The 97,685-nt window shown below is 36.3% G+C and carries 82 protein-coding genes and 1 pseudogene; 56 read left to right on the top strand and 27 right to left on the bottom strand.

The features are described from left to right. Window positions 1-283: 283 nt before the first annotated feature. Together CS063_RS12125 and CS063_RS12130 are read right to left on the bottom strand one after the other, a co-directional pair. Window positions 284-1,057: an ABC transporter permease gene (locus tag CS063_RS12125; RefSeq protein WP_099449972.1), complete on the bottom strand. Its 774-nt coding sequence runs from the start codon at window positions 1,055-1,057 to the stop codon at window positions 284-286. 8 nt (window positions 1,058-1,065) lie between these two features. Beyond that, the gene (locus CS063_RS12130; RefSeq protein ID WP_099450046.1) at window positions 1,066-1,686 is read right to left on the bottom strand and encodes an ABC transporter ATP-binding protein; all 621 of its coding nucleotides are present in this window, start codon (window positions 1,684-1,686) and stop codon (window positions 1,066-1,068) included. Between the two features lie 227 nt (window positions 1,687-1,913). Between CS063_RS12130 and CS063_RS12135 the strand changes: the two genes are divergently transcribed. The 17 genes from CS063_RS12135 to CS063_RS12215 all read left to right on the top strand — a co-directional run bounded on the left by CS063_RS12135 (window position 1,914) and on the right by CS063_RS12215 (window position 22,006). Next, a complete protein-coding gene (locus tag CS063_RS12135) occupies window positions 1,914-2,534 on the top strand; it encodes a flavodoxin family protein (RefSeq protein WP_099449973.1) in 621 nt (206 codons plus the stop codon). Between the two features lie 200 nt (window positions 2,535-2,734). After that, window positions 2,735-4,498 carry a sensor histidine kinase gene (locus tag CS063_RS12140; RefSeq protein WP_099449974.1) on the top strand — a complete coding sequence of 588 codons (1,764 nt, stop codon included), beginning with the start codon at window positions 2,735-2,737 and terminating at the stop codon, window positions 4,496-4,498. A gap of 8 nt (window positions 4,499-4,506) precedes the next feature. Beyond that, window positions 4,507-5,766 carry a response regulator transcription factor gene (locus tag CS063_RS12145; protein WP_099449975.1) on the top strand — a complete coding sequence of 420 codons (1,260 nt, stop codon included), beginning with the start codon at window positions 4,507-4,509 and terminating at the stop codon, window positions 5,764-5,766. 158 nt (window positions 5,767-5,924) lie between these two features. Further along, window positions 5,925-7,247, top strand: a complete 1,323-nt coding sequence (locus tag CS063_RS12150) for an ABC transporter substrate-binding protein (protein WP_180270780.1) — start codon at window positions 5,925-5,927, stop codon at window positions 7,245-7,247. A gap of 69 nt (window positions 7,248-7,316) precedes the next feature. Next, window positions 7,317-8,207 (top strand): carbohydrate ABC transporter permease, encoded by an 891-nt coding sequence (locus CS063_RS12155; RefSeq protein WP_308415499.1) that lies wholly within the window; start codon window positions 7,317-7,319, stop codon window positions 8,205-8,207. Between the two features lie 15 nt (window positions 8,208-8,222). Further along, on the top strand, window positions 8,223-9,059 hold the full coding sequence (locus CS063_RS12160; protein ID WP_099449977.1) for a carbohydrate ABC transporter permease: 837 nt from the start codon (window positions 8,223-8,225) through the stop codon (window positions 9,057-9,059). Window positions 9,060-9,071: 12 nt separating this feature from the next. Then, the gene (locus CS063_RS12165) at window positions 9,072-10,877 is read left to right on the top strand and encodes a glycoside hydrolase family 2 protein (RefSeq protein WP_099449978.1); all 1,806 of its coding nucleotides are present in this window, start codon (window positions 9,072-9,074) and stop codon (window positions 10,875-10,877) included. Between the two features lie 259 nt (window positions 10,878-11,136). Next, window positions 11,137-12,105 carry a sugar ABC transporter substrate-binding protein gene (locus tag CS063_RS12170; RefSeq protein ID WP_099449979.1) on the top strand — a complete coding sequence of 323 codons (969 nt, stop codon included), beginning with the start codon at window positions 11,137-11,139 and terminating at the stop codon, window positions 12,103-12,105. 21 nt (window positions 12,106-12,126) lie between these two features. After that, window positions 12,127-13,464, top strand: coding sequence for a sensor histidine kinase (locus CS063_RS12175; protein WP_099449980.1), 1,338 nt, complete (start codon window positions 12,127-12,129; stop codon window positions 13,462-13,464). Next, entirely contained in the window at window positions 13,439-14,119 is a 681-nt protein-coding gene (locus CS063_RS12180) for a response regulator transcription factor (protein ID WP_099449981.1), read from the top strand. Before CS063_RS12175 ends, CS063_RS12180 begins: the two co-directional genes overlap by 26 nt. An 8-nt stretch (window positions 14,120-14,127) precedes the next feature. Beyond that, a complete protein-coding gene (locus CS063_RS12185; RefSeq protein ID WP_308415500.1) occupies window positions 14,128-15,462 on the top strand; it encodes an ABC transporter substrate-binding protein in 1,335 nt (444 codons plus the stop codon). A gap of 214 nt (window positions 15,463-15,676) precedes the next feature. After that, window positions 15,677-16,702 (top strand): sugar ABC transporter substrate-binding protein, encoded by a 1,026-nt coding sequence (locus CS063_RS12190; RefSeq protein ID WP_099449983.1) that lies wholly within the window; start codon window positions 15,677-15,679, stop codon window positions 16,700-16,702. 105 nt (window positions 16,703-16,807) lie between these two features. Continuing rightward, on the top strand, window positions 16,808-18,292 hold the full coding sequence (locus CS063_RS12195; RefSeq protein ID WP_330401014.1) for a sugar ABC transporter ATP-binding protein: 1,485 nt from the start codon (window positions 16,808-16,810) through the stop codon (window positions 18,290-18,292). A gap of 40 nt (window positions 18,293-18,332) precedes the next feature. Beyond that, entirely contained in the window at window positions 18,333-19,316 is a 984-nt protein-coding gene (locus tag CS063_RS12200) for an ABC transporter permease (protein ID WP_099450048.1), read from the top strand. A 53-nt stretch (window positions 19,317-19,369) separates the two neighbouring features. Further along, a complete protein-coding gene (locus tag CS063_RS12205; protein ID WP_099449985.1) occupies window positions 19,370-20,251 on the top strand; it encodes a class II fructose-bisphosphate aldolase in 882 nt (293 codons plus the stop codon). A 23-nt stretch (window positions 20,252-20,274) separates the two neighbouring features. Further along, a complete protein-coding gene (locus CS063_RS12210; protein WP_099449986.1) occupies window positions 20,275-21,282 on the top strand; it encodes a carbohydrate kinase family protein in 1,008 nt (335 codons plus the stop codon). 43 nt (window positions 21,283-21,325) lie between these two features. Then, a complete protein-coding gene (locus CS063_RS12215; RefSeq protein ID WP_099449987.1) occupies window positions 21,326-22,006 on the top strand; it encodes a D-lyxose/D-mannose family sugar isomerase in 681 nt (226 codons plus the stop codon). A gap of 203 nt (window positions 22,007-22,209) precedes the next feature. Here the strand turns inward: CS063_RS12215 and CS063_RS12220 are convergent, their stop codons facing one another. Both CS063_RS12220 and CS063_RS12225 read right to left on the bottom strand, forming a co-directional pair. Beyond that, window positions 22,210-22,845 (bottom strand): hypothetical protein, encoded by a 636-nt coding sequence (locus tag CS063_RS12220; RefSeq protein ID WP_099449988.1) that lies wholly within the window; start codon window positions 22,843-22,845, stop codon window positions 22,210-22,212. Then, the gene (locus CS063_RS12225; protein WP_099449989.1) at window positions 22,842-24,698 is read right to left on the bottom strand and encodes a hypothetical protein; all 1,857 of its coding nucleotides are present in this window, start codon (window positions 24,696-24,698) and stop codon (window positions 22,842-22,844) included. The genes CS063_RS12220 and CS063_RS12225 overlap by 4 nt, the downstream gene beginning before the upstream one ends. Before the next feature lie 194 nt (window positions 24,699-24,892). Here CS063_RS12225 and mgrA point away from each other — a divergent pair, with 194 nt between their 5' ends. The 5 genes from mgrA to CS063_RS12250 all read left to right on the top strand — a co-directional run bounded on the left by mgrA (window position 24,893) and on the right by CS063_RS12250 (window position 32,198). Further along, window positions 24,893-25,879 carry an L-glyceraldehyde 3-phosphate reductase gene (mgrA, locus tag CS063_RS12230; protein WP_099449990.1) on the top strand — a complete coding sequence of 329 codons (987 nt, stop codon included), beginning with the start codon at window positions 24,893-24,895 and terminating at the stop codon, window positions 25,877-25,879. Window positions 25,880-25,912: 33 nt separating this feature from the next. Further along, on the top strand, window positions 25,913-26,182 hold the full coding sequence (locus CS063_RS12235; RefSeq protein ID WP_099449991.1) for a DUF1294 domain-containing protein: 270 nt from the start codon (window positions 25,913-25,915) through the stop codon (window positions 26,180-26,182). Between the two features lie 65 nt (window positions 26,183-26,247). Beyond that, the gene (locus CS063_RS12240; protein ID WP_099449992.1) at window positions 26,248-27,276 is read left to right on the top strand and encodes a threonine aldolase family protein; all 1,029 of its coding nucleotides are present in this window, start codon (window positions 26,248-26,250) and stop codon (window positions 27,274-27,276) included. A 289-nt stretch (window positions 27,277-27,565) separates the two neighbouring features. Beyond that, entirely contained in the window at window positions 27,566-31,123 is a 3,558-nt protein-coding gene (locus CS063_RS12245; protein ID WP_099449993.1) for an S-layer homology domain-containing protein, read from the top strand. A 187-nt stretch (window positions 31,124-31,310) separates the two neighbouring features. Beyond that, complete coding sequence (locus tag CS063_RS12250; protein ID WP_099449994.1) at window positions 31,311-32,198, top strand: YitT family protein; 888 nt, start codon at window positions 31,311-31,313, stop codon at window positions 32,196-32,198. Window positions 32,199-32,260: 62 nt separating this feature from the next. Here the strand turns inward: CS063_RS12250 and CS063_RS12255 are convergent, their stop codons facing one another. Next, a complete protein-coding gene (locus CS063_RS12255) occupies window positions 32,261-32,710 on the bottom strand; it encodes a spore coat protein (protein WP_099449995.1) in 450 nt (149 codons plus the stop codon). 150 nt (window positions 32,711-32,860) lie between these two features. Between CS063_RS12255 and CS063_RS12260 the strand changes: the two genes are divergently transcribed. From CS063_RS12260 to CS063_RS12270, 3 genes are all read left to right on the top strand, one after another. Beyond that, window positions 32,861-33,418 (top strand): RNA polymerase sigma factor, encoded by a 558-nt coding sequence (locus tag CS063_RS12260; RefSeq protein ID WP_099449996.1) that lies wholly within the window; start codon window positions 32,861-32,863, stop codon window positions 33,416-33,418. Beyond that, window positions 33,415-34,905 (top strand): DUF4179 domain-containing protein, encoded by a 1,491-nt coding sequence (locus tag CS063_RS12265; RefSeq protein WP_099449997.1) that lies wholly within the window; start codon window positions 33,415-33,417, stop codon window positions 34,903-34,905. The genes CS063_RS12260 and CS063_RS12265 overlap by 4 nt, the downstream gene beginning before the upstream one ends. A gap of 82 nt (window positions 34,906-34,987) precedes the next feature. After that, window positions 34,988-36,766 carry a M3 family oligoendopeptidase gene (locus CS063_RS12270; RefSeq protein ID WP_099449998.1) on the top strand — a complete coding sequence of 593 codons (1,779 nt, stop codon included), beginning with the start codon at window positions 34,988-34,990 and terminating at the stop codon, window positions 36,764-36,766. 145 nt (window positions 36,767-36,911) lie between these two features. Here the strand turns inward: CS063_RS12270 and CS063_RS12275 are convergent, their stop codons facing one another. Next, a complete protein-coding gene (locus CS063_RS12275; RefSeq protein ID WP_180270781.1) occupies window positions 36,912-43,298 on the bottom strand; it encodes a fibronectin type III domain-containing protein in 6,387 nt (2,128 codons plus the stop codon). 228 nt (window positions 43,299-43,526) lie between these two features. Between CS063_RS12275 and CS063_RS12280 the strand changes: the two genes are divergently transcribed. Next, window positions 43,527-44,180, top strand: coding sequence for a TetR/AcrR family transcriptional regulator (locus tag CS063_RS12280; protein ID WP_308415501.1), 654 nt, complete (start codon window positions 43,527-43,529; stop codon window positions 44,178-44,180). 149 nt (window positions 44,181-44,329) lie between these two features. Here CS063_RS12280 and CS063_RS12285 read toward each other — a convergent pair whose 3' ends face one another. After that, a complete protein-coding gene (locus CS063_RS12285; RefSeq protein WP_099450001.1) occupies window positions 44,330-44,536 on the bottom strand; it encodes a DUF1858 domain-containing protein in 207 nt (68 codons plus the stop codon). 180 nt (window positions 44,537-44,716) lie between these two features. On the opposite strand from CS063_RS12285, the gene CS063_RS12290 reads away from it, so the two are divergent. From CS063_RS12290 to CS063_RS12300, 3 genes are all read left to right on the top strand, one after another. Continuing rightward, window positions 44,717-45,331 carry a hypothetical protein gene (locus CS063_RS12290; protein ID WP_099450002.1) on the top strand — a complete coding sequence of 205 codons (615 nt, stop codon included), beginning with the start codon at window positions 44,717-44,719 and terminating at the stop codon, window positions 45,329-45,331. A 2-nt stretch (window positions 45,332-45,333) separates the two neighbouring features. Beyond that, window positions 45,334-45,891, top strand: coding sequence for a hemerythrin domain-containing protein (locus CS063_RS12295; protein ID WP_099450003.1), 558 nt, complete (start codon window positions 45,334-45,336; stop codon window positions 45,889-45,891). A 138-nt stretch (window positions 45,892-46,029) separates the two neighbouring features. Beyond that, complete coding sequence (locus tag CS063_RS12300; RefSeq protein ID WP_099450004.1) at window positions 46,030-47,913, top strand: FUSC family protein; 1,884 nt, start codon at window positions 46,030-46,032, stop codon at window positions 47,911-47,913. A gap of 106 nt (window positions 47,914-48,019) precedes the next feature. Here the strand turns inward: CS063_RS12300 and CS063_RS12305 are convergent, their stop codons facing one another. Genes CS063_RS12305 through CS063_RS12325 form a run of 5 tightly spaced genes read right to left on the bottom strand, consistent with a single transcriptional unit; the run spans window position 48,020 to window position 53,066 of the window. Next, a complete protein-coding gene (locus tag CS063_RS12305; RefSeq protein WP_099450005.1) occupies window positions 48,020-49,306 on the bottom strand; it encodes a TRAP transporter large permease in 1,287 nt (428 codons plus the stop codon). Next, a complete protein-coding gene (locus CS063_RS12310; protein ID WP_099450006.1) occupies window positions 49,303-49,800 on the bottom strand; it encodes a TRAP transporter small permease in 498 nt (165 codons plus the stop codon). Before CS063_RS12310 ends, CS063_RS12305 begins: the two co-directional genes overlap by 4 nt. 16 nt (window positions 49,801-49,816) lie before the next feature. Further along, window positions 49,817-50,908: a C4-dicarboxylate TRAP transporter substrate-binding protein gene (locus tag CS063_RS12315; protein WP_099450007.1), complete on the bottom strand. Its 1,092-nt coding sequence runs from the start codon at window positions 50,906-50,908 to the stop codon at window positions 49,817-49,819. A gap of 50 nt (window positions 50,909-50,958) precedes the next feature. Beyond that, a complete protein-coding gene (locus CS063_RS12320; RefSeq protein ID WP_099450008.1) occupies window positions 50,959-51,981 on the bottom strand; it encodes a zinc-binding alcohol dehydrogenase family protein in 1,023 nt (340 codons plus the stop codon). Then, the gene (locus CS063_RS12325; RefSeq protein ID WP_099450009.1) at window positions 51,981-53,066 is read right to left on the bottom strand and encodes a mandelate racemase/muconate lactonizing enzyme family protein; all 1,086 of its coding nucleotides are present in this window, start codon (window positions 53,064-53,066) and stop codon (window positions 51,981-51,983) included. The genes CS063_RS12320 and CS063_RS12325 overlap by 1 nt, the downstream gene beginning before the upstream one ends. Window positions 53,067-53,425: 359 nt before the next feature. Between CS063_RS12325 and CS063_RS12330 the strand changes: the two genes are divergently transcribed. Then, window positions 53,426-54,115 (top strand): GntR family transcriptional regulator, encoded by a 690-nt coding sequence (locus tag CS063_RS12330; RefSeq protein ID WP_099450010.1) that lies wholly within the window; start codon window positions 53,426-53,428, stop codon window positions 54,113-54,115. Window positions 54,116-54,255: 140 nt separating this feature from the next. Next, window positions 54,256-54,681, top strand: coding sequence for an HIT family protein (locus tag CS063_RS12335; protein WP_099450011.1), 426 nt, complete (start codon window positions 54,256-54,258; stop codon window positions 54,679-54,681). On the opposite strand, the pseudogene CS063_RS12340 reads toward CS063_RS12335, so the two are convergent. Both CS063_RS12340 and trkA read right to left on the bottom strand, forming a co-directional pair. Continuing rightward, window positions 54,678-56,092: pseudogene (locus CS063_RS12340) on the bottom strand (TrkH family potassium uptake protein). The gene CS063_RS12335 and the pseudogene CS063_RS12340 overlap by 4 nt on opposite strands. Beyond that, the gene (gene trkA, locus CS063_RS12345; RefSeq protein WP_099450012.1) at window positions 56,076-57,479 is read right to left on the bottom strand and encodes a Trk system potassium transporter TrkA; all 1,404 of its coding nucleotides are present in this window, start codon (window positions 57,477-57,479) and stop codon (window positions 56,076-56,078) included. The pseudogene CS063_RS12340 and the gene trkA overlap by 17 nt, the downstream one beginning before the upstream one ends. A gap of 240 nt (window positions 57,480-57,719) precedes the next feature. Here trkA and CS063_RS12350 point away from each other — a divergent pair, with 240 nt between their 5' ends. Continuing rightward, window positions 57,720-58,541 (top strand): undecaprenyl-diphosphate phosphatase, encoded by an 822-nt coding sequence (locus CS063_RS12350; RefSeq protein WP_099450013.1) that lies wholly within the window; start codon window positions 57,720-57,722, stop codon window positions 58,539-58,541. Here the strand turns inward: CS063_RS12350 and CS063_RS12355 are convergent. Further along, window positions 58,538-59,941, bottom strand: a complete 1,404-nt coding sequence (locus CS063_RS12355) for an aminotransferase-like domain-containing protein (protein ID WP_099450014.1) — start codon at window positions 59,939-59,941, stop codon at window positions 58,538-58,540. The genes CS063_RS12350 and CS063_RS12355 overlap by 4 nt on opposite strands. 190 nt (window positions 59,942-60,131) lie before the next feature. On the opposite strand from CS063_RS12355, the gene CS063_RS12360 reads away from it, so the two are divergent. The 4 genes from CS063_RS12360 to CS063_RS12375 all read left to right on the top strand — a co-directional run bounded on the left by CS063_RS12360 (window position 60,132) and on the right by CS063_RS12375 (window position 63,205). Then, window positions 60,132-60,848 (top strand): AzlC family ABC transporter permease, encoded by a 717-nt coding sequence (locus CS063_RS12360; RefSeq protein WP_099450015.1) that lies wholly within the window; start codon window positions 60,132-60,134, stop codon window positions 60,846-60,848. Beyond that, a complete protein-coding gene (locus tag CS063_RS12365) occupies window positions 60,839-61,174 on the top strand; it encodes a branched-chain amino acid transporter permease (RefSeq protein ID WP_099450016.1) in 336 nt (111 codons plus the stop codon). The genes CS063_RS12360 and CS063_RS12365 overlap by 10 nt, the downstream gene beginning before the upstream one ends. 136 nt (window positions 61,175-61,310) lie before the next feature. After that, the gene (locus tag CS063_RS12370) at window positions 61,311-62,393 is read left to right on the top strand and encodes a LacI family DNA-binding transcriptional regulator (RefSeq protein ID WP_180270782.1); all 1,083 of its coding nucleotides are present in this window, start codon (window positions 61,311-61,313) and stop codon (window positions 62,391-62,393) included. 35 nt (window positions 62,394-62,428) lie between these two features. Next, window positions 62,429-63,205 (top strand): alpha/beta hydrolase, encoded by a 777-nt coding sequence (locus CS063_RS12375; RefSeq protein WP_099450018.1) that lies wholly within the window; start codon window positions 62,429-62,431, stop codon window positions 63,203-63,205. Between the two features lie 91 nt (window positions 63,206-63,296). Here CS063_RS12375 and CS063_RS12380 read toward each other — a convergent pair whose 3' ends face one another. After that, window positions 63,297-63,830: a YcxB family protein gene (locus CS063_RS12380; protein WP_099450019.1), complete on the bottom strand. Its 534-nt coding sequence runs from the start codon at window positions 63,828-63,830 to the stop codon at window positions 63,297-63,299. 264 nt (window positions 63,831-64,094) lie between these two features. On the opposite strand from CS063_RS12380, the gene CS063_RS12385 reads away from it, so the two are divergent. The 4 genes from CS063_RS12385 (at window position 64,095) to CS063_RS12400 (ending at window position 68,320) form a co-directional block, all read left to right on the top strand. Continuing rightward, window positions 64,095-65,177, top strand: coding sequence for a LacI family DNA-binding transcriptional regulator (locus CS063_RS12385; protein ID WP_099450020.1), 1,083 nt, complete (start codon window positions 64,095-64,097; stop codon window positions 65,175-65,177). A 60-nt stretch (window positions 65,178-65,237) separates the two neighbouring features. Continuing rightward, window positions 65,238-66,311: a TRAP transporter substrate-binding protein gene (locus tag CS063_RS12390; RefSeq protein WP_099450021.1), complete on the top strand. Its 1,074-nt coding sequence runs from the start codon at window positions 65,238-65,240 to the stop codon at window positions 66,309-66,311. 87 nt (window positions 66,312-66,398) lie between these two features. Then, window positions 66,399-67,010: a TRAP transporter small permease gene (locus tag CS063_RS12395; RefSeq protein WP_180270783.1), complete on the top strand. Its 612-nt coding sequence runs from the start codon at window positions 66,399-66,401 to the stop codon at window positions 67,008-67,010. Window positions 67,011-67,012: 2 nt separating this feature from the next. Beyond that, window positions 67,013-68,320 carry a TRAP transporter large permease gene (locus CS063_RS12400; RefSeq protein WP_099450023.1) on the top strand — a complete coding sequence of 436 codons (1,308 nt, stop codon included), beginning with the start codon at window positions 67,013-67,015 and terminating at the stop codon, window positions 68,318-68,320. A gap of 114 nt (window positions 68,321-68,434) precedes the next feature. Here CS063_RS12400 and CS063_RS12405 read toward each other — a convergent pair whose 3' ends face one another. Both CS063_RS12405 and CS063_RS12410 read right to left on the bottom strand, forming a co-directional pair. Beyond that, window positions 68,435-69,556 (bottom strand): enolase C-terminal domain-like protein, encoded by a 1,122-nt coding sequence (locus tag CS063_RS12405; RefSeq protein ID WP_099450024.1) that lies wholly within the window; start codon window positions 69,554-69,556, stop codon window positions 68,435-68,437. Window positions 69,557-69,577: 21 nt separating this feature from the next. Then, window positions 69,578-70,216, bottom strand: a complete 639-nt coding sequence (locus tag CS063_RS12410; RefSeq protein ID WP_099450025.1) for a GntR family transcriptional regulator — start codon at window positions 70,214-70,216, stop codon at window positions 69,578-69,580. 200 nt (window positions 70,217-70,416) lie between these two features. Here CS063_RS12410 and CS063_RS12415 point away from each other — a divergent pair, with 200 nt between their 5' ends. The 6 genes from CS063_RS12415 to uxaC are packed head-to-tail and all read left to right on the top strand — an operon-like array spanning window position 70,417 to window position 75,624. After that, window positions 70,417-71,163, top strand: coding sequence for an SDR family NAD(P)-dependent oxidoreductase (locus CS063_RS12415; protein ID WP_099450026.1), 747 nt, complete (start codon window positions 70,417-70,419; stop codon window positions 71,161-71,163). A 49-nt stretch (window positions 71,164-71,212) separates the two neighbouring features. Next, on the top strand, window positions 71,213-71,878 hold the full coding sequence (locus tag CS063_RS12420) for an RraA family protein (protein ID WP_099450027.1): 666 nt from the start codon (window positions 71,213-71,215) through the stop codon (window positions 71,876-71,878). After that, window positions 71,878-72,213, top strand: a complete 336-nt coding sequence (locus CS063_RS12425; RefSeq protein ID WP_099450028.1) for a UxaA family hydrolase — start codon at window positions 71,878-71,880, stop codon at window positions 72,211-72,213. Before CS063_RS12420 ends, CS063_RS12425 begins: the two co-directional genes overlap by 1 nt. 12 nt (window positions 72,214-72,225) lie before the next feature. Further along, the gene (locus tag CS063_RS12430; protein ID WP_099450029.1) at window positions 72,226-73,434 is read left to right on the top strand and encodes a UxaA family hydrolase; all 1,209 of its coding nucleotides are present in this window, start codon (window positions 72,226-72,228) and stop codon (window positions 73,432-73,434) included. 14 nt (window positions 73,435-73,448) lie between these two features. Continuing rightward, window positions 73,449-74,219 (top strand): SDR family NAD(P)-dependent oxidoreductase, encoded by a 771-nt coding sequence (locus CS063_RS12435; protein WP_099450030.1) that lies wholly within the window; start codon window positions 73,449-73,451, stop codon window positions 74,217-74,219. A 10-nt stretch (window positions 74,220-74,229) separates the two neighbouring features. Next, a complete protein-coding gene (uxaC, locus tag CS063_RS12440) occupies window positions 74,230-75,624 on the top strand; it encodes a glucuronate isomerase (protein ID WP_099450031.1) in 1,395 nt (464 codons plus the stop codon). A 317-nt stretch (window positions 75,625-75,941) separates the two neighbouring features. Here the strand turns inward: uxaC and CS063_RS12445 are convergent, their stop codons facing one another. Then, window positions 75,942-76,481, bottom strand: a complete 540-nt coding sequence (locus CS063_RS12445; protein ID WP_099450032.1) for a DUF1836 domain-containing protein — start codon at window positions 76,479-76,481, stop codon at window positions 75,942-75,944. Window positions 76,482-76,622: 141 nt separating this feature from the next. Here CS063_RS12445 and CS063_RS12450 point away from each other — a divergent pair, with 141 nt between their 5' ends. The 4 genes from CS063_RS12450 to CS063_RS12460 all read left to right on the top strand — a co-directional run bounded on the left by CS063_RS12450 (window position 76,623) and on the right by CS063_RS12460 (window position 80,825). After that, window positions 76,623-77,483 (top strand): DegV family protein, encoded by an 861-nt coding sequence (locus CS063_RS12450; RefSeq protein ID WP_099450033.1) that lies wholly within the window; start codon window positions 76,623-76,625, stop codon window positions 77,481-77,483. Between the two features lie 457 nt (window positions 77,484-77,940). Further along, a complete protein-coding gene (locus CS063_RS12455; RefSeq protein WP_099450034.1) occupies window positions 77,941-78,138 on the top strand; it encodes a cold-shock protein in 198 nt (65 codons plus the stop codon). Between the two features lie 556 nt (window positions 78,139-78,694). Continuing rightward, complete coding sequence (locus tag CS063_RS17665; RefSeq protein ID WP_180270784.1) at window positions 78,695-79,027, top strand: ATP-binding cassette domain-containing protein; 333 nt, start codon at window positions 78,695-78,697, stop codon at window positions 79,025-79,027. Continuing rightward, window positions 78,954-80,825, top strand: a complete 1,872-nt coding sequence (locus CS063_RS12460; RefSeq protein WP_308415502.1) for a GNAT family N-acetyltransferase — start codon at window positions 78,954-78,956, stop codon at window positions 80,823-80,825. Before CS063_RS17665 ends, CS063_RS12460 begins: the two co-directional genes overlap by 74 nt. A 106-nt stretch (window positions 80,826-80,931) precedes the next feature. On the opposite strand, the gene CS063_RS12465 is transcribed toward CS063_RS12460, so the two are convergent. From CS063_RS12465 to CS063_RS12480, 4 genes are all read right to left on the bottom strand, one after another. Next, window positions 80,932-81,933: a peptidyl-prolyl cis-trans isomerase gene (locus tag CS063_RS12465; protein ID WP_099450035.1), complete on the bottom strand. Its 1,002-nt coding sequence runs from the start codon at window positions 81,931-81,933 to the stop codon at window positions 80,932-80,934. 102 nt (window positions 81,934-82,035) lie between these two features. Continuing rightward, on the bottom strand, window positions 82,036-83,499 hold the full coding sequence (locus CS063_RS12470; RefSeq protein WP_099450036.1) for a sensor histidine kinase: 1,464 nt from the start codon (window positions 83,497-83,499) through the stop codon (window positions 82,036-82,038). Then, a complete protein-coding gene (locus tag CS063_RS12475) occupies window positions 83,486-84,163 on the bottom strand; it encodes a response regulator transcription factor (protein WP_099450037.1) in 678 nt (225 codons plus the stop codon). The genes CS063_RS12470 and CS063_RS12475 overlap by 14 nt, the downstream gene beginning before the upstream one ends. Before the next feature lie 216 nt (window positions 84,164-84,379). Continuing rightward, window positions 84,380-85,672 (bottom strand): S1C family serine protease, encoded by a 1,293-nt coding sequence (locus CS063_RS12480; protein WP_308415503.1) that lies wholly within the window; start codon window positions 85,670-85,672, stop codon window positions 84,380-84,382. Between the two features lie 162 nt (window positions 85,673-85,834). Between CS063_RS12480 and CS063_RS12485 the strand changes: the two genes are divergently transcribed. Next, window positions 85,835-86,146 carry a hypothetical protein gene (locus CS063_RS12485; protein WP_099450038.1) on the top strand — a complete coding sequence of 104 codons (312 nt, stop codon included), beginning with the start codon at window positions 85,835-85,837 and terminating at the stop codon, window positions 86,144-86,146. A 62-nt stretch (window positions 86,147-86,208) separates the two neighbouring features. Here CS063_RS12485 and CS063_RS12490 read toward each other — a convergent pair whose 3' ends face one another. Continuing rightward, window positions 86,209-87,237: a superoxide dismutase gene (locus tag CS063_RS12490; RefSeq protein WP_099450039.1), complete on the bottom strand. Its 1,029-nt coding sequence runs from the start codon at window positions 87,235-87,237 to the stop codon at window positions 86,209-86,211. A 185-nt stretch (window positions 87,238-87,422) separates the two neighbouring features. Between CS063_RS12490 and CS063_RS12495 the strand changes: the two genes are divergently transcribed. From CS063_RS12495 to CS063_RS17670, 4 genes are all read left to right on the top strand, one after another. Then, entirely contained in the window at window positions 87,423-88,982 is a 1,560-nt protein-coding gene (locus CS063_RS12495) for a nitrite/sulfite reductase (protein ID WP_099450040.1), read from the top strand. Between the two features lie 261 nt (window positions 88,983-89,243). Beyond that, window positions 89,244-91,337: a methyl-accepting chemotaxis protein gene (locus CS063_RS12500; protein WP_099450041.1), complete on the top strand. Its 2,094-nt coding sequence runs from the start codon at window positions 89,244-89,246 to the stop codon at window positions 91,335-91,337. 103 nt (window positions 91,338-91,440) lie between these two features. Continuing rightward, complete coding sequence (gene rbr / locus CS063_RS12505; protein ID WP_308415504.1) at window positions 91,441-91,977, top strand: rubrerythrin; 537 nt, start codon at window positions 91,441-91,443, stop codon at window positions 91,975-91,977. 117 nt (window positions 91,978-92,094) lie between these two features. Beyond that, window positions 92,095-92,238, top strand: coding sequence for a hypothetical protein (locus CS063_RS17670; RefSeq protein WP_180270786.1), 144 nt, complete (start codon window positions 92,095-92,097; stop codon window positions 92,236-92,238). 90 nt (window positions 92,239-92,328) lie between these two features. Here the strand turns inward: CS063_RS17670 and CS063_RS12510 are convergent, their stop codons facing one another. From CS063_RS12510 to CS063_RS12520, 3 genes are read right to left on the bottom strand one after another with little or no spacing between them, the layout of a single operon-like run. After that, window positions 92,329-93,801 (bottom strand): UDP-glucose--hexose-1-phosphate uridylyltransferase, encoded by a 1,473-nt coding sequence (locus CS063_RS12510; RefSeq protein ID WP_099450042.1) that lies wholly within the window; start codon window positions 93,799-93,801, stop codon window positions 92,329-92,331. Window position 93,802: 1 nt separating this feature from the next. Further along, entirely contained in the window at window positions 93,803-94,795 is a 993-nt protein-coding gene (gene galE / locus CS063_RS12515) for a UDP-glucose 4-epimerase GalE (protein WP_099450043.1), read from the bottom strand. A 15-nt stretch (window positions 94,796-94,810) separates the two neighbouring features. Then, window positions 94,811-95,983 (bottom strand): galactokinase, encoded by a 1,173-nt coding sequence (locus CS063_RS12520; protein WP_099450044.1) that lies wholly within the window; start codon window positions 95,981-95,983, stop codon window positions 94,811-94,813. Between the two features lie 192 nt (window positions 95,984-96,175). On the opposite strand from CS063_RS12520, the gene CS063_RS12525 reads away from it, so the two are divergent. Then, on the top strand, window positions 96,176-97,171 hold the full coding sequence (locus tag CS063_RS12525; RefSeq protein ID WP_099450045.1) for a LacI family DNA-binding transcriptional regulator: 996 nt from the start codon (window positions 96,176-96,178) through the stop codon (window positions 97,169-97,171). Window positions 97,172-97,685: the final 514 nt, after the last annotated feature.

A 97,685-nucleotide genomic window follows, 5' to 3' on the forward strand; every position in this document is an offset into this window, starting at 1 on the left:
ATAAAGCTTCGGCTAGCAAGTAAGGGAGCTCTTCGCAAGCTTCCTCCACAGGATGGATGTAAAATCTTAGAGAAGTCCTATAGGCTGTTTTTAGGGACGTTATCACAAGTGCCTTTCTTGTGATAGGTAGGACCGTTAGCCTATTGGACTGAACTTAGATTTTACCCATCCGAGGACCGAGAAGCTGGTGAAGAGCTCCCTTACTTGCGGTTCCTGAGAATACCCCCTATCCCTTTCCTTTTAGTAGTCTAATGTGTAAAACACCCCAACAAACTGTAATTTATTAGAAAGAAATCTGCTGATGTTTATTATAAAGTGTTCGATAGCCAAAGTATAAAGAACAAAAAACAGAAAGACACACCACTGTACAAATGGCAATCATAATAGCTATCTGATAGAGAATAGCTATAGTAGGTAGAGTTCCTGAGAGGATTTGCCCAGTCATCATACCAGGAAGAGAGATAATACCCATTCCTAACATTGAATTAAGGGTAGGCAGTAGTGCTGTTTCTAAAGCATTATTAACAAAAGGAATAAGTATTTTTTTAGGAGACACACCTAGATTAAGAAGTGTATCTATTTTAGGTTTTTGGGTTCTTAGGCTTTCATTAAAGGTTTTAAGACCTAATGATACACCTGTCATAGCGTTTCCCATAATCATGCCACTAAGTGGGATGGTATATTGGGGGGTAAAAAGGTCCATACGAACAATGAATCCTATGAAAAAGAATAGAATGGAGAGACCTGATCCAGCTAGAGAAAGGGCAATAGCTAGCTTGAACTTAGGGTTCATATCTTTATGACGTGAAAGCACTCTGTGAATAGCAAAGGTTACCATAGCACAGAGGTAAAGCACTGTAAAAAGAGGATGTGGATTTTGAAAAATATAAGTGAGTAATAGTCCAGCAATAACAAGCTGTACAGTCATTCGAAGACTTGCTACAAGTAGGAGTTTAGTTTGATTTATTTTGCTCTTCTTCATAATGGCTAAAACAATAAGAAGTAGAAGATAGACTGTACCAAATTGCAAAAGGTTTAATTGGATAATGCCTTGCATAGAAGCACCTACCTTTCTAAAATAATTGTTTTATCGGCAAAGCAGTGAGTTAGACTTTGGTCATGACTAACTATGATAAGAGAGATACTCTTTTCCTTACAAAAGCTTTTTAAGTTATTAAGAACCAATTGCGAGCTTTGTGAATCAAGGGCTGAAGTGGGTTCATCAAGCAAAAGTACCCTTGGCATAAAAGAAAGAAAGATAGCTAGATAGATTCGTTGACGTTCACCACCTGACATAGAAGTACAAAGGGTGTCTAAGGGAAAGTCTGCACCACAAAGAGCAAGAAAATATTGAATCGTTTCCTTGCTAGGTATAGATAAATCACGATAATGGTAATATTCCTCAAAATTTTCTTCAATAGTCTTATCAAAAAGATAGACAGCTTGGCTTACAAGGAGTACCTCTTGACGTAGAGCGATGGGCTCTAACTTTTGGATGTCTTGACCTTTATAGAGAAGGACTCCAGAAGTAGGTGAGAGTGTTCTGTTAAGGAACTTAAGCAAGGTGCTTTTACCACACCCACTTTTGCCAATGATAAAGGTTGTTTGTTTGTCTTCAATATGAAGGTTTGGATAACTTAAAATCGTTTGATAACGTACGTTTTGTAGTTCAAATAAAGGTGCCATGAGATGAATCCTTTCTGATATGAAAGAGTTTAGAGGCATGATAGCACACCTGCTTTTGAAATGCAATGGATACAAGATTAAAAAGAATGTAGAAAAGATAAGAGTCTTTATAAGAAAGTTTGATACATTTTTATAAATATGCTATTTTATAAGAAGTAAAAGGTATAGGTACCAAAGCAAGTGTATAAAATGAAATAGAGTATGAAAGAGAAAGAGGGAGATAAGCGATGAAAGTATTACTTATTAATGGAAGTCCAAATGAAAAGGGCTGTACGTACACTGCTTTATGTGAAGTTGAGAAGGCTTTACAAGCAGAGGGCATCGAAACAGAAATTTTCCATATTGGAGAGGGCGTTATAAGAGGCTGTATCGGGTGTGGTGGTTGCAAAATGATAGGTCGTTGTGTCTTTAATGAAGATACGGTTAATCGAGGTTTAGATAAGGCAGAAACAGCAGATGGGTATATTTTTGGTTCACCAGTACATTTTGCAGGGGCATCAGGAGCACTTACTTGTTTTATGGATCGTTTTTTCTATGCAGGTAAAAACAATGCATATAAACCAGCAGCGGCAATAGCTTCTGCTCGTCGTGGGGGGACAACGGCTACCTTTGATCAGCTCAATAAGTATTTTACAATTCGTAATATGCCAGTTGTTTCCTCTCAATACTGGAACATGGTACATGGGAGCAAGCCAGAAGATGTTCAAAAAGATTTAGAAGGTATGCAAATTATGCGTACGCTAGGTAGGAATATGGCATGGATGCTTAAGTGCATTGAAGCAGGTAAAAATGCAGGGATTGAAGTACCACAAGGGGAAGCGCCTGTAAGAACAAACTTTATTCGTTAAGCAAGGGAAATAAAACTTCTATGAGGGATACTTACAAAAGGAAAATTCATTTTGTAGATATCCCTCATTTTATATGCTAAAAAATATAAAGAATAGAAGAATTAGAATGAATAGTAGTGATTATTGAACAAAAGAGCATAAAATCGTATAATGATTAAAAGGATATAGCTTGAGAAGATTTAGAAATTGGAGGCGTGATAATGCTGCATAGAAAAACGATTACATTTAAGATAACGACAGCAGTGACTTTATTAACCATTATCTTCTCTGTGCTTATAAGTGTTGTTTTTTATAATAACTTTAGGAAACTACTTATTAATAATATGCTGGAGGTTACAGAGGGTCAAATAAGACTTGTAATGGACAACCTAGATGAACAACTTAAGCAAATTAATGGGATTATAGAATGGGCAACAATTAATAGTGACTTAGGGACTTTGCTGGTGATGGATACAAAGAGCCAGGAGTATGATGGGGAGATGCTAGAATTTATAAGAAAATTAAATTCTATGGTGAGTAGTTCTACAGTTAATGAGTATATAGATAAAGTTATTGTATATGGTGAGAATGGAGCGAGTATTCAAATAGGTGTTGTTCCAGGACATGGTACAGATGTAGAAAATTGTATGAATCAAGAGTGGTTCAAGGAGCTACAAGAACAAGAAAAGGCCTGGATAGGTATAGTTGACAATAGATTTAGATATAGAAGTACATCACACATGCTTCCTATACTAGATAAAGTTTATAACTATAAGGAGAAAAAGAACGTAGGTTGGCTGATGGTTGCTTTAAATAGTAACTTGCCTTATGAAGGTATTCGTAAGTATGGTGCGACAGAAGACTCCAGTGTGATTATTTTTAATAGGAAGGGACGTATTATTGCCCACACCAATAAAGATAAGATTGGTACCTACTTAGACAATAAAGAAGTGCTAAAAACGATTTATGCGCACTCAAAAGGGCAGTTAACCTTAGATATAGAAAGTGAACCTAGACAAGCAGTTTATTATCAATCTCCTATAAGTGGTTGGTGTATCTTAAAAACCTTATCTAATATAGAAATAGAAAAACAGCAGCAGGTATTTATCAATATCATTGTCTTAACAGTTATTGCCATTATGGCGTTAGGAATGCTTTTATCAATTATATTAAGTTACTTTATAAATAAACCGATTAAAATGATTAAAAATAAAATTCATAAGATTTCACAAGGTGATTTTACCGTAGAACCAAAGATTGAATCTTTAGATGAGATTGGAGAGATTGGTAGGGTTATTAACCATATGTCTATGGATATTCAAGAGTTAATGGATACAGTAGTAGCTAATGAGAGGACAAAAAGGGAGTTAGAGCTAAAGGTACTACAAACTCAAATTAATCCTCACTTTTTATATAACACCCTTAATTCAATTAAATGGATGGCTGTGATACAGAAAAACATGGGGATCAGTGAAGTAGCAACGGCTCTTTCTCGTCTTCTTAAAAATATGGCAAAGGGGGTATCGGAAGAGATTACCTTGCAGGAGGAAATAAGCCTTCTTAATGAGTACATATTAATTCAGAAGATACGTTACAATAACTCCTTTGAGGTTTTGTATAGTATTGAAGAAGGTTTGGAAAGCTACAAGATTATTAAATTTACTATACAGCCCATTGTAGAAAATGCTATTTTTCACGGCATTGAGCCAAAGATGAAAAGTGGAATGATCTCTATAAGTATTAGAAAAGAAAAAGAGGACGTTCTCATCTGTGTAAAAGATGATGGAATAGGGATGTCGCCTGAAAAGATAGAGGAAGTATTAAGTCAAAAGGGTAAACGAAGTAAAGAAGGTTTAAGTAGTATAGGTGTTAGTAATGTAGATGAAAGACTAAGACTAACCTATGGCGAAGACTATGGGTTAACCTTACAAAGTATAGAAGGTGAATTTACGGAAGTGACAATCAAGATACCACTAAGAAAGTAGGGGACAGGATGTATAAGCTACTTATTGTTGACGATGAACTCCTTGTACAAATAGGTGTAAAAAGCATGCTTAACTGGGAAAAAGAAGCTATTGAGGTAATAGGAATGGCACCCAATGGTATGCAGGCGTTTGAGATAATTCAAAGGGAAAGGCCGGAACTTATTATTACAGATATAAAAATGCCTGTGATGGATGGGATTGAGCTTATTAAAAAGTGTCATCAAGAATTAGATTATGAGCCCCAATTTATTTTACTTACTAGTCACGAGGATTTTAGCTTAGCTAAGGCAGCTGTTAATTTAGATGTAACAGAGTATCTTATAAAGCTAGAACTTAGTGAAGAGGTTCTAAAAGATGCGATTGACTTAGCTAAAAAGAGGTGGCATAAGAAAAATGTTAGATTGGGCGAGGAGCAATTACCTTCATCACATAATCAGGGAAAGATTAAAGAACTGCTTAGAAATCTAATAGAAGAGGTTCCTATGTTAGTAGATGCCAAACAAGAGCTAGCTATCATGGCACCTGATTTGGTAATGGGTAAATTAGCTATACTCAGTTTTTATATACAATTGGAGGATGAAGAGACACTAGAAATCAAAGAAAAGGAAAGATGCTATGAATATACAATCAATGTAACTCATGAGATAATTCGCAAAGAATATAGTGCGCAGACAATAGTTTTTAAGAGAGGCTATTTTTGTGTGATTATAAGTACAGAAGCGAAGCAAGTAAGTGACTTGCAGCAGGTGGTAGAACGTATTATCACAAGCAGTCTGCAATACTTTGGAGTTCAGCTTAAAGTTGGTATAAGTGAGTTAGATTTGGGAATTGATAGGATCAGGGAAGGTTGGGAGCAAGCAAATAAGGTTTTGGAGGCCAATAGATTAGGTAAAACTATTTTATTTTATAGTGAGCTAGATGAGAGCGAGTATGAGAAGAATAGCTATACGAGTAGGTTTATTTTTAAGGTAGAAAGTTATATCAAAGAAAATATTTATAATCGTCTAACACTTAATGAGGTGGCTTTGGCCCTTAATATAAGTCCTAATTATCTAAGTGTGATTTTTAAGAGGAAGCATCCGTGTGGCTTTTCCAATTATGTTTCTAAGGTAAAAATAAAAAAAGCTAAACAACTATTGGCTCAAGGTGATATGAAGATTTACGAGGTATCTGATTTGCTGAACTATACCAATGCGTACTATTTCAGTAAGGTATTTAAAAAGGTAACAGGTCTTACACCAAAAGAATATATTTTGACACTCAGATAGAGGAAAAGTAATACTTATCTTAAAAAAGTATTACTTTTTTATTGTTCTTATTAAAAATCAGTTAGATAGTATTACAAATCAAGATATAAAACATTTTGATTATTAGTTTAAAATTATATACTAAGTGAGTAAATAAACAAATGAACGGAGGAAATGTGATGAAAAAATTTAAAAAATTTGCGTCTTTTTTGGTATGTATGACAATGCTTACAGGATGTGGAGCTAGCAGTAGTGAACCAATTAAGGAAACTGGAGCACCTGAAAAGCAAGCACAAACAGAAAGTAGTAATAAAGGGGAAGTAACCACTTTAAATGTTGCTTTATGGGACTACACTTCTTTGGAGTATCATAAAAAATTAGTAGCAGCTTATGAGAAAAGGAATCCAACTGTAAAGATTAACGTTATTGAGGCACCAGCTAACGATTATTCTGATAAGGTAGCTGTTATGCTAGCAGGCAATAGTGATATTGACGTAGTCTTCATTAGAGATACAGCTTCTTACACAGGCTATATTAGCAAAGGACAGCTAGAACCTCTTGATAGCTATATTACTGCAGATACAGTAGACTTATCAGCATATGGTGGAATGTGTGAGCAATATGGTGTAGATAACCAAATCTATGGCTTACCTTATCGTAAAGATATTTGGATGTTATTCTATAATAAAGATCTTTTTGACCAAGCAGGGATAGCTTACCCAACGGATAATATGACTTTAGAACAATATAGAGAAACGGCTAAAAAGTTAACATCAGGTGAAGGTAGTGACAAAATCTATGGTGCATTAAATAACAAATGGACACAATCTGTTTCTAACCTTGCTATGTTTGAAGGTACTCACTCCTTATTAGATGGTGATTATACGTTCCTAAAGCCTTATTATGATACAGTACTTGCTATGCAAAATGAAGATCAATCGACACTAGAGTATTCAACAATCATAGCAAGTAATATTCATTACAGTGGTCCTTTTTATAATGGGCAAGTAGCTATGATGCCTATGGGCTCTTGGTTTATTAATAATATGCTTGAAAACACAGCCAATGGTACAACAGCAGTAAACTGGGATGTAGCAGCTCTTCCAAGCTTAAACGGTGATATTGGTAATAAAGGTGTAGGAGCTATCACACCAGTATCTATTAGCTCAAAGTCTAAGAATAAAGATCTTGCATGGGATTTTGTCAAGTTTGTAACGACAGAAGAAGGAGCACAGATTCTTGCAGAATGTGGCATCATGCCAGCGTATAGCTCTGAAAGTGTATTAAATACACTTACAAGTATCAAAGGCTTCCCAGTACATGGAAAAGACTTATTGCTTAATACAACAGATATTACAATCGAATTTCCAGTAGACGAAAAATGGACATCTATCAATAAAATCATTGGGGAAGAGCATGAACTTATGATGATCAATGAAGTAGGTGTAGATGAAGAACTTGCTACATTAAGCCAACGTGTGAAAGATGAAGTACTTAACTAAGCTATAAGTAAATGGGGTGTCTGGATGAAACAAGACACCCCCTATTCATTCTATAAGGAGGAGTAAAAAGTGAAAGCTATTAATAATAAAAGTATAAAAAAATTCCTTACCGTCTGTGCATTTATTCTTCCTAATTTTATTGGATTATTTATTTTTACTCTTTTACCTATTCTCTTTGCCTTTGTACTAAGTGTAATGGAGTGGGATAGTGCTAATCCAATGACTTTTGTAGGAATAGATAATTTTTTAAGATTATTTAAAGATAAAACTTTTCAGATTGCTTTTATGAATACAATTTATTATGTAATAGGAACAGTACCTATAACTTTAATGGCCTCTTTAGGCTTAGCGATGGTTCTAAACAGCAAGATTAAAGGTAGAAATATCTTTAGGACTGTATTTTTCTTTCCTTATGTTGCCTCACTAATAGCCGTTGTAGTGGTATGGAATATGCTATTCCATCCTGATATGGGACCTATTAATAGTATGCTTAGCTTCTTAGGTGTAAAAAATCTACCTAAGTGGGCAGCATCTGTGAAGTGGGCCATGCCAACTGTTATCTTGTTTAGTGTATGGAAATATATGGGATATTACATGGTCATGTATTTAGCAGCTCTTCAAGGGGTGCCAAAGGAATTATATGAAGCAGGAGATATTGATGGAACCACTAAATGGCAACGCTTTAGGTACATTACCTTACCTACTTTAACACCTACTACTTTTTTTGTAGTCATTATGCTAACGATACAAGCCTTTAAGGTGTTTGACATCATTTATGCGATGACAGATGGTGGACCAGGTAGATCAACTACAGTACTCGTATCGTATATTTATGCTAAAGCTTTTACGGAATTTGAGTTTGGGTATGCAAGTGCTATGTCGATTATCTTATTTGCTATTGTACTTGTGATTACGATTATTCAGTTCAGGACAGAGAAAAAATGGGTAAGTTACATGTAGAAAGGAGATGAAGTAATGGAAACAGTGAGTTATAAAAAAATAATTAGCAAGGTTGTAGTGTATACTCTATTACTCCTACTCCTAGGAGTAGCACTCATTCCTTTCTTATGGATGCTCTCAGCATCTTTAAAGGCAAATAAGGATGTCTTTTCATTCCCTATTCAGTGGATTCCACATCCTATTGTGTGGGAGAATTATATTGAGATATGGAAGAAGATTCCCCTTATCACCTTTATTTTAAATACTATGAAACTAACGATAATCATTACAGTATTGCAAGTTGTGACAAGTAGTTTAGCTTCCTATGGTTTTGCAAAGCTAGAGTTTAAAGGTCGAGACCTTCTTTTTCTTTGTTATGTTTCTACCATTGCCATTCCATGGCAGGTTTATATGATTCCACAGTACTTAATTATACAAAAGATGAATCTTGTAGATTCGCATTGGTCACTTATTATCTTGCAAGCCTTTTCAGCTTTTGGCGTGTTCCTTATGAGGCAATTCCTTATCAGTATTCCAAAAGAGCTTTCTGAGGCAGCTAAAATAGATGGCTTAAGTGAGTTTGGGATATTTGGTAAAATTATGATGCCTTTGGCAAAACCAGGACTTGCAACCTTAACAATCTTTACTTTTGTAACGATTTGGAATGACTTTATGGGTCCTCTTATCTACTTAAATTCAACAGATAAAAAGACTATTCAATTAGGCCTAAGGTTATTTATTACACAATTCTCAGCAGAGTATTCGCTTATTATGGCAGCATCTATTGTGACATTGGTTCCAGTACTTATTGTCTTTCTGTCTTTACAAAAATATTTTGTTGAAGGTATTGCAACCAGTGGGCTTAAAGGTTAGAGGGGTGAGAAAATGAAAGAAAATCATGAAGTACAAGTAAAAAGGAATTTTGATGAAAGTTTTGATAATGTGCTTATCTTTGATTATGATAAAGCTTATGAAGAAGGAACAGTAGGTGCAGAGGAGCTTATCTATAGTGATGGAAGAGAAAGACTTTCTCTTAATGGGAAGTGGCGTTTTCATGTAGATGTATTTGATAGTGCTATTCGTGGAAGATTTTTTGATGAAGTCTTAAAGGATAGACAAGGGAGAGATATTCCTAGTGATTTTAGTTTTGAAACATGGGAAGAAGTAGAGGTACCAGGTCAATGGAATACAGTAAGACCAGAGTATGCCCTGTATGAGGGTACATCCCTTTATCTCAAAGACTTTGATTATTCGACTCTTAAAGGAGAGGAAAAGGTTTTTCTAAGGATAGGTGCAGCGAACTATGAGTGTAGAGTGTGGCTTAATAAACAGTATTTAGGGAAGCATGTTGGTGGGTTCACACCTTTTATGTTTGATGTAACTCATCAACTTCAAGAAAAAAATAGGCTTTTAATTTATGTAAATAATACAAGAAAAAGTGAAGCGGTACCTTCTCTTAACTTTGACTGGTTTAACTATGGCGGGCTAACGAGAGGGGTAGAGCTCATTAAGGTACCTAGAGAATACATTAAAACATTTAAACTTAACCTTGTATCGGATAATCAGTATGATAAACTAGAACTTCAAGTAGAGTTAGGTGGCTATATAGGGAGAGCAAGAGTGTGTACTCTATCTATACCTGAATTAGGAATTAGTAGGGAGTTAGAAATAGATAATAAGGGTAAAGTCCAGGCAATTATAAAAGCAAAACCAGAGCTTTGGTCACCTGATAATCCTAAATGCTATCAAGTGAAGTTAAAGTGTGATGAAGATGAAGTTACTGACCAAATAGGGTTTAGACAGATTTCAACAAGTGGGCATCGGATTCTTCTCAATGGAAAGGATATCTTTCTTAAAGGGCTTTGTGTACATGAGGAGAGCCCTTTGCATCAGCGCTCTGTAAGTGAAGAAGATATTAGAGAAGTAATTAGAGAGGCTAAGACTTTAAATTGTAATTTCCTAAGGCTTACGCATTATCCGCATAGTGAAAAGATGTCACAACTAGCAGATGAAATGGGGATTATGCTGTGGGAAGAGATTCCGGTTTACTGGTGTTTAGAATTTGCAAATCCTACTACTTATAAGAATGCGCAAAATCAGATGAGAGAATTAATAAAACGAGATAACAATCGTGCCAGTGTGATTATATGGAGTATAGGAAATGAGAACCCAGATACTGAAGAACGATTAGCTTTTATGAGCGGACTTGCACATACAGTAAAAGAGATGGACGATTCAAGGCTAGTAGCAGCCTCTTGTCTCATTGATTTAGATTTATATCAAATCAAAGACCGTTTAACGGAACATATTGATATCATAGGTGTTAATGAATATTATGGATGGTACTTTAGAGATTATGATGGTTTAATTAAAATATTAGATAATAGCCATGTAGATAAACCTGTTATCATTACTGAAACAGGTGCAGAAGCTGTCTCTGGTCGTCACGGTCAAGCAGATGAACTTTATACAGAAGAGTGCCAAGACGCTATGTATCAAAATCAGTTTAAAGTAATTAGTAAGTATGCTTACATTAGAGGGATAACACCTTGGATTATGTATGATCACGCTTCTATGCGCCGCATGAGTACTATACAAAAAGGATATAATTTAAAGGGAATTATCTCAAATGATAGAAAACACAAAAAGTTAGCTTATTATACTGTCCAAGAATTTTATAGTAAATATTAAAATACTAACCTTTTATAAAGTAATTAAGCAATAAAATACGCGTTACTAGGAATATGAATGTTCTAGTAGCGCGTATTTTATTACTTGGTTGGATATATTTAACAATAAAAACATTTAAAATCAAGATATATAATATGTTTTTTATAAAAATGATATAAGTGTTGTTTAAAATAGTATTAAAAAGTATAATTAATGTGAAAGTTTTTGTTGAAATTTTATTGTGACTTATAAAGTTACTAATTATGTGTGGAGGATTTATATGAATTGGAAGTATAAGATACTTATCCTAGCATTTGTTTTTCTTTTTACTCTTACAGGGTGTCAGTCTAAAGCAATAAATCAAAAGGAACAAGTAAAAAAGGAAAAACATATCCCCCGAAAATTTGGAGCAACCTATATGACGATGAATAATCCTTATTTTATAGCATTGGATAATAGTATAGAAGCAGTATTAGCGGCAAATGGGGATGTACTGATTACAAGAGACCCTGCTCAAGACCAAGAAAAACAGAATGCTCAGATTAAAGAAATGATTGAAGAGGGCGTGGTTTCTATTTTTGTAAATCCTGTTGATTGGAAGGGGATAAAGCCTGCACTTGAGATGTGTTATGAAGCGGGAATCCCTGTTTTTAATATTGATACATATGTATATGATTCGAAATATGTGGTTTCTTGTATCTTATCAGATAATTATAATGCTGGAGTTCAAATTGCAAAGGATGTAATGAAGAAGAAAGAAAGTGCTAAAATTGCTATTATTAATGATCAGAATATTAATTCTACTGCATTACGTGTGCAAGGTTTTTTAGATACCATAGAAGGTCATGCTGCGTATCAGGTCGTATTAAAGAATAGTATGACAGCAGAGCTTGAAGGGGCTATGGAAATTACAAAACAAATAATAGATGAAGGGATAACTTATGATGTCATACTAGGGGGAAATGATCCTACTGCATTAGGTGCATTAGCGGCACTTCAACTTAGGCGAGTTGATTTACAAGATATACTGATTTACGGGATTGATGGTTCGCCTGATGGAAAGGCTATGATTGAGCAAGGCTTTTTAGAGGGGACAAGTGCGCAATTTCCAATTGAAATAGGAAAGACAGCTGCGGAATTAGCTTATCAGTATTTAGAAGGGAATGAGATAGAAAGAGAAATTATTATCCCTGTACAATTAATTACTATAGATAACTTAACTGATTTTGATCCAGATGGTTGGCAGTAGAATGAAGAGGGAGAAAGACTAATGAATGCTAGGAAAATAAGATATATTAAATTTCTCATGTTACTTATAAATATTCTAGCAGTAGCATTTCCAACGGTATGCATTTATATAACAACTAATAGGATATGTGATTTTTATATAGCAAGGGAATTTATAGGAAAAGTTGCTACAATTCCTTCAAGACCGCATATGATTTTATGTCTTACAATCCTATTACTTGGTTGCCTTTTAATTTCTTTTCTATTTAGAGAATATCTATTTGGTGAAAGCAATTTATTAAAATACGGTTCATTGGCATTTGATTTTATACTATGTATGACGGTTATGGTCATCCAGCACTTTAATTATAATGGCATTTTATTTTGGGTGTTTGCTAACATTATTTATTATGTACGTGACAAAGTGAAAATACTTTTTATGTTGCTGGCAATGGGTATCTATGTAGGAACAAACTATGAAGTATTATCTATTCAATCAAGCCTTTTTAGATTTAGTGATTATGTGGATTATTATGGGACCACTACTCAACAATACTTGTTAGGAATATATAATATTTTAGTTTCATTAAATAGTATTGTGTTTATCCTATTTTGTATTTACGTTATCCAGGAGCAACAGGGAGTTATTGAACAGGTAAATTCTCTTTACGCTAAATTAACAAAAACAAACACGGAGTTACAGCTTGCAAATGAGGAATTAAAGCAGTATGCCGTTATGAAAGAAAAGATGGGTGAGACAAAAGAGAGGAATCGTTTAGCAAGAGAAATTCATGATACTTTAGGGCATACATTAACAGGCATTTCAGCAGGAATAGATGCATGCTTAACGACAATTGAAATGAATCCAATGGCTACAAAGAAGCAATTAGAAGTGATTTCTAAGGTGACGAGAGAAGGAATTGGAGAAGTAAGACGGTCCGTCAATCAATTAAGACCAGATGCACTAGAACGTTTAAGTCTAGACTCTGCACTTCAAACCATGATTGAAGATATGCAATCTGTTACGAAGGCAGATATACAGTTAGAATACAATTTAGGAAGCTTTAGATTTCGAGAAGATGAAGAAACGACAATTTACCGTATTGTTCAAGAAAGCATAACAAACTCTTTACGGCATGGAAAAGCAGATAAAATACAGATAACAATAGGTAAAAGAGAATCTTACATAGATATTGAAATACAAGATAATGGTATTGGCTGCCAAGAGATAAAAGAGGGATTTGGCATAAGGCATATGCAAGAGAGGATTCAAATGCTACATGGTAAGGTATCTTTTAAGGGTAATAAGGGCTTTTTGGTAAAAGCGATAATACCTGTTAGATGGGGGGAAGAATATGATGAAAGTCTTAATTGCAGATGATCAAGAATTAATTCGGGAAAGCCTGAGGATTGTGTTAGATTCGAAGAAAAATATAGAGGTAACAGATGCAGTAGCCAATGGACAGGAAGTGCTTCGTAGTATAAAAGAATGTGTTCCAGATATTATTTTAATGGATATACGTATGCCTAAAATGGATGGAGTGCAATGTACACAAATCGTTAAAGAACTTAATCCTGCTATCAAAATTATTATTTTAACCACTTTTGATGATGATGAATTCGTATATGATGCCTTGAAATTTGGTGCTAGTGGTTATTTGCTAAAAGGGGTTTCGATGGATGGATTAGTAGAGGCTATTGAAACGGTTTATAGTGGTAGGGCAATGATTAATCCAGACATTGCAACAAAGGTAGTGCGTTTGTTTTCTCAAATGGCACAGGGGGATCACTCTATTCATGTAGAAGAGAAGTTAGTTTTGGAATTAACAAAAGCGGAGTGGAAAATCATACGTGAAGTAGGAAAGGGAGCATCTAATAAAGAAATTGCAGAAGCATTATTTTTATCAGAGGGTACCGTAAGAAATTATTTAAGTACCATCTTAAATAAACTTCAACTACGTGATCGTACCCAATTAGCCATATGGGTAGTTCAGTCTCATGAGTTTAAAAATCAGCAAAAGGTTTCAGGAAAGTAGGATAAAAAATGAGGTTTAGAGATTTAAAGAAGAGTAGATTAAGCTGGAGGCCCATTGGGTATATAGGAATAATGATTTTTTCTTGTGTGATGGGCTATTTAGTTTATTTATCTCAAAAGCCCATTGTATTAGAGTTTGGGATGTTTGTAGGGAGCAACTGGGATGTAGCCAATGCTAATAGCTATGTCATTATTGATAAAGTAATTGAACAATTTGAGAAAGAACACCCTGGTGTAACTGTTCACTATACCAGTGGAATTAGGAAAAGTGATTATTCAGAATGGTTCGCTCAAAAGGTATTAAAGGGAGAAATGCCAGATGTAGCCATGATCCTTTCAGATGATTTTGATCAGTTAGTTTCTTTAGGTGTACTTCAAAATTTAGATGAATTATCCAAGAAAGACCGAAGCTTTGAACCAAGCAAATTTTATCAAAGTGCATTAAAGATTGGTTCCTATGAAGGGGGGCAATATGCACTTCCATATGAAATTGTTCCTATGCTGATGTTCGTAAATAAATCTCTACTTAATGATGAAGGCTTTATGGTTCCAGAGGAAAATTGGACATGGGATGATTTGTATGAGATTTGTAGCAAAATTACAAAGGATACGGATAACGATGGAAGAATAGATCAGTTTGGAACCTATAACTATGGATGGTCAGAAGCTGTTTATGCTAACGGTGAGAAATTATTTAATGAAGATGGGAGTGAAGTTTATTTTACAGACAAAAAGGTTATCGACTCTATAAAATTTTTAAAAAAACTCACAGAGCTAAATAAGGGAGTAAAGGTAACACAGAATGACTTTGATGCTGGAAATGTAGCATTTATGCCACTATCCTTTGCAGAGTATCGTACATATAAAGCATATCCTTATAAGATTAAAAAATATAGTACATTTAAATGGGATTGTATAACTATGCCGTCTGGTGAAAGTGGAGATAATTTATCAGAAGTGAGTGCGTTGTTAATGGGGATTAGCAGTCACAGTAAGCATAAGAAGCTAGCTTGGGAACTTCTTAAAATGTTTACCTACAATGAAGCGTTTCAAATGGATATATTTCGCTATTCTCAAGGTGCTTCAGCATTAAAAGCAGTAACAAACTCTAAAGAAGCAGAGCAGATATTAAGCGAAGATACTGATGATAGAGAAAGAGTAATTGACACTAGATTGCTTCATAATGTTATTGAAAATGGAGTAATTACCCCTAAGTTTCCTCAATATAGGCAGATTATGGCACTGGCAGGTGGAGAGGTCGATAAGATTTTGAGTGATGAAAAGGATGTAGAAAGTACACTAAAGATTACTCAAAGGACAGTTGAGTCGCTGATACAAAAATAATAAGGTTAAGTAAAAGATATTTTTAGATGTCTGACGAAAAGGATATTTAAAGGTATCTTTTTTTTGTTTATTTAGTAATTTTTATAAATTAAATAAAATATATTACAAATGTCATATACATTATGTTATAAAATGCAGATGTTTTTTAAAGTAGTTTTTAATATTATTAACATATAAGTTGTTTTTAGAAACAAAAATTAGAGGAGGTATAAAAATGAAAAGAAAAATGTTAAGTGTTTTGCTAAGTATGGTATTGCTCCCTGTAATGCTGATAGGATGTGGTAGCAAGGAAACATCCTCTTCACAAGCTCCTGCGAATACAGCAGATGCTGTAGCTGAAAAGGCGGTAGATACAGCAAAAGATACAGTAGGTAGTGAAAAAGAAAGTTATGTATTTGGTTATACATGTATGGATGGAACGAATCCTTTCTTTGTTATCTTAGAAAAAACAATTAGAGAAAAAGTAGAAGCAAATGGCGATAAATTAATTTCTACAGACCCTGCTAATGATGTTACTTTGCAAATAACACAAATTGAAGATATGATTTCTCAAGGAATTGATGCTATTTTCTTAAATCCTGCAGAAGCAGAAGGTATCCTTCCAGCCCTTGATCAATTAAAAGAAGCAGGTATTCCAATCATTAACTTTGATACAGAGGTAGCAGATTTAGATTATGTAGTATCTTATGCAGGCTCTGATAACTACAATGCAGGTAAAGTTTGTGGTGAAGATCTTGTAGCTAAATGCCCAGAAGGTGGAGATGTTATTATTTTAGATTCTCCTACGATGAACTCAATAGTTGATAGAACCAATGGTTTCTTAGATGCTATCAAAGATAAAGGGTTCAATATTGTTGCACAACAAGATGCAAAAGGTAATCTTGAAGTAGCAATGGGGATTACAGAAGATTTATTACAAGCACATGGGGATGTAGTTGCAATCTTTGGTGGAAACGACCCTACAGCCCTTGGTGCATTAGCAGCGGCCAATGCAGCTGGATTAAAAGAGGTTAAGATTTATGGAGTAGATGGTTCTCCCGATATTAAAGCAGAGTTAGCTTCTGGTGATTCTTTAATTGCAGGTACAGGAGCACAATCACCAATTAATATTGCAAACAAGTCTGTTGAGATTATGTATAAGGTTATGGCTGGAGAGAAAGTAGATGCTAGATATCCCGTAGAAACATTCTTAATTTCAGCAGATAATGTAAATGAATATGGGACAGATGGATGGCAATAATAGGTTGACCTAGTGCAGAAGTGAGAGATTAATAGAGGAAAAGTGCTTTGTTCTTAAGTAGTAGGATAAGGCACTTTTCTAGCATAGAAAGAAGTAGGTGATAACTTGAAGAATAGCATATTGCTTAAAATGAAAAATATTCATAAAAAATTCCCTGGAGTATACGCCTTAAATGCCATCGATTTTGAACTTAAAAAAGGAGAAGTGCATGCTTTATTAGGAGAAAATGGAGCAGGTAAGTCTACTTTGATTAAAGTATTAGGTGGGATTTACAGAGCGGATGAGGGTGAGATTTTTATTGAAGGTAAAAAGGTAGAAATCAATGATGTACATTCCTCTCATGCTCATGGAATTGCTATTATCCATCAAGAATTAGTACTTGTACCACATATGACTGTGGCTGAAAATATATTTTTAGGACGTGAGCCAAAGGTCGCAGGACTTGTAAATAAAGATAAAATGAATCAAGATGCGCAGGAATTACTAAATACATATGAGATGAATATTGATGCAGAAGCATTGATAAAGAATTTGACAATCGCACAACAGCAAATGGTTGAGATTGTTAAGGCCATATCTTTTAATTCTAAAATCTTAGTTATGGATGAACCGACTTCTTCTATTTCTGATAAGGAAGTAGCATTTTTATTTTCAACTATGAAAACGTTGACAGCTAAAGGGGTAGGTATCATTTATATATCTCATAAGATGAGTGAATTAGAAGCCATTTGTGATCGTGTAACCGTGCTTAGAGATGGGATGTATGTTGGGACAGAGGTTGTAGAGGAAGTTAGTAAAGACAAATTAATAGCCATGATGGTTGGACGTGAATTAGCCAATTACTATACAAGAGATTACCAAATAACAGAAGAAGTAATTCTAGAATGTAGAGACATCCATGATGGCAAGATGGTAAAAGGTGCCTCTTTCTACTTAAAGAAGGGTGAAATTGTAGGTTTTGCTGGATTAGTTGGTGCTGGGCGAAGTGAATTGATGAAGTGCTTGTTTGGATTAACAAAAGATTACTCAGGTAGCATCCTTATGGAAGGACGAGAAATAAAGATTTCTTGTCCAACTCAAGCTATGAAAATAGGTATAGCTCTTGTGCCAGAAGATAGAAAATTAGAAGGCTTATATAAGATACAAAGCGTAAGATATAATTCTACAATAGAAGTATTAGGGCAATTTATTAAAGGTATCTTTGTAGATAGTCATAAGGAAGATGAAATCACTCAAAAATATGTTGATAGGATGCGTACTAAGACGCCTACTCTGGATGAGAAGATTGGTAATTTATCAGGTGGAAATCAGCAAAAGGTAATGATAGGGCGTTGGCTTGCCATGAATCCTAAAGTATTGATTTTAGATGAACCGACGCGTGGAGTAGATGTACATGCAAAAGCTGAGATTTACTCTATTATGAATGATTTGGTGAAAAAAGGAATGTCTATTATTATGATTTCTTCAGAACTACCGGAGATTATTAATATGAGTGATCGCGTCTATGTAATGGCTTATGGAAAGGTAAAAGGGTGTCTAGATCATACAGAAGTAACACAAGAACAAATCATGAAATTAGCTGCTGAATAAGAAGAGTCAGGGGAGGTAAGCGATGAAACAGCAATTAACAATGAGAAGCAATAAGGCTTTAACAAAATTTAATAAAACAGTAAAAATCTATTTAAAAGATAATTTTGGAATTCTTATAGCCTTTTTTATACTATGTGCATTCTTAGCAATTAATCCAGCAACAAGTAACTCATTTCTATCTACTAAAAATATATTTAATATATTGCGCCAGATTTCAACGAATCTTTATTTAGCTTGTGGTATGACAATGGTTATCATTTTGGGTGGAATTGATTTGTCAGTAGGTTCTATCATTGCACTTTCAGGGTGTATTTCAGCAGGATGTGTAGCTAGGTATAACTTACCACTAGCTGTTGCCATTCTTATAGGTATAAGTATTGGCCTTATTGTTGGGATGTTAAATGGTGCCATTATTTGTAAAACGACGATCCCAGCATTTATCGTAACATTAGCAACAATGAATATAATGAAAGGTTTAGCTTATGTTTATACAGGGGGTTCACCTGTGCGTGTTGTATCCAAGGAATGGCAATTCCTTGGGGCGGGTTATATAGGCCCTTTCCCAACTCCAGTTATTATCTTAATGATTGTGCTTATTACAACAGCTATTATTATGAATAAAACAAAGTTTGGGCGTCATATCTATGCAGTAGGTGGTAATCAGCAGGCAGCACAATTTTCTGGAATTAATGTGGCAAAAGTGAAATTCTGGGTACATGCCTTTTCAGGCTTAATGGCTGGTCTTGCAGGTGTTGTATTAGCATCTCGTATGTATTCAGGTCAACCAACAGCAGGTGATGGTGCAGAGATGGATGCAATTGCAGCTGTTGTAGTAGGTGGAACAAGTATGGCTGGTGGTTATGGAAAGATTGGTGGAACAATTATTGGGGCCTTAATTATAGGTGTACTCAATAATGGATTAAACCTTATGAATATTAATTCTTTCTGGCAATACGTTGTAAAAGGTTCCGTTATTCTACTGGCTGTTTATATCGATTACTTTAGAACAAAGAAGGATAAATAAAGAATTTCAGTGATAAGTATAAAAAGTATAGGGAAAATAAGGAGGGATAAAAGGTGCTAGTAACACTTAAAGAAGTAATGAAGGATGCTCTTGAGAAGGGATATGCGGTTGGTGCTTTTAATGTATGTAACCTAGAGTCTGCTATGGCAATTGTTCAAGCAGCGGAAGAAATGGATAAAGCAGTTATTTTAAACTTTGCAGAAGTACACAGCCCTTTCCTTTCTATGGAAATTGCAGCAAATATTATGCTATATTTTGCAAAAAAAGCGAAGGTTCCTGTTTGTGTTCATTTAGATCATGGTACCTCCATAGAAAGTTGTATTAAAGCAATCCAGCTTGGCTTTACATCTGTTATGATTGATGCTTCTTCTGATGATTATGAAAAAAATGTTACGACAACAGCAGAAGTTGTAAAACTTGCTCACAGTGTAGGTGTGACAGTAGAAGCGGAATTAGGACATATTTTTTCTTCTGATATTGGAGTAGGAGAATCTGCAGAGAAGATAGAAACTGTCAACGGATGTGAAGATCTTGAAGGCATATATACTAACCCAATTTTAGCAAAAGATTTTGTAGAAAGAACAGGAGTAGATGCACTAGCCATTGCCTTTGGAACGTCTCATGGTATCTATACAACAAAGCCTGTATTAGATTTAAATAGAATTACTAAAATTAGAAAGCAAATTGATATTCCATTTGTAATGCATGGTGGTTCTGGATTAAGTAAAGAAGAATTCCAAACTGCTATTAAGAATGGAGTTCGTAAGATTAATTACTATACGTATATGACATTAGCTGGTGGAAAGGCTGTAAAGGAAAGTCTAGACAAGATAAAATCAGGAGATAATATTTTCTTTCATGACATTCCACTCATTGGTATAAAAGCAATGAAAGAAAATGTGAAAGAGGCTATAAGGATGTTCAGTATGATGTAGCGGGAGGAAAAAGGGGGTAAGGTATGAGTAAAAGAGGGATTACTGTTGCTGGTAGCTTAATTGTAGATAATTACTTTTTGATAGATACTTATCCAGAACAGGGTAAGTTAACAAATATTAGAGGTACAAATATGGATATAGGGGGTTCAGGTAACCTCATTGTTGATTTAGCAAAACTAGACCCAGTTATCCCTATTAAAGTAAGCGCAATCATTGGTAAGGATAACTATGGTGCATTTATTAAGAAGATATTAAGTAAATACCCCAACATAATACAAGACAATATTACGGAGCAAGGAAATAGCTGTGTCACAATGGTGATGGATGCCCAAGATAATCATCAAAGGACCTTCTTTTATTTACCTGAAGGCAGTGATAGATATGATGAAAGCTATATTAATTGGGAGATGATAGATGCCACTATTTTTCACCTGGAATATTTACTATTAATGAAGAAAGTAGATGCCAGTGATCCAGAGTATGGCACCCATGGTGCAAGAATTCTTCATAATGCAAAGATGAGAAATATGAAAACATCTATTGATATAGTATCAGAGGTGAGTCAGCGTGGTAGGGATAGTGTGAGGGCAGCATTAAAGTATACAGATTATTGTACTATTAATGAGATAGAAGCAGAAATGATTACAGGACTAACTTTGCTAGAGAACGAAAAATTGATAGAAGATAATATGTATAAAGCCCTTTATAAGCTAAAAAAATTAGGAGTTTCTACTTGGGCAATTATTCATTCGCCTACGTGTAGCTATGGCTTGGATTGTACCACTGGTAAAATTTCAAGAGTTAAAAGTTTAAAACTACCGAAAGACTATATTAAAGGTTCAACGGGTGCAGGAGATGCATTTTGTAGCGGGGTACTTTATACAGCATATCATGATGGAGACATTGAAGATGCAATGAAACTAGGGTGTGCATGTGCAGCATGCTCCTTATCAGAAGTAAGTGGCACAGCAGGAATGCGGTCTTATGAAGAAGTGCGAGCTGTCTATAAAAAATATTGTGAGCAAGAATAATAGCTTCATTAATAGAAAGTTTATAGTGGAAGGATGGGGTTAAATGAAACGTTCTGAGATAAATAAAGCATTAAAAGAAATGGAAAGTATGCTAAAAATGCAACAGATTTACCTTCCTGCATTTTGCCATTTCACTCCTGAGGAATGGAAAGAAAAAGGGAATGAATATAATGAGATTAGGGACAATATGCTTGGTTGGGATATTACAGATTTTGGTTTAGGGAAATTTGACGAGGTAGGATTTTCTTTAATCACCCTTAGAAATGGTAATGTAAAGGATAATAAATATAAGAAGCCCTATGCGGAAAAATTACTTTATATGCGAGAAGGGCAAACAGCACCTATGCACTTTCATTGGAATAAGATGGAGGATATCATCAATAAAGGAGGAGGGAATGTTTATATTCGGGTATATAATGCCGATGAAGAAGGTGATTTGTCAGATAAGCCAGTTAGCATTAGTTGTGATGGCAAAGAACAAACAGTACCAGCTGGGACACAGGTGTTGTTACGACCAGGAGAATCTATTTGCATTCCACCCTATATGTATCATGATTTTGCACTACAAGAAGGGACAGGACCTGTACTCTTAGGAGAGGTTTCAATGTGTAATGATGATCAGACAGATAATAGATTTTATGAGAAAATAGGTCGTTTTCCTCAGATAGAAGAAGATGAAAGGCCTTATCGCTTATTATGTAATGAGTATCCGTTAGCAAAATAAAAGATAGAAGTAGAATACATAAAATACGCCGTATGAGGAAATAAAGTAAACCCTCATACGGCGTATTTTGTCTGGTTCCAGGTGTTTTTGTCCAACAGGTAAAATAGCCTAAGCAGTGCTCTAGTAGAGTGCTTGCTGAGGGTTTCCTACAGTTTGACACTATTCCACAAGTAGAATAGTGTCAATGCCAAATAAATAAAATATTAAAGTTTATTTTTCTTTCGGTTAAGTGCCTGATAAAATTGCAATTGAGCTTTTGTGAGCTCTTGCTCATTTTTTGTAGAGCGAAGCGCATGAATATAAAAGACAAGTTGACGAATAATAAGAGGTAAAGTTGCCATCATCATAAGGCAACCCATATTTTTAATACTTAAAAGGAGTAAAGGGGATAAAAACCAGTGACCTAATAAAGTTACATAAGCTTCTAGGCCGATAGTAAAAACAAAGGCAAGCCAGCAAATAACTTCTAGAAAGGTTTCAAACTGCATTTCCTTAAGGTAAGAGCAAGGAGAGGCGTCTTCAAGTTGTGAGGAAATAGCCTTTGAGGAAGTGTTTTTTTTCTTTTTAAGAGGGGTAGGAGACATAAGATGTAGCAAAAGAGAGCCAACTACAATGCCTCCTATAGCCCAGAGTGTATTGCTATTTGTATAGTATTCAAAGGAAAAATAATCAGGATAAGAGGCAGATAATATCCCATTAATGGTCACACTCATAAAGAGCAAGGTACACCAATAAAGGATTTTGCTGGTCATAATTCCTAGATGTTGTTTGAAGCAGTGATAAAGGATATAAACGGTAAGCCCAATGCATAGGGTAAAAAGTTCTAATAATAAAATCATGATTTGTCCTCCTTAAGTACATAACCTTTTTCAAGGATGGGGTGAGGTAGATAGGTTTGTTTTGGCTCTTTAAGTTCAGCAATTTGCTCATTCATCCAAATGATAAGTTTAGTTTTAATGAGGACATAACGTTCTTTGGTAGAAGTGGGAATGACCTCCTCTAATTCTTCAGCAGAAACAATGCTAGCTAAGTTAAATTGACAAAGTATAGCTAAAAAAGAATGATGCTCCTCTAGCTGGCTTAAGTTGCACCACATGGAGTAGCCACTATTTAAGCTAGGAGCAAAGAGTTTAAATGGACTTATAAAGCTTTCTAAGTAGTGGAGAACTTGAATATTCTCACTAAGAGAAGACTCTTTAGGAGAGGTAGCTTTAATAGTAGAAAGGAGGAGTCCTTCCATCGCTTCTTTAGAATGACCAATAATGTCTTTGTTACGTTTTGCAAATAAAGGTGTTTTTGCTTTGGCATTCATAAGGGCAAAGACTAGGGTTAGTCCATCAACTAAGATAGCAAAGCTTAGGGCGAACCAAGACATAACCTTACTACTTCCATTTTCTAAAAGGTTTTTAATGGGCAAAACATAGAGATTATGCATGGCATAGGTACTATCTGTGAGGTCGATAGGTTTCTCTAATCTATTAAGTCCATTAAGAAGATAAGCAGCATTTTTCAGCTCACTTTGTAGAGCAGTATAAAGTGGCATAGCATCCTCTTCTGTTAAAAGCGGAGGAGAAGTGGTAGAAGAGCCATGAGCTATTTCGTAAACTTGTTTTTTAACAGTATCTAGTGGCTGCATAAGCTGTGTATCTTTGGACATAAGTGTGGTAAATTCCATAAGATCTTCTTTAAAGGTAGGATATTTATCTTGAAGCTCAAGTAGTTCAAGTCCTGTATAAAGTTGTGTGAGCAGAGTAGAGAAATGACTACCTTCTTCTTGCTTTAAAATAAAGTTTAAGGTATGTTCTTGAATAGCTTGAAGCTCCTCAGAAGGGGTAAGCTCAGAAGTAGGTGAAGAAGTAAGACTGTACATACTGTGAATGAGTTTTTCGATTTGCTCCTTTTTAGTAGTTGTAGCAATACTTTGAGCAGTAAATTCCTCTTTGGTTTTGCCACCTAAAACGACTCTTACTTCATTTTCATAAAGTTCATTTTTAAGGGCAGCATCTTGCTTAGTTGTGTCACTTACCATAGTACCAAGTGCAGCATTATATTTTGCCATGGCATCATAATAAGCATCTAAATCATCTCCAAAACTAGCTTTATTAGGTTTTTGAAGGGCATTGGTTTGTGCATTTATTTTACCACCATTTACCTCTATGGCATTTATCTTTTTGTTTAAAGTGGCATTTTCCTCAGTTTGCAGGGTAAGGGCAGCATAAGAATGATCTAAGGAACTAACAAAATCAAAGACATAGCCTTTCATCGTATTTTGAGATTCTTCTCGAAGCGCCTCATATTTCTCAGAAAGATTGCTATAAATTTGGCTATAGCGCTCCTCAAGATAGCTAATAGGTGAGTTAATGTGACTGTAGATACCTATATAAGAAAAGTAGGTTGAGCAAAGTGTAGCAAGGAGTAAAACAAGAATAAGACCGGCTTTGAAATACCGTTTGATAGTATGGCTTGTACAAAATACGGTAAGCTGAATCGCTAAGGAAAAAAGGAGGGGTGCACTTAAGAAAAAAGGAAGCTTCACTCCGCCAAAGTAGACTTTACTTCCTTCAAAGGTAGTGGCTAAAGAAATCACTTGTAAGAAAATAGTTACAAGGACGATTAGCCAATCTAGAGTTGTTTCATTAAATAATGTATCAGCACTTATTAATTTACTGCGGGTATGTTTTTTAAAAAGCATATATTATTCACCTTACTCTCTTTAATTAATCTTTAGCTTTTATTATAAAAAGAAATTCTTACAACTTATGGGATAGAAATCTTAAGATTTCTTCATAAATTCCTTAAATTATTTTAAGAACTAGTAGCGGATGCTTGTTCGAGGCTTACCTAAATGATAAGATAAAGGAAGAAAAACAAGGAGGAGAGTAGGTAATGTATAGAGCAGATGATAAAAGATATGAAACCATGCAGTATAAAAGATGTGGCAGAAGTGGAATCAAGCTACCTGTTATTTCTTTGGGTTTATGGCATAATTTTGGGGGCGTAGATGTCTTTGAAAATAGTCGTCAAATGGTAAGAAGAGCCTTTGATTTAGGCATCACTCATTTTGATTTAGCGAATAATTATGGTCCTCCAGCAGGAACAGCAGAAGAGAATTTTGGTAAGTTATTAAAAGAAGATTTAAAACCCTATAGGGATGAGTTGATTATTTCTACTAAGGCAGGATACACCATGTGGCCAGGACCCTATGGTGATTGGGGATCTAAAAAATATTTGGTTTCTAGCCTTGATAAAAGTTTAAAAAGGATGGGATTAGATTACGTAGATATTTTTTATCACCATCGCCCTGACCCTGATACACCTTTAGAAGAGACAATGAAGGCGTTAGACCTTATTGTAAGACAGGGGAAAGCTCTTTATGTAGGGATTTCAAACTACAAAAAAGAGGAAGCAAAAGAAGCTATTGCTATCTTAAAGGACTTAGGAACACCTTGCCTTATTCATCAGCCGAAGTACTCCATGTTTGAAAGATGGGTAGAAGACGGTCTTTTAGATACCCTAGGAGATGAAGGCGTAGGTTGTATTGCTTTTTCACCTCTAGCAGGAGGTAAACTAACGGGTAGATACTTAGAGGGGATTCCTAAAGATTCAAGAGCTGCTAGCCAAAGTCCTTTTTTAAGTAGCAAGGATATTACACCAGAGCTTATTAGTAAGCTTCAAAAGCTTAATGCTATTGCGACACGTAGAGGGCAAACCCTCGCTCAGATGGCTCTTGCTTGGGTACTGCGTAAGCAGCAGATGACATCTGTACTTATTGGAGCGAGCAAGGTGAGTCAAATTGAGGACTGTGTAGGTGTGCTTGAGAATATGAAGTTTACGACAGAAGAATTACAAGCTATCGAAGTTATTTTAAATTAAAAAGGAGTTTATTTCTAAAGAAGATGAGGGAAAATGGATAAGTATATAGTAGTTTATTTAAGCATCATAAATGTATTAGGTCTATGGAGCATGTTCAGTGATAAAAAACGTGCACAAAAACAAAGATATCGTTGGTCAGAGAAGTCTTTATTTCTGATTGCACTTTTAGGTGGTAGCTTAGGAAGTTTAGTAGGTATGCACTATTTTAGGCATAAAACAAAGCATTGGTATTTTATGTGGGGTATTCCTATTATCCTGTGTGCTCAAGTAGTACTAGGCTTTTGGCTTGCTATAAACGTTTGATTTTCTCGAACTAAAAGTTGTGCTATACTAGACCATATTAATCAAAAGCATATGGAGGAAGCAAGATGTATAGTTTCAAAAATGACTATAGCGAAGGAGCACATCCTAATTTATTAGAGGGTTTAATGAAATATAACCTTGAGCAGGTAGAAGGATATGGGTTAGATAGCTGGAGTGAAAAAGCACGAGAAGCTATTAAAGGAAAGCTTGAAAATGAAGAAGTAGATATTCACTTTTTAGTGGGTGGTACTCAGACCAATTTACTAGCTATTTCAGCTTTTTTAAGGCCTCATGAAGCAGTTATTGCTACAACATCGGGACATATTTTTGTGCATGAAACAGGGGCTATAGAAGCGACAGGACATAAAGTAATAACGGTAAAAGGGAAAAAGGGTAAACTATCTACAGAAGATATAGAAGAAGTACTGATCTACCATACAGATGAGCATATGGTCAAACCTAAGTTTGTTTATATATCTCAATCAACAGAAATAGGAACTATTTATACAAAGGCAGAATTAGAAGCTTTAAGTGAATATTGTAAGAAGCAAAATTTACTTTTCTATATGGATGGTGCGCGTTTGGGGTCAGCTCTCACTGCAGAAGGGAATGATGTGAGCCTAAAGGATTTAGCTAGGCTTTTGGATGCTTTTTATATAGGAGGAACTAAAAATGGAGCTTTAATGGGAGAAGCACTTGTTATTTGTAATCCTAGCTTAAAGGAAGACTTTAGGTATCATATAAAGCAAAAAGGAGCATTGCTTGCAAAGGGAAGTGTGCTAGGCATCCAATTTTTAGAGCTTTTTAAGGAAGATTTATTTTTTGAACTAGCAGACCATGCAAATCGTATGGCAGCACTTTTAAGACAGGCTATCAAGGAAGAAGGCTATAGCTTCTTTACAGATTCACCAACCAATCAAATATTTCCTATTTTCCCTAATCTGTTAATTGAAAAGCTACAAGCAACCTATGATTTTTATAAATGGGAGAAATGGGATGAAGGACACTCTGCTGTAAGGTTGGTAACTTCTTGGGCAACCCCAGAAGAGAAGGTAAGGGATTTTATCAAGGATTTAAAAGAGTGGAAAAAATAAAAACAAGTTTTTAGGAATACAAGTAATCTCTTAAGTGAACTTTCTATCACTTAAGAGATTTTTTAGTTTTAAATAGAAATTTTTAGAGGGGTTCTTAAAGAAAAGCTTTAAAGAGTTCACTAAGTTTAAAGGACAGGAAAGAACTTAAATAAACATTTTTTGAAGGAAAAAGTCGAAAAGTTTAATTGTAAATATATTGAATTTTTAAAAAATAGTTTTATAATTAAGAAAGAAAATAAAATAGAATACAATTTTTTACATTTTAGCAGGATTATAGGGGGGAAAGCATGTGAAATTAGGAACAGGAAGGAAAAAAATCTTAGTAGTATTATTAGCTATAACTACGGCAGCAAGTATGCAAATGACAACCTTTGCATCAGATTATGAGCAGCATTGGGCAGGGCAAGCTATAAAGGAATGGGTAGACTATGGTATTGTTAAAGGATATGAAGATGGACAGTTTAAACCCAACAATAAAGTAACTAGGGCAGAGCTTGCAACCTTTTTAGTGCAGGTATTTGGCGTTTCAGGAAAAAAGAGTCCAGTAGGTTACCTAGATGTAGCAGAAGGAGCATGGTATAAAGAATATGTAGACCAAGTAACGGCAATGGGGTGGATGCAGGGGAAAGAGGGTAATTTTGAGCCCAATCAGCCAGCTACAAGGCAGGAGATGATGGTTGCTTTAGCAAGGGCTTATAGTTTAAAAGGTACAACCGAGGTAAACTTTAAAGATGCCAATCAAATAGCACCTGAAGCGCTAAGTGATATAACAGCACTCATTGCAAATGGTTACATAAAGGGGAATCCAGATGGTTCCTTAAGACCAAATGATAACTTAACAAGAGGTGAATTCGTTTCCATACTAGATAGATTAACAGATAACTTTATCTATAAAGCAGGTACTTATACAGGAGATAGAAAAGGGAATGTAGTCATTAATACACCTGGTGTGACATTAGAAAATATGACTATTGAGGGAAATCTCTATTTAGCACCAGGTATAGGTAAAGGAGAAGCTACCCTTCATCAAGTGACTGTCAAAGGTCAGACCTTTGTAGAGGGTGGAGGAGTAAATACCGTTTTATTTAATGACTGTAACTTTGAACAACCCGTTCAAGTACAAAGTATTGATCCTGTACGTATTGTGTCTCAAGGAAAGGCATGCTCTCTTGTAACCATATCAGGTGCACATTTGATTTTAACAGGCAATTTTACTAACCTAGAATTTTTAGGAGATATAGGAGTAGAGTTTAGGGATGCTAAGGCAAAACAAGTTATTATACAACCTACAAATGCTCAGTTAGCTCAAATAGCTGATATCAAGTCTACTGGTACAAGTGATATAAATCTTACTGCTAAGGCGGGTATAACCCTCCATTTACAAGGGGACTTTAGACGTTTAGAGCTTCTAGCAGGTGCTAGAACAATACTTAAGGAAGTAGATTTAGAGCAACTTATAATTATGTCATTAAGAGATAACCCTCAAGCAGTTACTTTTATTGAGGCAGATAAGGCAAGTCAGATTGGACAAATAGAAGCAAATGCCGCAGCAACAATACAAGGTGAAGCCAAGATAAAAGTATTAACAATTAATGCAGAAGGCGTAAATTCTCACATTGCAGCTGCTACAAACACAGTAAAAGAGGGAATTAAGGCCATTATTAGTGGTAAAGAAGTCACAAAGGATACTGCTAAAACGGTCAATACGGCTCCTTCAAGCTCTGGTGGTGGTGGCGGCGGTGGTGGCACATCACCTACTACTCCAGAAGAAAAGACTTATAAGTTAAGCTATGATTTAAATGGTGAAAAAGGAACAGTTCCAACAGTCGTTATTCGGAAAAAAGGTGAAATAATTAGAGTAGCAGAGAGTATTGAAGTTCCAGCTGGCAAAGGGCTTAAAGAATGGAATACTCAAAGAGATGGAAAGGGGACCTCTTATTTACCCGGTTCAACACTGACAATGGGAACAGCTGATATTATTCTCTATGCTATTTGGGAAAATGTAGAGCCTATTACTTTTGATTTATATGGAGTAGAGGATTGCTGGACGGATGCCGTATATAATGAGAGTGAACATCGTATAGGCTTCGTGGTAAAAGGTGATGCAACGAAAAGTGTCATTGATTGGACCAAGTTAAAGTACAGTACAATCAGGTATACTGAATGGCCTAAATTTGAAGTATGTGCATCAGGTAAATTAACCTCCAGTTATGTGTTAGAGAGTGATGAAAAACAAGGTTCAGGTACGTATGGCGTTTATGTTGAAACCAATCATAAAAATGGAATTTTCACTTATGTTGAAGTACGACTAACAGAAGATGATGAGGAAATTATTAATCATCTTTGGGATGATAAGGCACAAGAAGAACGGATCACTGTAGAAGCAGGCTGGATAAAGGGACTTGTAAAACGCACAATACCTGAGGATGGCTATGAGGGTAAACGGCTAGAGAGAGAAAATACTTTTACGATAGAAGATTCCTCCTTTGATATAAATACTATCAAGCAAATTTGTCAATACAATAGTTTATTTGACTGGATAAAAGAAGAATTTGATACAGAGGATTCTAATAGGGCTAAAGCCATTACTATCAATAAACGCTTTAATCATGTCATACTATATAAAGATGAAATAGATGAAGAAGAATTTATAAGTATTCCAAAAGAAGGCAAACGATTAGCTATTGAGATATCACATCAAGGACCATTTAGTGTTACTATACCTCCGATAGATGAATGGGAGGACATCATTAAAATTGATAAGATAGAAGTTACGAATCCTAATCTTATTAAAGTATTCCTTACTGGAGAAAAAGAAGGCTTAACTAAAGATGATTTCGAATTAGGTGTTTATGCACCAGGTGCAGAAAATCCACGATTACAACCAAGCGATTTATGGGAAATTAAGAAAGATAAGGAAAATGGTTCTATATATTGGATAAGTCTTGAGCCAGACTTAACCCTTCAAAATGGGAGAGTAATATTAAGTACTAAAGGAATCGCGATAGACCCTAGTGCAGAAGAAATAGATATACCTCAGGAAGGAGACGCTGTAGTCTCTGACTGGGAAGCGCTTAAGGCTGCACTGGATAATACAGAGATAAGGAATATTATTGTAACAGCAGATATAGAAATAAGTGAAAATACAGTATTTGTAGAGGGAAAGAACATTTCTATTCAGCCTAATGCTTGTCTAAGTGTCAAAGAAGAAGTTACGTTGGGGATAGAAAGTTTTATTAATAATGAAGGCACTTTTATTAATAAGGGACATTTAGACGTACCACCAACAGGAGCCATAGCTATTATAGGAAATAATGCTAAAGTGCAAGGTCTTGGGATAATAGGTGAGGTGGATACAGATAATGAGCCTATTATCATTGAAGAAGGAATCTATAGGTGCAAAGGGGATGCTTGGGGGTTAGAAGTAGATTTAGAAGATGGAGCTACATGGGAAGATGTTAATTTTACACTAGCTAATAGCTCTGTACGAGTAGCTAATCTCTTTGTAGATGTTGAAATACCTACAGGGAAGAGTGTTATCATTCCAACAGGTAAGGAGCTTGTTATAAGTGAAGAGAGTGAGTTAATGATTACTTCAGGTTCAGTTCTTGAATTAGAAGGGATTCTTGTTAATCGTGGAAGTTTAAATAATGAAGGAACTATTGAAGTAACAACAGGAAGTATGCTTGTACTTATGCCAGGTAGCAGTGTAAAGGGGTTAGGAAAAGTAGATGGTGTAGATACTAATGAGGAGGTAACCGTTGACGACTGGGTAGATGGAGGGGAACCTATTCGTGGAGGGGAATATATACTTGATAGTACAGATGTATGGGTGCGCAAAGAGTAGATAAGTAGGTAATGGATAAAATGACAAAGAAATATCTGTAATATACAAATGAAGTATTTTAGGTTATAATAAAGTGACATAACAAAAAAGAAAAAAGCTGTTTTAGTTGCTAAAGCGGCTTTTTCTTTTTGCCTAAAATAAGTAAAATAGTTATAGGGCATACTGAGAAAAAAGGTTGGAGGAAACGATGAAACGATTATTTTTAACACAAAAGGAATTTATATATATACTAGTAGGTACAACATTGCTGGCTCTTGGTATCAACTGGTTTACAGCGCCTATGGGGTTGGTAACGGGAGGAATTTCAGGGGTATCTATTGTGGTGCAAGAGGTGTCTACACAGACAATAGGCTATGGTATTCCACTTTGGATGACGAATCTAATACTAAATATTCCGTTATTTGTCATTAGCATCAAACAACGTGGCTTTGATTTTGCTAGAAAATCCTTATGGGCAGTCATACTGCTTTCTGTAGCATTATGGTATACCGAGTTTATACCTCGTATTTTTGACACTAGAAATGATTTGCTTCTAACAGGTGTATTTGGTGGGGCACTATTAGGCTTAGGGATTGGAACCGTTCTGAAGTCGGGGGCAACCACAGGTGGAACGGATATGTTAGCATCGATCATTAAGTTTAAAAGGCCTACCTTCCCTATTGCTAAGTTAATGTTAGGGATTGATGCCATTATTATTTTAAGTGGTTTCTTTATTTTTGGTTCTACTAAAGCCATGTATGCTATTATTTCTGTCTTTATTACTTCGAAAGTCATTAGTAGTGTTCTAGAGGGGATGAATTATGCTAAGGCAGCATTTATTATTTCAGATAAAAGTGAAGAGCTGGCTAAGATGATTATGGAAAAAATACCAAGAGGTTCTACCGGACTTAAAGCTAAAGGGATGTACTCAAGGGAAGATAAGGAAATGCTCTTTGTCGTTGTTTCTCAAAAAGAAATTACAAGACTCCGTGACCTTATTAGAGAAATAGACCCTCATGCCTTTGTGACTATTGCTGACGTTAGAGAAGTATTAGGGGAAGGTTTTATCCAAGATTATAATTCTTTAGCCTTATAAATAAAAGAACAGCTGATCACTTTAGCAAACATAAGTAATCAGCTGTTCTTTTATTTGACTATTTAATAATACCCTTTTTGCTCCATATAATTATAGATTTGCTCACCATGCTCTTGTTCTTCTTTTTGAATGTGGTTGAGCATTTGACGTGAGTTGGTATTTGTAAATTCAAAAATAGCAGTATTGTAAGTAGAAGAGATGAATTTTTCAGTGGCTAAGGCATCTTGGCACATGTCACAATCTCTTTGGCTAAAACCTGTTTGGCTAGTAGGTGCATTGTTAGAAGCACTTTGTGAATTAGAGTTTTGTCCACTGCTTGGAGAAGGAACCTCTCCCTTTAGCATACTGTTAATCGTGTCTAGGTGTTGCTGTTCGTGCTTTAAGATATTAGAAAAAACTGTTTGGAGTGCAGGGTCTTCTGCCTCACTCGCATATTGTGTGTATTTTTTTACACAGAGCTCTTCATGCTTTTTTTCATCTTCAAGTAAAGATCTTTCTTTTTGTGTTAACATGTAATAAATCACCTCTTTTATTTAGTTAAAGAATATCAATCCTAGTTAGTATATCCTTGAAATAAAAAAACATACATCAAGAGAAGTGGTGAAATAAAAGCTAGATAAGAAGTGTCTATATTAAGGAAGATAGACAAACGGAGGGGAGTTATGACGGATAAGGAATTAATAGAGCAACTAAAAAGAGGAGACCTACCTAGCTATGAAGCTTTAATGGAGCGTTATACCCCTTATGTGCTAGCGGTCATTAAGCGTGTAGGAAAAGAAAGACTTACTTATGAAGATTTAGAAGAAATAGCATCAGAGGTTTTCCTAAAGCTGTGGCAAAAAAGAAAAAAATTAGAAATACAGGCTGGTAAGGAAAAAGCATACATAGGAGTAATGACACGGAATGAAACGCTTAATTATTTAAGGAAATGTAAACGGTTAGAGGAATTACCGTTAGAAGAAGATTGGCTAGAGCTTTCGGAGGAATTAGGGCCTGAGCAGCAGCTTCTTAATAAAGAAAAAAGGTCATTAATAAGAGATGCCTTAGAGCAGCTATCTGAAACTGAGCAAACCCTTTTTGTAAGGCGCTACTTTTACTTTGAAAAAGTAATGGATATTGCCAAAAGTCTTGGGATGAAAGAGCAAACTGTAGCAACTAAACTCTTTAGGGGAAAACAAAAATTGGAAGCTTTACTAAGGGAAAGGGGGATTAAAGGATGAGGCTTAAAGTATCTAATTTAGTAGAAAGCTTACAAGAAGAAATACTTAAAGAAATAGATGAAGTTTATGTAGAGGAAGAGTTAAAGTTAAATATCAAAAGAAAGACACTTGAAAAGATATATGCAAATAATGAATCTTCCTTCAAACAGGAAGCATCTAAAAAAGTTTATAGAAGAACTACTAAAAGATTTTTAGCTTTAGTAGCTGTTTTAATTGGCTCAGTAGGGATTTTAGTTGGGGCAATGAGTGTAAATGACTCAATCTATGAATGGTTTAGTGAAAACATCTCTGTTATTTTACCTCATGCTCAAGAGATTAATGCTTCTGTTAGTCAAAATGGACTTACGGTCACGGTGGATACGGCTGTGGCAGGAAATAGTGGTGGACTTATCCTTATTAGTGTAACAAAGGATGATGGCAGTAGTTTTGAAGGTAATGAAGAGTTTAAGACGTTTAAAGTAATGGTAGATGAAGTTGGTTCGGCAGGAAGCTCTTATGAATGGGACTTTAGTCAAGATAAAAAGAAGATGACTTATATAGTGAACCTTTCGGTGTTAGATACCCTTACTTATAAGCCGGTAACACTTAAAGCAAGTGACCTTGCTATTGTAACACCTAAGGAAAAGGAAGTGCCTATTAACCTAAAGGAGATTCTACAAAAAGAGCCACCTACTCAAGATGTTTTTGATAGGCCAGAAGGAGAGGGAATCAGCTTACAGCACCCCGATTGTGATGCAAGGCTTCAAGCAGTGTACTTTGAAGGCGATAAGCTTTGTATTGAAATGGCCTATACTTCTAAGGAAAAAGGGTTATGGCAGAGAGTTTCTTTAGTAGATACACGTACAGGTAAATTAATAGATACCAGCAGAGGGTCATCTGAGTCTTCTACCGGGGAGAGTAACCTTTCTTTTACAAAGGATATTTATGAAGGCTTAACAGTAGCAGATTTACCTTACTTGAAGTTAATGAATCAGTATAACGACTATGAGTATCTTGCTTTAGGTGAGTGGGAACTTCACTTTAAGTTAAACCCAAATGAAAATGTTAAGAAATCTAAGAGAACTTATAAGATTCCTGTAGAAGAAGGTTATGTTGAAGTAAATCAAGTAGAATTATCTATTGTTGGAGGTAGCATTGAAGGAAAAGCTGTTTATAATGAAACAAAAGAAGGAAAGGATATCTCACTAACAGAAGATTTTACGAGTCAACTTCCTATTATTTTAAGGATGAAGGATGGAACCAAGGTGCAGATGTATCACTATCTTTCTAGCTATGGAGGGGATAACGGTGAATATGGTTCCTATATCAAGCCAGGTAAACCGTGGGAAAGCTATGCAGAAGAAGAAAAGGAAAGACTAAGAGAAGAGGCTCTTGAGAAACGTTATGTAAGGGTGCCAGGGTTTACAAGCATTTTACCCGAACAATTTATTGCTATTGAAAAAGTAGAAAGTCTTCAAATTAAAGATGTAGTCATTCCACTCTATTAAGTAAGTTTTGGTAGATTATCTTCATAAAAAGTAACGTTTGGTTTATACTATGCTTAGAATTTTATGAAAGAGGAGATGGATAATGGAACTGAATTGGAGTCTAAAAGAACTATACACTTCTTTTGAAGAGGAAGCCTTTAAGGCAGATATGAAAAAACTAGATGAGCTCATTGCTCAAAATAAAAAATGGGTAGAGGAGCATACCGTTAATCATGAGAATGAAAAACAAAAGCTAGAAGAATACATCACTCTTACAAAGGAGCTATTAATGGTGCATGAGAAGCTTTCTAACTTTGCTTCTCTTACAGTAAGTATTGAATCACAAAATGAGACGGCTAATAAAATAGATGCTGTTTTAGAAGAAAAGATAAGTCACCTTGCTAGTAGTGATGCTAAAATGAGTAAATGGATAAGTGAAATAAAGGAACTAGAAGGACAAATCGCAGAATCAGATTTACTAAAGGAACATGCTTTTTATCTTCATGAAGCAGTAAAAGCACACAAGCATATGCTAAGTGAAAAGGAAGAAGCTATCCTTGCACGCATGCAAAACACAGGTTCAAGTGCCTGGGTAACCTATAAGAATCTTTTAATAGCTACCCATAAAGTAGAACTTGAACTTAAAGGAGAAAAGAAAGAGCTACCTCTTACAGAAGTTTTAAATCTTGCTTACGAGGATGACAAAGAAACACGTAAAAAGGCATATGAAGCAGAACTTGCTTCCTATAAAAAAATCGAGGAAGGTGTAGCTGCTGCTCTGAATGCCATTAAAGGAGAGGTGCTTACCATTACTCAATTAAGGAAGTATACTTCACCTCTTGAGATGACACTAGAAGAGTCGCGTATGGATAGGGAAACACTTGATGCCATGCTAGAAGCCATCAAAGAAAAACTCCCTAGCTTTAGAAAATATTTAAGGGCTAAGGCTAAGAAGTTAGGCTATGAGGGTGGGCTTCCTTTTTATGAACTTTATGCACCAGTGGTAGATAAAGAAATGAAGTTCCCTTATGAAAAGGGCACTGCTTTTGTGGAGAAGAACTTCTATACCTTTAGTAAAAATTTAGGGGATTTTGCTAAATATGCTATAGAACATCAATGGATTGATGTGATGCCTAAAGCAGGAAAGGTGGGAGGTGCGTTTTGTGCGGCAGTACACAGTATCGGAGAAAGCAGGGTTATGCTAAATTATGGTAATAATCTAAGTGATGTGGTGACCATGGCTCACGAACTAGGACATGGCTTTCACGACCATTGTTTGAAAAATGAAAGTATCCTCAATATTAACCTCCCTATGTCACTTGCAGAAACAGCTTCTAATTTCTGCGAAACGATTATTAAAAAAGCTGCACTAGAAGAGGCTGATAAAGAAGAACGCTTAGCTATACTTGAAACAGAAATCAGTGATTCTACTCAAGTGATTGTAGATATTTACTCACGTTTTCTCTTTGAAAGTGCTGTTTTTGATGAACGTAAGAAAGGACCACTTTCTGTTAAAGAAATAAATGAGTATATGTTAGAAGCGCAAAAAGAAGCTTATGGAGAGGGGTTAGATTCTAATTATCTTCATCCTTATATGTGGACATGGAAACCACACTATTATTATGCAGATGCCAACTTCTACAACTTCCCTTATGCCTTTGGACTGCTTTTTGCAAAGGGGCTCTACAATGAATATCTAAAGGATAAGGAAGGTTTCCCGGAGAGGTATGAGCATCTTTTAGAAGTAACCGGTAAAATGAGTGTAAAGGATGTACTTGGCACTGTAAATATTGATGCCTCAGATAAAAACTTTTGGCTAGGTTCTTTAGAAATTATAGAGCAAGAGATTGAGGAATTTATTCAATTAATTGAAGAAGCTTAAGCTTGTATAAAAATAGATAATCCAACAAAAAGATCCCGTAAATCCACACCATCATAGGGATAATTTAAAAAAGTAAATGGAATATGGAAAAGTAAGGGAGGGAACCAATGTCTGGCTCCCTCCCTTACTTTTTGAGTATTTCTAGCTATTTGCTTTTTTCTATTCCAGTTTCATCGAGTAGTGGTGCTTTTAACGAGAGATTCATCAACATTGAAGTAATAGCGTTTGTATTAGTAATTATTTTATTGCCGGAATAGTACCTCCATTTGTTACCGTCCTTCACCCAGCCGTCTTTCAAAATGCCTGTATTTTCGAAGAAATACTTCATGCCGTCAATGATCTGTGTACCGATGAGAGCTTTGCCATCTTTATAGTAAAGATACTGTCCGGTGTCATTTTTAGCCCAACCCTGTGTGGTGGCAGGATCGATGGTCAACTTGATATACCTATGAAGCATGGAAGCAACCTCTGCACGGGTGGCATTGGATTTTGGATGGAACCTATTTTCATCGTCACCCATCATGATGCCTGCCTGTTGCATGAGTGTAACCGCTGTTTTGTAGGCATTATCGATGCTGGAAGCGTCCACGAAAGTAACTGCATTGCGGTTTACGGACAACTTGTAGCCGGTGGCCTTGGCGTAGTTTTGTAGAATCATCGCAATTTCTTCACGGGTAACTGCTCTATCAGGGGCAAACTGATTAGTAGCCATGCCCTGTATAATATTTTTTTTATAAGCCCATTCAATATAGGGATGGAAGCTGCTATCTTCCTTTATATCTACGAAGTTATTGCCAGTGTAGGCTTTTGTGTCTATACCTGCCAATCTGCCAAGGGCTGTTACCAACATCCCCCGAGTCATAGCCATATTGGGTAAGAATGTGGTTTCGGTGGTTTCCACTAGTAGCCCACGGCCTACGACATAATCAATGCTGTCCTTTGCCCAATGATCCTTAATATCGGTTAAATGAGTACTGGGGGGTATATAGCTTACACCGTATACTGAAAAATGATTGGTGGACAATAGCATGCGCCTACTGTTTGTGTCGTAAGCAGAATCAGCAATGCGATTGATTTTTTTGTCAGCACCTATATATACGCCGTAAAGATAACCGATAAACTCATTTCTATCGGGAGTCGTGGAGATACCGAGGGTGGAAGTGCCGGTTTCCAGCGAGGTAATATTGACATTTTTCCCATCTTTTATAGAACGGAGGGTGATGTCAAAAGTGTTACGCAGATTGGGTACTGTTACGGACTTTATGCTGATAGTGACATCGCTGTTACTTTGCACTTGAATTTGTTTAAGGGCCGTTGAGTCAAAGCTCATGTTGACTGGTAGGCTAGAAAGACTGAAGGATTTTACTCCGGTATTTAGAAGGCGCATCAGGGCAGCACGCTCCAAGGTAATAGAAAAGCTGGTGGCTTTGGTAGCTGAAACTGGAATATCAACACTGACCTCATTTGTGGTGTTATTCTTGACCTTGGCATCCCCTAATGCCTTCTCAATCGCTGCCTTTATTATGCTGTCAGTGATGGTTACTATTGCGTTGTTGTTGATTACCTGTGCGGTAACAATTGCACTATCAGTAGAAGGTTGGTTGGGTTTTACCGAGGGGACGATAATGGGATCTTGTGAGCTACTGTTTTCGCCGCTGGAGTGGCTAACGGCATTAAAGGTAATAGTGAGCCCGGATATCTGTGTATAAAGGACAGAATCATCAGGCACAAAACGGGCTTCAAAGGTATTTAAGCCATATACGGCTGTTGACCATGGATTTACCCATTCGAAGTGTCCGCTGACACTGGCCTCTCCTCCTATGAGTGAAATTTGCGACAATGCCGTTCCAGTATAAACTATGCTGCTAACAGTGGGGGGCATTGTAATATGAGGTGTAGCCCCACCAATGGTAAAGGTTACAAAGCCCATACTTCCTTCATAGTTTCCAATCCCGATAGCGTTGATGGTTGCAGAAGTCCCGACATGAGTATTGTTATGGTAGACGTAGGTAAAATGTGTCCCTTCGGTCAGAACCATAGTTCCATCCATGATGTGAGGCATAGGAGTGATGGTGCTACCTGTGTAGATCTGTTTCTCTACAGGAGCTACCGTAAAGGTAATGATACGAGGATTTACCTTCACCTTGAAGGTGGCGGATTGGGCGTTATAGTCGTTATCAGCCATCTTGGTTACGGCTATTTCTACCTCACCTACGCCAGTAGAATTTAGCAGCGTGCCGTTTATTTCTCCGGGGCCATCAATCACGGTAAAACTGAAAGCACCTGTACCAGAGCCACCACTGACCAAAGCAGACAACTCTAATGTGTCACCATAGTTAATCGTACCATCTAAAGCGTCCAATGCCACTTGATCGGATTTTATAAAACTATAGGCTATTGCTGTGCTGGTCACACCGTTGTAATTACTGTTCCCACTGTACTCTACAGTAAAGCTGCATGTGTTAGACGCGCTTGTTGGGGTAAAAGTTGCAGTATTGGCTGGGAGAGTCACAGTTGTTAGGATATTCGTCTCAGTCTTGAAGGTGAGAGTTCCCGTCGCGTCGCCAGGAACCACTGCTATTAGTTCTACGCTACCAGGGCGGATCTGTGTACTTTTGGGATTAGTTGACAGGGATATGGGAGGCAGTGCTTTTTCTACGTTTACTGTAATATTTCCTGTTATGATTTCATAGTTTCCACTGGGGTGGGTATAAATAGCTTCATAGCTTTGGTTATCACCAGTAACCAATGAAGTGGATGGCATAACCCAATCATATTCTTCAGGTAGGCTAATATTGCCCAATTTCAGTATAGGAGTATAGGTAGCAGAGATAGGGGGTAGTTGCACAAAAATACCGGATGCTTTGGCCACATTTACTATAATATCTCCAGTTGCAGCGTCGTAGTTTTTGCTAGGATCCGTATAAATAGCCTGATATCTCTGCCCATTTCCTGCATGCAGTACAGTGGAAGGATTACTCCACTCATAGTATGCAGGCAAGCTGATATCCCCTAGTTTCAACATCGGTGCATAGGTAACCAAAACCTCAGGTAAAGCAACAAAGGTACCAGCCGCCTTGTGGATGGTAAATGCCTTGGAGCCGGTACTACCTGCGTAATTACCAATGCCCGTAATCTGGACAGTTGCGGATGCCCCTGCGTTAATATTGTTTTCATAACTATAGATAAAATCAATTCCCTTTACCAGAATCTTGCCATGATCTTTTACTTCCGGTTCAGGAGTAAAGGCGCTTCCACTATAGGTCTGGTTAGGAATATCCCCAATAGCAAAGGTAGCGCTACTTTTAGGTTTAATCGAGAAGTGGATTCCATCTCTAAAAGTAAGCCTGTAATTGCTGCCACCGGTGAGTGTCCCTAACAGAATAGCATAGGTTCCGGTATTCTCTCCAACTACGCGGGTCAGAGATCCAGTCAAGAAGTCCCCAGAGGCCAGTGTAGGAGATAAAGTATACTGTAGGGCGGGATCCGTCTGCCCATAAATTTTGCTCTGTCCGGGAACCGGTGTAACAGTGACTGGATTAGGGAGTATACTGTAAGTCACAAGTGGGATACTTGCCGCATTCACGTTTGCATCCCCAGAGATGTCTGCTATCACATTATAATTCCCAACATTCCTGGGAGGAGTCGTTGATTTGGGGTAGATTGTTCCGTCCACACCCACATAATATACCGTTATTGGTAGATTCATTCCTTTCGTATCAGTTACTGCTCCGATGCCGGTATTGGTACCGTCATAAACACGATCCGTTACAGCTTTGAACTGCAAATCACTGAGCCTTGGCGTATATTTCGTGACGGTCAGGGTAAAATTCTGCAGTGCATGGGTTAATGCACCGTTTGAAACCATAATAGTAAAGTTATGGGTCCCCGCAGGGATTCTGTCCCCAAAGAATAGAGAGCCGGTATCCTCAATGCTAACTCCAGTCGGTGCGTTGGGGGAAAGGGTATAGGTAAAAGGGGGTGTCCCGATAACAGACATGCCGAAGACATGAGCACTGCCATAAGTCAAATTGAGGTTTGATGGATTCAAAATCTGAGGAGCCTCCCGAGGAATAGCCATACTAGCAGCTGACTCCCCGTAGGTGTAATCCGTGTTTCGTGCCCGAACTTGAAAGCGATAAGGCTCTCCGTTAGTAAGTCCGCTATAAACGTAGCTGAAAGTCGGCCCGACTGAAAACCATGTATTATTGAGTGGATTATAGATATGATAATCCATTATGGGGGATTTGCCCGTACTTGCAGGTTTACTCCAGGAGAGAGTGACCTTGCCACTGCCAGGGACTACAGTAAAATTTTGTGGAGGAGATGGACTTCCTGAAGAAATAAAAAGACTCTCAGAAGAACCAAAGCTATTTACAGCACATACAACGATTTGATAGCTACTTGTATCCGATATTCCTGAAAACTCATGTAAGAAGGCATCCTCTACACAAACACTCAAGACGCTGGAATTCGTATACAATGTTAATTCATAATATTCTACTCCTCCAGTTCCCAGATCAAGTGGCTGTGTCCAGGTGATAGTCAACTTATTTACTGATGGGGTTACAGCGACCGTTAGGGGCGCTGAAGGCTTCTTGCCTGGTGGTTTTCGAATCGCTGACTCGGAGCCTATTCCATTACTATTGACAGCACGTACCCGAAAAGTATAAATAGTGCCGTTTGTCAGACCAGTAAAAGTATAAGTCAATAGGCTCTTATCAACGGGTATCCATGCCTCATTATCTTTTTTTACCTCATAACGAAGGAGGCTGCTTTCTCCAACGCTCATGGGTACATTCCAGCTTATGGTTACCTGTTTGTCACCATGCGCAGCCGTAAGGTTACGCGGTGCGGTTGGCAGGATGGGGGATAAATGGAGTGGTAATTCCCCCTGTTGCAATCCTTCTGGGAATCCTAAGAGAATAGGGAGGTGATAAGGCAAAACCTCCCACGCTGGGAGAGAAAAACCCTGTGCTTCGAAAAATCCCATTGCCTTAATCTCGGTAGCAGTTTTTTCTTCTCCATCGTTTCCTCCATCACCGGTTTTGGTCATACCAGAAAAGGAGATGACGTCCGTGATATCTATATACCAATCGTCAACAGCTCCAGCAAGCTGGCCTACTTTTGGACCGCCGTATGCACTGGTGTTACCACTTACTTGACTATTCAGTGCAGCACAGTTTCTTATCTCAGACGGGGTGTTGTAGTTACCAGAAATGAAGCCTACTATACCACCAACATTTATGTAGCCGCTGACCGTACCCGTAGCGAAGCAACTTTTAATGGAAGAACCATTATGTGCCGAACCAACAATACCACCATATGAACTACTGTAGTTTGGAGCACTCACGCTTCCTGTTGAATAGCAATTTATTACATTACCGCTAAGAGACCCTACAATTCCTCCTGCATTAGCTGGGGAAGAACCTGAGAGTGTGACGTTGCAGGTTGTGAAGCTACCTGCAATCGTATTGCCTGAGTTGTAATCGCTACCTAGTTTACCAACCAGGCCACCTACCCGGTAATTACCCCGAACCGTGCCGCCAATAACTGCACAATGAGTAATATTACCCAAGCTCTGACCAGCTAGTGCACCTACATGCTCATACCCCGTCACGTTTACAGTTGTTAGGAGGAGGTCGGATATCGAACCTGTTACGTTCCCAAACAAGCCGACATAGTTGGTGGATGGGGAATTAATGGTAAAGCTACTGATGGTATGAAAATTACCTATAAAAGAGCCTGCAAAAGGTGTGTACTGCCCTCCAATAGGTGTCCAGTTTGTGGTATACTTCGAAAGACTGATATCAGTTGTAAGTTTAATTGTTTTTCCTGAAAAATCAAATTCACTACCACGTGTACCGTTTACGATATCTGCAAGTCCTTTAAGCTGTGCGGCGCTGCCAATTTCAAATTCGGTCGCAGTTGGATTAGCATCATACCAGGAATAGTCCGCATCTGTGCTAGTTAAGGCTAGCTGCATAACCAGTTCCACTGTTACATGAATTTGTGGTAGTTCGACTTCATCTGCTAAAGCATAGCCCTCCGGCAAGTTAGGAGTAAAGCTATAGGTACCTGCTGTTTCCTTGTCGTATACCGGTTCGGAAATCCATGTGACAGGAATAGTGGTCTTTGTATCAGAGAGAGGTGTGACGGTATCTTCCTTGTTGCCGTTGGTTTCCATTTCACCTATTTCGTCAATGTCTATGGCGGAACCAGTCACCATGTCGGTACTACTCTTCTCAAAATACGTTTCCTCGTCATCCAGTACGGGTTTTTTCTCCAAGGCTACAAGACTTACTGTTGCATTTAAAGTATTTGGTAGGTCTAAATCTGTTTCAAGTGTGCCAAGAGATACGCTTTGCATTGTAGTAGACTTAGGTAGTGGTTCAAAAGAAAGAATCTCACCGGTTATGCCAATGGGGAGTGCAACTGTTTCGGCTGTAGCAGAAACAGACGTCATGCCCACGGTCATAATGACAGACATCATCATGACCGTTAGTCTTTGATTTGTTTTGAATTTGCTCATATCATTCCTCCCTTTTACATCCTGGAAGTCCCTGCTAAATTTAAAAATTATACAGCACATATTATCAAGAAAATTTAAAATAATTAAACCGCATCCCCTTGAACGCTTGAGTTTCAGGTTAACAAGTGCTATATTAAAATTAATATAACCGATTTTAGTAAACAGGGTTAGCTATTTATTTTATTATATTTTATTTTTCTGAAAAATACAATAATTAGGAGAACAATCATGAAAAAAAAGCTAGATAAAAGAAAGGTGCAAGGAGCTGAAACTAAAAAGAAATTATATGAAATTGCTGAAAGGATGTTTACAGAACACGATTTTGCTACTGTCAATGTGGAAGATATTACTGATGAAGCAGGTATTACCAAGGGAGCCTTTTATGTACATTTTGAGTCTAAGGATGCACTGATTGCCCTATTAATTAGGGATTATGTTGCTCGTGCTGATACGGATTACAAGGCATTCTTGGAAAAGCTACCTATTGATATGCCAGCATCTGAGGTGCTACTCACCTTAATTGAAAAAATTGCCAATGTGCTCATGGATACAATCGGCTATGAAAAAATGAAGAAGGTTTACCAGATGTTGCTGGATGGAGTCGTGGATACCGAAGCGGTCAAGGGCTATGGACGGGAGCTTTATACGTTATTTCATGGGATATTGGAGAGAGGAATTCAAAACAGAGAATTCAAAAACACCTTGCCAGTAGAAAGACTTGCCCAGCACTTTGTCATGGCAATCCGGGGAGTCAGTTATGAGTGGTGTGTCCGCTATCCTGATTTTGATTTAAAAGCCCAGGCGACGGAGCATTGCCTACTGCTCTTGCATGGGATATGCTCTCACGAAAATAACAGGCCTAACATTTCTAACCTATACTGAAAGTAAATTAAATATTTAGGGAGCATCTGCAGAGATATGTGGGTGCTCCCTATTGTAGTTATTTCCTAGCAATTATAATACTGGCTTTAGTCAAGTAATAAGTCCTTTGGGTGTTACGAACTGCCATACAGGATTTATAGACGTAGTTTTTAGTTGACTGTTTTTAAATAGTCATTAATTCTAGTAATGAGTTCGTCAACATTAATTCCGTGTACCATGCAGGCATCTTCAAGAGACTCCATTTGTGAAGAAGGACAACCTAGGCAGTGCATCCCTGCTTCCATAAGAATAGGGGCAATTCCTGCATCTAAATGTAAAATTTCTCCAATTATCATTTGTTTTGTTACTTGTTTCATATTTAAAATCCTCTCTATAAATAAATTTATGATTTATTGCTTATAAATTAGTATGAACGATAGGTGGGTAAATTATAGCATAGATTTTATTTTAAAATGTAGCTATAGCAACAAGTTAGAAAAAGAAAATAGGTTATAATAAATTTAATGGAAAACTAGCAGAATATAGGAGGTAATAAAATGAGTGCTTTTTTAGGACCTATTCATTATTGGTTATATCATAAAATTCAATTACAACAAGATTGGGTAGAGGAGATTATAACACTTGCTCAGTCTAAATATCATATTGATTTAAGAAAAGAATGTGATATACGCTATGGCGTATCTGAAAGGAGGGCCTTGGAAGAGGTAATCGATGAAAGCAACATTCATGGATGGCTTCAAAGTCAAGTAACTCAGGTAGAATATAAACTAGCTTATACAGTAACCAGTCTTATTGAGGCAAAAGCTGAAAGTCTTCAGGAGTTAGAAGCTCTTTTTAAAGCAAAAGGGCAAGCTACTCGAATGGCCTTACAAGATAATTTAGATGCGCAGCAATTATATGGTGTGATTTCAGACAGCTTATTAGATGGAATGCCTTGTGATCATGCGAGTTCTATTATTAGCCAAAATGAAAAAAAGGTAGTTTGGCAACGCAATAAATGTGTACATCAAAAGTATTGGGAGGCTGTTCAAGGGGATGTTGCACACTACTACTGTTTGAGGGATGCGTGGCTTAGCGGTTTTGTGGAATCGAAGGGAGATACTTGGGGAAAAATAGATGAAAAGACATATTGGATTCAAAAAGGAGAATAGTTATGAATAGTATAGATATTATGATGGAAGAGCATAAGTATATTTGTCGCATGTTAAAAGTAGTACGCAAGGTTTGCTGGAGGATTTTAAAAGGAGAAGAACCTTGCTTTGAAGACTTCTATAAAATAATTGATTTTATTAAAAATTATGCAGATGCACATCATCACGGCAAAGAAGAGAAATTTCTATTTCAAGCTATGACAGATCACTTAGGTGAATTGGGGAGTAAATTGGTTCGAAATGGTATGCTAGTGGAGCATGATTTAGGAAGGCTTTATATCAAAGAGCTTACAGAGGCGCTTGAGCGTGTTAAAAATGGAGATGAGGAAAGCAAACTAGATGTTCTTGCCAATGCCATAAGTTACACCCATCTTCTAGAGCGTCATATTGCTAAAGAAGATGAAGTAGTTTATACCTTTGGGATGCGTCAGCTACCTAATGAAATACTAGAACAAGTGCATCATCAATCCGCTCAGTTTGAGAAGGAAGCACAATTAAAAGAGATACAAAATAATTATATTGGGCTCCTTAAAGAGCTTGAAGGAAAATATTTAGATTAAAAGTAAGAAAGGTGTGGGATGTATTTACCCATACCTTTTTTGAGTTTTTTATATATAATCTACTTGAGAATAACATATTCTAATTATAAAATACTTTTTATGACAACATTGCTAAAACATAGGTAGAGAGGAAAGCATATGGATAAGAGAATTATTTTAAAAAACACTATTTTATTTATAGTGATGATTAGTTTTATTGTTATTTTTAAAAGTATTTTCGGAGAAGAAAATGTACTCATAGGCGTAACATCGCTGACTGCTATGTTAATGTTTTTAGGGCGTGACTTAAGCCTTTCTCCTCTAAAGTATACCTTGCGTTTTGTAGGGATTAATGTGACGATGGGTATAGGAGCCTTTCTAGCTAACCAAAATATGTGGTTAGCTATTCCTATTAATTTTACTATTATGTTCTTTTTAAGCTATAGTTTTGTTTACAACTTACAAAAGCCAATTTACTTACCCTTTTCTTTACAATACTTATTTATAGTATCAACACCTATTTCCATAGAACAATTACCTATGAGGCTTTTGGCTTTAGTTACAGGTGGTGTGCTTATTATGGTTTTGCAGGTCCTGCTTAATAAAAGAAAGATGACAAAGGCAGGAGGTAAACTTTTAGAAAACCTTTGCGAAATGTTAATTCAACAGATAGATTGTTTATTGGAAGATAAAAAAGCCGAGCTTTTAAAGCAACAAATAGCAGCTGACCTAAGTACTATTCGGCGTATGATTTATGAAAAAAGAGAGGAAGACTTTTATCTTACAGAGCAAGGGAGTGTACAATTAAATTTATCTTCTGCACTAGAACAACTTTATCTACTTTTGGGGAAAGAAGAGAGCAAAGCTTTACCTCAGGATTTTTTAAATGAAGTAAAGCACTGCCTAGAGGTAGCAAAAAGGGTAATTAAGAAAGAAATAGAGGTAGGAGAATACAAAAAATGTTTGGAGTATATGCTTGAAGTGTACCAGCATTTAGGCGCTGAAGCAGGAATGCCTCTGTATATGATTAAAACCCTTGGCTTCCTTGAAGAAAGCTTATTAGAACTGGTTAATTTAAAAAAGGAAAGGTACAATTTAGTAGGTAAGATAGCACATGTTTCGGAATATTATCAAGGAGTACGAACACGTCATAAGGGTTTAAAAGAGCATTCTTTAAAATTTTCTTATGCTATGCGTATGGGGGTAGCTATAAGTATAGGGGCTTTTATTATGGATGGGTTACAGCTTTCGGAAGGAAGGTGGATACTCTTTACTATTTTATCTGTTATGGTGCCAATCTATGATATGATGGGACCTAAGATAAAAGATCGGCTTTTTGCTACTTTAGTAGGAGCGATTAGTGTGGTTTTACTTTTTTCTGTTTTTACTCAACCGATTATAAGAACAGTCATCTTACTTTTATCTGGTTATATCAATAGTTATATTAAGAAATACCGTTACAGTACAATTTTAGTAACATTATCTGCAGTAGGGTCGGCTGCATTAAGTAGTAGGGGCGCTGAGGTGCTGAGTATCACTCGCATTTTTATGGTGGGAGTGGGTGTCATCATTGCTTGGGTGATTAGTCGTTTTCTTTTTACCTATAAATTAGAGGACGAAAGTAGGGACTTAGATTGTTTCTATCAATTAACATTAAAAGAAATGCTTATAGAAATTGAAAAAGTTATAGAAAAAAAAGGAGATGGTCAGCACTTTAAAAACCTTTTTATACGTACAACGCTTATTGAAGAAAGTTTAAAACAAAATAAGCAGCTTTTAAACCAAGGGCAACAGACTATTAAACCTAAGCGAATGCTCGTAAATAGTCTTTATGAACTATACAGATGGTTAGAGCATCATGAGATGACCGTGCAAGATAAAAAAATACTTCATAAGGATTTGCAGATGTTATTAGAAGGAGATAAAAGCAAGAAATATAACATCTTGGAACAAGTAAAAAAACAAATACCTCTTATGGAAAATATGAAAGATAAGCTTGTTTTAAGTAGTGTATTGCAGATTGCATATGATATAGAGCTATAAAAGGAGTAGAAAAGAGCTTTAAACAAAGTAAATGAAACAAGAAACGCTTTCTTATGAGTAGAAAGCGTTTCTTGTTTCATTAAGAATAAATAAGTAGGAGGTCTAACTAGTAAATTAAATTAACGACTCCTGTAGAAAAAATGGGGACAAAAGTTAGAAGTAATAGGCAGCCTACAAGTAAAAGATAAAAAGGTACAGCTTCCTTAATAAAGTCTTTTGTTTTGCAATTTGTTACTCCACAAGTAACAAACATTAAAGTACCCATAGGTGGGGAGAAAGCACCGATAGCATTAGCAAAGATAAAGGTCATAGCAAAATGAATTTCATTAATACCATAAGCGGAAGCTACAGGCGCTAATAGAGGTACAAGTACAATCATAGAAGCATTTCCTTCAATAAACATACCTACAATAAGTAAGAAGATATCTACAACGATTAAAAATACCCATTTGTTATTAATCGTACCAATCATCCATTGCGTTAAGGTTTGAGGAATTTCTTCTTTCGTTAAAATCCAAGAAAACAAAGAGGCTGCTGCTACAATAAGCATGATGGAAGAAGTAGTTGTAATAGTTTCACGTATGCCAGTAATAAAATCTTTTAATTTTAAATCACGATAGATAAAACCTAAAAGTAAGGCATAAATAATCGCTACAGCACCTGCTTCAGTGGCAGTAAAAATCCCTAAACGTACACCACCAATAATGATGATAGGTAGTAAAAGAGGTAAGAAAGCAGGTTTAAAAGCATCCATGAAAGAAGTAAAGTTTATCTTCTCGGTTCTAATAGGGAGATAGCCTCTCTTTTTAGAAATATGAGATACCATAAGCATCATAGAAAGGCAAAGTAATACACCAGGTCCGATGCCTGCAATAAATAGTTTACCAATGGATACATTAGCAATACAACCATATAAAATTAAGCCTATCCCAGGAGGGATTAAAGGGGTAATCATACTAGAGGCAGCAGTTACAACAGTAGAAAAAGATTTAGAAAAACCACTCTTCTCCATTTCAGGTACAAGCATCTTAGCCTCCATGGCAGCATCAGCTAGGGCAGAGCCGGATAAGCCACCCATTAATGTAGATAAAAGAATATTAACTTGTGCAAGACCACCGGTCATACGTCCAGTGAGGACGGAGCAAAAATCCATAATACGTTTAGTTACACCCGTATAGTTCATTAGTGTCCCAGCACATACAAAAAATGGTATAGCAAGAAGTGAGACACTTTCGGTTCCGCTAATAGCTTTTTGAGCAAACATAGCCGCATTAATACCAGGTGTAAGGATAAAATAGGTAACGGAAGCTCCTAATACAGAGATGAAGACAGGAACTTTCATAAAAAGTAATACTAATAGTACGAAAGCTGCTAAAATAACGGCATAATTCATTTCTGTTCCTCCTCTGTTTTAAAGTTATTTTTTATACCTTTATACCAAATGATACTATGATTAATTATCATAAATAGACAAGATATAGGAACAATACTGTATATTAAAGTATAAGGTATTTTTAAGATAGCAGTTCCTCTACCTGTTCGCATGAAAACTTGAAGATAAACAATACTTTTATTAAGGAAAAAAATTAATACAACGGAAACAGCAATTAAAATAAATATTTCTGCTAATTTTTGGGCCTTTTTAGGAAGGGTGTCCACTAGTATTTCTATAACTACATGACCACCATATCTAAAGGTGGCTCCAGCTGCACAAAATACAATCCATACCATGCATGCTAATTGAATTTCTTCTAGCCAAGTAAAGGGATTTCCAAATACATAACGCATAACAACACCTATAAAGGTTAGAGAAACTAAAAGTATAAGCATGAATGAAGAAATTGCGATTTCAATATTGCTTATAATGTTGCATATAAGTCTTTTCATAGTATACCCCCAGTTATTATTTACCCATAGCTTTTTGAACAGTGTCATATAACCCTTCAGACCAGCCAAACTTATCTCCTAATTCATAGAAACCTTTAGATTTTTCTTTCCAAGCAGCAAGATTTTCTTCTGTCATCTCTGTAACGGTTACACCGGCTGAGGTAAGTTGATCAAGATATACTTGCTCATTTTCTGTTTGTAACTGGTTATTGTACAGACCAGCTTCTTCGCCTGTAGTGACTAATAATTCTTGCTGTTCAGGTGTAAGTTGATTGAAAAACTCTGTACCAGTAACCCAAGTGGTAAAGTTCTTAATGTGTCCAGTTAATAAAATATTTTTAGCAACTTCATGGAAGCTTTGACCATAAAGAGTAGAGAATGGATTTTCTACACCTTCTACAACACCTGTTTGTAAAGCTTGATAAGTTTCACCTAAAGCTAATCCTGTAGCAACAGCTCCAAGTGAATTCCAACCTTCCATATAAATTTCAGTAGCAGCTACGCGGATTTTCATACCTGCAACATCTTCAGGAGTAACAACTTTTTTAGTAGTCATTAAATGGCGTGAACCATAAATCCAGTTAGAAGCTAATAATTTTAACCCTTTTTCCTCTAATTTTTTAGATTGGTCAGCATACCAATCACTTTCGATTAAAGTCCATACATCATCCCAAGATTCGAAGAAGAAAGGACCATACATAATCCCCATATCTTTTACACCATAATCTGCATAAAAAGCGCCATCAGCTATAGTGACAACAGGTTCTCCCATTACCATCATATCAATAAGTTCAGTTTTACTTCCTAAAGAACTATTGGGAAAAAGTTTAATCTCTAAGCTACCATCGCCTTTTTCAGCAACAAGCTCTTTCCATTTTGTAAGGGCTTGTCCAATGGGCTCATCCAGTGTATTTTCAAAACCGATTTGAACTATTACAGCCTCTTTATTAGCTGTAGGAGTGGTATTTCCAGCTTCTGCATTGTTGGAAGTTTGAGTAGGTGCTTCAGGAGTAGAAGTATTTGGATTTTGAGTAGTTCCCCCACATCCTACTAAAGTTGATAATGACATTGTTAATGCTAAAATTCCTAATAAAAAATTTTTTTTCATACCTAATCTCCTCACTTTTTTATAATTTTTAAGTTGCAATTGTTAATGGATTAAAGAGCAATGATACCTTTAAACATAGCCGAACTCTTGTCCATTAGGCGTTTAAATTCATCTTTTATGTTAGCATCTAGTGTAATAATGTCTGTAATAAATAAGTTAGGATTGAGAGTACCTTCATGGATACAATTTATAACATACTCAAAGTCATAGCGAGTAGCAGCACGACTACTATAAAGTTCAGTTTGCCTTTTGTGAAACTCTACATGATTAATTGTTAAAGGTGTACTACTAATGCCTACATAAACTACTTTCCCACCATAGCTGAGATATTCAAATATGCTACTCATAGATTTACCATTTCCAGTGGCATCAATAATTGTATCGGGCATATTACCCTTAGTAAGGGTTGCAAGGTCTTGCTTGAAGGTTTCATCTAAAGGATTTAAGACGTTGGAGTAGTCTAAAGTTTTTTTAGCAAAAGCTCTTCTTTCTTCACTAATATCAGCTAAAATCACATTTGCATTATAAGTTTTAGAAATTTCTGCAGCACCCATTCCTATAGGACCTATCCCCATTACTAATACATTCTCACCTGCTTGAACTTTTGCATTATGAACAGCGTGGGCACTGATAGCAAGAGGTTCTACGAGACTTAAGCTAGTAGAGTCTATTGTGTTAGGTACTTTTAATAAGTAACATTCTTTGATGGCACAATATTCAGCTAACCCACCATCTACATGAACTCCCATAACCTTGAGTTCTTCACAACAACCAGGCTTTCCCTTTTTACATGCTATACAGTTTCCACAATGTGAATAGGGAATGACAACCACCTTATCCCCTAATTGAAAGGAAGAAGAAGGGTTATTAATTTTTTCAACAGTACCACAAATTTCATGACCAATTACTCGAGGGTAGATAAAAAGGGCTTGTCTACCATGATAAGCATGGATATCAGAACCACAAATAGCTACAGCTGAAACCTTAATGAGTATTTCATCATCCTTTAGAGTGGGAATATCTTTTTCTTGAATTTCGATTTCATAAGGTGCTTTAAAACAAACAGCTTTCATTACTTGACCTCCTCAAGGAATTCTTCTTTAAAGTTAAAGCCCCATCCAGCCCCCTCTCTTGGGTAAGCAAACCCATTCTCAATACGCATGGCGTTGTCAATAATGCCATCAATCCAATCAAAAGATTCAGCACCATAAGCCATAGGTACAGTACAAAGTAATGGCACATCGTAATCTTTATAGTAGTGAGGTAAAACAGGTAAATGATAAGCACTAGCTAAAGCAGCAGACTTTCGCCATTCTTCTACACCCCCTAGTCTTACAATATCTGGTTGCCATAAATCCAGAGCATTTTTAGAAATAAGGGCTTTAAGAGCTTCACAATCATATTCCCGTTCACCCATTGCTAAAGAAATACCACATTTATTACGCAATAATTCATAGCCTGCAAAATCTGTATGAGTAATAGGTTCTTCAAACCAATGAATACCAATTTTAACAGCTTGCTCCGCTAATTTTAAAGCAGTAGGAACATCCATACCTTGATTAGCATCCATCATAATCTTTACAGAATCCCCGAGAGCTTCCCTGCATTTACTTAGACGTTGTAAGTCTTTTTCTATGCTTCCAGAACCTACTTTAATCTTAACTGCAGTAAAACCACGGCGTTTATAATCTAAAACCTCTTCTAATAATTCCTCATCCGTATAAGAAATCCATCCTCCGCTTCCATAAACAGGAATTTTCTTAGAACTACTACCAAGCATTTTCCAAATAGGCGTATTAAGAGATTTACCCCAAGCATCCCACATGGCAATATTAATAGCAGCAATAGCACAGGTATTAATACCTGTGTTACCAAAATATTCAGCCTCCATATCCCAATCTTGCTTAACTTTTACCGTTTCAAAAACCTCATAATTTCTTTCATTAATAAATTGGCAAGCATCTTTTAATGCACCTTCAATAGCATTAGGAGAGTAGTGGAAAGATAATAAGTAACCTTGCCCTATTACGCCATTTTCTAATTGCATTTGTACAATATAAAAGGCAATTTTGCTAATGGAATGAGTAGAATCTGCTATTGGTTTACTAATTTTAGATGTTGCACGATAAAAATTAACATTTTTAATTTTGTAATTCATAGTTAACTCCTTTCAGATTATATAAAGTTGTATTAAGCTTTTTCTAATTGGTTACCGGCCTAATCCATATAGAAAACAAAATATCAAACAGATATATCTATTTTTGATAAAAAAATACCGTATTCATAGGTTTTTTATAAAAACAAATAATTAAATGATTAAACAGATATATCTGTTAAATGGATTATAGCATTAGGGTTAATAAATATCAATATATTTTAAAAAATATTAAAAATTTGAAAGTGTATATAAAGCTTATGTATTGATTTCTAAGTAAGATTATAGTATTCTGAGTAATGTATAGTAAAATAATTCCAAATATATCTGATATTTAATTATAAAATAAAAGGAGCATTCAATTGAGTAAAGAGGGGTTAAAAAAAGAAAATCTTGCAAGAACGCAGATGGCATATGAACACCTTAAAAGAAAAATTCAAATATGTGATTATATGCCAGGACAAAAGCTTTATGAAAAACAGCTCAATGAAGAGTTAGGATATGGGAGAACGCCTATTAGGGAGGCTATTCTGGCTTTAAAAAGTGAGAAGTTATTAGAAATTTATCCACGAAGTGGGATGCGCGTAACGCCTATTACACTGGAAGATGTTAATGAAATCTATCAAGTAAGAAAGATTATGGAACCTGCTATTGTACAAGAATTTAAATCAATGTATTCTAAAACAGCTCTTTTAGAGTTTGAAGCAAGATTTAGAGAAGAGGCAAAGAATGATAGTAGTAGCTTTGAAAGTGATATCCAATTTTACAACTTAGATATTGAATTTCATATGTTTTTAGTGCAAATAACAAATAATAAAATTTTAACTAATATCTATGATAAGTTAATGGAGCAACAATACCGTCTAGCGATTTATGGGGCTAAAATCAAATATACAAAAAGAAGTAGTAATTTCTCTCAGCATCAGGATATTATTAAGGCCTTACTTAATGAGGATAGTGAACAAATTAGAAAGTGCTTAATTACCCATATTAATCATTCTCTAGTCTCTTCTCTAAACATTATAAGACTTATTCAGCTGGAAAATGAGTGAAAATAGGTGAGAAATTTATCCTAAAAAGTTAAAATATTTTTTAAGAAACCTAAAAATATTTTAGAATAGCGTATTTTGTAAAAAGAAAGAGAATGCTATAATAGAAGAGTAACTATTACACAATGATAAGGAGAATAAAAATGAGTTTTGATAACACATGTTTTTACTGCGCTAAAGATGAGAGATTAGATAACCTAATGCTTGAAATTTGTGAGTTAGACGCTTCAACTGTTTACTTATTTAAAGAACAAACTTATAGAGGTCGTTGCTTGCTTGCTTACAAAGGTCATGTGAATGAACTTTTTGAATTAAGTGATGAGCAAAGAAATGCCTTTATGAAAGATGTAGCACGTGTGGCAAAAGCAATGAAGGAAGCTTTCGGTGCCCATAAAATTAATTATGGAGCTTATTCCGACAAGCTTCCTCACTTACATTTTCATTTAATTCCTAAATATGAAGATGGACCAGGCTTCGGTGGAACATTTGAAATGATGCCTGATCCAAAAGTACTTTTATCAGATGCAGAATATGCTACACTTATTGAAAAAGTAAAAGCACATCTTTAATTCTTTTTCCAAAGGTCTGGTGTTAAGAGTAGAAGAATAGGGTAAATTTCTAGGCGTCCTATAATCATTAAGATAGAGAAGACGACTTTACTGAAATCACTAAAGGTAGAGAAATTACCCGTAGGTCCTACAAGACCGAGACCAGGTCCAATGTTATTAAGTGTAGTAACTACCGAAGTAAGGGTAGTAGTAAAGTCAAATCCATTTAAGGAAATGAGCAATAATCCTATTGTAAAAATAATCATATAGACGAAGAAATAGGTAAGGACATCCAATACCGTTTTTTCGTCTATTTTTTGCCATCCATGCGTACAGAATAATAACCATTAGGATGAACAATTTGTTTTAAAGAGTACTTCATACTTTTTAAACAAATAATAGCACGAGATACTTTAAGACCACCTGCTGTAGAGCCGGCACATCCACCGATAAACATTAAAAGAAGTAGAAGCATTCTACTAAACATAGACCATTTATCAAAGTCTGTTGTAGCATAGCCAGTGGTTGTCATAACGGAAGCTACTTGGAAAGAAGAGAATCTAAGAGCTTCTGTAAAGGAACCATAAGTATTGCGTGCCAATAGGTCAAGTGTGATAAGCAAGATAGCTCCAAATAAAATAAAAAGATAAACTCTTAGCTCGTTATTTTTAAAGAAAGTTTTAATATTCCCTTTAAGAATCAGATAATAAAGAGAGAAGTTAACACCACACAGTATCATAAAGATGGTGATAATCCAGTCAATAAGTGCACTGTTATAATGGCCTACACTAGCATTCATATTAGAGAAACCACCTGTACCTACTGTTCCTAGTGTATGAATGAAAGCATCAAACAGATTCATACCAGCAAGATAAAGGAGAAGAACCTCTAAGAGAGTAATACCTAGATAAATACTATATAAGATTTTAGCTGTTTGCCCCAGTTTAGGCACAATACGACCAACGATAGGACCAGGGCTTTCAGCTTTCATAACTTGCATAGAACCTGTACCAAGAGAAGGTAAAATAGCCATAGTAAGAACTAAGATACCCATACCGCCTACCCAGTGAGTAAAGCTTCGCCAAAAGAGAATACCGTGAGGCAATCCTTCAACAGCACTTAAAATAGAGGAACCTGTAGTTGTAAGACCAGAGCTTGATTCAAAGAAACTATCGATAAAAGATGGAAAAGCTCCACTTATGTAAAAGGGAAAGGCTCCAAAAAAAGACATAAGAAGCCAACCCAAAGCTACAATAGCAAACCCGTCTCTTGCATAAATATTTTTAGAAGTTGGTTTAATTAAGGAGAGTATACTTCCTACTGCTAGAACGATACCAATTGTTATGAGAAAAGCAGGTAAGTCTCCATCCCCATATATGAAGGCCACTAGAGTAGGAGGAAGTAAGGCAATAGACTCACATATTAATAACATTCCCAAGCTTCTTAATACTATTTTTAAGTTCACCGGTAAATCCTCCTGATGTAATATCAATAATATCTTTTAAGTTAGATATATTTTTATTAGTAATAACAAGAACTCTATCTCCTGGATTGATAGTTGTTTGACCATTTGGTACAACAATCTCATCTTTTTTTACAATAGTAGCAATGAGTACATCTGGGATAAGACGGAGTTTATAAAGAGGTGTATGAATAAGAGGATCGTTAGCTGATGCAATAAATTCGATGATCTCACCTTCACCACCTACAATGCGGTGGAGGGCTTCTACAGACTCGCCGCGTACATATCTAAGAATACGATTCGTGATAATGTCATGAGGAGTAATGATGGTATCTAGTCCTAAACTTCCTACAACAGCGTTACCATAATTACGGCTGATTTTGGTAATAACACGAGGCACATGATTTTGTTTAGCAATTAAAGAAGAGATAATATTTTCTTCATCACGTCCTGTAAGAGCAATGAAGCTATCTACAGCTTCAAGATGTTCTTCAGCGAGAAGCTCACTATCTGTTCCATCTCCATTAATAATAAGTGTATTAGGTAATTCTTCAGAAAGCTTCTCACAAACGGCACTATCATTTTCTATGATTTTTACTTTAATGTGCATTTCATTAAGAAGACGTGCTAGGTAATAGGTGATTTTACCCCCACCCACAATCATGATGTTTTTAGTCTTTGAAGGTTTATCATGGATGCGTTTGCAAAATGTATAGATAGCAGCAGATTTCCCAATAGCGTAAATGGTATCCTGTACTTCTAGCACGGTATCCCCTGTTGGAATAATAAGCTTATCTTCTCGGATAATAGCACCAATTAAAACGGAAACACCAAACTTATCACCAAAGTGCTTCATTTTAGTGCCAATTAAAGAAGAGCCCTCTTTAAGGAGGACCTCTACCATACGCACACGGCCTTTAGCGAAATTTTCAAGGCGGATTGCACCAGGAACAGTTAGGACTCTGGCAATTTCATCAGCAGCAGCTTCTTCGGGATTAATAACCATATCTAGACCTAGGTCTTCTTTAATAAGAAGGAGCTCTTTAGCGTATTGTGGGTCACGGATACGTGCAATAGTACGATGTGCACCTAATTTTTTTGCAGTTAAACAACAGAGCATATTGACTTCGTCGCTTCCAGTTACAGCGATGATGAGGTCAATGCTCTGACAACCGTTCTCAAGTAAGGTACTTGTACTTATGCCTGTTCCTTTAATAGGAAGTACATCTAAGTTGTTTTCAACTTTTTCTAAGGCTTTGGGATTCTTGTCGATAATTGTAATGTCATTTCCTTGGGCGGAGAGGTGAGTGGCTAATGCATAGCCAACTTTGCCGGCGCCAATAATAATGATTTTCATAATGACTCCTCATAAATATAAAAATAATTTAGTATAAGCGTATTATACAACATATTATATAATACAGCTAGTAGATTAATAAGAAAAGAATAAAAAGAATGGTAAGTCGTAATTTAGTTTGCTAAAGGTTGCTTTTGACGTAAAGCACTTTTATAATAAAAGAAGTGGATTTATAAAAAGATAATTCAAAATATTATTTAGAAGTTCAATAACAGACCTTATTAAGGAGGATAAAACGATATGGAATGGATTGAAATAATGAAGGCCGTCATTTTAGGTATAGTGGAAGGCATAACAGAATGGCTACCTATCAGTAGTACAGGACATATGATTTTGGTAGATGAATTTTTAAAGCTTAATATGAGCCCAGCATTTAAAGAAATGTTTTTTGTAGTTATTCAGTTAGGGGCTATTTTAGCGGTTGTTTTACTTTTCTGGAATAAGCTCTTTCCTTTTTCATTAAAAAGAGGAATTAAGATAAGACCAGATATTATGTCTATATGGATGAAAATTCTAGTAGCGTCTGTACCAGCTGGTATAATAGGTGTATTTTTTAATGACAAGATTGATGAACTTTTTTACAATCCTTGGACAGTAGCCATTACTCTTATTATTTACGGTGTTTTGTTTATTATCGTGGAAAATAAAAACAAAGGGCAAGCTCCAAGGGTACGGACACTGTCATCCCTTGATTTTAGAACAGTGTTTATTATTGGTATTTTTCAAATGCTAGCACTCATTCCAGGAACCTCTCGTTCAGGTGCAACTATTGTAGGAGCCATGATGATTGGGACTTCGCGTACAGTAGCTGCTGAATTTACCTTTTTCTTAGCCATTCCAGTTATGTTTGGTGCAAGCTTTTTGAAGCTTTTAAAATTTGGGTTAGCTTTTACTTCTATAGAAGTAGCTGTTTTATTGATAGGTTCAGTAGTTGCTTTTATAGTTTCTGTTTTAGCGATTAAATTTTTAATGGGTTACATCAAAAAACATGACTTTAAGGTATTTGGCTGGTATCGTATTATACTAGGAGTTACAGTGGCAGTTTATTTTTTACTCATTTAAAACAAAGTTAAATCTATATCTTGCTCTAGGATAGATTTGAGAATTATAAGTGCTTTATAAAGGTCTTCTTTTGTTTTAGGAGTTGCAATGGAAAGTCTTACAGCAGCAGGCAAAGGTGCATTGCCTACGGCGAAACGTTCGCCGCAATACACCTGAACGCCTGCCTTTTTTGCGCACATTTCAAAGGCTTTACCACTCCAACCTTCTGGAAGAAGTAAAAAGCGAAAGTTGCAATCAAGTGCACCAAGTAGTGGGTAGCCTCTAAAAATAGAGTTAGCTAGTTCATTACGTTCTAAAATATCACTTTGGCGCTCTTTGAGGATTTGTTCAGCCATAGATGAATAAATGAGCTCTGTTGCTATCTGTGCAGTAAAAGGAGAAATCATCATGTTCACGTTATAAAGACCCAGTTCTAGAGTTCTAATATGCCTTAAAGGGCAAGCGATAAAGCTAATACGAAGAGCGGGACAAAGAGACTTAGAAGTGCTAGAAATATAGAAGGTTTGTTCGGGGGCAAAGCTAGCGATAGGTGGTAAAAGCTCATGGACGAATGCACTATTAATGGCATCTTCAATGAGGAGTAAGTCTTCTTCTTTAGCAAACTTGGCAATAGCTTCTCGCGTAGCCAAAGACATAGTATGGGTAGTAGGGTTATGAAAGTCAGGTATTAAGTAGAGGGCTTTCAGTCCTTCTTTCTTGCAGAAGCCCCTAAGAAGGCTAGGAGATATTTCATCATTTGCTTGAGGAACAGGAACAAGTTGAATGCCAAGCATTTTTGCTAAGGTTTTAAAGCCTGCATAAATAAGAGGGTCTGTACCAATGCGATCCCCAGGTTCAAAAAAAGATGTTAGTATGGCACAAAGGGCATTTTGACCACCAGAAGCAAGAAGGATATGATTAGTATCAGTGGAAAGTTTTAAATTTTTAAGCCACTTAAGACCAGCCATGCGTTGTTTTTGAGTACCACAAGTAGAGGTGTACTCAAGATGAGAAGAAGCATCCTTTGAAGTGAGAAAATCTTGAAGAGTGCTTAGGACATAGGCGTTTTGTGTATAGGTAGGGTGGATAGCTCCTAAATCAATAAGATGATTGACGGGGGTTGGGTGAAGTAAGCGACTACTTACACCTACATCTGATGCGATAAAGGTACCTTTTCCTACAGTTGCGCTAATTAGCCCCCTTTGCTCACAAAGTTTGAAGGCCTTAGTGACAGTACTTAGATTAATATCTAGAAAATCAGCCAGTTCTCTTTGTGGTGGCAGCATATCGCCAGGCTTTAGGTTGCCCTTTTGAATATCTTCTTCTAAAAGCTGAGCAAGAGCTTTATAAAGTGGTAATTTAGTGTGAGATAAACAAGGTTTCCAAGTCATAGGATAATTTTCAAAAGAATTAATAGGCATACAAATCTCTCCCCAATTGTATAATTGTCTTGCATACAATTATACAGTTGAAGCCATACAATGACAATGCTATAATTTGAAAAAGCAAATTATTTAAATAAGTACAATTACTTGAATTAGAACAAATAATTAAAATATAAGAATTTAAAATAATATTATATTGAGAAGAGAAATAAAGGAGGAGAAAGGAATGAATGAGAAAGTAAAAGCATTAAAGGCTGCTTTTCCGTGTACCTTACCTGTGCTTACAGGGTTTGGTTTTTTAGGAATAGCTTATGGAATACTGATGCAGAGTAAAGGGTATGGAGCAATTTGGTCGCTCTTAATGAGTCTTATTGCCTTTGGGGGTAGCATGCAATTTGTAGCCGTTACCTTATTAGCTACAGGGTTTGACCCTTTACAAGCCTTTTATCTTTCTTTAATTGTCAATGCAAGGCATCTTTTTTATGGGATATCCATGCTTGAAAAGTATAGAGGGTTAGATAAGCTTAAATTCTTTTTGATATATACTTTATGTGATGAGACTTTTTCAATCGTTTGTAATCAAAAAGTACCCGAAGGAGTAGAACCAAAGTGGTTTTATTTCTTTGTTTCTTTACTAGATTATAGTTACTGGGCGATAGCAAGCTTTTTAGGGGGATGCTTAGGACAACTGATAGATATAAAAACGAAAGGATTAGATTTTGCCCTAACAGCTTTATTTGTTGTGATTTTTGTAGAGGGCTGGAAAGATAAGAAAAATAGGATACCAGCTGTAATCGGTGTAGTTACTTCTATTCTTTGTTTGGTTTGCTTTGGTGAAGGTAATTTTATTATTCCAGCTATGGTGCTTATACTGGTACAGTTAACTTTACTTAGAAAGTCATTAACCAAAGTGTATAGAGGGGAGGAGATAATATGCTCTTAAATTCAACGCAGACTTTGATTATGATTGGCGCTGTAGCTTTAGGTATGATTATAAATCGTTTTTTACCCTTTTTACTTTTTCCTGAGAACAAGAAAGTACCTAATTATGTATCTTATTTAGGGAAAGTTCTACCTTATGCTGTTATGGGACTCCTTGTTGTTTTTTGTCTGAAAAGTATTTCCTTTATAAAGGCACCTTTTGGGGTTCCAGAGTTTTTGTGTGTAGCCTTTACAGCCTTTTTGCATTACTGGAAAGGCAATACACTACTTAGTATAAGTACGGGTACAGTTCTTTATATGATTTTAATTCAATTTATTTTTGTGTAGTACAAAAGTGCTTTTCGAAATTGACACATAAAGTCATTAAAGCGTATACTCGTTTTATAAAGGACATTCTGCTAGTATATAAGGTAGTGTAATGTTTTTGAATGAGTTAAAAATAACCCAGAGGGTAGGATGGGCAATGAGAGAAAAGGATAAGACGCTTGGTAAAAAGCGCATTACAATTAAAGATATTGCAGAACAGGTAGGGGTATCCTATGGTACTGTGCACCGTGCCTTATATGGCAAAAAAGGAGTGGGTGAAGAGCTGCGAAACAAAATACTGCGTACAGCTGCAGAAAGTGGTTATATCCCTAATGAAGCAGCGGCAGCTCTTAAACGTAAAATGCAGCGTATTTTAGTAGCTATCCCTGGCCCACATGCGCAAAATCGCTTTTTTTATTCCCATGTTTGGCAAGGATTTCGTGACTATGCGAATGAATTTGGTAATTATAATTTTGATATTATAGAGATTCCTTATTACAATGTCAGTGGTAATCGGGTAGAAGAAGAGTTGGCATCTGCTTATAGACACTATGAAGGAGATATTGATGGGATTATTGTGGCAGGACCTTTAAGTGAAGCCGCACATGCCGCACTTCGTACGTTTGCAAAGAAGGATATTGCTATAGTCATGATAACGGATAAAAGTTCAGATGCACTTGCAAGTGTACTTGCTAATTATGAAGTGACGGGCAGGCTAGCAGCAGAGCTTCTAACAGGACAACTTTCGCAGGGAGATAAAGTTCTTGTTTTAGCAGGAGATATGCAAGTTCCTAATCATAGCTTGGTAACGCAAGGTTTTGCCGACTATTTAGAGGAGCATAAAACAGGAATAGAATGTGTTTATATTTATGCTTATGGAGATAAACACATTGCACAAATTGAAACACGTATTATAGAGCTTTTAAAAGAAGACAGTAGTATTCGTGCTGCCTTTAGTGTAAATGCACGCTGTAGCGTTATTCTCAGTGAAGTTATTCGTAGGCAAGGCTATGCAGGTAAACTAAAAGTAGTGGGAAGTGACGTATTTGAAGAAAATGTACAAAGTATGAAAGATGGAGTCATGCAAAACATTATATGTAAGCATCCTTATGAGCAGGCTTATCAAGCAACAAAAATAATGTTTGAGTATCTGATACGTGGAGTCGTACCAGTACAAAGAACACATTATGTAGAAAGCAATGTTATTTTTAATAGCAATCTGTCGATGTATCTTAAATAAATCTTATAGAGGGATTTTTAGGAAGGAAAAAGAATATGCAAAAGATAAATTGTCCTTTTGGAACAGCTACCTTGAGTGTCTATCCTTGCAAGGGTGGAGCTGCAGTAGTCATTTGCCCTGGAGGAGGATATCGTTTTACTTCACCTAGGGAAGCGGAACCTATAGCTAAAGCGTGGAATAGAGCTGGCTTTGCGGCATTTGTGCTTGATTATGACTGCTCAACAGGTGAAAGGCTAGATACTCTCCCTTTAAGGCAGCTGGCGTGGGCAGTAAAAACAATTCGAGAAAGAGCAGAGGAGTTTGAGTGTACTCAACAAGTAGCAGTGTGTGGATTTTCAGCGGGTGGTCACTTGGCGGCTAGTTTGGGGGTGTTTTGGGCAGATGATGAAAGATTTGACGAAACAACGACAGCTAATCAGAGAAGACCAGATGCCATGGTGCTTTCCTATCCTGTTATAAGTGCAGGTGAATTTGCGCACTTAGGAAGTTTTTTGAATTTAGCAGGAGAAGAAAAAAGTGAGCAAGCAAAATGGTCTCTTGAAAATTTTGTAACAGAAAAAGTGCCTCCAGTTTTTGTGTGGCATACTATGGATGATGAAGCCGTACCAGTTGAAAATACTTTGTTACTTAGTAAGGCTCTTAGAAAATATCAGGTTTCACATGAAGTGCATTTATTCCCACATGGTGTACATGGTTTATCCTTAGCGACTGAAGAGGTGAATGAAGAGGCATGTGGGCGTATGGCAGATCCTCATGTGGCACATTGGTTTGAACTAGCGACGGAATGGTTAAAGAGTGTTTTAAATAAATAGATTTTAATGCAATGATAAGAAGGAGGCTACTATACAAATGACTGAATAGTCATTTGTATAGTAGCCTCCTTTCTAGTTTTTAAAATTAAAGTTAATCCTTCTTGCTACATTTATCAAAAAGACGAACAGACGGAAGGTTTTTTTGGGCCAATGCCAATAATTCTTCTGGTGTACCTTGTGTAAAGTCCTTATAAGGTAAGATAAAGGCACGCGCTTTTGTAAGGTAAATATAGATAGAATCATCCATAACAAATAAACGATAAATTTGATTCCAACGGTAGTGTGCTTTTTCTGTTTGGCTTGTAATATATAGCCCTTTAGTATTAACTATTAGACTGTAAACTTTTTTAGGGGTATCAAGACCATGGAGAGTTATCTGACGTTCCATAGCGACCTTATAGAAAATCAAATAACTGCTAGGTAATAGGATACCTAAACTAATAAGAAGCCAAAAGAAAAGTGAACTTCCAGTAACCGCATTAATGACGGCTAAACCAAACATTACCACAGGAAATAAAGCAAGCGTTATAAAACGATTATTAAGCTTAAAGGAATTAAAATGGCTAAAGGCGCGAAAGGTAGCCACATCCATATGTGTATCGATCTGAATAGGTATTTTCTCCATAAGTCTATTCCTCCTAAGGAAAGCGTTTTCTCTATTATAAGATGTTTGATTCAGAGTTACAATAAAACAGTTTGTTAATATAAAAAATTAGTTATATTTAAACAATTAATAAAATGTATTTTAGTAAAAAATAATAAAATAAATTTAAAAAATCAAAAAACATTGACATATATTGCGAATAAAGCGTATACTCGAGTGAGAGAAAACGTTTTATCTATTTAAAACTTTTCGATTACTATATAGAACCGGAGGAACAGACCGGCTATGAAAGAAAAAGATAAAATGCATGATAAAAAGCGTATCACCATTAAGGACATAGCAGAACAGGTCGGAGTTTCCTATGGTACGGTACATAGAGCTTTATATGGTAAAAAAGGTGTAGGAGATCAGCTAAGAAAGCAAATACTTCGTATAGCTACAGAAAATGGGTATACTCCCAATGAAGCGGCAGCGGCTCTTAAGCGTAAGACGCAAAGGATTTTAGTAGCTATACCTGGTCCGCAAGCACAGAATCGTTTTTTCTACTCCCATGTTTGGCAAGGGTTTCGTGATTATGTTAATGAACTAGGAAATTATAATTTTGATATTGTAGAAATCCCCTACTATAATGTGGCAGGTAATCGAGTAGAAGAAGAACTACTCTCTCTTTATAAGCATTTCAGTGGAGATATAGACGGCATTATTGTAGCAGGTCATCTAAGTGAATCAGCTCACGCAGTCCTGTATCAATTTACTGAAAAGAATATTCCATTAGTGATGATAACCGATCAGAGTTCCAATGCACTGGCAAGCGTCCTTGCAAATTATGAGATGACGGGTAGGTTAGCAGCAGAGCTCTTAAGTGCACAACTTTTATCAGGAGATAAAATTATTATTTTAGCTGGAGATGCACAGGTTTCTAACCATGCCTTAGTAGCACAAGGCTTTGCGGAATATTTAGAAGAACATAAAACAGGGATAGAATGTATTTATGTATATGGCTATGGGGATCAAAGAATCCCACAAATTGAGGGGCGTATTAGGGAACTTTTAGAAGGTGATAGGAATATTCGCGCAGCTTTTAGTGTAAATGCACGCTGCAGCGTTATCCTTAGTGAAGTCATTCGCAGGCAAGGTTATGCTGGCAAGTTAAAGGTAGTAGGAAGTGATGTATTTGAAGAAAATGTACAAAGTATGCGAGAGGGAATTATGCAAAACATTATATGTAAACATCCCTATGAGCAGGCTTATCAAGCAACAAAAATAATGTTTGAGTATCTGATACGTGGAGTCGTACCGGTACAAAGAACACATTATGTAGAGAGTAATGTGATATTTAATAGTAATCTCTCTATGTACCTTAAATAGAATTTGTAGAGTACTTACTCTAGCAAAGATAAATCAATAATAATTAGGGAGGAACACAGCATGAAAAAATCAATGGCATGTATTCTTGTTGGTATTTTAGCATTAACTTCTTTAGTAGGATGTGGCGGTAAAAAAGAAAGTGCACCCACGCCAGAAGCTAACAAAGCAGAGGCAACTACGCCAGAGGCTTCTAAAGAACCAGCTGCATCTGAGAAAACTTATGTTTTCAAATATGCAGAGTTAAATCCAGATGACCACATTATGGATCAGTGTGGTGATAAATTTGCTGAATTAGTAAAAGAAAAATCAGATGGACGTATCGTTATTGAGGTTTTTCCAGCTGGACAGCTAGGAGATGAAAAAACCATGTATCAAACCTTGCAAATGGGAGGAGGAACGATTGATATATGCCGTGGTAATACAAACTCTTTAGCAGATTTTGGAGTTAAAAAGCTTAACTTATTTGGTCTTCCATTTGTTTTCCGTGATAGAGCTCATCTTTGGAATGTTTTAAATAGTGAAATTGGTGAGGAGTTCCTAAAGGAGCCACAAGAAGCAGGTACAGGTATGGTAGGGTTATTTTATTTAGATGAAGGTTCTCGTAACTTCTATACGATACCAAACAAACCTATTAATGATATTTCAGACTTCAAAGGCTTGAAGCTTCGTGTGCCTACAACAGAACTTATGACAGAAACAGTAACAGCTATGGGGATCCAAAGCACACCTATTTCCTTTGGTGAGTTATATAGTGCGATTCAAGCAGGTACTGTTGATGGTGCAGAGCAACCTCACTCTGGTTACTACTCAAATAAATTCTTTGAAGTAGCACCTAACTATATACTTACAGGGCATACATACAGCCCATCTATTGTTTTAATGAGTGAAGGGAAATGGGATACACTTGAGGATGCAGACAAAGCAATTATTATAGAAGCTGCTAAAGAAACAGAAGAATGGAACCGTTCAAACATTGAGGAGCTAGATAATAAATTACTTGAAGATATCAAAGCTGCTGGTGCCAATGTTATTGAAGTGCCAGATAAAACACCATATATTGAAGCAACAAAAGGTGTTGTTGCAAAATACATTGTTGGGCTTGAAGATTACTACAACGCGATTCTTGCAAAATAATTTTAATAGATTTACATAGCAAGACAGACAAAATAAAGAGAGCTGGCCTTTTGCTAGTTCTCTTTATTTATGATAAGGAGGCGGATTATGAGTAAAAAGGAAAATAAAAATGCCATGCCCCCAAAAGGATGGGATGCAGTAACGAAGTTTTTTGATGCAGTGCATTGGTTATTTATGTCGTTTTGTAAATGTTGTTTTATTTTGATGGTTGCATTAACGAGCTATGTTGTATTTAATCGTTATATTATTAAGAACCCACTTACATGGGGTGAGCCAGTTGTACTTATGTGCATGGTCTATATGTCACTTATTTCAGCAGCTTTAGCTATTCGTAAGGATACCCATATTCGTATGACAGTTATTGACTTTGTTGTACCTAGAAGGGTATCAGATGTACTTAAAGGCTGTGCGCATATAGGGATTACTTTTTTTAGCTGGTTCATGATTATCTATGGTTTTGAGTTTTGTAAAATTGCTGCAAAAAGTACTATGACAGGTGTAGGGATTAAAAATATATGGCTTTATCTATCTGTGCCTATAGCAGGGGTTGCCTTAGCTTTAATGGAGTCTGAACGCCTACTTAATTTTATCAAACGCCGCTTATATCCAGAGTGGGCTAAAGCACAGAATGCTGCCTTAGAAGGACTATCTGTTCAAGAACAAAAAATTGTAGAAGCATTAGAAGGGGAGGGGATCTAATAATGGATACAAATACAATAGCTACCCTCATACTGGTTATTAGTTTTTTTGTTATGATTATTGCTCGTTTTCCCATTGCCTTCGCAATTGGTATTTCAAGTGTTATTACCACAGCTTATCTAGGGCTGTCTCTCCAACAGTTAGTGCAATACATGGTTGGTGGGGTAAATGTATTTAGTTTAATGGCTGTACCATTTTTTATTATCGCTGGTGAGCTTATGGGTGCTGGCGGTATTTCGGATAAGCTCATCAACCTATCTAACTCTATTATTGGCTGGATGCGTGGGGGACTAGCTATGGTAAATATCGTAGCTTCCATGTTTTTTGGGGGGATTTCTGGTTCTTCAACAGCAGATACAGCAAGCTTAGGAACGATTCTTATCCCTATGATGAAGGATGAAGGCTATGATGAAGAATTTGCAACAAACGTTACAATGACTAGTTCTGTTCAAGGACTTTTGATTCCACCTAGTCATAATATGGTAATGTATGCAATGGTAGCAGGTACTGTTTCGGTGGGACGTTTATTCTTAGGAGGCATGATTCCTGGTATTGTTTTAGGGATTGCACTTATGATTTATTCCTATATTATTGCTGTAAAGCGCCATTATCCAAAGGGAGATCCCTTTAGTATTAAAAATGTACTGAAAACATTAGCAGACTCTGTTTGGGGACTTTTAACAGTACTTATCGTAGTGGTGGGGGTAGTTACAGGTTTCTTTACAGCAACGGAAAGTGCAGCCATTGCTGTTGTATGGTCTATGCTTGTAAGCTTCTTTATCTACCGTAAAATTAAAATTCGCGATATGTGGCACATTATGGAACGCTCCCTTAATACACTTGCTATCGTACTTATCTTAATTTCTACTTCTACTGTTTTTGGTAAATTGCTTACTTATCTTCGTATGCCAGAAGCTGTAGCAAATGTCATTTTGGGTATATCGGATAATCCTTATGTTATTATGTTTATCCTTAATGTATTAATGTTAATCTTAGGTACGATCATGGATATGTCAGCTATTATCCTGGTAGCTACTCCTATCTTACTACCTATTGCAACCAGTATCGGTATTGATCCTGTGCACTTTGGAGTAATTATGATTTTAAATCTTGGTATAGGGCTTATTACCCCTCCTGTTGGTGGTACTTTATTCGTGGGTTCTGCTGTATCTGGAGTTAAGATTGAGCGTTTGGTTAAGACATTGTTGCCATTCTATGCCGTAATGGTAATTGTACTCATGTTTATCACCTATGTTCCTGAAATTGTTATGTTCCTACCTAACTTAGTGATGCCAGTACTAACACCATAGACTGGATAAGGCATTTAAGAGAAAAAGCCCTCTGGTAGTTGCCAGAGGGCTTTTTGAAAAAGGAATAGCAAAAAAGGTTACCTATAAAATTATAGGGTAACCTTTTAAAAAAGCTTATTCAGCAATTAATTTTTTGTAAGATACACAGTTTTTATTAATAAGCTCCCAGTCTAGTTCAGCACCTATACCCGGATTTTCTGGTACAGTGATAATGCCTTTTTCATCAATAGGTAAATCTCCTTTCATTGGAAAACGGAAGTTGTCTTCAGGTACAAAATACTCAAAGTATTCGCAGTTGCGAATGGCACAACTTACATGAAGGTTAACAAGGTCCATGAAGTTCATAGTGGTGGTATGAATCTCACAATTAAGTCCAAAGGCTTCTGCCATATGAGCAATTTTGAGGGTACCAGTAATACCGTCCTTCCAACTAACATCAGCCCTTACAATATCAGCAGCACGTTGTGCGATTGCTTGAGCAACACCCCAATGGCAGCCACGAGTTGTTTCAGTTGCAGCAATAGGTAAATCGAGGGTGCGACAAAGTTCGGTATATTTGTAAAGTTCGAAGTCGCGGAAAGGTTCTTCTAGCCAACGGTAGTTTAGTTTTTCGAGTTGACGTCCTACGGCTATAGCTTGGTCTAGGGTATATTCAGCTACTGGGTCGCTCATGAGTTCCATGGTATCGCCAACTGCCTCACGTACTTTTTGATGGACTTCCATATCTAATTTCCAAGGTCCTGGAGGATGTGCCTTGTAAGCACGGATGCCTTTATTTTGGTAATAAAGTGCTTCGTTTACATAGTCTTCTACCTTTTCATGAAATAAACCACTTGCATAAACTGGGAGTGTATTACGGTAAGCACCTATGTATTTATAAAGTGGTAGATTAGCCTTTTTAGCACACATATCCCAAAGAGCAACATCGACAGGACCTGGTAGGTACACTGGGAAAAAGGTAAGGTGGCGATCAATATTCCAAAGCTCATGCCAAATTTTTTCTCGGTCATGAGGGTCTCTGCCTAAGACAACTGGAGCAATCGTATCGTGTAAATAGGCTTCGGTTACAGTGCCACTTCTAGCGGCAAGGCAAGTTGCAAGGCCTTCTGTGCCGTCATCGGCAGTTAATTTAAGTACAACAACATCCCAATCCATAGCGGCACTACCTTGACGCTTTTTGTCAAAGAGACAATTTTTGCGTTCTACCCACCAGGTTTCAAAGCTTATGATTTTCATGGTATTTCCTCCTTTAAATAATTAATTTGCAATAGTTTTTAAAGCAATAATAAGAGATTGGTTTGTGTGCTGGGTAATGGTTTGAGTGATCGCTGAGGTGTCTTCGCTCAGAATAGCTTCGATAATAGCATGGTGCTGCTTGTAAGTATCATCTTTAACTGCGGTACCGCATTTAGAAGAATACATGCCTAAACGATATTGAACCTGCATGAGATTATCGTAGAACTTTATCATGGTTTGATTGCCTGTCACATGAATGAGAAAACGATGGAAGTCTATGTCAAAAGTGAAATATTCTCTATCGTTAGTCAGATTAAGATTTTTAAAACGCTCATCAAAAACAAGTAATTCACTTTTGTCATAGAGTTGGCAAAATTGAGAGGCTACCGTTGATTCGAGTATTTTTCTAACCTGATATATCTCATTAACGTATTGCTTGGTGATAGGGCGTACACACATTCCTTTTCGAGGAAAAACATCTACTAATCCATCATTTTTGAGAGCTAATAGAGCTTCTCTTACAGGAGTACGGCCACAACTTAGTTCTTCGCAAATTTGTTTCTCAAAAAGCGGTTCATTAGGCATGTAGTCACAGTTTTGAATTTTGTCGTGTAAGTAGAGATAGGCACGCTCTGTCATACTTTGTTCTGAGTTTCCCACACAAATACCTCCTTAGCAATAAAGTTTGATTCTTCTAATATATTACATTAAAAAAAATAATGTTTCAAGTCTTTTATTTTCGAATTTTATATTGTATTAAATAGCAGAAAATGATACTATTTCATTAACTGATATATTACAAAAGCAATGAGAGATATTTAATAGGAATAACTTACAAATAACTAATAGGAGGAAGAAAAATGAGTACACTTTTAAAAAGAGTAGGTATTGTAACAGGTGCATCAAGTGGTATTGGCTATGCTGTAGCCAATGTATTAGCAGAAGCAGGAGCGATTGTTTATGCGATTAGTCGAACAGGGAAAGTAAAGGATGAAACGATGCCCGTGCATGAAAATGTACGTCATGTACAGGGAGATGTGTGTGATGACCAAACGATGCAGGCTGTTGTAGATAACATTGTGAAGGAGCACGGCAAATTAGATTTTCTCATTAATAATGCAGGTATTACAGAAAAGCATCGTGCAGAAGCATTTCCTATAGAAGCCTTTGAAAGAATTATGAAAGTTAATGTGCAGAGTGTTTTTCGCCTTTGCCAAATTTGTTATCCTTACTTAAAAAACTCAGAGCATGTAGGACGGATTGTAACCATTAGTAGTATGGCTGCCCACTTAGGTTTTAGTGAAGTGACACCTTATTGTGTTAGTAAGGCAGCAGTCTTAGGTCTTACAAGAGGGCTTTGTGTAGAATGGGCAAATAATAATATAACAGTAAATTCTGTAGCACCTGGTTGGTTCCCAAGTGAAATGAGTAAACAGGTAATGGATGAAGCACGTAAAGCAAAGATTCTTGCACGTATGCCAGTTCATTGTTTTGGTGATACAAGAGATTTAGGGGCAATGGTTCGTTTCTTACTAGAAGATAGTGCCCAATATATTACAGGTCAAGACTTTGCTGTAGATGGTGGCGCACTTGCTTATGGTTTCTAAGAGTAATTAAAAATAATAATAAAAATAGTAGATACAGGGAGAGAGAAAAATGGCACTTTGGAAAAATGAAGATGAAATGTTTGCGTTAATGAAAGAAAAGTTATATACACCAGTAGTAGGAGATATCTTAGATGTAATGGGATACTATCATCAATTTTTGCCTCAAGAAATTCGTCCTTTAAGAGAAGATATGAAGCTTGCAGGTAAAGCGATGACGGTATTAATGATTGATGTGTTTAGTGAACAAAAGAAACCTTTTGGACTATTGACAGAGGCTCTTGATCAGTTAGATAAAAATGAAGTTTATATTGCAACTGGTGGTACAAAACGTTGTGCATACTGGGGTGAGCTTCTTACAGCAACCTCACGTACACGTGGAGCAGTAGGTGCTGTGGTGAATGGTTGGCACCGTGATACACCACAGGTGCTTGAACAAAACTGGCCAGTATTTAGCTGTGGCTGCTATGCACAAGATTCTTCTGTGCGTACACAAGTAGTAGACTTCCGTTGCCCTATTGAAATTGGACAGGTAACAATTCATGATGGCGACCTCATTTTCGGCGATGTGGATGGTGTGCTTGTTATCCCTAAAGGGATAGCCACTGAAGTTATTGAAAAATCTCTTGAAAAAGCAGTTGGCGAAAAAGTTGTTCGTAAAGCTATTGAAGGTGGTATGACAGCTACAGAAGCTTTCGCTAAGTTTGGGATTTTATAATGAGTAGACCTTTTGTTTTTCAGATAGCCCATACAGACAATGTAGCAACAGCACTAGCCGAAGTGAAAAAAGGTGAAATTGTAGGTATGCGTGGGGATTCAGATTTAAGAGAGCTTATAGCAACAACGGATATACCAAAAGGGCATAAAATAGCTATAAGGACTATAGCTAAGGAGGAACCTATCCTCAAATATGGCGTAGTTATCGGTAAGGCAACAGAAGTTATTAACAAGGGTAGTTGGGTACACCTACATTGTATGTGTAGTATCTATGATGAACGTTCGTCACATTTAGATGTACATACGGGTGCACCTTGTGATATTGACTATGAATAAGGGGGAGACCAGATGGAAGAATTAACTTGGAAGGGTTATGCTCGAAAAGATGGTCGCAAGGGCATTCGCAACCGTTTACTTGTCATTTATACGGTGGAATGCGCTAACTTTGTAGCCAAACAGATTGCTCAAAGGGCTCAGCATATTGATGTGGAATGCGTTGGATTTTCAGGATGCACAGATAATGAATATGCTGTACGTATGTTGATTTCCCTTATTCGTCATCCCAATGTAGGGGGTGTACTTTGCGTAGGACTTGGCTGTGAATATGTTCAGCCAGAGCGTTTAGCCAAGGTAGCTAGAGAGGCAGGTAAAGAAGCAGACTGGTTCTTTATCCAAGAAGTGGGTGGAACAGAAGCGAGCATTACAAAAGGGATTTTAAGTGTGCAAAATATGCTAGAGGTTATGCAGAATGTACCTAGAGTAGATATGCGTTTTAAAGATTTAATAATTGGGGCCGAATGTGGAGGCAGTGACTACACCAGTGGTTTAGCAGGTAATGTGGTAGTAGGAAGACTGTATGATGATCTTGTGCAAGCAGGTGGAACGGCGATATTTGAAGAAATTGTTGAGGCCATTGGTCTTGTGGAGCTTCTAACAAATCGTGCAGCTACTAAGAAGGCAAAGGAAGAGCTTCAAATAACTTATGATAAAGCATTAGAGTACTGTAAGTCTGTAAGGCAATACTCAGTAAGTCCTGGTAATTTTGCAGGAGGGCTTTCTACTATAGAAGAAAAAAGTATGGGAGCGGTAATTAAAAGTGGTTCTGAACCGATTCAAGGTGTGCTTAAAGTAAGTGAAGTCCCAAGAAGAGAGGGGTTATGGCTTCTTGATAGTACACCGGATCCCTACTGGATGCAATTTGGAATTACTAATCCTAATGACAATGAAGGTCTTATGGCACTTCTTAGTACGGGGTGTCACCTACTTTTTCTCATAACAGGACGTGGGAATGTAGTAGGATCGGCTGTCTCGCCAGTCATTAAAATTACGGGTAATAGTGATACCTACGCCCATATGGAAGAGGATATGGATTTTGATGCAGGACGGGTGTTAAATGGACTTTGCACTCAGAGTGAACTTTGTGAGGATTTAAAGAAAATGGTGATAGATGTAGCTTCGGGTAAAATGACTAAAAGTGAAAAGCTAGGCCATAAAGAGTATTTTATTCCTTATAAATACCAACAAAAAGGCGTGATTAAGCGCTGTGACATAGAATAGAGGAGGAAAACAAAATGTTTACAACTGAGAAATTATTTTCTCTAGAAGGGCAAATAGCGATTGTTACGGGGGGTTCTACAGGTCTAGGACTTGCTATTACCCGTTGCCTTATTGGAGCAGGAGCACGTGTAGCGGTACTTAGTTTAGAAGAACCAAGTTTAGCAGAAGGAGCTTTAGCGGAGTTTGGTGATAAGGCAGTTTACTATCAATATAATGTAACAGATACCGACAAAGCACAAGAGATGGTAGATAAGGTTATAGCCGAACAAGGTAATGTAAGTATTCTTATTAATAATGCAGGAAATCATTGCAAAAAGCCGATTGAAGAGATGACAGTAGAAGACTATTGTAGTGTATTAAACGTTCACTTAGTAGGAGCTTTTGCACTGACTAAAGCCCTAGTACCACATATGAAACAAAATAAAAAGGGAAGCATTATCTTTCAAGCAAGTATGACAAGCTATATTGGTCAGCCAGCAGTAGCAGGTTATGCCACAGCTAAAGCAGGTTACCTTGGACTTGTGCATACACTAGCTACAGAATGTGGACCAGATAATGTGCGCGTCAATGCCATTGCACCAGGTTGGATTGATACACCTATGTTCCGCAAGGCAACAGATAATGATGCACCACGTCTTAATAAAATCCTTGGACGTATCCCTATGAATAAGGTAGGAGATCCTATGGATATTGGTATGGCAGCAGTTTTCCTTTGTACGGATGCAGCAAAATATATTACAGGTTCTTGCCTTCCAGTAGATGGTGGCGCCCTTATTGGATTTTAGGAGGTGAGTTATGTTTAATGAAGAGCTTTTTTTGACAAATGAAACAAGTAAACATCTTTATCATACTTACGCAGAAAAACTACCCATTATTGATTATCACTGCCATCTATTAGCAAAAGAAATTTATGAGGATAAAGAATTTGAAGATCTAGGAGAAATGTGGCTTGCACATGATCACTACAAATGGCGTGCTATGCGTACCTTTGGTATTGATGAGCGTTTTATCACAGGAGATGCCTCCTATTACGAAAAGTTTATGGCCTTTGCAGCTATTGTGCCTCAGCTTATTGGAAATCCTATCTATATTTGGTGTGCATTAGAACTTAAGCGTTACTTCGGTATTGAGGAGCCTCTTTCTGCTAAAAATGCAGAAGCCTTATATAATAAAACGAAAGCTCTTATCAAAGAAAAGCACATGACACCCAGTTGGTGCATGCAGGTATCTAACGTAGAAGTAGCTAGTACCACAGAAGACCCAGCAGACAGTTTAGAATATCATCATAAATTGATGAAGGATTCTCGTTATACAACACGCATCTTATCAGCTTATAGACCAGACAAAGCTTTTTATTGTGAAAAGGCTAGCTTTTCACCTTATCTTCCTGTGCTAGGAAAGGCAGCAAACCAAGAAATCATCTCTTTTGCTACCTTAATGGATGCCTTAGAAACACGTCTCCTTGCTTTTAAAGAAATTGGAACCATGATTTCTGATGCTGGTATCGAGAGCTTTACATGGGCTGAGGCAAGTGAAGAGGAAGTTGAGACCATTTTTCAGAAGGCGGTGAGAGGTGAAAAGCTTACAGCTCATGAAGAAGCTCAGTATAAAACAGCCTTTCTTTTAGGGATGGCAGAACTTTACCATAAACATGGTTTTGTCATGCAACTTCATATTGGAACCTATCAAGGGGCTAATAAGAGTAAGGAAGCTACTATCGGAGTGGCTACAGGCTTTGACTGCACCGATGACAATACGGCGGTACAAAGTGTAGGTGCTCTTTTGGATACTCTTACCAAGCGTGGTACTTTGCCTAAAACGATTTTGTATCCTCTTAATGCAGTACAAATCGAAACCTTTGCCATTTTAGCTGCTGCCTTTTGTGAGGGTGGAACGAGGGCAAAAGTACAGCTTGGTGCACCTTGGTGGTTTAATGATCAAGCCTATGGGATTAACCGTCAATTTGAGGCTATTGCAAATCTATATCCTATCAGTTTATCTGTAGGGATGCTAACAGATAGTCGCAGCTTTTTAAGCTACCCACGTCACGAGCTCTATCGCCGTGTACTTTGCAATTATTTAGGTATATTGGTAGAACGTGGGGAATACTTTTCAGATGAAGAAGAGCTAGCAGAAGTAGTTCACAATATTTGTTATGCCAATGCTAAAGAATACTTTGGACTTGAATGATTAAGAGCGTTCAATAAAGATTTATTAAAAAATATCCCCTAAATCTTATTTTTCTAGAAGATTTAGGGGATATTTCTTAATAGAACATAAGATGCTCTATAAATAGACGGCTATACCGAACAAAGAATGCTTTGTTCTATTCTAAGAGACAGGCATATCTCTGCGTGGAAGCCTGTATCATTGGTAGATAGATTAATGACGCTATTATTTGAAAATCAGCATAAAAAATACGGTCAAGTCGTCGTAGTTCTTTGCCACTGTGAAATTCTTTGATTTATATGGTTAGTTGCTGCTTGATTTCGTATTGTTTTAAAAGGCTATAGAGTATTTAGAAGCTGTTGATATTGAATATATTTTTGGATATAAAGTTTATTGCAAAAAGCAAGTACGGTGCTACGGATAAGTCTAGTTTGATCGGTTTTCTTACTTGCAATGTGAGGCATAGGAATTCCGTTAGGCGAAAAAGTAGCTTGAATACAATTTTCTAGATCGGTGCAAAAGTAGTCATAGGCTACGTGTATAGGATAAGTTTCTATCTGTATTTTAATTAAGGCACAAATCTCATGAATACTAAGCATTTTTTTGAAAACACACACAACGATTAAATACATCATATGATTTTTAGAATATTTTTTGTTGGTAGAAGGAGATACAATACCTTGTTGTACATAATTATTAATCATAGCATTGGTAAGGATTTTATCATCCTCATCTAAATAAAAGGGGGTAAGAATTTCACTAATAAATAAAATGACTTGGTCTACATAGAGGTCGATAGTAGGCAACTCGTTATATCTGGGGCAATGAAATTCTAAAATATTGGTTACAAAAGTAGATTCTTCAAAAATAGTTTGCATAATAACCTCCTATTATTTTGAATGTAGCATACTATTTATAGAGTGTCAATAATTTAAAAAATGATTTGACATTATAAGGGGAATGATTTAATATAGTATTAAAAACTATATTAAATCATTTTTGGATTTACAGGAGGGCTTATGAATAAAGAAAAGATTGCTATTATGGTAGATTCATGTACAGATGTACCTAAGGAGTATCGTGAAAAATATAATATGTATGTTATCCCTCTAATGATTATTTACAAAGATAAAGAGTATTATGATGGGATAGATATTACACCAGAAGATGTTTACGCACGCTTTGCCAAGGAGATTCCTTCAACCTCCCTTCCAAGTCCAGAAATCACATACAATACCTTTAAAAAGATTCAAGCAGATGGCTATAAAAAGGTAATCGTCATTTCTATTTCTAGTGGACTCAGTAATACGTATAGCATGGTTTCAAGTACTGCTAAAGAACTTGAAGAGCTTGAGATTTGTGTGATTGATACAAAGAATATTGGAATAGGTGCTGGGTTTAGTGCTATTATGGCGGGAGAGCTTATTGAGAAGGGTTTGGATTTTAAAACAGTTTGCCAAAAGGTACAAGAAAATGTAGAGCATACTAGAATTTATTTCTGTGTCTCCACCCTTGAATATCTAAAAAAAGGTGGACGAATTGGGTTAGTAACCTCTATTTTAGGAACAGCTCTTGACTTAAAGCCAATTATTTCTTGTAATGAAGAGGGAGTTTATTACACAGTAGCAAAGGTAAGAGGTAGGGTAAAATCTCTTAAAAAGGCACAGGAGTTAGCTGTAAATATGGCTAAGAATTATGAGAAGTATAATATCACTATCATGCATGGTAATGCTAAGGAAGAAGCAGATAAGATTGCCGAAGAGCTTAAGACATTACTTCCAGGTGTTAATGTTTGTGTGGAAGGACAAATTACGCCAGCACTTATTGTGCATACAGGTCCTGGTCTTATAGGAATTGGCGTGCAACGTGTGAATTGGTAAAATCATTTTTGCCTCATTGAGGTATAATAGACTTAATGAATGAAATATAAGTATTGTTCCAGCAGTTACTCGTAAAATAAAGGGGTACGTCAAAAAAGAGGGACTTATCTATTTTACGAAAGATACTCATGCATCTGAATACTTAGAAATATGAGAGGGATGCAAGCTTCCAATTACACATTATGTAAAAAAACCAAATAAATGCCTTGGCAGCTATGCCAATGTGCCAAGTAGAACTTATAAATGGGTAAGTGAAAATTCTTATAGATTCTTAAGTCAATCATGTGAATCAGGCTTGACAATAAGCCTTGTGTAGACTATACTAATAAAGTAATTGGTATATTGTTTATAGATTTCACATGTTATTAGAGATTATATAAATAACTCCATATAATCTGTAGTAATATGTGAATTTTTATTTACAACAACTACAAAATTCGCATAAGGAGGTACCGGCATGACAGGTACAGTTAAATGGTTTAACGCAGAAAAAGGTTTTGGATTTATTTCTAGAGAAGGTGGAGATGATGTATTCGTACATTTCTCAGCTATCCAAGGTGATGGATTTAAATCTCTTGAAGAAGGACAAACAGTAAATTTTGAAATTACTAAAGGTCCTCGTGGCGCTCAAGCTGAAAATGTAACAAAAGCATAATTTTTATGACCTTTAGAAGGGCTACTGTAAAGGTGATTATTTAATCACACTTATAGTAGCTTTTTTGTTTTTGATGAAAAGCTGTATAAGAGAGTGTAGTAATATTATTTTCTAGCTATATTTACTTGAAAGTATATAAAAAATGATATATAATAACGCTAATAATTTTAAGAAAAGGAGAAAGAAATGAAGACAATCTTAGCTTAAAAAAACGAAACTTTTGTTTAATAAAATAAGAGGCAATACCTTATTTTGTTATGCAAAAAATAAGTTAAGCTAAGAGCATTCCTATGTCTTTGTTTTCTTTTTTTATAGGATATAAAAGAACCTATGAAGTCCTAGCCATTAAGCAGTAGGAGCTTAAAATATTAAGCAATCACTGCTTAAAGCAGTTGAGTAAAAACTAGGGGACTACTAAAGAATATAAAATGAGAAGACTGTAAGTGAACGGAATGTTCATTTACAGTCTTTTTTAGATAATAAGGGATAAAGGCTTTTTAAACAGGCTTAACTTCAGAGTATAACGAAATAAATAGCCTTATTTTGAGGTGAAGAAATGAAGGTACTTGTACAAGCTAATAAACTTTATAAGGAATATGGTGACTTTAGTATTTTAAGAGGTATAGATTTTGAATTGAAAGAAGGAGAAAGGGTTGGCTTGGTAGGAAGCAATGGAGCTGGTAAAACTACGCTAGCTAAATTATTAACAGGGGAATTAGAGGAGACAAGTGGAAGGATTACTTGGTTTAAAAAGAGGGCGAGTGTGCTTTATTTAGAACAAGCAGCTGAGTATAGCGATTTAAAAGTTAACTTGAGTGGTGGAGAAAAAACAAGAGCCCTTCTTCAAAAAATTTTTTTTACAAAAAGGAGACTTACTCATACTAGATGAACCTACCAACCACTTAGATAGTGAAGGAATAAAATGGTTACTTCGTACTTTGAGAGGAAGGAGTGAAGCTATTCTTATTATCTCTCATGATAGGTACTTTTTAGACCAATGTGTTAACCGAGTTGTTGAAATAGAAGAAGGCAAGCTGAAGAGTTATGAAGGAAATTATAGCTTTTACCGCAAAGAAAAGCAAAAGCAATTTGAAGATAAGTTACATGCTTACTATGAACAAGAAAAGATAAAGGCTTGTATTCAAAATCAAATTACAGAACTTAAAAACTGGTCAGGCAAAGCACATAGGGAGGCAGCAGCAAAGGCTATCAAAATGGGAAATAAAATGGGGGGTAAACAGTATAATAGGGCGAAAGCAAAAAGAATGGACCAGCAGGTAAAGTCTCGTATTAAAAGATTAGAAAAAATAAATAGAGAAGGTCTCCAAAAACCAAAGGAGGAGAGTACTGTTTACTTTGAAATCCAAAAGGCAAGTAAGACAGGGGCGGTTCTCTTAGAAGCGAAAGATATAGGAAAGAGTTATGGAGCCAAATGCCTTTTCGAAAAAAGCTCTTTCTATATAAAAAGAGGAGAAAAAATAGGATTATATGGACCTAATGGTTGTGGCAAGTCTACTTTAATTAAGGCACTCCTAAAAGAAATAGATATAGAGGGAAGGCTTTATTATAATTTGCATACACGAATAGGCTATATTAGTCAAGAAGTTATTGACTTAGATGAAAGGAAGACGGTATTAGATCTCTTTAAAATGCCTACGAGGCAGGAGCAAAGTAAATTACGCTCAGAGTTATGTCAGCTAGGCTTTAAGAGAGAAGATTTAATGAAAAAGATAGGTAGTTTAAGCTTAGGTGAGCGTATGAAACTCAAGCTTCTTTTGATGATTCATGAAGGATGTGAAATGCTTATTTTAGATGAACCGACAAATCACATTGATTTACATGTGAGGGAACGTTTAGAAGAAGCTTTAAAAGCTTATCAAGGTACTATTCTCTTAGTAACTCATGATCGCTATATGCTAGAGGCTGTTTGTGATAAGATGCTTATTTTTGAAAATAAACAGATTAAGCGCTATGAGTATAACTTGATAGGATATGAAGAAAAGCAAGAGGAGTTAAAAAAATTAAGGATAGGGGTACTTAAGAAGCGAGCTAAGCAAAGACAAGAAGAATTATTACGTCAAGAAAATCGTTTAGCTTATGTAATTGGTGCTTTAGCACAAGTAAATAAAGAAATTTTAACTTATAAAATACTAGAAAAGGAATATGAGGAATTAATGATTTTAAAAAGACAACAAACAGAGCCCTATTATTATCGTTTAGTTGATACAGAGGATCAAGGATTCTTAGAGGATATTCTTTATGAAGCAATTTTTGTAGAAGAAGGAGAGCAAGTACCCAGAGATATTGTTTATAAGCCAGAGGTGTATAAATATGTTGCTGATTGGGGACAAAAAGGTGATTTAGGTTATGCACTTGTGGATAAAAACACACATCAAGGAATAGGTGCTGTATGGATTCGATTTTTTGACTATAATAATAAGGGATATGCTTATATAAGAGACGATATTCCTGAACTTGGGGTAGCTATTTTACCACCTTATAGAGGTAGAGGGTTAGGAACGAAACTTATTGCTTATTTTTTAAAAAAGCTTCCGCTAGAGGTATCATCAGTTAGTTTAAGTGTAGATAATCGTAATCCAGCTAAAAGGCTTTATGAACGTTTAGGCTTTAAGTCATATAGCCAAGATATGCATCATACGATTATGCTTTATTCAAGAGAGCCATAAAATAGTAAATTAGATAAAAAGAAACTGCTCATCTATCCAATTATTCTATAAATAAACTCATTCAGGGGATTATAGAATTAAGAATAGAGAGCAGTTTTTCGTTATATTATTTAAGTGCTTCCTTATAGATTTCTACTGGAATTTCAGTACGGAGAGACTCAAGATAGGCATCTAATTTATCTGCAGCCTTTTGAGATTCAAGAGAGTTTTGAATACTTGCTTTTACTTCTTCAAGTGGTTGAGTAACAGCTTCGGATTGAATATCTGTTACTTTGATAAGATGCCAGCCAAAAGCACTTTTGACAGGTTCAGAAACTTCACCCTCTTTAAGTTTTTTAGCACCTGCTAAAAAATCAGGGTCATAGTTAGGGGCGTCATAGGCAACAAAGCCAAGAGCTCCACCTGTATCTTTTGTACTATCTGTGTTATGTTTAGCAGCGAGCTCTTCAAAAGTAGAACTACCATTGTCATAGGCAGCTTTAGCTTCCTTAGCAGCTTCTTCTGTTTCAAGAAGAACATGGGCCATTTGAGCGCCTGGAGAAGTAGTAAAGGAGCCTTTATTTTCATTGTAGTAAGCTTGGATTTCATCATCTGTTACTGTTACATCAGCGGTTTGCTGTTCTACCATTTTAGAAATAAGAAGATCTTTTTTAATGTTTTCTTTTAAAGCTTCTAAAGTAAGATTTTTACTTTTTAGAGCATCATTAAAAGCCTCTTCTGAGTCGAAACCTGCTTTGGTGCTTTCAAGTTCTGCGTTTATATCTTCCTCTGAAACCTCTAATTTAAGTGCTTCTGCCTTTTGAAGAAGTAGTTCAGCATCTACAAGGAAGTCAACAATCTCTTGCTTTTGCTGTTCATAATAAGCAAGTGCTTCCTGGTTACTAGAGTAATCAGCTCCAAATTGCCACTGCATCATGGAATCAAGATAAGCTAATTGTTCATCATAGCGTTCCCTAGGGATTTCAACCTTGCCAACTTTGGCAATAGTAGTAGTAGGAGTAGTAGTAGAAGGAGTTGAAGAAACGTTTTCTTTTCCATTACAAGCTACAGTACTTAATGTGAGAAGTGTAAGTAGACCAATGGCTACTATTTTTTTGAAGATTTTCATTATACGTCCAACTTTCTTTTGAATTTAAGCCCTTTGTAACATGAGATATAGCAAAAGACTTTTATTATTATAGCAGATAAATGTGATGAATACGTGAAAGTGCTATAAGTTTTTCACAATAGGAAGTTCAAACCAAAAGGTACTTCCTTTACCCTCTTCACTTATGACACCATAAAGTGCGTGGTGGCTTTCAAGTATAGAGCGAACAATCGATAATCCTAAGCCTGTTCCTACAAAAGCACGTTTATGTGTTTTGTCTACTTTATAGTACCTATCCCAAATGTACGGAAGATTTTCTTTTGCAATACCTATACCCGTATCAATGATTTCGATACGTACTGCTTCAGCTTTAATGATCTGATTAACAGATACTGTTTTATCCTCACCCGTATAGTTAATGGCATTATTAATAAGGTTATAAAGTACTTGAGAGAGCCTAAGTGCATCTGCACTGACCCATACATCTTGCTTATAAGAGAAATGAAAGATGTAACCTTCCTGTTCTCTAAGACGGGTATAGCGGCTTAAGATATCATGAATGGAAGCTGTAAGGTTAAAGGTAGTAGGCTGCAAGACTTGCGTTTTTGCTTGGAGCTTAGAGAGGTCTAACATATCATTAACTAATTCGGTAAGGCGCTTTCCTTCATCAATGATAACTTGGGTATTTTCAGGTGTATTTTCACCAGGCAAATCACGCATAACCTCGGCATAACCTGTAATGAGTGTAAGCGGTGTGCGTAAGTCATGAGAAACATTAGCAAGTAATTCTTGTCTAAAATGCTCTGTTTTAGAAAGTTCTTCATTGGCATAGTTGAGTGTTTCAGCTAATTCAGAAATTTCTTTATAGCTTCCGCCTTCAAAATACGAGGTATAGTTCCCTTTGGCAAGTTCTTTAGCTGAATTATTAATTCTAATAATAGGTTTAGCAATTTTCTTAGAAATAAACCAAGCTAACAAAAAAGCCATAAAAAGAAGTATGACTGTAACGTAAATAAGCTGAGTCCGCAGGGTGTATACTGTAGCATCTACGGGTGAAATAGTGGCATTAATCATCACTACATTGGCAGAGGTATTTGTTTTTTGAATAACTTTTGTATAAAGGACACTTTCTAGCTGGCGCTTTTGAGGTTTAGGCATAGTACGACTATAATTTTTTATTTGTGGGCTACCACTTTCGATAAGTTTATAGTCTATCTTGCGTATATCTTCCCCGCCTTTTCTTAAAGCATTTTGGATAAAGCGAAGATAATCCTCGGCAGTCATATGGCTAAAAATAGAGTCAGCTGAATTATTAATAGAGTGAACGATATAGCCGGTTTCATCGGTGATAAGGAAGGCTAAATCTTTCTCATCTGCGATTGTTTCTAGTATACTTTCTAAATGAGAGTTATTAATATTTTTGGCTACGCGTGTACCTGCATTTTCAATTTCTTTAAGCTTAATGCGCTTATAAAAGCTTTCTAAAAAAACCACTTGAAACAGCCATAGAATAATAAGGAGTAGAGCTACAAAGAGAGATAGATAACTAAAAAGCTGCCATTTAATTCCCCATTTAGTGTGTTTCAAAGCGATATCCCACTCCCCTCAAGGTCACGATGCGTTCTGCGTGCTTACCTAGGCTTTTGCGAAGTAATTTGATGTGTGTATCTAAGGTGCGATCATCACCGTAGTAATCATAGCCCCATACGTTGGTAATAAGACTTTCCCGAGTAAGGGCAATACCTCTGTTTTTAGCCATATAAAAGAGTAAATCATATTCTTTTGGGGTTAAGTCTACAATCTTGCCATTAATGGTTACAAGACGTGCATCAAAGTCGATTTTAAGGTCACCAAAGCTCACTTCATTTTTAATGGCAGTAGGGGAAGTTTGTGTGCTTCTTTTGATAATGGCATGAACGCGCATCATAAGTTCCTTGGGCGAAAAAGGTTTAACGACATAATCATCCACTCCTATTTCGAAACCATGGATTTTATCGTATTCTTCCCCACGAGCAGATAACATTAATACGGGGGTGGTGCTCAATTTACGTATTTCTTTACAAGTAGAAAAGCCATCTAGCTCAGGCATCATGACATCTAAAATAATGAGATCAAAGGTTTCTTTTTTGCACATTTCAATGGCTTCCATCCCATTTGAAGCTTCCTTTACTGTATGACCTTCAAATAGAGCATACTTTTTTATAAGTTCTCGAATCATGCTTTCATCATCTACTATTAAAAGGTTAAACATTTTTTATCACCTCTTTATCATTTGCTTTATTTTAGCATATTTATACAAGATTCCATAGGTTTAGTATAAAGTAAGTATGTGATAACTATGTGATTGAAGGGTGAGAAAAATTTCATATTAAAGAACAAATAAGGAAGTCCTATAAAGCGTAAACTTTTAGGGCTTCCTTAAATAAAGAGAGGTAATATATTTAAAAGGGGATGGCAATGAAGGGAATTAATTAGAAGGATTAGATTCTTTAAGTACAGGTTCTAAGGTCATTTCTTCTCTATCTCTTAAGATTTTAACCTTTAGTTTGTCACCTACCTTGTGTTCAAGGATTGCTTTTTTGAGTTCAGTAGTACTAGTAATTTGGGTGTCATTAACACTTAAGATACAGTCACCTACTTTAAAGCCTGCCTTATCAGCAGCAGAATCTAAACTTACTTGAGCAACATAGACACCTGTTTGGTTAACACGATACATCATAGCCTCTTGAGCAGTAGTTATATCTAAGAGAGAAACACCAAGGGCAGGACGACCAGTTACATAACCATGAGCGATAAGTTCGTCAACAACAGTTTTTACATCGTTAGAAGGGATTGCAAAGCCAAGACCTTCGATATCTGAACCAGAAGATTTAGCAACGACAAGACCAATGAGTTCTCCACCATCATTGAATAGGCCACCACCTGAATTACCAGGGTTGATAGCAGCATTTGTTTGAAGGAGATTCATGGTTTCACCATCGATAGTAATTTCACGATCAAGAGCACTGATAATTCCATCTGTTACGGTGCCACCGAGTTCGCCAAGAGGGTTACCTATAGCAACAGCAAGCTCTCCAACTGCTAGTTTATCAGAGTTACCAAAGGTAACAGGAACAAGATTTTTTGCTTCTATTTTAATAACTGCAATGTCAGTTGTAGGGTCAGTACCAATAAGCTTTGCTTCATAGGTTTCACCATTTTTAAGACGAACATTTATTTTATTAGAGCCACTTATAACATGGTTATTAGTCATGATATAGCCATCATTGGTAATAATAACGCCACTTCCTGCACCTTGTGAGATATATTGTTCAAGACGTCTACCTGTTACCATGACTTCGGTTGTGATTTCTACAACAGAGTTTCCGTTAAGGTTGGCAATCTCGGTAACGGATAAGGCCTTACCACTCGTTCGAGAAGCTGTTTGTACAACCGTATCATTTTGAGAGGAGGAGACAGAGGGAGTAGTATTTAAGGTAGAATGAGGATTTGCAAACTGTCCGACTGCATAGCCACCTCCAAAGCCAAAGGCTGTAAGGGTAAGCATAGAAAGCATGAGAGCAATAGGTTTTTTTATGCTGTGTTTTTTAGAAGAAGAATGAGTGATAATGATCTCAGGTTCCTTCAATTCTTTTGAGTGATCAATGTAAGAGCTGTCATCTTCTGAGGAAGTGTAGGCACTGTTCATTTCTAAAGGTGCATTTTCCTCAATAGGGTTAAATGGGATGTATTTGTCAAAAGGGTCTTTATTATCAAACATAATGATTACCTCCTAGAATGATTATGATTTATAGTTATAAGATAAACACATTATGTGATAACTAAGTGAAAACAAACTGAAAAGAGACTGAAAAATAAAATAAGATAGTGTATAATAAAATAAAAAGAATCAAGAATTTTATTAAGGAAAAGGTGTAATCATATGTTAAATTCAACATTTATAGAGACGACCCTTGAATATCGCTGTATCAAAAGGGAGGAAGATATAGATTATTTCATAGAAACGGATAATTATCCTATTCATTTGGAATTAGACTTACCGTACTTATCACGTATTCAATTTCCAAAATCCCGTGCTATTCTTGTTCGCACAACACCAAACAGTAGGTGGGTAACAATACATGTTTTACGTAACGTAGATTTATATTCGAGTTTTGCAAATTTTGAAGTAGAATTAGGTAAAGGACCCCTTCATATAGAATATAAAGGAGGGTGCATAGAGGTAAGACGATAAAGAAGGGATGACTCATAACTTCGGTGAGAGAAGTGATAGAGCATCCCTTGTTTATTCGTGTTTTATTGAGAAATTTCCCTAGAAAGGGCTTCATCATAAAGTTCACTTGCTTTTTCCCAGTTCACTACATTAAACCAGTTATCAATATAGTTACCACGTTGATTTTGATGTTTAAGGTAATAGGCATGTTCCCAAAGGTCAAGGACGATAAGTGGTTTTAAGCCGAGAGGAAGGGGCGTATTTTGGTTAGCTGTTGCCACAATAAGAAGTTTGCCATTGGCATCTGTAACAAGCCAAACCCAACCAGAACCAAAGACACTAAGAGCAACTTGCTTAAACAAGAAGCGCCAATCCATTATACTTCCAAAGTCTCGGTTAATGGCACATCTTAGGTTGGATTGAGGTAATTGCTTAGATTTAGGGGATAAATTTTTCCAAAAGAAGCTATGGTTGTAGTTACCACCAGCAGTATCAGTAACAGTAGAACGTATCTGGGCAGGGAGTGTATCACTGGAAGTTAAAAGCTCTTCTAGGGTATAAGCATTCAATTCAGGATAGCCCACTAAGGCATTATTTAGGTCAGAGATATATTTTTGATGGTGCTTAGTATAGTGTATTTTCATAGTTTCAGTATCGATAAAAGGTTCTAAAGCACTGTAATCGTAATTTAGTGGAGGAAGTATAAAATGCCCTTGGGCATCTTTGTTACCAAGTGTAGGGGTAGAGAGTATGGCATCTGTTGAAAATTTAGGACCAGCATAACTGGAGGAACCTTCTAGATAGAGAGGTCTTGTATAAATGATGTAAGGTGTTTCACCACCTGCCCCAACATAGTTAATGGATCCATAAGGATTAGTTGATACAACTACATTGGTACTTTGAAGAGTGGGTGGAGGAGTACTCGCTTCATTAAGAGGAGTCTGAGAGGTATAAGCATTGGTAGGGCCGTTGTTGCAAGTAGGACAAGGTGCTAAATCCTGAAGGTCAGTACGTGGATTGATTATATGAGAAGTACTAGGAGTACGAACGTAAGAATGATGGCGCTTAGAAGCTGTCAGTGATAAAAGTGCTAGAGAGGCGAGTTTGTTCATAAAAAAATTCCTTTCGCTAGTAAAATAATATTATATAATATGAAAGAGGGTTTGTTAATTGTTCTGAATTATTGTAAATTTTGTAAAAATTTAACTTTTTTAAGTTGAAGGTATGAGAAAGAACAAAGTAACAAAAACTGTATAAGAAAAACTAGAAAGAACATGAATTGAAAGAGGAGACAGTTATGGCAGATTTAAAAGAAATTTTAAAACAGGAGATTCCTGAATTTAGAGCATTAGCTCATCAATTTGTAAATAAAGAAATAGCCAAAGTGGAATTTAAAGGGCAGTCTGGAGGTATGGGGGTATATGCAGAGCGGGATGGACAGCATATGATGATTCGTCTCAAGATGACATCAGGAACAGTTACCTTAGAGCAGCTTCAAAATGTCTTAAGCTTAGCAAAGAAATATAAGTGTGAAAAAGTGCACTTAACCACTAGAGAAGCTATCCAGCTTCATGGACTTTCAGCAGATGATGTGTGTGATATTATGGAAGAAGCATTAGAAAGTGCTATTTATACAAGAGGAGGAGGAGGAAACTTCCCTCGTAATGTAGCCCTCTCACCTTTATCTGGTGTAGAAAAGGGTGAGGCATTTGATGTAACTCCTTACGCACTTATTGTTAATAAATATTTTATGGAACGTATGATTACCTATAAACTTCCACGTAAATTTAAAGTAGCCTTTTCAAATAGTGATAAAGATCATGCATGTAGTACAGCTACAGATCAAGGCTTCATGGCGACTATTAAAGACGGCAAACCTTATTTTAGAGTTTATTTAGCTGGAGGCTTAGGTAAAGACCCAGCTAAAGGTATTCTTTTAGATGAATATATAGAGCCTACGGATGTTCTCTATCATGTAGAAGGTATGCTTAACTTGTTTATGGCAGAAGGGGATTATGAAAATAAAGCTAAAGCACGTACACGTTATATCCCTAGGAGGATGGGTGAAGAAGCCTTTCTAGCCTGTTATAAAGAACATGTAGAGCAAGTTAAAAAAGAAAAAGACTTACATTTGCCTATTGAGCTAACCCATCCAGCCCTACTTACTAAAAAAGGTATTACTTTAGATTTAGAAGACAATCGTTTGATTGCTCAAAAGCAAGAAGGGCTTTATACAGTAGTGATTCACCCACAAAATGGTCAGCTTTCTACTAAAATGTTAGAGGAACTTATAGAGCATCTTAGTAAGTACGAGGATTTACAGCTTCGTCTAACTATGAATGAGAGTCTATATGTTCAAAATCTAACAGGACCAGAGGCAGAAGGGTTATTAAAGTTAATAGAGGGAATAGGGCAAGTAACGGATTTAGAGAGAAGTGTGAGTTGTATCGGTGTACCTGTTTGCCAAATGGGGATTGCACAAAGTCAAAAGCTTCTTAGTGAAATTCTAACTTATTTTAAGGACAGAGGAATGGCTTCCAAGTGGCTTCCAAGTTTACATGTTTCAGGATGTATCAATTCTTGTGGTAGGCATCAAGTAAGCAATATAGGCTTTGTAGGAAAGAAAAAGAAGGTAGGAGAGACAATAGAAGAAGTATTCGAGATTTTTGTAGGAGGTAGATTGGGGAAAGAAATAACAGTCCTTGGTGAAAATTATGGTGATTTATGTGCAAAAGAAATCCCTGAGTTTTTATATGAATTAGCCGAGTTATTAGAACAAAGACAATTGAAGTTTTTAGACTATTTACAGGATAATGAGAATGAATTCAAGATGCTTCTAAGCAAATATCTTGTTTAATATTACATTTTTCGTCAAATAAACAGTAATTTTGAGCATAACTCTAGTCATTTTGAGAAAAACGTGATAAACTATTCTAATAATTTTAAAGACTATAGCATCCTTAATTATTATGAGGATGCTATAAATGTTTATACAAATTTAAAGTATCTAGTAAAAACATAATAAGAGGATAAGGAGAAAATAGGTATATGAATAGGGTAGGTAGCGAGGAATTGCAAAGAAAAAAAAAAGGCTCCTTTAAGCGAGCGTTTGCAAAATATGAAATTAGCAAGGCACATTGAACTTGTTGTATCACTTATTTTAGTGGTTACCTTTTTTGTGCTGATGGTGATTATTGCTGTTCGAGTAGGTTTTGGTATGAAAAAGTCAATACATTCAGAATTTAAAATGATATCCCAAGCTAATGCTATAAAAGTACAAGGCATATTTGATGCAGCAGATTCTGTAGCGAAAGATATTTTGAATCTTATTGAAAAAGAGCATAAAACAAGTTTAAATAGAGGGGCAAAGGATAAGGATGCAACTTATTTGAGTAAAGCAGTTAATAAACCTCTTACCGTAAATAATTTTGAGATAGAAAAATATATCATTGATACTTTAGGCGCCATTATTAGAAATAATGAAAATATTGTAGGAGGTGGTATTGCCTTTGAGCCTTATGCCTACGATGCCAATGTAGAGGACTATTCTCTTTATATAGATAGAGAGCATTTAGAGGTACCTACTATCTTGGGGAATTATGCGGAGTACTCTGCAGCAGTTTATTATGCAGAAGTAAAAGAAAAGCAGCAACCTATATTTACAGAGCCCTACGATTTTAATGGTGTAAGGATGATATCAGCAGCCTACCCGATTATATATGATAATGTATTTCAAGGCGTAGTTGTAGCAGACATTGCACTTACCAATTTTACTCAACTAGATGTGAAAGATGAAGCTTATCCAAGTATGCACTGCACTATTTTAGATGATAGTGGACTTATCATTTTTGATACAGAAAAAGTACAGGATATAGGGCATAATTTAAAAGAATTTCTTAAAGACACTAAAGGGTATGAAAATATTACAGAGCATTTCCAAGAAGGTTCATCTTTTATTGAAGAAACACATGATACGGATGGTAAAAGATATGTGCGTTTTTATGAGCCAATTCGTGCAGGGTCTGAAATATGGTGGTCACAGACCGCATTATCTGAAAAGGATATGAATAAAGAGGTTAAAATTATCTTGATTTGGATGATAGTAGAAGGTATTTTATCTTTACTAATTGCCCTATTTTTAATAAATAAAACAGTAAGTAAATTACTACAACCTATGGATAATATTGTAGGGGCAGCTAATCAGCTAGCTAAGGGAGATTTTGATATAAGACTTAACGATACTTCAGAGAATGAAATAGGTCAGATGTCAAAGGCCTTTTTAGTTACAGTACATACTATAAAGGATATTATTGAGGATTTAACTTATCTCCTAGAAGAGATGGCAAAGGGGAATTTTGATATACGTTCTCGTAATGCAGAGGGTTATGTAGGTGGTTATGAACCTATTTATAGGGCTTTAAATGATATTGTAAATCAGTTAAGTAGTACTTTATATGAAATCAATGAGTCTTCCAAGCAAGTTTCTATGGCGTCTATGCAAATGGCAGAGAGTGCCAATTCACTTGCTGAAGGTGCCACAGAGCAAGCAGGAGCTATTGAAGAATTACTGGCTACTATTGAAAATATAACAGATACAGTAGAAGCAAATCTTATGTATTCTGAGCAAACTAGTGAAGGGATGAAGGAGTTAGGAGCTAAGGCGAAGGATAGCAGTGAACAGATGACTTTATTGACAAATGCAATGACTAAGATAAATGAGAGTTCAGAAGAGATAAGTACCATTATTACTGCTATTGAGAACATAGCTACTCAAACTAATCTTTTATCACTTAATGCAGCTATAGAAGCAGCTAGGGCAGGAGAAGCAGGAAGAGGTTTTTCTGTAGTAGCAGAAGAAATTCGTAAACTGGCTAATCAAAGTGCGGAAGCAGTGAATACAACCAGAACCTTGATTGAGAATTCTTTAAAGGAAGTACAAAGCGGTAGCCTGATCACAAAGAAGACAGAGGGAGTTATGGGAGAGGTAATGTTAGGGATTCAAGGTGCTGTAGGACTTGCAGAAGAAACACAAAGATTATCTAAAAATCAAGCTGCAGCTATGCAAGAGATAAAAGGCGGTATTGAACAAATTTCAGGAGTCGTTCAAGGCAATTCTGCTACAGCTCAAGAAAGTTCAGCTACAAGTGAAGAGTTATCTGCGCAAGCACAAGCACTTGCTGAGTTAGTGGATAAATTCCAACTAAGAGGATAAAAGATTTAGAGGGAAAAGTGGTTGTAATTAACAAACTATTATGATAATATTTTATTAAGTGATAATAATTATCCTTAAATACTTAATAAAAGGAGTGGTTTGTGTGGAATTAAAAGGAACAAATACAGAAAGAAATTTAATGGAGGCCTTTGCGGGTGAATCTCAAGCTAGAAACAAGTATACATACTTTGCGTCTAAGGCTAAAAAAGAAGGCTACACTCAAATCGCAGCTTTATTTGAGCAAACAGCAAATAATGAAAAGGAACATGCGAAGATTTGGTATAAACTCCTTCATGATGGTATAGGAAATACAATGGAGAATCTTAAAGCAGCAGCGGCAGGGGAAAATGATGAATGGACTAATATGTATGCACGCTTTGCTAAAGAAGCAAGAGAAGAAGGCTTTGAGGATATTGCCATTTTATTTGAAGAGGTAGCTAAGATTGAAAAAGAACACGAAGAACGTTATCTCAAGCTTTTAAAGAATATTGAAGAGAGTCAAGTTTTTGAGAAAGAAGAAGTAGTAGAGTGGATTTGTAGTAATTGTGGTCATATTCATAAAGGTAAAAAAGCACCTGAAGTTTGCCCAGTATGTGCCCATCCACAAGCTTACTTTGAAGTAAGAGCAACTAATTATTAAATATTACTTATAAAATAAGCCTCTATACCTAGAAACATCAAATCCCCCCTTGATGTAAAAGTATAGAGGCTTGTATTTTGGGGAAAATAAAGTAGACAAGCTTTAAAGGAGGCCATAATGAAAAAAGACAATAAACGTGAAGCAGAACTACAAAGTCGTATGGGGCATATGGAAGATGCTAAAAATGCCGGAAATGGGTTTAAAAGTACTATGAGTTCAGGGACGATGGGTGCAGGAGATGCACTTCGCCATAAGAAGTAGTTTAAGAGGATAATAAAAGTAGGTAAATACAAAAATGATAAAGAGGCCGTATAGCATATCTATACTGCCTCTTTATCATTTATCTGAGAGTTATAACGTTTCTATAAAATGCTTAAAGTGAATAAGCCCAACTTCAGTGAGCTTAAAGACACCTGCATCTTCTAGGACCCGACTAAACTTAGCACCAAGAGCATTTTGCATAAAAAGGTCTAAGTCTTCATTTGAAGAATAGGTCTTTTTAAGTTCCTCTACCCAAGTAAGATGATGATCAGCCACTGTTACTGCTTCACCTTTTAATTCGTTTTTAATCACTTCAAGCTCTTCTAGAAGTCTACCTGGCAATATGGCAAGTCCCATCACTTCTATAAGGCCGATATTTTCCTTTTTGATATGTTGCACATCGCTATGTGGGTGGAAGATGCCAAGAGGGTGTTCTGGGCTGGTACGGTTATTGCGAAGGACGACCTTCATGACATAATTGCCATCGCACTGTTCGGCAATAGGGGTAATCGTATTATGTCGTACGTCCTCAGTATGAGATAAAATATCCGCTTCTTCATCAGAGTAATACATCCACTTTTGGTAAATAGCATCTGTTGCTTCAGCGACAGCCTCTAAATGGGGGCTACTTAATTCAATGGTAGAAAGTGGCCAATTTAGAACCTTACAAGTTACATCTGGGAAGCCTTTCATTTGAAATTCCCATAAGGTGGTTGCATGGTGAATAGGGAATTTGTAACACCCACCTTGATAATGTTCATGGGCGAGTATAGAACCACCTACGATAGGTAAATCTGCATTAGAACCGATGAAGTAGTGAGGAAATTGTTTAACGAAACCTAAAAGATTATAGAAACTATCCTTGCTAAGTTTCATAGGTTCATGTGTTTCAGAAAGTAGGATGCAGTGTTCATTGTAGTAAAGATAAGGTGAATACTGAAGTCTCCAATTACGCTTATTAATAGTAAGTCCTATAGTACGATGATTGGCTCTATCAGGTAGCTTAATTGTTCCTGCATATCCTTCATTTTCAATGCATAAGAGACAAGAGGGATATTTATTAGGTGGTGCTGTTTTAAGTCTAGCGATTTCTTTAGGGTCTTTTTCTGGTTTAGAGAGGTTAATAGTAATGTCAATAGCACCATAGGGAGAATTGGCTTTAAAAAATACATTTTTAGCAATACGACTCATTTTAATGTAATTAGCAGCTTGGCTCAGCTTATAAAAATAATTTGTAGCAGCTTGAGGTGACTTTTCGTACGCTTTAAAGAATTTCTCCTCTATAAGAGAAGGAAGTGGTAAAAAAGTGTCCATGAGAGTACTCGTAAAAATGTCCTTGGCATAAAGACTATCTTCGATAAGGCCTTTTTGGACAGCTAGAGTTGCTAAATGCTCTAAGGTTTCATAAAGATCACCAGAAGCAAGTTCTGTTTCTTCGTATTCTTCTTCATTAAATAGAGCTAGAAGACGATTACGAACATAAATTGTATCACGTGGAGTAATAAGCTCATTTTGGATAGAGAGTGCAATGAGCTTATTGATATGTGCAAATAAATGGGTCATGTTAATCCTCCTTATAACCTCTAGGGTGAGTTCTATGCCATTTCCAAGCAGAGGCAATCATTTCTTTAATATCTGTGCGTTTAGGGGTCCAACCTAATATTTTTTTAGCCTTTTCAGAAGAAGCAATTAACAGGGCGGGATCGCCTGAGCGTCTAGGACCTACAACAAGAGGAATAGGGTGACCGGTTACTTCTCTTGCAGCCTCGATCATTTCAAGTACAGAATAGCCACTATTGCTACCGAGATTGAAGATATCACTTTCCCCACCCTTCATCAGATAATCAAGGGCTAAAATATGAGCATCTACAAGGTCTGTAACATGGATATAATCTCTTATACATGTGCCATCTGAGGTTTCATAGTCTTGACCAAAAACAGTGATGTGCTCTCTTTGACCAAGAGGTACCTGAAGGATAAGAGGAATGAGGTGGGTTTCAGTAGTATGAGCTTCACCAATCATTCCGCTTTCATCAGCACCAGCTACGTTAAAGTAACGTAGGCAAACATAGTGAAGATCATGAGCCTGATGAGTCCATTTAAGCATTTTTTCGATAGCCAATTTGGTTTCGCCATAAGTGTTGGTAGGGCAAGTAAGAGTTTCTTCACTGATAGGCATGGTCTTAACATCTCCATAAGTAGCAGCTGTAGAAGAGAAGACAATATATTTTACGCCATTTTCTATAAGAACTTCTAATAAGGTTTCTGCTCCACCTACATTGTTGTTGTAGTATTTAAGAGGCTTAGTCATGGATTCACCCACTAAAGAGTTTGCTGCAAAGTGAATAACGCCATCTATTTGTTCTTTTTTAAATACTTCGTTAAGTGCCTCTTTATTGCGAATGTCTACTTGGTAAAAGGGAACATCTTTTGGCACACTTTCTATGTGCCCTGTCTCTAAATTGTCTATGATAACGACTTCCATTTGATTTTCTAAAAGTTGCTTTACAGCGTGGGATCCAATGTATCCTGCACCACCTACTACAAGTATTTTCATATTAAAAAACCTCCTTTATGATTGGATAAGTTGAATAGGACCATTTCCGATAGAAGCAACGTAGAAGTCCGCAGCATATCCTATTTCTTCTTTATAGATAATAGATAGTTTACTAATGAAATCTTGAATCTTAGTATTTTCCACGATAGCCAAAGAGCACCCACCAAAGCCAGCACCCGTCATACGTGCACCTAATACACCTTCTATGGTTCTAGCATTTTCTGCTAAAGTATCAAGCTCTTTGCCTGTTACTTTATAGTCTTCTTTAAGGGAGCGATGGGAATCGTTTAAAAGTTTTCCAAAGGTAATAAGATCTCCCTTTTCTAGAGCTTTTGTAGCTTTTATAACACGCATGTTTTCTGTTACCACATGACGAACACGTTTGAAAAGTAATGGATTGTTAAGTAGTGTTTCAGCTTCTTCTAATTGACTTTCACTTAAATCACATAAAGTATGGATAGGGAAAAATTTTTGAAGTATGGCTAAGGCAGTATCACATTCACTGCGGCGTTCGTTGTATTTGGAGTCAGCTAATTCACGACGTTTGTTAGTATTCATAATAAGGATGCTATAGCCCTTTAGTTTAAAGGGAATATAATTATATTCTTGAGTATTGCAATTAAGTAAAAGAGCAGAATCTGCTTTGCCAAGAGCAATAGCAAACTGGTCCATAATACCACTATTTACACCTATGTATTGATTTTCTACTTGTTTGCCCAAGAGAGCCGCTTCTACAGGAGAAAGTGATAGGTTATAAATGTCGGCACAGATCTTGCACATGAGCATCTCTAAAGAAGCAGAGGAAGAAAGACCAGCACCATTGGGAATGTTGCCGAAGACTAATAGGTTAAGACCTGTTTCAATAACATGCCCAGCTTCCTTTAAGTAGAGTAAAACGCCTTTGAGATAGTTACACCAGTTATGTTTGGCAGCATAACTTAAATCATCCAGTGAAAACTCTAAAATGCTAAGCTCTTTAAAGTTAGAGGAATAGACTCTAAAAAGCTTGTCAGAGCGCTTACTAACAAGTCCATAAGTTCCCAAAGTAATGGCACAAGGGAAAACAAGGCCGCCATTATAATCAATATGCTCTCCTATAAGGTTGATACGGCCTGGAGCAAAAAAAGTAGCTTCTGAGGATGTGTTAAAAACAGTTTGAAACTCATTTTGTAAACAACTTAATTCCATAAGAACCTCCCTATAATAACTAGATATACCCCTAGTATATAATACTAGTAAAAAAAATCAATATTTTTAGTAAAAAAGTAAAAGTTGATAATTTATTTTATTCCTAATATAATGATAGAAAAGAACGATTTTTAGGGAGTTAAATACAAAAAAGAGAAGTAAAACTTTTACTAAAAGAGAGAAGGAGATAACATGGCGACAATCAAGGAGGTAGCGGCTAAAGCAGGGGTATCCATTGCAACTGTTTCAAGAGTGCTTAATTTTGATGAAACCCTTAATATCACACAAGAGACCAAAAAACGTATTTTAGAGGTTGCAGAAGAACTTCAGTATGTAGCAGTCAATAGGCGCAAAAATAAAGCAAGAAAGTTTAATATAGGTATCATACATTGGTATAGTCAAGAAGAAGAAATAAGAGATCCTTATTTTCTTTCTATCCGATTAACCATTGAAAAATGCTGTGAAAAAGAAGGGGTAGGCTTTAAATTTATGCGCTATAAGGAAATGGGCTATAGCGTAGACAGGTTAGATGGACTTATTGCTATAGGGAAGTTTGGAAAAGAGCAGGCAGCTCTTTTTGAAAAGCTTGCGACTTATATTGTTTTTGTAGACTCATGTCCAGATGAACTAGCTTATGATAGTGTAATGGCGGATTATAAACTAGGTGTATGGAAAGCGCTTGAGTATTTATATGCCCTAGGTCATCGCCGTTTAGGCTATATTGGAGGGTGTGAATATGTAGGGGAGAAAAAAGAACTGATACAAGATAGGAGAGAAGAGGTTTTTGTCCACTTTACTACTCAAAAAGGAATTTATAGGCCAGAATTTATTTTAAAAGAAAACTTTACACCAGAATCAGGCTATAAGCTTTTAAAAGAAGCTTTAGAAAGCAAGGAATATCCAACAGCCTTTTTTGTAGCAAGTGACCCAATGGCTATTGGGGCCTATAAGGCAGTTACAGATAAAGGACTAGAAGTAGGTAAAGATATCAGTCTTATTGGCTTTGATGATATCTATATGTCTCGCTATTTAACGCCGTCTTTGACAACTATAAAAGTGCACACTGATTTTATGGGAGAGACAGCAGTGGAAACCCTGTTGGAGCGTTTACGTACGGAGCGAAAAATAAGTAAAAAAATTCTTATTCCTACAGAACTAATTATCAGAGAAAGCTGTAGGGAACTTTAGATGACTTGGAAAATATTTTTTTACTGTTAATAGCTATTTTGATTTATCTCTTGTATAGAAATGGTTTTCTTGATTCAAATAAAAAGAGTGTCTTGACGCTAGATAATGAAACGAAGCAAGGTAGCATTATCGTTAATCAAAAGGAAATATACTATCTTGTTATAAAATACTCTAATACGGATGCTAACTATGAGCTAAGTTGGAAGTAATATATGACGAATACATACTTAGTTTTTAATTTGATAAATTTCAGTTTGTTGGGGTGTTTTACACATTAGACTACTAAAAGGAAAGAGATAGGGGGTGTTTTCAGGGACCGCAAGTAAGGGAGCTCTTCACCAGCTTCTCGGTCCTCGGATGGGTAAAATCTAAGTTCAGTCCAATAGGCTAACGGTCCTACCTATCACAAGAAAGGCACTTGTGATAACGTCCCTAAAAGCAGCCTATAGGACTTCTCTAAGATTTTACATCCATCCTGTGGAGGAAGCTTGCGAAGAGCTCCCTTACTTGCTAG

The organism is Sporanaerobium hydrogeniformans (genome assembly GCF_002735925.1).
Lineage (GTDB): Bacteria > Bacillota > Clostridia > Lachnospirales > Cellulosilyticaceae > Sporanaerobium > Sporanaerobium hydrogeniformans.

Coding starts and splice junctions, on each gene's coding strand:
- CS063_RS12125 (WP_099449972.1), bottom strand. CDS start 1,057: ATGCAAGGCATTATCCAATTAAACCTTTTGCAATTTGGTACAGTCTAT.
- CS063_RS12130 (WP_099450046.1), bottom strand. CDS start 1,686: ATGGCACCTTTATTTGAACTACAAAACGTACGTTATCAAACGATTTTA.
- CS063_RS12135 (WP_099449973.1), top strand. CDS start 1,914: ATGAAAGTATTACTTATTAATGGAAGTCCAAATGAAAAGGGCTGTACG.
- CS063_RS12140 (WP_099449974.1), top strand. CDS start 2,735: ATGCTGCATAGAAAAACGATTACATTTAAGATAACGACAGCAGTGACT.
- CS063_RS12145 (WP_099449975.1), top strand. CDS start 4,507: ATGTATAAGCTACTTATTGTTGACGATGAACTCCTTGTACAAATAGGT.
- CS063_RS12150 (WP_180270780.1), top strand. CDS start 5,925: ATGAAAAAATTTAAAAAATTTGCGTCTTTTTTGGTATGTATGACAATG.
- CS063_RS12160 (WP_099449977.1), top strand. CDS start 8,223: ATGGAAACAGTGAGTTATAAAAAAATAATTAGCAAGGTTGTAGTGTAT.
- CS063_RS12165 (WP_099449978.1), top strand. CDS start 9,072: ATGAAAGAAAATCATGAAGTACAAGTAAAAAGGAATTTTGATGAAAGT.
- CS063_RS12170 (WP_099449979.1), top strand. CDS start 11,137: ATGAATTGGAAGTATAAGATACTTATCCTAGCATTTGTTTTTCTTTTT.
- CS063_RS12175 (WP_099449980.1), top strand. CDS start 12,127: ATGAATGCTAGGAAAATAAGATATATTAAATTTCTCATGTTACTTATA.
- CS063_RS12180 (WP_099449981.1), top strand. CDS start 13,439: ATGATGAAAGTCTTAATTGCAGATGATCAAGAATTAATTCGGGAAAGC.
- CS063_RS12185 (WP_308415500.1), top strand. CDS start 14,128: ATGAGGTTTAGAGATTTAAAGAAGAGTAGATTAAGCTGGAGGCCCATT.
- CS063_RS12190 (WP_099449983.1), top strand. CDS start 15,677: ATGAAAAGAAAAATGTTAAGTGTTTTGCTAAGTATGGTATTGCTCCCT.
- CS063_RS12200 (WP_099450048.1), top strand. CDS start 18,333: ATGAGAAGCAATAAGGCTTTAACAAAATTTAATAAAACAGTAAAAATC.
- CS063_RS12210 (WP_099449986.1), top strand. CDS start 20,275: ATGAGTAAAAGAGGGATTACTGTTGCTGGTAGCTTAATTGTAGATAAT.
- CS063_RS12215 (WP_099449987.1), top strand. CDS start 21,326: ATGAAACGTTCTGAGATAAATAAAGCATTAAAAGAAATGGAAAGTATG.
- CS063_RS12220 (WP_099449988.1), bottom strand. CDS start 22,845: ATGATTTTATTATTAGAACTTTTTACCCTATGCATTGGGCTTACCGTT.
- CS063_RS12225 (WP_099449989.1), bottom strand. CDS start 24,698: ATGCTTTTTAAAAAACATACCCGCAGTAAATTAATAAGTGCTGATACA.
- mgrA (WP_099449990.1), top strand. CDS start 24,893: ATGTATAGAGCAGATGATAAAAGATATGAAACCATGCAGTATAAAAGA.
- CS063_RS12235 (WP_099449991.1), top strand. CDS start 25,913: ATGGATAAGTATATAGTAGTTTATTTAAGCATCATAAATGTATTAGGT.
- CS063_RS12240 (WP_099449992.1), top strand. CDS start 26,248: ATGTATAGTTTCAAAAATGACTATAGCGAAGGAGCACATCCTAATTTA.
- CS063_RS12250 (WP_099449994.1), top strand. CDS start 31,311: ATGAAACGATTATTTTTAACACAAAAGGAATTTATATATATACTAGTA.
- CS063_RS12255 (WP_099449995.1), bottom strand. CDS start 32,710: ATGTTAACACAAAAAGAAAGATCTTTACTTGAAGATGAAAAAAAGCAT.
- CS063_RS12260 (WP_099449996.1), top strand. CDS start 32,861: ATGACGGATAAGGAATTAATAGAGCAACTAAAAAGAGGAGACCTACCT.
- CS063_RS12265 (WP_099449997.1), top strand. CDS start 33,415: ATGAGGCTTAAAGTATCTAATTTAGTAGAAAGCTTACAAGAAGAAATA.
- CS063_RS12270 (WP_099449998.1), top strand. CDS start 34,988: ATGGAACTGAATTGGAGTCTAAAAGAACTATACACTTCTTTTGAAGAG.
- CS063_RS12275 (WP_180270781.1), bottom strand. CDS start 43,298: ATGAGCAAATTCAAAACAAATCAAAGACTAACGGTCATGATGATGTCT.
- CS063_RS12280 (WP_308415501.1), top strand. CDS start 43,527: ATGAAAAAAAAGCTAGATAAAAGAAAGGTGCAAGGAGCTGAAACTAAA.
- CS063_RS12285 (WP_099450001.1), bottom strand. CDS start 44,536: ATGAAACAAGTAACAAAACAAATGATAATTGGAGAAATTTTACATTTA.
- CS063_RS12290 (WP_099450002.1), top strand. CDS start 44,717: ATGAGTGCTTTTTTAGGACCTATTCATTATTGGTTATATCATAAAATT.
- CS063_RS12295 (WP_099450003.1), top strand. CDS start 45,334: ATGAATAGTATAGATATTATGATGGAAGAGCATAAGTATATTTGTCGC.
- CS063_RS12300 (WP_099450004.1), top strand. CDS start 46,030: ATGGATAAGAGAATTATTTTAAAAAACACTATTTTATTTATAGTGATG.
- CS063_RS12305 (WP_099450005.1), bottom strand. CDS start 49,306: ATGAATTATGCCGTTATTTTAGCAGCTTTCGTACTATTAGTATTACTT.
- CS063_RS12310 (WP_099450006.1), bottom strand. CDS start 49,800: ATGAAAAGACTTATATGCAACATTATAAGCAATATTGAAATCGCAATT.
- CS063_RS12315 (WP_099450007.1), bottom strand. CDS start 50,908: ATGAAAAAAAATTTTTTATTAGGAATTTTAGCATTAACAATGTCATTA.
- CS063_RS12320 (WP_099450008.1), bottom strand. CDS start 51,981: ATGAAAGCTGTTTGTTTTAAAGCACCTTATGAAATCGAAATTCAAGAA.
- CS063_RS12325 (WP_099450009.1), bottom strand. CDS start 53,066: ATGAATTACAAAATTAAAAATGTTAATTTTTATCGTGCAACATCTAAA.
- CS063_RS12335 (WP_099450011.1), top strand. CDS start 54,256: ATGAGTTTTGATAACACATGTTTTTACTGCGCTAAAGATGAGAGATTA.
- trkA (WP_099450012.1), bottom strand. CDS start 57,479: ATGAAAATCATTATTATTGGCGCCGGCAAAGTTGGCTATGCATTAGCC.
- CS063_RS12350 (WP_099450013.1), top strand. CDS start 57,720: ATGGAATGGATTGAAATAATGAAGGCCGTCATTTTAGGTATAGTGGAA.
- CS063_RS12355 (WP_099450014.1), bottom strand. CDS start 59,941: ATGCCTATTAATTCTTTTGAAAATTATCCTATGACTTGGAAACCTTGT.
- CS063_RS12360 (WP_099450015.1), top strand. CDS start 60,132: ATGAATGAGAAAGTAAAAGCATTAAAGGCTGCTTTTCCGTGTACCTTA.
- CS063_RS12365 (WP_099450016.1), top strand. CDS start 60,839: ATGCTCTTAAATTCAACGCAGACTTTGATTATGATTGGCGCTGTAGCT.
- CS063_RS12370 (WP_180270782.1), top strand. CDS start 61,311: ATGAGAGAAAAGGATAAGACGCTTGGTAAAAAGCGCATTACAATTAAA.
- CS063_RS12375 (WP_099450018.1), top strand. CDS start 62,429: ATGCAAAAGATAAATTGTCCTTTTGGAACAGCTACCTTGAGTGTCTAT.
- CS063_RS12380 (WP_099450019.1), bottom strand. CDS start 63,830: ATGGAGAAAATACCTATTCAGATCGATACACATATGGATGTGGCTACC.
- CS063_RS12385 (WP_099450020.1), top strand. CDS start 64,095: ATGAAAGAAAAAGATAAAATGCATGATAAAAAGCGTATCACCATTAAG.
- CS063_RS12390 (WP_099450021.1), top strand. CDS start 65,238: ATGAAAAAATCAATGGCATGTATTCTTGTTGGTATTTTAGCATTAACT.
- CS063_RS12395 (WP_180270783.1), top strand. CDS start 66,399: ATGAGTAAAAAGGAAAATAAAAATGCCATGCCCCCAAAAGGATGGGAT.
- CS063_RS12400 (WP_099450023.1), top strand. CDS start 67,013: ATGGATACAAATACAATAGCTACCCTCATACTGGTTATTAGTTTTTTT.
- CS063_RS12405 (WP_099450024.1), bottom strand. CDS start 69,556: ATGAAAATCATAAGCTTTGAAACCTGGTGGGTAGAACGCAAAAATTGT.
- CS063_RS12415 (WP_099450026.1), top strand. CDS start 70,417: ATGAGTACACTTTTAAAAAGAGTAGGTATTGTAACAGGTGCATCAAGT.
- CS063_RS12420 (WP_099450027.1), top strand. CDS start 71,213: ATGGCACTTTGGAAAAATGAAGATGAAATGTTTGCGTTAATGAAAGAA.
- CS063_RS12425 (WP_099450028.1), top strand. CDS start 71,878: ATGAGTAGACCTTTTGTTTTTCAGATAGCCCATACAGACAATGTAGCA.
- CS063_RS12430 (WP_099450029.1), top strand. CDS start 72,226: ATGGAAGAATTAACTTGGAAGGGTTATGCTCGAAAAGATGGTCGCAAG.
- CS063_RS12435 (WP_099450030.1), top strand. CDS start 73,449: ATGTTTACAACTGAGAAATTATTTTCTCTAGAAGGGCAAATAGCGATT.
- uxaC (WP_099450031.1), top strand. CDS start 74,230: ATGTTTAATGAAGAGCTTTTTTTGACAAATGAAACAAGTAAACATCTT.
- CS063_RS12445 (WP_099450032.1), bottom strand. CDS start 76,481: ATGCAAACTATTTTTGAAGAATCTACTTTTGTAACCAATATTTTAGAA.
- CS063_RS12450 (WP_099450033.1), top strand. CDS start 76,623: ATGAATAAAGAAAAGATTGCTATTATGGTAGATTCATGTACAGATGTA.
- CS063_RS12455 (WP_099450034.1), top strand. CDS start 77,941: ATGACAGGTACAGTTAAATGGTTTAACGCAGAAAAAGGTTTTGGATTT.
- CS063_RS17665 (WP_180270784.1), top strand. CDS start 78,695: ATGAAGGTACTTGTACAAGCTAATAAACTTTATAAGGAATATGGTGAC.
- CS063_RS12465 (WP_099450035.1), bottom strand. CDS start 81,933: ATGAAAATCTTCAAAAAAATAGTAGCCATTGGTCTACTTACACTTCTC.
- CS063_RS12475 (WP_099450037.1), bottom strand. CDS start 84,163: ATGTTTAACCTTTTAATAGTAGATGATGAAAGCATGATTCGAGAACTT.
- CS063_RS12480 (WP_308415503.1), bottom strand. CDS start 85,672: ATGTTTGATAATAAAGACCCTTTTGACAAATACATCCCATTTAACCCT.
- CS063_RS12485 (WP_099450038.1), top strand. CDS start 85,835: ATGTTAAATTCAACATTTATAGAGACGACCCTTGAATATCGCTGTATC.
- CS063_RS12490 (WP_099450039.1), bottom strand. CDS start 87,237: ATGAACAAACTCGCCTCTCTAGCACTTTTATCACTGACAGCTTCTAAG.
- CS063_RS12495 (WP_099450040.1), top strand. CDS start 87,423: ATGGCAGATTTAAAAGAAATTTTAAAACAGGAGATTCCTGAATTTAGA.
- CS063_RS12500 (WP_099450041.1), top strand. CDS start 89,244: ATGAAATTAGCAAGGCACATTGAACTTGTTGTATCACTTATTTTAGTG.
- CS063_RS17670 (WP_180270786.1), top strand. CDS start 92,095: ATGAAAAAAGACAATAAACGTGAAGCAGAACTACAAAGTCGTATGGGG.
- CS063_RS12510 (WP_099450042.1), bottom strand. CDS start 93,801: ATGACCCATTTATTTGCACATATCAATAAGCTCATTGCACTCTCTATC.
- galE (WP_099450043.1), bottom strand. CDS start 94,795: ATGAAAATACTTGTAGTAGGTGGTGCAGGATACATTGGATCCCACGCT.
- CS063_RS12520 (WP_099450044.1), bottom strand. CDS start 95,983: ATGGAATTAAGTTGTTTACAAAATGAGTTTCAAACTGTTTTTAACACA.
- CS063_RS12525 (WP_099450045.1), top strand. CDS start 96,176: ATGGCGACAATCAAGGAGGTAGCGGCTAAAGCAGGGGTATCCATTGCA.